We start from the raw sequence: 90,859 nt of genomic DNA, 5'->3' as shown, positions 1-90,859 counted from the left end.
CGCCAGCCGGTCATTGCCTGCTTCTCCGAACAAGCGGTCTTCGCCCTCTCCACCATCCAGCGAGTCGGCACCGCCGCCGCCCAGCAGCATGTCGTTGCCATTACCGCCCAGCAGGGTGTCATTGCCCCAGCCGCCGTTCAGGCTGTCGTCACCGTCGCCACCGTCCAGCAGGTCAAAGCCATTGCCGCCGTCCAGCGTGTCATTGCCGGCCATGCCGTAGATGGTGTCACTCCCGGCGCGACCTTCCAGACGGTTATTTGCCGCATTGCCGGTGATATGGTCGGCACCTGACCCGGCAATGACGTTTTCGATGATCGTTGTGCGGTCGATCACCATGCCGCCCTTGGTGTTCATAATATCCGATACCGCACCGGGGGTCAGATCAATGCGCTGCGCGTTGGTATCGCCGCGCAGGTTGATCGTGTCATTGCCGCCCTTGTCGTAAAGGGTCAGGGTGAACTTGTCCTTTATGGCACCCGAGGCGATCCGGTCCGACAGATCTTTCCAATATCCGGTGGCATTGCTGTCCCAGAAATAGGTCGTGTTGCCAGCCTCGATTGTCGAAGAAACCCCGTAGAGATTTTCCATCGCAATAATATCGGCCTGCATCGGGGTCAGCGCCCATGCCATATCCCCGTTCACGACCGGCGACTCGTCCGGTGAGAAATAGGACATCAGCGACATTTGCCAGGTGTCATTGTCGAACATATTGTCGACGCCCCAAGTCCCATCACCGTTATAGGCCCCGGTGTGACCCAGCCCAAGGGCGTGGCCGATCTCATGCAGCCAAGTCTGGAAATAATAGGTATCGTCGCGGATACCGTAGTATACTTCCCATAGAAAGCCGACATTGACGAGCGACTGATCGGTATAGCCGCCCACCGTATAGCTTTGGCTGAAGGCATAGGGGTTGCTGTCGGTCAGCACCAGTTGCGCGGTCGAGGCCCAATCCGAGCCATTGCCACGGATTTCGCGGAAATTGATCCCGGTAAAGGCGGTCCATGCGCTCAGCGCCTTGCGGGCAATCGCGGCAGCCTCATCGCTCAGCGGGCTGAGGTCCACCGTCAGCGTGCTGCCGGTGCGGGCGTTAAAGTGGCGCGGGTCTTCGCCCATGTCGCGATAATAGCCGTGGGTCAGGTAATCAGCGACCTGCTCGGGGGTATATGTGCTCATGTCGGGTCCGTTTCGGGGGGGTGAAAATCAGGAAGGGCCGGAGAGGCGGGTCTTACGGGTTGACGTGTTTGCGGGCTTTCCGGCTGATACGGGTTGCCAGCCCCTGCAGCGCCCCGTCGGGCAAGTGGTCAAGATCCCGGATGGTCACGCCCATCCGGGGCAAGGCAACGGTCGTGCCGGTGTCATCGGTCAGATGCAGGACAGCCTCGACCCCATGGAGACCATAGCGGGATATATCCAGCGTTGCGGCGCGGGTGCGGGCAGGCAAACGGGTCGCGACCTCCTGGCACAGCAATTGTGCCTGTGCCGGGCTGACATCCGAACCGGCGCGGCAGGTCAGATCACCGCTGCCAGAGGCCAGAACGATCGTGGCAATGGTGGTCAGGTCCATGCGGCGTCCTTTCTGCTTCGCGGGGTGTATAGCAGCAAAAGTGACTCGATGCACCTGCTTTTGCTGCAAGTGCAGCATTTGCCGTCGCGTCCGGGGCCTGTCCCCTGGTCGCAGATCGGGTGGGCATATAGGGGTGCGGTCACAATGGTGATTTCGTGCAGGGGCATATGAGGGGCAGGGAACAGACCGGGGGATTGTGATGCCGACGATTGGCCGTTTAAGGCTGCGAAAGCCCCGTTTGCAGGATAGGGGCTATGGAATGACGGCCCCGGTGCCGCAATCATCCGGCACAGCGCGCAGTTGGTTTGCAGGCCCTTATCCGCAAGCAGCCGCGCTGGTCTTGCGGCCAGCCGTTGCGGCACACTAGCAATGTCTGCGATTTTTCCGGGAGGCTTCGCTGGGGTGAATGGAATAAACTGGAATGGGTGGAACGTGCTGTTCTGGAATGGGCTTTTGGGAAGGCCCGTGTTTGCTGGGGTTTGTGTTGGTCGCCTGATCCGGCCTGATCGGGCAGAGCGGAACACAATCGGCTGGAATAACTTCCGCCAGCTTCCACCCGCCGCCTACGACTGGAAGTAAGTCACCATTCATGGGTCGAGTTGACGACGCGTCCGATGATCTTGATGCCGTCCATGTCGCCCTCCTCGACCGTCACCGGCTGGTAGGCCGGGTTGGACGAGACCAGTATCAGGCGTTTGCCGGGGGCGCGCTGGATGCGCTTGACGTATAAATCACCATCAAACTTAACCACATAGATGCGGCCTTCGCGGATCGCGTCGGGTGTGGCGTCTGCGCGGTCGATCAGGATCAGGTCGCCATTGCGCAGATCGGGGGCCATGCTGTCGCCGCGCACAGAGATCACCGCCAGATTGCCGGGTTTCAGGCCGCGCCGGTCCAGAAACGCCTTGTTATAGGCGTAGGTGCCGCTGCCTGTTTCGTCTTGGGCAACGGAGCCGCGGCCTGTGGACGCTCCGACGGTAAAGCAGGTTATGGGGACGAATTGTGCCAGAGGTGTTGAGGTGTCGGGCGAGTTAGCCTCTGCGACCCCTAGTAAAAGCCAGTTAGCATCAATCCCTAGGCGTTTAGATAATGCCCTCAGAACCTCGTGGTCTATTCGCTGCCTGCCTATCTCTATGGCCTGAACCTTGGCTTCGCTCACGCCTATTGCGTCGGCAAATGCTTTCCGGCTTAAGCCTTTTTGTTCTCTTAGGCTTCGGATTCGTGCGGCAACATCAGGCATTTATAAGTATTCCTAGAAGGCATTTATTGGGTTGGGTTTATTTGCTGAATATTGGCGTGTCGCTGTAAGAGCGGATGAACAGAACGGTAAGGGGGAATGTGATGCCATTCCAGAAGAATGTGTTTCAACCCGTGCGATTTTGCACGAGGTGAGAGGGCAGCAATTCGCCCGTAATCATCTGTCAGGGCGGGGGCTGTCACCGTGGACCTGCCACGCGGGGGCCTGATGGCACAATCTGGCCCTTTTCCCGCTATGCGTCCAACCATGCATCCACATGGGGGTTCTGGTGATACTCAACGCATCGGGGAATCCTGTCGGCCGGAAGCTCCGGCAAAGCTCCGTCCAGATACCAACCCATCCCGGCCGCTGAGCCGGTTGCCCTGCGGTGCGTCCAGCGGCTCGGGGCATTCAGAGCGCGGGCAATGCCGCTGATCTTCCGGCTGTTATTGCTTCGGCAAGAGCGGTTCGTCCGGTGCGCTGCTCCAAGAGTCGGTATTTTCGGTTTATCCACATGCTTACAATTTATTTCCTTGGTAGCTTGGCCGGCGGTTAAGCCAGTTGCAGAGGTTTCACCCCTTATCCCGCAAAGCACCTGCCAGCGCCGCCAGATATAGCGCCGCTGTTCCGGCGCGGGTCTGGCGATACACCCCCAGCCGCCAAAGCTCTGCTGCCAGCGCCATGCCGGGCCTGCGCTGCGCTGCCTGCACCTGTTCCAGTAGCGTCACCGCATCAGGCGTCAGCATATCGCGCACCGCCAGCACCGCCCGCAGATTGGCCGCCAGCCAGCCCCCGAACGGCCCGGCCAGCAGCAGCCGCAGCCGCGCGGCAAGTGCCAGCGCGGTATCGTTGCGGCCCATGACATTGCCCGGATGCTGGCGGTAGAGCAGCACCTCGGCTTCATCCCGGACCAGCGCCGCCCCGGCAGCCGAGGCCAGCAGATAGGCCCACCAGTCATGCGACACCACATCCGCAGTCCGCGCCGCAGGCCCCGCGCGACGCAGCAGCGCAGCGGCGGGGGCATTGGCCACCAGCGTGTTGCCCGCCGTCACCGCCTGCACCAGCGCATTGCGCAGGCCCAGAGGGCGGGTAAAGCGGCGCGAGCCGGCCAGCGGTTTCAGGTTCTGGTCGGCGATGGTGGTGCGCGCACTGTAGATTGCCGCAGCAGGCTGATCTTGCAGGGCTTTCACGGCGCGGTTCAGCTTGTCGGGGTGCCAGACATCATCCTGATCGCAAAACGCCAGCCATTCGCCATCCGCCACCTGATCCAGCAGCGACAGAAAGTTCTGCGTCGCGCCTTGTCCCGGCCCTTGCTGCATCCGCACCTGTCCCGCCGGGAACCGCGCGGCAAAGCGGGCGACACGTTCTGCCGTTGCGTCGGTTGAGCCATCATCCGAGATGACCAGCCGCCAGTTCACGCCCTGTTGTGCCGCAAGACTGTCCAGTTGCGCGGGCAGATAGGCCGCACCGTTATATGTCGCCATCAGAATGGTGACGGCGGGCTGTGAACTGGGCAGGATCTCGGTGTCAGGCATCCTGATCGTCTTGCTGTTTCGCTGTCGTAGCGATAGCCCGCCTGCGCCCTTGCCGCCAGCCCTGGATTGCGGCGTTCAGCTTGAGGGTTGGCGTGTTATATCCTCGACCAGCACGGCATGAACCGGAGCGTCGGCAACATCATGTGTCGCCCGCAGCAATTCCCGCCGCAGCGCCTCCATCCGCGGTTCGGCCGTGAAATTGCCGTCGAACCCGCCGGAATTGGCGTAGATCAGCAATTGCCGCAGCAGGGCGTCACGCAGCCGGTATTCCTGCCGGTAGATGGCCTCTTGATCGGCCTCGGCCATTTCGATGGTCAGCGACAGGACCATGACCGAGGATACCTGCCCCTGTCGCATGACTGGCACAAAGAACTGGCTGGGAAAACGGAATCCGGCCATTTTCATATCGGCTTGCAGTTCGCCCGGCTGGGTGGTGCCTGCCTCGGGCATCTCTCCCGTCTCGGGGATTGGCGGCTTGGGGGCCAGCATTTCGCCGGACAGGGCGCCGCCGATAAAGGCCAGAATGGGCAGCAACAGGAAAAGCAGCTTTTTCATGCGAAATCCGTTCAGTAGGGCAGGATGATGTCAGCCAGTTGCTGACCATAGCGGGGCTGCTGAACGTCGGTGATCTGACCGCGCCCGCCATAAGAAATACGCGCGCCGGCGATACGGTCATAGCGGATCTCGTTGTTGCGGTCGATGTCCATGGGGCGGACAAAACCACTGACGGTCAGGTCGCGCAACTCATTGTTGACGCGCACCTCTTGCGTGCCTTGAATATGCAGCGTTCCGTTGGGCAGGCGGTCGATGACGGTTGCCGCGACCCGCAGCGTCAGCTTGTCCCGGCGCGAGATATTCCCACTGCCCTTGAAGGTCGAAGCGGAATTGGCCTCGGCCAGATTGTCCAGCCCGGCGCCTTCGGGAAAGGAATTTGCCAGCCGCTGCGGAATCCCGGCCATTTGCTGGATGCTGACCCGATCCGAGGCGCTGCGCGACCGGCCCGAGCTGTTCTGCATTTCGGCCCGGTCGTTGATCTCGATGGCGACGGTCAGAATGTCGCCGCGTGCCATCGCCCGACGGTCTCCGATAATCGAACGCTGCTGACCTTGCCACAGCGAAGCCCCCTGCGATTGGGGCTGCGCGGCCATCGAGAAGTCAAGCTCGGGGTTGGTCATGGCTTCGAACTCGGGGGTGTCGCGTTCCGACGTCAGCGCGGGCGGCTGGCCAATATTGCTGACGCGGGCGCAGGCGGACAGGGCGGCAAGGGTGCCAAGGATCAAAAACAGTTTTTTCATGGCCGGTTCTCCGGGAGCGAAACGATCACGGTGCCGTTGGCAGCAACGGTGCCGGTGATGGTGGTTTTGGTATCGAGATTCATCAGGCGGATGCGGTCGCCCTCCGCGCCGGGTTCCAGTGCGCGGGCCTCGGTGGTGATGCTCAGCCCGCCGCGTTGCCACAGCACTGGCACCAGCTTGTTGCGCTGGACCAGTTGCGGGGCGCGCAACTGGCCCGCCAAAACAGGGCGGCCCTGATACAGCGTCACCCGTGCCTGCATCCCGATCATTGCGTCGGGATTCTCGCCGGGAGTGTCGGCAATCAGATCCCCGGCGGCGATGATGCTGCCTGCGGGCAAGGTTTGCGCGACTGTCAAGGCGGATGCGCCAAAGGGCAGGGCGGCGAGGGCGGCGATCAGCAGCCAGCGCATCAGCGGACCTGCACGGTTGCGCCAAGCATCTGGTCGGCGGCGGTGATGACCTTGGCGTTCATTTCATAGCCGCGCTGTGCCTTGATAAGCTCGGTGATTTCGCGCACCGGATCAACGGCGCTTTCCTCCAGATAGCCTTGGCGCAGCGTGCCAAGCCCCTCTGTGCCTGGCAGCGCAGTCATCGGTTCGCCCGAGGCGGCGGTTTGCAGGAACAGGTTGGAACCGATCGCCTCCAGCCCTTTTTCATTGACGAAATTGGTCAGGGTGATTTCACCCAGAAGCTCGGGTTCGACCTGATCCTGAAAATAGGCATAGACCTCACCCGCGGCGTTGATGGCGATAGAACGGGCATCGCCGGGAATGGTGATCTCGGGTTGCAGCGGATAGCCGTCCGAGGTCACGATCAGCCCGTCGGCGGTGCGTTTGAAGCTGCCGTCGCGGGTATAGGCCGAGATGCCTGAGGGGGTCTGAACCTCGAAATAACCATAGCCGTTGATGGCGATGTCCAGATCGCCCTGAGTGGCTGTCAGCGCCCCTTGTGCGACGCTGATCGTTACGGCGGTCGGGCGCACGCCAAGGCCGATCTGAACCCCGGCAGGCACCACGGTGCCGTCGGTGGCGGTGATTGCGCCGGGGCGACCGGCCTGTTGATAGGCGAGGTCGGCAAACTCGGCCCGGCGGGCATTGTAGCCGGTGGTGGACATGTTGGCGAGGTTGTTCGAGATGACCTCGACCCGTGTCTGCTGGGCCGACATGCCGGTGGCGGCGATTTGAAGGGCTTTCATCGGTGATCCTTTCAGCGCGTCAGCGCGGTGATGACGTTGCGGATACGCTGATCCTCACGGTCCAGCATGGCCTGACCCATCTCATAGGCGCGCTGCACCTCGATCATGCGGGTCATTTCGAAAACCGGATCGACGTTCGATCCTTCAAGGAAACCCTGACGGATGCGGGCGGTCTCGGTCGGGATGGTTTCGGATTCGGTTTCAAAGCGGGTGCCGCCGCGGTGCAGCAGGCTGGTGGGGTCTGCGACGGTAAACAGGCCAACCTGCGCAACCGGCACATCGTCAGCGGTCACGGTGCCATCGCTGCCGATGGTCACGGATTGCACCCCCGCCGGAATGTTGATCGGGGCCTGACCGGCATCCAGAACCGGCATCCCGTCGGGCGTGACCAGATTGCCGTCCGGGCCGGTCAGGAAATTGCCCGCCCGCGTCAGCCGGTTGCCCTCGGGCGTCTGGACCATGAAAAAGGCGTCGCCCTCGATCCCGAGATCGAAAGTGCCGCCGGTCATGGTCAGCCCGGCCTGCATCAGATCAACCGTGCGACCGCGTGCATTGGCCATCGACAGGGTTTGCCCGGTGGCATCCAGCGAGTGCATATATTCCGAGAATACGACGCCTTCGCGGCGGAAACCCGTAGTGTCGGCATTAGCGATGTTATTTGCAACCACGCGCATCTCGCGCAGCAGGCCGGATTGGCGGGTGAGGGTGGCGTAGCCTATGTTATCCATCAGCATTCCCTTCGATCATGGGGATGATCTGGTCGATCCAGAAATTGGACAGGGTGGTGGTCATAAAGCTCATGCTGACCCAGAAAACGGCCAGCATTAGCGCGACCTTTGGCACAAAGGTCAGGGTCATTTCCTGAATCGAGGTCAGCGCCTGAAACAGTCCGATCAGCACGCCGGATATCAGCGCCACGATCAGCAGCGGCGCAGCCATGCGGACGGCGATCCACAGGGCCTGACGCAGCACATCGAACAGGATGTCATCGGTCATGGTTTACACCGGCATCCGCAGCAGTTCCTGATAGGCCTCAACCACCTTGTCGCGGATGGCGGTCACGGTATCGAGCGCCAGCTCGGCTTCGGCAATTGATTGCACCAGATGGGTGGTGTCGGTGGTGCCGGACATGGCCCCGACGGCGGCGGCATCGGCCTGCTGCATGACCTGCTCGAACGAACGGATGGTCGAGGTCACGCCGGTTTCGGGCTGTGCCGCGCCAAGGCGGGCGGTGGCGGTCTGATAGGCGGAAGCGGCGTTGATTGCGGAAATCATAGGGTTCTCCTTGGTTAGCGTTTCAGGATGTCCAGCAGGGCGCTGTTCATCTGGCGGGCCTGCTCAAAGACGCGCAGATTGGCCTCATAACTGCGGCCAGCCTCTCTCGAATCGGCCATTTCAACGACCAGATCGACATTCGATCCGTCGTAATACCCATCCGGCCCGGCCAGCGGATTGCCGGGGGCATAGATGCGTTGCAGGTCGGATTGATCCAGTTGCGTGCGGCCGGTCTGGACCATGCCGGTTGGCCGGCCAAAGCGGACCTGTTCCTCGAAACTGACCATCTTGCGGCGGTAGCCGGGGGTATCGGCGTTTGCCATATTCTCGGCGGTGTGGCGCAGCCGCTGAGCTTGTGCGCGCATCCCGGAGCCTGCCAGTTCGGTTGCGGAAATCGGGCCTTTCATCCGTTACCCCCGCTTGCCAAGACTGCTGCGCAGGATCGACAGCGACGAGCGATAAACCGTCAGCCCCAGATTATGTTCGCGCCGGATGCTGGCCTGTCGGATCATCTCATCCTCAAGCGAGACGGTGTTGCCGTTGGGGGAAGGTTCCGTTGAAGGGTCCGGCAGCGCCGTAGCGGTGATATAAGAATCGGTGTCCGTCAGATGCGTTGCCCGCGTCCGGCGCATCTGAAAGCCGTCCTGCTGGCGGTAAACGCTGTTGAAATCGGGCAGGTCGCGGGCCTTGTATCCCGGCGTGTCGGCATTGGCGACATTGCGGGCCAGCACGACCTCTCGTGCGGCGGCATGAGAGGTCAGGGCGCGGGCCATGCGCATCGTGTCAGGAATATCGAACAAAACCGGGTTCTCCTTCGTGGCTGTAAACCCGGTCTTAACCCCAATAGGTTTATAAACCCTTTCGAGCGGGACGATTTTTGCCCCTGAAAGGAGATTATTTTGGAAAAAATTGAATCCCTGGCCGATGAAATCTGCCGTGTGCGGCTGGCGCGATTCTGGGGTCGCGTGGTGCGGATCAAGGCCGGGCTGGTGCATGTGTCGGGGCTGGATATGCACGCGTCAGTCGGTGATCGTGTTGCGCTTTCAATGGGTTGCGGTGGTGTCGTGCATGGCGAGATCATCGCGCTGGAACCGGGCGATGCGGTGGTTCTGACCGAAGGTCCGGTCGAGGGGCTCTCTGTCGGGGCTGATGTCGAGCTGTTGTTTGCGCCGCGAATCGCCCCGGACGAATCATGGATCGGGCGGGTGGTCGATCCCTTTGCTCAGCCGTTGGACGGGCGGCCCTTGCGCGATGGGCCGGTCAGCCGGGGCTATCGCCGGCCGCCGCCCGCTGCTGCGACGCGCGGCCGCTTGGGGGTGCGGATGGCGACCGGGATGGCGGTGTTCGACACGCTGCTGCCGCTTGTGCGTGGTCAGCGGATCGGGCTTTTCGCAGGTTCCGGCGTGGGAAAATCCACGCTGCTGTCCAACCTTGCCCGCGGGGTCGAGGCCGATGTCATCGTGATTGCCATGATCGGAGAACGGGGGCGTGAGCTGCGCGAATTCGTTGAATCGGTGCTTGGGCCAGAGGGAATGGCGCGTTCGGTGGTGGTCGCGGCGACCTCGGATCAGTCGCCTTTGGTGCGGCGACGCTGTGCATGGGCGGCGATGAGCGTGGCGGAATATTTCCGGGATCTTGGCAAGCATGTCCTGTTTTTGGCTGATTCGATCACCCGCTTTGCCGAGGCGCATCGGGAAATCGCGCTGGCTGGCGGCGAATCGGCCAGCGACCGTGGCTACCCGCCCTCGACCTCGCATCTTATCATGTCACTGGCAGAGCGCGCCGGGCCAGGGCCGGACCTGCCGGACCAGCCGCGCGGCGATATTACGGGCATCTTCAGCGTGCTGGTGGCGGGGTCAGATATGGATGAGCCTGTCGCCGATATTTTGCGCGGTGTGCTGGACGGGCATGTGGTCATGGACCGTGCCATCGCAGAACGTGGGCGGTTTCCGGCGATTGATGTGCTGCGTTCGGTGTCGCGGTCGCTGCCTCATGCGGCGAGTGAGACCGAAAATCAGATGATCCGCCACGCCCGCGCGGCCCTTGGCGCTTATGCGGAATCTGAAACCATGATCAAGGCGGGGCTTTATGCTGCAGGCTCTGACCCGGCGCTGGATGAGGCTGTGCGCATCTGGCCGGCGCTGGATGCGTTTGTCGGATTGCCGTCTGGCGGAGGTGTAAGCGCCAGTTTTCAGGCGCTTGCGGCGGCGTTGCGATCGGCGCCGCAAGGGCGGGGACAGGCGCGTGCGGGCGCGGTCCGGCTGTCATAGGGCGAACAGACTCTTGATGAATGTTAGTGCGATGCTTTCAGCCATTGCGCCATTGCGATTGATTTGCAAACTTCGCGCGTCTCTGCGGAGCAGATAAGGGGCAGGAATGGCCATCTCTGATTTTTTCGTTCGTTTTCTGGAGCATCGTGACAGTCTCGATGCTCAGGACTTGGACCGGCTGTCCCGTATCACGACCGAGACCGTTTCCTTTGCGCCCGGTGAAATCATTGTTCCCGCCGATATTGTTGCAAGCCGCAGTTGCATGATGCGGCAGGGCATGGCGGTGCGCTCGCACGCGCTGGTGGGGCGGCCGCAGGGGCGGGTGATTACCGCGCTGCATGTGCCGGGGGATTTCGTCGATCTGCATGGATTCGTGCTGGCCGGGCTGGAGCATACGGTCATTGCCGCCGGTCCGGTGGTGGTCGAATTTGTCAGTCACGATCAGTTGACCGAGATCACCGAGAATTACCCGCATCTGGCGCGGTTGTTGTGGATGTCCACGGTGATCGACGCGGCGGTGCATCGGCAATGGCTGGTGGCGGCGGCCTCGCTGCGGTCCTCGGCGCATCTGGCGCATATTTTGTGCGAGATTTACACCCGGTTGAATCTGGTCGGGGCGGCGCGGGATCATCGCTTTACCCTGCCGCTGTTGCAGCGTGAGCTGGCGGATATTCTGGGTTACAGCCCAATCCATGTGAACCGGGCGGTGCGCGATCTGCGCGACCGGGGGCTGATCCGCTGGTCGGGGGCCGAGATCACTATTCTGAACTGGGACGGGCTGGTGCAGCTTGCCCGGTTCGATCCCAGCTATCTGGATCTGCGCAAGATCCGGCGTTGAATCACTGGCACAGCCGCCAGCCATTGCTGCGGGCGGCGAGGTCCAGATGCAGGTGATCGTCGTGATCGGGCTGGCCGGGGCCAAGCACGGTGGTAAAGAACAGGCAGGCGCCGCCGCGCACGGCCCGCTGAAAGGCTTCGGTCATGTCGCCCTTATCCTGACGCGGCTGCACCGGCAGATCGCTGCCGTTATTCAGCCGGAACCCCATCACGTCAAAAGCACTGCCGATGGCATGTTCAGACAGCCTGCCACCCCCTGCCCGGCCCCGGCATTGATAGGTCGAGCCGGGCAGCAGCGCCATCACTTTGGGCGCTCCCGGCAGGTGGCGGGCAGCGGGCTGGACGGTCTCGCGCGTCCAGCGGTTCAGCGCCAGCGCGGTATCGCAGCGCATGACCGCACCCCCGACGATCTCGATGCCGGGGGCGGCAAAATCCAGCCGGATCGGACGGGCGATGTGGCAGCCGGGATTGTCAGCGTCACGGACCGGCGCAACCTCTTGCCACTCCGCCCCGGACAGGCGCAAGGCGAGCAGACAGGCGGCATGGTCGAAGTCGCTGATTTGCGGCGGAGTCGGGTCCGGGGCTTGTGGCGCGGGTTCGGGATCAGCTGGTGCGGGCGTGGTGGTGGCGATGGGTTCGTTGGTGACGGCTTCCCCCTCGGGGTCTGCGGCCGTGGCGGCCTCTGTCTGCTCCGGCTTGAGGGGTGGGCGCTTCGATGCAGCGGTCGTTTCAGGTGTGGTTTCAGAATCCACAGTGGCGGTTTCCACCTCGGGTTTCGCCACCGGGGCCTCTGCTCCCTCGGGGCGAAGCGGCGGGCGATCCTGCGCCTGCGCGGCGGCGATGCCTAGCATCAGCAGAAGGGCCAGCCCCGCCGTCCGCATCAGTTTCCCGCCACCGGCATCATGCTGGGCGGGTTCGGGTTGTCGATGAAATCGACATGCGTCACCCCGGCCTTGACCATATGCGCCAGTTCCCGCGCGTCCCAGTTGGTCAGCCGCACACAGCCATGTGATTGGTTGGCGAACAGGCGCGAGGGCGTAGCGGTGCCATGAATCCCATAGGTCGGGCGCGACAGCCCGATCCAGACATTGCCGACCGGCCCGTTCGGCCCCGGCGGAATCACCAGCGGCTTGTCGTTCTCGCCCTGCCGGAAATTGACGGCGGGATTATAGGTATAATTCGGGTCCAGCGCCACATTCGCCACCTTATACGACCCTGCCGGGGATGGCGTGCTGGTCGAACCGATCGTTGCCGGGTAATCGACCAGCATCTGCCCGACCTTGTCATAGCCGGTCACGCGGCGGGTGGCGCGGTTGACGGTGATCCATGTCACCTGACCCTTGGCTTCGGGGCCGGGGTCGGTGACGGTCAGCACCGCGCCCGGCACGATCTGCACGCCGGGGTTCATCTGTTTCAGGAAGGCTTCGTCCATGTGGAACCGCTCGGCCAGACGTTCCGCGATGCTGGTATAGCCCTGATGCGTCATCGCGGCTTTTTCGGCGTAATCATCGGGGATGCGGTCCACCAGGTTTTCGCCATCTGCGGCGGTGACGGTATAGGTCTTGGTGATCGGCTCCGTAGCCCAGCCCTGCAACAGTGACCAGACCTGATCGGTCATCTCGCCCGTGACCGGCAGTCCGGCGCGGCGCTGGAACGAGGTGATGGCCGAACGGCTCATGCCACCCTTGACCCCATCAGCGACGCCCGGCGAAATCCCGGCGCGGTCCAGCAGAACCTGAACCTTGACGGCGAAACCGGATTGCCCGGCGGGAAAGCTGCCGGTCCAGCTTGCGGCCTCGATCGCATCGACGGTCAGCGCGGCTTGTGCCTTGGCGCGGCGTGGCAAAGGCAGGGCGGCGGCGGTCAAAAGCAACAGGGCAGAGCGGCGGGACAGCATCACAGACCTCGGGTATCAGACAGGGACGAAACCCGGCAGCGGGTAACGGGTTCCCGCCGCTTTTCGAGGTCATTGCGTGGCGCGTCAAGCGGGCCTGTCTAGGTTGTGGATTGCAGCCGGTGTTCGGGCGCGAAAACCATCTGGCCAAGGCTGATAGGGCGGGCACCGTCCCATGCCTCGGTTTGCAGCATCAGCGCCGGCGTGCCGGGCGTGGTCGTGAAGAACCCTGCGCAATTCGCGGGCATGGCGACGGCCATCAGCTCGGCATTGCTGCGCGTGGGCGGGATGCTGTGCCGCAGCCAGTCATCCGGGGCGATGGTGACGAAATCCGGCAGGCTGTAACCGTTCACGGCCTGCCTGCTGATCCAATAGGTCAGGCACAGATAGGGCTGGCCGTCGGTCAGGATATGGCCATGAACGCGCAGCATGACCGTATCCGCAGGCAGGTGCAGCGCGGCGGTGATATTGGCGGGGGCGGGCAGTTCCCGGGTGTTGACGTGCTGATATTCCGGGGTCAGCCCGGCAGCCTCGATTTCCATGCGCATGGAGCGCAGCCCGCCTGCCCGGTCCTGTGTCCGGCTCAGGGCCACACGCGTTCCGACCTTGCGACGGCGTTCCAGAAGCCCGCTGTCGGCCAGATCGCGCAGCGCCCGGTTTACCGTGGCGCGGGCGCAACCCATTTCCTGCGACAGTTCCTGTTCGGTCGGGATCAGCGCGCCTGCGGGCCAGGTGCCATCATGGATGCGGGCCAGAACCTCGGCCTTGATGGATTGCCATGTGTGTTGCCGTCGCATCGCGCCGGGGCGGGAGCCAGAAGGTGCGGGAACAAGCGAGTTGTTCAGCATGGATTTCATCACGTTCTTTCGATCTGAACCGTTCGTGTCATAATGCGTTGCTGTCATATTTCACCTTTGGGTGGAACATGTCTAAATTGTCAGGTGTCAAAATAGACATGGTAGCGTTCTGATTCCTGCGGAACCCTGTCTCGCGCCGGCTGTGATTAACCCACAAGAACTATACTATCAAGTTCAGTTTCCACGTTCAGATTTACAACTTTGAGGTGTGACGTAACGGCAACTGTGCCGCTTGACTTGGCAAGGGCGTGTTGCGACCTTGCGCCGCTGTCTCATGGGGGAAGATCATGCCACCTGCCGCGCCCGCTATGCGCACCACCTGGAACGTGCTGATTGCGCTGAGCCTGTGCCATATGGCGAATGACGTGATGCAATCACTGCTATCCGCGATCTACCCCGAACTGCGGGATGAGTTCGGGCTGGACTATTGGCAGATCGGGCTGATGACGCTGGCGTTTCAGGGGACGGCCTCGCTGCTTCAGCCGGTGGTGGGGATGGTGACGGACCGCCACCCGATGCCGAAATCGCTGGCGGTGGGGATGCTGGCGACGATGCTGGGGGTGTTGCTGCTGGCCTGGGCAGACAGCTATCCGGTGCTGCTGGCGGGCGGGATGCTGATTGGCTGCGGCTCGGCGGTATTTCACCCGGAAAGCAGCCGTATCGCCCGGATTGCGGCGGGCGGGCGGTTCGGCACGGCGCAATCGCTGTTTCAGGTCGGCGGCAATTTCGGGCAGGCGTTGGGGCCGCTGATGGCGGCGTTTATCGTAGTGCCGTTCGGGCGGCCTTCGGTCGCGATTTTCGCGGCGCTGGCGGCGCTGGCCTCGGGGGCCTTGTGGCGCATCGGCGCATGGGCCGAGACCCGCCGCCGTGCCGCTGCGGCCCGAGAGGTGCCGCCCCTGCGGCTGCCGCGCAACCGCGTGGTTTGGGCAATCATCGTGCTGGCGGCGCTGGTGTTCACCAAGAACATCTACATGGCCAGCCTGTCCAGCTATTACACCTTCTTCCTGATCGACCGCTTTGGCCTGACGAACCAGCAATCGCAGGTGATGCTGTTCCTGTTTCTGGCCGCAACCGCCGCCGGGGTGATCCTTGGCGGTGTCGTCGGCGACCGTATCGGGACGCTGCGGATCATCTGGTTCTCGATCCTTGGGGTGCTGCCGTTCACGCTGATGCTGCCACATGTGGGGCTGGTGGCGACGGGCGTGCTGACGGTGCTGATCGGGCTGATCCTGTCCAGCGCCTTTCCCGCCATCGTGGTGTTCGCGCAAGAGCTGGTGCCGGGGCGGGTCGGCATGATCGCCGGGGTGTTCTTTGGTCTGGCTTTCGGCATGGGCGGCGTGGCGGCTGCGGTGCTGGGGGTCGTGGCGGATGCGCGGGGGATACAGTTCGTTTATCTGATCTGTTCGTTCCTGCCGCTGATGGGGCTGCTGACGGTGTTCCTGCCCAAGCTGGACCGTGTGGCATGACCCCGGATTTCGCGCTGGAAACAGCCGCGATGGCGGCGGGGACGCGGCTGGTCTGCGGTGTGGATGAGGTCGGGCGCGGCCCCTTGGCCGGGCCGGTGACGGCGGCGGCGGTGATCCTTGACCCGGCGCGGATTCCGCTGGGGCTGAACGATTCCAAAAAGCTGACCGCCAGACGGCGCGAAGCGGTCGAGGCCGCGATTCTGGAAACCGCCGATTATTGCGTGGCCCATGCCAGTGTCGAGGAAATCGACCGGCTGAACATCCTGCGGGCCAGCCATCTGGCGATGTGCCGGGCAGTGGTGGGGCTGCGTCAGCGCCCTGATCTGGCGCTGGTGGATGGCAATATGCTGCCTGCCGACCTGCCGGTGCCGGGGCAGGCGATCATCAAGGGCGATGCGCTGTCGCTGTCGATTGCGGCGGCCTCGATCCTGGCGAAACTGTGGCGCGATCGCATCATGGTGGATTTGGCGCAACAGCACCCCGGCTATGGCTGGGAAAAGAACGCGGGCTATCCGACCAAGGCGCATCGGCAGGCGCTTCTAGATATGGGGGTGACCCCGCATCATAGACGTTCCTTCGCCCCCGTCCACAACATCTTGTGGCAAGGTAAAAACTTAACTAATTGATTCAAAAAAGAAATTGACGGCGAATTGTGTCTGAATCATCATTCGGGACATAAGCTGGCGGAAAACAGCCGGCACAAATCACCCGAGGCAGAGATGACAAAGACCAAAGAAAAAGCCGCGCAGACCGCGCTTCCGCTGAACCAGATTCTTGCGGGCGACTGCATCGAGATTATGAACAGCCTGCCCGCTGGCAGTGTCGATCTGATCTTCGCTGACCCGCCCTATAACCTGCAACTGCGGGGTGATCTGCACCGGCCGGATAATTCCAAGGTCGATGCCGTCGATGACCATTGGGACCAGTTCGACAGTTTCGCAACCTATGACCGTTTCACCCGCGACTGGCTGGCCGCCGCGCGGCGGCTGCTGAAACCCGACGGGGCGATCTGGGTCATCGGCAGCTATCACAATGTTTTCCGCATGGGGGCAGAGCTGCAAAATCAGGGCTTCTGGATCCTGAATGATGTGGTCTGGCGCAAGTCGAACCCGATGCCGAACTTTCGCGGCAAGCGCCTGACCAATGCGCATGAAACGCTGATCTGGGCCAGCAAATCCGAGGGTGCCAAATACACCTTTAACTATGAGGCGCTGAAATCGCTGAACGAAGGCGTGCAGATGCGCAGCGATTGGGTGCTGCCGATCTGCAACGGCGGCGAACGCCTCAAGGACGACAACGGCGATAAGGCGCATCCGACGCAAAAGCCGGAAAGCCTGCTGCATCGCGTGCTGCTGGGCACGACGAACCCCGGCGATGTGGTGCTGGACCCGTTCTTTGGCACCGGCACTACCGGCGCGGTGGCCAAGATGCTGGGCCGCGATTTCATCGGTATCGAGCGCGAGGAATCCTACCGCGCCGCCGCCGAAAAGCGCCTGTCGCGCGTCCGTCGCTTTGACGCTTCGGCGCTGGAGACCACCGCCAGCAAGCGGGCTGAGCCGCGTGTGCCGTTCGGTCAGGTGATCGAGCGCGGGATGCTGCGGCCCGGCGAAGAACTGTTCTCGATCGGCAACCGCCACAAGGCCAAGGTTCGCGCCGATGGCAGCCTGATCGGCAATGATGTCAAGGGCAGCATCCATCAGGTCGGCGCTGCGCTGGAAGGCGCGCCAAGCTGCAACGGCTGGACCTATTGGCACTTCAAACGCGAAGGCCGGATGGTTCCTATCGACATCCTGCGCCAGCAGATCCGTGCCGAAATGGCCGATCGCCCCAACTGACCTCTATCGCCACGGTTCCGGCCCGCCGCCTTTCTGCATCGGGCGGCCGGAACCCGCCTGCCTCGCCCTTGGGCGGGGCTTTTTTGTGGGGTGGGTCAGATCTCCCCATGCGTTGATCTTTTGTCCAGAAATATCCTCGGGGGGAATCGCGGCACGCGATGGGGGGCAGACAGCCCCCCTTCCGCGCTCGCCTAAAGCGCCCCGCGGGGCATGGGGGTATCGCCGCGGTTATAGGGCTTCCAATCCGTCACCTGCGGATAGAACTGCCGCCGCCAGGCGCGGACGCGGGGGTTCATCACCCGGCGCCACAGCGGCGGGATCATCGCCGCAATGCCAAGCGCGGGATAGCCAAGCGGCAGTTGCGGTGCCTCGTCCGTGCCATAGGTTTGCAGCAAAGGAAAGCGCCGGTCGGGCTTATAGTGGTGGTCAGAATGGCGTTGCAGGTTGATCAGCAGCCAGTTGGACGCGGTATGGCTGGCGTTCCATGAATGACGCGGCAGGACGTGTTCATAGCGGCCTTCGCCAAGGTGCTGGCGGGTCAGGCCGTAATGTTCGATGTAATTCGTCAGCTCAAGCTGCCAGACCGCGACCAGAGCCTGCCAGCAGAACAGCAGCAAGCCCATCCAGCCGCCAAGCACCAGCGCCAGCGCCAGCATTGCGGCTTGCAGCGCGGCATAGCGCCAGAACGGGTTGCGGCGGGCAAAAACGCTGCGGCCCGAGCGGCGCAGGCGGTTCGCCTCGGCCTGCCATGCGCTGCGTGGGCAATCGGTCAGAACGCGCCAGAAATAGCGGTGGAACCCTTCGTTATAGCGCGCCGTGACCGCATCGCGCGGGGTGCCGACCCAGGCGTGATGGACCAGCAGATGTTCGGTTCTGAAATGCGAATACAGCACCGAGGCCAGCAGCAGATCCCCCAGCCAGCGTTCCAGCGCGTTCTTTTGGTGCAGCAATTCGTGCGCATAGACGATGCCGATGGTGCCACTGGCGACGCCGATGCCAAAGAACAGGCCCATCGCCTCCCATCCCGACAGATGCGGGGCGCGGGTGGCATACCAGATCATGCCGAAGATCAGGCAGAACTGCACCGGAAACCACAGGATCGTGACGGCGCGATACCAGAACAGCGCGGTTTCCGGGGTTTCCGGGTCGGGGTTCGCCTCGTTCCGGCCAAGGGCCGCGTCCAGCAGGGTGGTCAGCGTCCAGCTATAGCCGGGCAACAGCAGGAACCACCAACCGCCAAGCCGCGCGGCAATCACCGCCAGCGGGATCAGGCCAAGGGACATCCAGAAGGGCAGGGCCTCTCGCAGCGGGGCTTTCATCGGGCATCCTTTCGTTTGCAAGATGTTACCGCAAAGCCCCGCACCCTGCCAGCGCGGCGCAAGGTCACGCCTTGCGATGGGCTCCGACAATGCCGTCCATCAGGTCAGGCTGGACGACCTCGATCCGATAACCGTCGGGGTCGGTGATAAAGACCACGTTCTTCATGCCGCCTTCGTCGGGGCGCTTGTGAAAACTCACGCCAAGCGCATCGAAATGCGCCACCGCGGCGGCCAGATCGGGGACGCTGATGCAGATATGGCCATAGCCTTGCGGCTCGGTATTGCCATTGTGAAAGCTCTTGTCGCCATCGTCCCAGTTGTGGGTCAGTTCCAGCAGGCCGGGGCGGCTGAACGTGTCGGCCAGCGTCTCCGCCGCTGGCCCATTGCCCGGCGCTTGCAGGAAATACAGGCTGAACCGCCATTCGTCGAAATCCAGTCGTGTGACCAGCGTCATGCCCAAAGCCTGCTGGTAAAAGCCAAGGCTGCGGTCGGGGTCGGCAATGCGGATCATCGTATGGGTCAGGGTGAAACCGTCGGTCGCGCTCATGTCGCCTCCTGTGTCAGCGCCCATGCCTTGCGCATCAGGCCGGGCAGGGCTTGCGGGTCGAACCGGGTCAGGGGGATCAGCTCTCCGCGTTCCGGGTTGCCCGAGATTTGCGCGACCTTTACCGTCAGGTCCAGCGCGAAATGGGTGAAAATATGGCGCACCATGCCAATATCGCGCCAGTCGGCAGCGGCGGGCGGTGGCAGGTCGCGCCCGTCCCAATGCGCCGAGGGGAAGGCCAGCGTGCCACCCAACAGGCCCTTGGCCGGGCGGCGCTCGACCAGCACCGCATCGCTGTGAAAGCCGATCCAGACCACACCTTGCCGTTCCGGTTTCGGCGGCTTGGGCGCTTTGCGCGGCAGGTCGGCGGCAATACCCTGCGCATGGGCGGCGCAGTCATGGACCAGCGGGCAGATGCCGCAGGCCGGGTTGCGCGGGGTGCAGATGGTCGCGCCAAGGTCCATCATCGCCTGTGCGAAATCGCCGGGGCGCTGATCCGGGGTCAACTGGTCGGCCAGTTCCCGCAGCCGGGGCTTTGCGCCGGGCAAAGCCTCGGTGACGGCGAAAAACCGGGCGGTGACGCGCTCGACATTGCCATCCACAACCACGGCGCGGCGGTCAAAGGCAATCGCGGCAATTGCGGCGGCGGTATAGGGGCCAATGCCCGGCAGGGTCAGCAGCGCGGCTTCAGTATCGGGAAAGCCATTCGCCGCCACCGCGCGGGCGCAGGCCAGCAGGTTGCGGGCGCGGGCGTAATAGCCAAGCCCAGCCCATTCCGCCATCACATCAGCATCATCCGCCGCGGCGAGCGCCTGCACATCCGGCCAGCGGTCGGTGAACCGCTGGAAATAGCCCCGGACCGCTGCCACGGTGGTTTGTTGCAGCATGATTTCCGACAGCCAGACCCGGTAAGGGTCGGGCCGCTGCTCTGCCCCCGGCGGGATGCGCCAGGGCAGGGTGCGGGCATGGTGGTCATACCAGTTCAGCAGCAGGCTCGCGGTTGTGTCACGCATTATTCAGGGGCCTTGAGCGCGCGGGTTATAGGCAACCGTCGCGCTTGGGTTTACAGTCGCGGCAACTGTAACGACGATTGGCCCGATGGCACAGCAGAAACCGCCCCAAGCTGCCAAGGCACCGCGCCGCCGGATGCGCGGGTTCGAGGCTGCCTCGACCCTGCTGGCCCCGCGTATCCGTGAGGCGGGCGAGGCGCGCGGCTTTGCCGTGGCGCGGCTGCTGACCCACTGGCCCGAGGTCGTCGGTCCCGATCTGGCCGCGATCACCCGCCCGGTGCGGATCACCCATGCGCGGGGTGGTTTCGGCGCGACGCTGGTTCTGCTCACCACCGGGGCGCGGGCACCGATGGTTGAAATGTCCGCGCCGCTGATCCGCGAAAAGGTCAACGCCTGCTATGGGTTCAACGCGGTGGCGCGAGTTTTGGTCACGCAGACCGCACCGACCGGCTTTGCCGAGGGGCAGGCGGTGTTTGCCGCTGCGCCGAAGCCGAGCCCCGATCCCGCGCTGGAGGCCCGCCGCCAGCAGGCCGCCGCCGATATGACCAGCGGCTTTGCCGATGCTGACTTGCGGGCGGCGCTGACACGGCTGGCGGTGAACCTGATGTCGCGCCAGCGCGTTGCAATGAATAACGACTTCAAGACCCAAGGAAAGGCTGTCTGATGATCCCCACCCTTCGTTCCGCCGCCACCGCGCTGGCGCTGTCTCTGGCCGCGTTGACCCCGGCTATGGCGCAGGATACCGCCGCCACGACCGAGGCCGCTGCGCCGCAGATTCTGCCCGATATTGTGCTGGGTCAGGAAGATGCGCCGCTGACCGTGATCGAATACGCCAGCTTTACATGCAGCCATTGCCGCGATTTCCACAACAACGTGTTTCCGACGCTGAAATCGGAATATATCGACACGGGCAAGGTGCGCTTTATCCAGCGTGACGTGTATTTCGATGGCGTTGGCCTGTGGGCCGGGATTCTGGCCCGCTGCGGTGGCGATGACAAATATTATGCCATGTCGGATCTGCTGTTCAGCGGCCAGAACGACTGGCTGCAAGGCAAAACCGCCGAGGAAGTCACCGCCAACATGAAAAAGGTCGGTGCCAAAGCGGGCCTGAGCGGCGAGCAGATGGATGCGTGCTGGAACGATCAGGCCAAGGCAGAACAGTTGATTGCGACGTTCCAGCAGAACGCAACGGCGGATCAGATCGAGGGAACGCCGACCTTTATTATCGGCGGTGAAAAGACCAGCAACCAGCCGTGGGAAGGGCTGAAAGCCGTGATCGACGCCAAGCTGGCCGAGGCCGAAGGCTGATCTGATAAAGCTGCGGTTCATTTGCAGAACCAAGGGGTTCGCCCCTGAAACCCGGCCTGTCAGGGCCGGGTTTTGTCGTCAGGAATGACGGTTGGCGCGGCGTTATTTGTTGGCGTTCGGGGGATGTTCAGACCCTGAACGGGATGTGTCAGCAGCCTTGGCGACAGTGATGCGCTGTTGTCTGCGGCAGTGCTGTCTGGTGCTTATATAAAGGCTGAAAAGATCGGTTGCGGGTTGCGCCTGCTGTGCCGGTGCTGTGATCGGGCGAAAGATGTGTGGCTGCATCCTGACGGGTAGCATCAGAGGGCTGACGGGCCTGACCTATGTCCCGGTCGGCACCCCGAACAGCCGGTCCAGCGCCTGATCCAGCGGTGCGGGATCACTCAGCGCCAGTCGCACCGGCAGGGCCAGCACCTCGCGCCGGAAATCCGGTGGCAGGCGCACGGCGTCTTTCTCGGTCGTCACCATCTGCGCCTGCAACAGTCGCGCCTCGGTCGCCAGCCGGGTCAGCAGGGCGGGGGTGAAGGGCTGGTGATCCTCCAGCGCCTCGGCGCGGGCGATGTCGGCGCCAAGGCCGCGCAGCGTGGCAAAGAACTTTTCCGGGTGGCCGATCCCGGCAAAGGCCAGCACCCGATGGCCCTGCCAGTCGATGCCGGTTTGCAGCGGCTCCAGCCGGGCGCGCAGATGTGGCAGGTTGTCAGGCAGCGACGGTGCAAACCGCGCCTGCGCTGCATCCGGGCCGATGGACAGCAGCAGGTCGGCGCGGGCAAGTCCCGCCGTCACGGGTTCACGCAGCGGCCCGGCAGGGATGCACAGGCCGTTGCCAAAGCCTTTGGCTGCATCGACCACCACCAGCGACAGGTCATGGCGCAAGGCAGGGTCTTGAAACCCGTCATCCAGCAGGATCGCCTGCGCCCCTGCGGCAATCGCCGCCCGCGCTCCCGCCAGCCGGTCGCGGCTGACCCAAACCGGGCCAAAGGCCGACAGCAACAGAGGCTCATCCCCGACCTGCGCGGCGGTGTGACGACGCTCGTCCACGCGCAGGGGGCCGGATTCGCTGCCGCCATAGCCGCGGCTGACGACATGCGCGGCAATGCCTCGTGCGGCCAGTATTTGCATCAGCAGGGTGACGGTTGGCGTCTTGCCGGTGCCGCCCGCGTTGATGTTGCCGACACAGATCACCGGCACCGGCAACGCCTGCCGCGCGCCTTGCGCCAGACGCCGCGCGGTGGCGCGGGCGTAAAGCGCCCCCAGCGGGCGCAGCAGGCGGGCGGTCAGAACCGGCGGGGTCTGGAACCAGAACAGGGGGGCGCGGCGGCTCATATGGTTGGTCCTTTGATGGCGGCCAGCGTGGTGCGGGCGATCTGACGGGCGGCGGCGGCCCCGCCGGTGGCGATGCCCCATGCGTTCGTTGCCAGTCTCGCGGCCTGATCCGGGGCGGCCAGTTCGGTCAGCCCCTCGGCCAGCGCCTGCGCATCGGCCACGCGGCGGGCGCCGTTGCCGCCGTCAAGCTGCGCCCATGCGGTCTGAAACTTGCGCATATGCGGGCCGTGCAGCGTGGCGGAACCCAGTGCGGCAGGCTCGAACGGATGTCGGGTTGCGGCGTCATCGCCCGACAGGGTGCCGCCCATGTAGCAGACCGAAGCCAACCGATACCACAGCCCATATTCCGCCGGATCATCGGCAATCAACACCTGAATCTCGGGTTCGGGTTCTTCGTCGCGGGCGCGTTCCGCCACGGCCAGCCCTTCGGCCTCCAGCCATTGCGCCAGTTCCGGGGCGCGGGCCGGATCGGCAGGCAGCACAATCGCCAAGGCCCGGTGGTTATAGCGCAGCGCGGCCTGATGGGCGGTCAGAAAGGCGGCTTCTTCGGATTGCGGCAGGGCGGCGGCCAGCCAGACCATGCGCCGGGAAAGTTGACCCGCCAGCACCGCGCGCTCGGCCTCAAGGCAGGACGGCGGCTCGCGCAGGTCAGAGACGGGGCCGGTCACGGTGATCTTGTCGCTTGGCACGCCCAGCCGGTTCAGCAGATCGGCAGAGCCGTCATCCGTGGCCAGCACCGCTGCCAGCCCGGCAGCAAGCTGACGTTGCCAGATCGCCATGCCCGGCAGATCACGCGGGCAGCGCAGTTCCGCCAGCACCAGCGGCACCCCCATGTCCTGCGTTTCAGCAGCCAGCGCCATGTTCATGCAGGCCCCCAGCGTCAACACCGCCGAAGGCCGCAGCGTGTTCAGGATATGCTGCACCGCGCGGCGGTCCTGTCCTGGATTGGGCAGGGCGGTGCACCCCTCGGGCAACTGATCCACACCGCTGACAGCCAGCCGCAGCCGGGTGGGGCTGGCCTCATGCAATGCCTCGATCACCTGATCCAGCGCCGGAAGGCCGCCCTGACCGATATGCAGCCAGATCAGCGGATCATTGCCCGCCGGAACCCGGATGATGCCAAGATCGACGGTTCCGGCGTGGCGGCGCAGATGCCACCACAGGGCCAAAGACCCCGCAACGGACATCAGCCGTCCAGTTCCTCGGTCGGGCTGGCTTCGCGTTCTTCGTCGCGCAGCCGGTGCAGATGGGCGATGAAATAACGGGTATGGGCGCTGTCCACGGTGCGCTGCGCCTCGGCCTTCCAGGCGGCATGGGCACTGGCATAGTTGGGATAAATGCCGACGATATGAATGTTTTCAACATCGCGGAACTCGGTCCGCTGCGGGTCGGTCAACTCGCCGCCGAAAACCAGATGCAGACGTTGGGTCATTTGGGCCTCCTCTTATGTGCAGTCGGCGCAAATTAGGCAAAAAATGCGCCGCTGCCAACGCGATAGAGCGCAGTTGGACAGGATTTTCGGGCCGGGGTGCGGGGCGTCAGATCGCGCCCAGAATCCCGCCGCAGATGGTGCAGGCGACCAGCACATAGCCGCCGGAAATCACCGATTGCATCAGCGGGCGGCGGGCATAGCTTTGGTTGATGACCGTCCATGGCAGGATCAGGAACAGCCCGACCAGCAGCCCGGTCCACAGCCCGTCGCCAAGCCCGCTGATCCCGGCGCGATGCCACAGATAGCGCATCATGGCGACGAACACGACCATCGCCGCGCCGGAGACCAGATAGGGCAGGGGCGAAGATTTCGACGGCGCACCCCGGTTTTCGACCTGAAGGCCGGAAAACTTGCCCCACGGCGCGGCCAGAACCATATACCAGACCGATCCGACGGCCCAGACGGCGATGGCAGCGGCAATGACGATCAGCAGTTCCATGCGTCCCCCTTGCGGCGGGGTGTTACAGGCCCGCCATTTCCATAATCACCGCCCATTCATCCTCAGCCACGGGCTGAACCGACAGACGGCTGTTATTGACCAGAACCATATTGGACAGACGCGGTTCCATCTTGCAATCCTCAAGTGAGACCGCGCGGGGCAGTGGTTTGATCGCCTTGATGTCCACACATTCCCATTTCGGGTCAGCGGCCTTGCTGTCGGGATGCGCCAGCGCAATGACCTCGACGATGCCGACGGCCTCTTTGCCGATGTTGGAGTGGTAAAACAGCCCGCGCTCGCCAATCTTCATCGCCCGCATGTTGTTACGGGCCTGATAGTTGCGCACGCCGTCCCATTCCTCGCCCTGCTCGCCCCTGGCGACCAGTTCATCCCATGAAAAGGCGTCGGGTTCGGATTTGAACAGCCAGTATGCCATCAGCCGATCACCTTGCGCCATTCGGTGACGGTGGCCGCTTCGAACAGCCCGGCCTTGGCATAGGGGTCGCCCGCCGCCCAGTCGCGGGCGGCTTGCAGCGATTCGGCCTCGATCACCAGCAGCGAGCCGGCGGGCTGGCCGTCCTTGATCAGCGGGCCGGCGAATTGCACCACACCGGTGTCGGCCAGATAGGCCAGATGGGTTTCGCGGGTGTCCAGACGCAGTTGCACGGAATCGGCATTATCGCGGCAGATGACGGCAAACAGGGGCATGGGTTATTCCTCTTTCAAAGGTCGGTTCAGCAGGGCTTTCATCGCGTCTTGCACCGCCAGATCGCCCGCCGCAAGCCGCGCAACCATGGCCGTTACCGGCAGGTCAAGGCCACGCGCATCAGCCAGCCGGGCGGCGGCGCGGGCGGTGGCGGCACCTTCGACGGTAGTGGCGGGATCAAAGGGCTGGCCCGCGCCAAGTGCCGCGCCAAAGCGAAAGTTGCGCGACTGCGCCGAGGTGCAGGTCAGCATCAGATCGCCAAGCCCCGACAGGCCGGTCAGCGTCTCGGGCCGTGCGCCAAGCGCCCCGGCCAGCCGGGTCATCTCGGCAAAGCCGCGGGTGACGATGGCGGCGCGGGCGCTGTCGCCAAGGCCCGCCCCGATGGCCGCGCCCGCCGCAATGGCGATGACGTTTTTCAGCGCCCCGCCAAGCTCGGCCCCGGTGACATCCGTCGTCCGGTAAAGACGCAGCGTGGGGGTGGACAGTTTGTGTTGCAGATCGCGGCCCCGGTCCGCGTCAGCGCAGGCCAGCGTCAGCGCGGTGGGCAGGCCCCGTGCAATATCGGCAGCGAAACTTGGCCCGGTCAGCACCGCGACGGTGGCCTGCGGGCAGGCCGCCGCGATCAGCGCCGAAGGCCCGGTCAGGTCGTGCAGGTCGATCCCCTTTGCGGCCGAGACCAGCGCCCGCCCGTCAAGGCGGCTGGCCTGATCGGCCAGAAACCCACGCAGGGTTTGTGCCGGCAGCGCCAGAATCACCAGCGGCGCGGTCACGCAGTCCAGATCGTCGGTGACGCGGATCGTATCGGGCAGGCGGACGCCGGGCAGGCGTGGGTTTTCGCGCGCCCAATCGGTGCGGCGGCCCCAGAGCGTCACTGGCCCCTTTGCCGCCAGCGTTACCGCCAGCGCGGTGCCGAACGCGCCTGCGCCAAGAACAGCAATCATGCCTTTGCCCCTTTCTTGCCAGACCCGAGCATTGGCGCGGCGCTTTGATCCAGCGGCCAGCGGGGGCGGGCGGTCAGCGTCATGTCGTCGCGCTGGCCGTTCTGGAACGCCTCGATCCCGGCCCATGCAATCATCGCGGCGTTATCGGTGCAAAGCCGCAGTGGCGGGGCGATGAAACGCGCGCCGGTTTCGGCGGCGACGGCTTCCAGCGCGGCGCGGATGGTCTGGTTCGCGGCGACACCGCCGGCAACCGCCAGCACCGGCGCGGGGCGGGCGTCCAGTGCGCGGCGGGTCTTTTCCGCCAGCACCGCAGCCACCGCCGCCTGAAATCCGGCGCAGAGGTCGGCGCGGTCCTGCTGATACAGCCCGCCCTGCGTGGCCACCAATTGATCCCGTGCCCGCAGAACGGCGGTTTTCAGCCCCGAAAACGACATATCGCAACCGGGCCGGTCCAGCAGCGGGCGCGGCATCGGGAACCGCCCGGCGTCGCCTTCTGCCGCGCAAGCCTCGACCGAGGGGCCGCCGGGTTGCGGCAGGCCCAGCATCTTGGCGGCCTTGTCAAAGGCTTCGCCCGGCGCGTCGTCGATGGTGCCGCCAAGCCGGGTGAAATCCTGCGGTCCGGCGACATGCAAAAACTGGCAATGCCCGCCCGAGACCAGCAGCATCAGATAGGGATAATCGACCGCATCCGTCAGCCGGGGCGTCAGCGCATGGCCTGCAAGGTGGTTCACCCCGACCAGAGGCAGCCCCGATCCCGCCGCCAGCCCTTTGGCCAGCATCACCCCGGCCATGACGCCGCCGATCAGGCCCGGCCCGGCGGTTACGGCGATACCGTCCAGATCTGCCAGCGCCAGCCCGGCCCGCTCCAATGCCTGCGCTACGCAGCCATCCAGCTTTTCCGCATGGGCGCGGGCGGCGATTTCCGGCACGACGCCGCCGAAGTCCGCGTGCAGCGCCGTCTGTCCAGCCACGACCGAGGCCAAAATCGTGCCATCCGAACGCACCACGGCGGCGGCAGTATCGTCGCAACTGCTTTCAATACCAAGAAAGGTCAGGGTCATAGCGGGCGGATCATCTGGCCGGGATTGATTGTTGCGGCCAAGCTGGCCAGTCTGGCGCAGGCTATCACCCGGCGAAAGGAAATGCCAATGCCCGCTCCCTCAAAGGTCGCCGCCACGATCTTGCTGACCCGCCCGCAGGCGGCTTCGGAACGCTTTGCGGCGCGGCTGAAGGGGCTGGCCGTTGTGATCTCGCCCATCCTGCGGATTGTGCCGGTGGACCATGACGGCGCGGCGCTGGCGGCGGCGCGGGGGCTGGTGTTCACGTCGGAACATGCGGTGGCAGCAGCGGGACCGGGACGCGGGCGGGTGGCCTATTGCGTGGGGCCTCGGTCCGGTGCGGTCGCGCGGGCGGCCGGATTTCAGGTAATCGAAGGCCCCGGCGATGCAATCCGGTTAGAGCCGATCCTGCAAGCTGCGTTGGAACAAGGGATAGAGCTGATCCATCCGCATGGTCGCCATATCGCCCGCGATCTGCCGGTGTCGGGGATGGTGGTCTATGACCAGATGCCGGTGCCGCTGAACGACCGGGCCTGCGCCCTGCTGAATGATCCTGCGGCGCGGGTGATCCTGCCGCTGTTTTCGCCCCGCTCTGCCACGCTGCTGGCGCAGGCGGCGCAAGATGCCGTGCAAGGGGGGGCCGTGCAAGGCGCTGGGGCGGCGCTGGAACTGGTGGCGATCAGCCCGGCAGCGGCGGCTGCATGGTCGGCCGCATGGGACGGTCCGGCCTTGCCTTGCCGGGTTGCGGCCACGCCGGATGCTGACGGGCTGCTGGCACCGCTTTTGGATGTTGCGGGGCGCGGAACAAACCCGTTCACGATGGGTTGAGGCAGGGGCCGCAGGCCGCTAGATTGGCGCTGCGGCGCAAGGATGGGCGCAGAAGCAAAGGGGATTTCGCGTGCAGGACAAGGATCAGACGGCAGCCGAAACCAGCGATTCCCCGGCACCCGAGCAAAGACCGCTGCCGGTTTCGGGGTCCGTTATCAGTTCGGCCCCGGTTCAGGCCGGGCAGGGTGCAGCCGCAACCGGCACCGCAAAGATCGAGCCTGCCGATTCGTCGCTGATCGGTCAGGGCGGCCTGCCCGCTGCGCAGGTCAGACCGGCAAAGGATGCCAAGGCCGCTACAGAGGCGGATAAACCGGCCGTAAAACCCGCTGAACCGGCACCCGAGGTGGACAAGACCATCGCCACCGTTCCCCCGCGCATGGCGGAAGCTCCACGCCAGACCACGGTTATCAAGCGCACCGGCTTTGTGCCGACCTTCCTTGGCGGCGTTGTGGCTGCGGGGCTTGGGGCCGGGGCGATGTATTACGCCATTCCGAACCTGCCCGAAGCCTGGCGTCCCGCCGCCGCGCCGATAGAGCAGGTCGATGCGCAGGCGATCACAGATCAGGCGGTTTCCGCCGCGCAGGAGGCCGCAACTCAGGCAGCCGCGCAGGCTGCCAGTCAGGTTGCGGCGCAGGCGGCCCGCGCCGCGCTGGCTGATCTGCCCGCGCCTGCGGCTGCCGAAGCTGACCCGGCTCTGGCCCAGCAGGTGCAGGCGCAGGCCGACGAAATTGCGGCGCTGAAATCCACGCTTGAGGCTGCCGCCAATGCCCCCGCGGGTGAGGCTGTCCCGGCGCTGCAACTGGCGGCGCTGGAACAATCGTTGAACGATATGCAGACCCGCTTGCAGGATCAGGCGCAGCAATTGACCGAACTGGCGGCACGCCCCGCCCTTGATCCGCAGGCGGCAGAGCGCCTTGCCGCGCTGGCAGGGGCCGCCGAAGCCACGCAGGCGCAGATTGCCGCCGCCGCACAAGAGGCCGAATCCCGCATTGCCGAAGCCGAGACCGAGGCCGCCCGGTTGCAGGCCGAAACCGCTGCTGCGGCCAATGCTGCCCGGGCTCAGGCTGCGGTTGCGCGACTGCACGGGGCGCTGGCCGAGGGGGGCGACCGGGCCGCACCGCTGGCCGATCTGCAAGCCGCCGGGGTGGAGGCCCCCGAGGCGCTGACGGCGGCGGATATTCCCTCGCTGACCGAGGTTCAGGCTGGTTTCGATCAGGCCGCGCGTGATGCGCTGGCCGCCGCGCTGCGGGACAATCCGGGCGGTCAGGGGGCCACCGGAATTATCGGAAACTTTCTGAAAGCACAGACCGGCGCGCGTTCCGTGACCCCGCGCGAAGGCGATGATCCCGATGCCGTGCTGTCCCGCGCGGGCGCGGCCGTCAAGGCTGGCGACATCGCCGCCGCCATCGCCGGAATCGAAACCCTGCCCGACAGCGCCAAAGCCACCATGTCCGGCTGGCTGGACGGCGCCCGCCGTTATGCTCAGGCTCAGGCTGCGCTGTCCGGCCTGTCCGCCCCCGCCAATTAAGAGGATCAAAAATGCTGTTATCCCTGCTGAAGATCCTGTTTTTTTTCGCGGTTGTGCTTGGCGTCGCGCTTGGTGCGATGAAAGCGGCGCAATATGGTCATCCGCTGCAGCTGACCTATGACGGCACCGAATACACGCTTGGCCCGATTCAGGCGCTGGTGGCGCTGGCGGTGCTGCTGGTGCTTGGCTGGCTGCTGCTGCGGCTGGTCGGGCTTGGGGTGGCGATCCTGCGCTTTGTCGCCGGGGATGAAACGGCGCTGAACCGCTATTTCCACCGTCGGCGCGAGCGCAAGGGCTATGAGGCGCTGTCCGAAGGGATGCTGGCGATTGCCTCGGGCGAGGGCAAGCTGGCGCAGGACAAGGCGTCCAAAGCCGCGAAATACCTGTCAAAGCCGCATATCACCGACCTGCTGGCCGCGCAGGCCGCCGAGGTTGCGGGCGATCAGAAAACCGCCGAACGCGTCTATCGCCGCCTGCTGGGCGACGACCGCACCCGCTTTGTCGGGATTCGCGGTCTGATGCGGCAGGAACTGGCCAAGGGCGACACTCACAAGGCGCTGCTGCTGGCGCAAAAAGCCTATGCGCTGAAACCGCGTCACGGCGAATTGCAGGATACCTTGTTGCAACTTCAGACCGCCGAGGGCGACTGGAAAGGTGCGCGCGCCGTGTTGAAGGACAAGCGTCGTCAGGGCGAGATGCCCAAGGATGTCCACATCCGCCGCGATGCGGTTCTGGCGCTGAAAGAGGCCAGCGAAGTGCTGGATCAGGGCGACAATATCAGCGCACAAGAGGCCGCGATTTCGGCGGCGGCGGCCTCGCCCGACCTGATTCCGGCGGCGGCGCTGGCGGCACGGGCCTATATCGCCAAGGGTGATGCGAAACACGCCGCCCGCGTGCTGGAAAAAACCTGGTCGGTGCGCCCGCATCCCGATCTGGCCGCCGCATATGCGCAGATCGTGCCGGATGAGACCCCGACCGCCCGCCTGCGCCGCTTTGACGCGCTGATCCGCAAGAACCCGGATCACGAGGAAAGCCATTTGCTGCACGCCGAACTGTTGCTGGCCGCCGAGGATTTTCCCGCCGCGCGCCGCGCGCTTGGCAATCTGGCCGAGGTTCACCCGACCACCCGTACCCTGTCGATCATGGCGGCGGTCGAGCGTGGCGAAGGTGCCGATGACGCCGTGGTGCGTGGCTGGCTGGCCCGCGCCCTGACCGCCAGCCGCGGCCCCCAATGGTGCTGCGACAAGTGCCATAACGTCATGGCCGAATGGGCGCCTGTCTGTGATTCTTGCGGGGCTTTTGACACGTTAACCTGGCGTGAACCCGATGACAAACGCACGGCGGCGACTTCGCCTGCGGCCTCGGCGGCGATGCTGCCGCTGCTGGTCGGTGGGCGTGAGGCTGCCGTGGTTGCGGCGGCGGATGATGCTGATGTGACCGGACCTTCGGTCACGGCGGTTCAGCCGGAACCCGAGGTCGCGCCCGCTCCCTCAAAGCCCACCCCCGAAAAGCCTGTGCTTGAGGCGGCTTCGGCACCGGGTCATGTCGCGCCAGAGCCGGTTCCGACGCCGGTGCCTGCGTCCAAACATCACCGCGAACGCCCGTTCGATGTGGCGCATGTCGCCCCCGGCATGGTGCCGCGCGAATCGGATTACACGGGCGCACCGTCGCGCACCGTGACCGACCCGGAACCCGTGTCCCGCAAACAGGCCAGTGCGCCGGTGCTGACCGCCGAGGCCGCGCCGGTCGAGATCGACGACGCCCAACCAATCCGCCCGGATGTCGAGCCTTTGGCGCATCACGGCAAAAATGATGACTGAGGTTCTGGGCGGGCGCAGGAAAAATGCGCTCGCCCCCTTTTCCCCCGCGTCGGAACCTGCTATCCGGCGCGGCACCAGGGGAAACCTTGGCTGGCCGGTGTAGCTCAGCTGGTAGAGCACGTCATTCGTAATGATGGGGTCGGGGGTTCGAGTCCCTTCACCGGCACCAGACCTTATTGTAAATAAACAATAAATCGTCTGTGTTGACCCTTAGTCCCCCATCTGGTCCCCCAAGCTGACAATGACCTTTTCAACGTCAACCGCCCGAACAAACGCCATGTTTCCGCGCTTGTGAATCACAAGCAACCCCTGATTCGCCCAACGGTAAAGCGTGGACCTGTGGATCCCGAACACCTGCTGAACCTGAAATGGCCTGATGAAGATCGGAAGCGGTGCACCCATATCAACGCTCCAGCACTGCGGCCCACAGGCCAACCGCTGCGATAACGGCGGCCCCAGCAATGCCTGCGGCATCCATCTTTGCGTCCGCCGCATGGGCCAGCCACCCCGCGATAAAGAAATTGCGTGGCTTGGTCGCATCACAGCCTCTCAATCGCCACGAAGAAAGCCGCGATTATGAGAGCGCCGCTTACTAGGATCCACGTTATTTTCGGCGATAAGTCGCTCCAACGCTTGATTTGACAGGTCAGTCATCACTCCATCCCCAACGCTTGCTTATACATTTCCAAAATCGCTTCTTCTTCCGCGATGTCGTCGTGGTCGCGCTTGCGCAGGGCGATGATCTTGCGGATGGCGACGGTCGAATAGCCGCGCGCCTTGGCCTCGGACATGACCTCCTTTTGACGCTCGGTGATGTCAGCTTTCTCGGCTTCGAGCTGCTCGTATTTGGGAAACAAATCTTCCATGGCTCCCACCAGCTTGCTCGTCTGCGGCACAGTCTGGATATGGATGAGGCGCTCAATGATGCGGCAGAAGAAGCTGCCGCCAGTGCCAACCCGGAGCGCGCGGGATTCGTGGTCGAGGAAATGCGCAAGCGTCACCAATTCACCATGGCGCCCACCAGCAATCAGTTTTCCACCGCTGCGACCAGTTTCGGGTTTGTCTGGTATCTTGGCATGTCCCCTGCCGCCGCGCTGGTCAACATCAGCCAGACCACGCTGATCGGTGTCCCGGTCATGTCGCATCGCTTTAAGAAAGCGGGCGTCACCGGGTCCGTGGGTGAGCTGACCAGGGCGCTGCGCGATTTTGCTGATGGCAAAGGATGGGCGGACAAGTCGGCACGCCTGACTGTCGATGAAAAGGCTGCGATGGCCGCAGCTTATCGTAAAGGCACGGTGGACAAAACCCAATCGCACGATCTGTCGTCTGTCGCAGAATCCGGCATCGAATACAGCCCGGTCCGGCAGATGGTTATGGAGAAGATTGGCTGGATGTTCCACCATGCGGAACGGCTGAACCGCGAGGTGACGTTTCTTGCCAATTACCGGCTGTTGCGCAAGGAAGGAATCGGCCATGAAAGTGCCGTCGAGGAAGCCTCGGCACTGACATGGAAGATTCATTACGATTATCAGAACAGCAGTCGCGCCCGCTTCATGCAGGGCGACATTTTTAAGGTCGTATTCTTGTTCCGGTCCTATACCGTCAACACGCTGTGGCGGTTGTTCCGCGATGCTCATCAGACCTTCAACGGAGCCAGCAAGGAAGAACGTGCCGAGGCTCGCCACCAGTTGATCGGCATCACCCTGTCCATGATGGCTCATGCCGGGATTCGTGGCACATGGGGCTATGGCCTGCTGATGATGCTTCTTGGCCTGTTCTTCCCCGGTGGTGAGGACGATGCTGAGAAATGGTTGGAAAATGCCCTGCTGATGGAAGGTGATGACCCCGGCACGGCGGCATGGAACTGGATCATGGGCATGGCGCTGAACGGTGCGCCGGGGCATGTAACCGGCATCGACCTGACCCAGCGCATCGGTATGCCGAACCTTTGGTTCCGCGACTCTGGCCGTGATCTGGAAGGCGAGGACATGTGGAACCACTTTGTTAATGACATGCTTGGTCCGGTGGCCGGTATCGCTTCCGGTGCGATCAAAGGCGCGTCCATGATGAAGCGCGACACCATGCGCGGGATCGAACAGATGGTGCCTAAATTTGTCCGTGACCCGCTACAAGCTGCCCGGTTCTGGTTTGATGGGGCGCGGACCCTGAATGGTGATCCGCTGATCGAGAACATGAACCCGCTGCAAGTTCTGTCCAAAGCCAGCGGCTTCACCCCGGCGCAACTGACCGAACGCTACCGCGTCAACAACCGGATGAAGAACGAGGAAAAGCGTATCACGGACGAGCGCAAAGATATCCTCCGGGCCGTAACCGATGCGCTGCGCGAAGGCAGGCCGATACCTGATAATGTCATGGAGAGAATCAGCCGCTACAATGTCACCTATCCCATGAACGCGATTAAGGCGGAGACGATCCGGCAATCTTTGCGGGGCAGGCTGCGGGCTAGTGCTCGCAACGAGTTTGGAATCAGCCTGAACCAAAAGCTGAATCAGACGATCCGGGACAATCAGGCACCGATGATCTATAACTAGCGCGCCGCCGCATGATCTGGTAGAAGGGTGACGAACTGCGCATAGGATTTGCGCTTCTCAACGGTTTGAGAGGCAAATCCTATGGCTCATTATCCCACGACTCAGGTGTCTTTCTCTGGCTGGACGGCGCTTCCCGTGCCTACGGGCGGCGTCATCGTTCAGTGCCAGTTGGCACCTATCCGCATCACCGTCAGCGATAATCCCGACAATGCGCTTGGGCTGGTTTTGCAGCCGGGGCAAGCGGTCGAACTGGCCGCTGGTCAGAAGGCCCATATCCGCCGCGCCGAAGGCATGGGCGCGGTTGCCGTTATGGAATCGCTGGCATGAAGTTGCGGCGCCTTGATCTTGGCTTGGACAGGCTTTTGTCGAAAGGCACGCGTTCCATTGCCCCGCCCGAACCTGCTGACCCGTTCCCGCTGGCACTGTTCGGCGATGCCCCTTATGCCCATTATGCGGCTGAGGATGCTGGGGCGACTTGGACCGCCCGCCACGGGCTGCCGCTGGTCATGGATAGGTCTGGTGATCCGGTTGTGCGGGGCGGCTGGCTGGACTGCGCTGCGGGGTGTTACGCCGCCACGCGGGAGCCTTGGCCGCGAGAAACCGCGTTCGAGCTTTGGGCGCTGTGTCAGCCTTCCAGCGTGATGCAGCGGGCGTTTTACAACGGGCCGTTGGTTTTTAACAACAACCCGGTTTCGTTCGGTTTCCGCTTGCCCGACGCGGGTGTTTACAGCGGCAACACCATCCGTGCCTATGATCTGCCGTCCGCCAGCGGCCCGCGCAGTTACGCATGGGCCAAGGCCGAGGGTATTGCCAACATGAGCCTGTCGATGACCGTCCATGTCGCAGGGCAGCAGGTCACGGCGCTGGCCTCGACCGGGGACCGGCAAACCAATGCGTCGGGCGATACCTTCGTGATTGGCGGCGAAGCGAATGCAACCGGTCAGATCATTGCTCGTTCTGGCCTGATCGTCCGCGATGTCCTGCTGAAAATCGGTGGGACGCTGACCGATGCGCAGCGCACCGCCCTTGAAACCTATGCACAAGCGAGGCTGGCATGAACAACTTGCTGATCGAACTGTTTACCTCGCCCGCCGCCGAGACCGAGGCTGAACCATGGGCAACCCGGTTTTGTGCGCATCAGGGACTGGCCGCGCTGGTCATGCTGGTGCTGGTCGCGGCTTTGGGCGTCGAATTGGCGCTGATCATCTCGCTGGCCGCCTATGCGATCTGGGAAACCGGACAGGGGCTGACAGTGCGCACGGCGCCGCTGTGGTGGGATTGTGCGCTGGACTGGTGTGCCTGGGCGCTGACCTCATGGGGGATTGCATGGCTGCTGTGGGGTCAGCCTTGGGCTGCCAGCGGTTGCGGGCTGGCCTCGCTGGCGGTGCTGACTGTCGGGGTGTGGCGACGTGCCGGATAATCCAAACACATGGCTGATGGTGATGCGCGAAACCGGGCAAGTGTTCGGGGCTTGGCTGGCGGCTGCGCTGGCGGTGGTGGTCAAGCTGCTGCTGTCGCCGTCGCTGTCGCTGCGTCGGGCGCTGGGCACCGCTGCGGCTGCGCTGCTGGCCGCATGGGTCGGCACGGACCCGGTTTGCCATATCCTCGGCTGGGAGGGCGAGCAGATGCGGACGCTGGCCGCCGCGCTGCTGGCGCTGACCGGGGAAAACATCGTCCGGCGCATCCTCGATCTGTCCGACAACCCGGCGCAGATCAAGGCGCTGTGGGACATCTGGCGGGGGCGCAAATGAAGTGGGGTAGCATCCTGACCGGCGTCTGGCTTGGTGTCCTGATCGTGCCTGCGCTCGACAGCCTGACGCCCATTCGTGAGACATCAGCCTATCGGGCCGCAACCGGGCGCAGCCCGTTCGCCGGTGTAACCGTCACCAGCATCGAGGCATCCGGCCCCACGCTGGTGGTCAGCGGCCACATGGTCAAGCGGCGTTGCGAGTTCTTGAGCCTGTCCGCTTATGTCGAGCGCAACGGGGCGTGGGAACGGGCATGGGTCGATACGTCCGGCGAGGACGCCTCCCGCCCGGTCGGCAACCGCTCACCCGGCGGTCAGTCATGGGGGCCTTGGGCTGTCCGCGTGACCCCGCCCGGCCCGACACCGGATCAGTGGCGCATCTGGGCACATCACCGCTGCCCCGAAGATGGCGGGCTGACCCAATCCAATCTGTTTGCACAGGGGCCGTGGCCCCAAACATCACGAGGACATGATGCACGATAATTTTGACGCCGCGTTGGCCGAAGTGCTGGCCCATGAGGGCGGCTATGTCGATCACCCCAAAGATCCCGGCGGGGCCACGAATATGGGCATCACCCGCGCGACACTGGCGGCGTGGCGAGGCCGTGCGGTCAGCAAGGCCGAGGTCAAGGCGCTGACCCGTGCCGAGGCGTCGCAGATTTACAAGGCCCGCTATTGGGATGTGGTCAAAGGCGACAACCTGCCGCGCGGCGTCGATCTGGTGACATTCGATCCTGCCGTGAACAGCGGCACCGCGCGGGGGGCGCGATGGTTGCAGCAGGCGCTTGGTGTCACCGCTGACGGCAAGATCGGCCCCGCCACGCTGGCCGCCGCCAACCGGGCCGACCGTGTGACCACGATCAAGCAAGCCTGTGCCAACCGCATGGGCTTCCTGCGCGGTCTCGGGACGTGGGCGACCTTTGGCCGTGGCTGGTCCCGCCGTGTCGCCAGCATCGAGGCGCGGTCCGTGCAGATGGCAGGCGGTGCCATTGCCGTGGAAGCCGCAGACGCCAAGGCCAAGGCGCAGCGCGAGGATGCCGCTGCCGGTGGGGCCGCTGCCGGTGGGGTGGGCTTCACGTTGGTCGATCTGCCTGCCGCCGCGCAATGGGGGCTGGTCGCCCTCTGCGCCGTCGCAATTATCGTCCTGGTGGCCCGCAGCCGCCACGACCGCAACCGCGCCGCCGCCTATGCGGCACTTGTTCAGGAGGAATAATCATGGGTCTCTATATCCGCATGATCTTGTATTTCGTTTTTGGCAACCTGTCCGGCCTTGGCTTCGGGCTGGCCTTTGACGCTGACACCGGGATTGTCTCGATACATGTCGATCAGATCGTTAGCGTTGCGACCGGGGCTGCCGGGTTCGTTGCAACATTCATCGCCGGGCGCTGGGCCAAGGCGCGGGGTGGCGCGACGTGACCGGGCTGATCTGGGCTGCTGGCGGGGCTATTGCCTCGCTGGTCGCACTGCTGGCGGCATGGCGGGCCGGACGCAAGGCGGCGCGGGACGAGGCGCAAGCGCGCGCCGAACGTGACTATATCATCACCCGCCAAAGGATGGACGATGCGACACCTGATCTTGACGACGACGCTGTTCTTGAGCGCCTGCGCGACCGCGCCGATCAGCGATAGCGCCATCTGCGACGGCACCCGCGCCAGTCGCAGCGCCTTAGCCGCAGCCTTGGTCGAGGACGGCGGCCCCGCATCCCGCCGTGCCGGTCTGCGCCTGATCCAGCAGGTCGATGCGGGGTGTTTCTTGCATCGGCCTAAGGTTACAGCGAAGGCAGACAGCTTCGAAGGGATTGCGCCTTTCTGACCCCGCGCCATCGCTCCATCGGCAAGATTCCGCTTGACCAAGGTGGTAAGCGCGAGTCACGGTCCTGTGGCCACAGATGGCTTGCAAGTCACTTATCAGCTAACAGGAAGTTCAGCGATGTCATACGAACCCGTCGAAGACCTGCCCAATAATGATGTGTTATATAGTGTCCCGGTTAGTGGGAAGACCTTTGTTATAAGGGTTGAGGATAAAGATAGAGCAAGATCTGGCGGCAAGGAGGATGACACCTTCCATGCAAGCACTGATGGAACGTGGGCGAAGCAAATACACTTATACGGTCAGGCGGGTAATGATACCTTCAACCTAGATTTAAGCGTTCCAGGTGCGAGTGTTATTCAACAAGGACATCATGTTTTCGGAGGTGATGGTTCGGATAAGTTCAGGTTTATTAATGCTGCTGCGACACGCGGAACCTTGGTCGGTCGTTTGGATGATTTTGACCCGCGCAGTGATGAAATCTGGATTGATGGCCAGAAGCTGGACCTACAGCGCCCCGACCTGATTTCGGGGTTGCGGGTGGATATTGTTGAATATCAAGGTCAGCAATGGTTGGAAATCAGGAATGATGTCGGTGGTCGTATTCTTTATGCCCTTGAGGGGGCGCGGCGTTACTCTGGCATTGTGAATGGACGATCAGAGGAGCCTCATTTCTTGGAGCCGAACCACGATCTCCCAGATGTTTTGCCTTCCGTAACTTATCGTTCGGCATACAATCAGATGCCTGATGAAATCATTGATGCCTACTTGTCTGAGAGTCGGACCCGTGTACCAGAGATAAGCGAACATGCGAATGTTGTTGGGACAGATGAGGATCAGCTGATTGTGACGCAACGCGGGAACGATCTCATCCGAACTGGTAATGGTAACAACCTTGTTCGCGCTGATTTCGGTGATGATACCGTTTATGGCGGAAATGGTCACGATGCGATTGAAGGCTACAAGGGTTTTGATTTGCTCGATGGTGGCGGTGGCAACGATAGCCTCTGGGGTGGCGTTGACAACGATACGTTGTATGGCGGCGATGGTGACGATTACCTGCACGGCGGTAGCGAGGATGATGTCCTGTATGGCGGGAACGGGAATGATCTATTGGATGGTAGCACCGGGGACGATAGCTTATTTGGGGGTGCTGGTAACGATACGCTGATCGGTGGTGCAGGAAGCGATCTTCTGGATGGCGGGGCAGGATCAGATTGGGTGGATTATTCTGCATCTGATGAGGTCGTTGTGGTGAACCTTGCGACTGGCGCAACGGCTGGCGCTGCCAGTGGTGATAGGTTCGTCAGTATTGAGAACCTGCGGAGTGGTGCTGGTCACGATACACTGACCGGTAATGGCGCTGCCAACATTCTTGAAGGTGGTGCGGGTAATGATTGGCTTTATGGCGGCGGTGGAAATGATACACTGCGCGGGCAAGCTGGGGACGATATTCTCATTGGCGGTGCCGGGGCTGATAATCTGAATGGCGGGGCAGGCCGGGATACCGCGCACTACGGAACGGCCACAGAAAGAGTTGTGGTTGACCTTCGGAATCCTTCCGCAAATACGGGGGATGCAAAAGGTGACGTTTATATCAGCATTGAGAACATAACCGGGTCACGTTTCGATGACTGGATCAGGGGTGATGAAGGGAACAATATCCTGAACGGTGGTGCCGGAAATGACACCATCATTGGTGACAAGGGCAATGATGTCATGATTGGTGGTGCCGGTGCGGATGTGTTCATCTTTGGCACACGTGGCGGTATAAGCCGCATTGCAGATTTTGAAGATAACGTTGATAAGCTACGCTTGTTTGATGAGCTGCAATTGAGATCGTTCACGGATGTTCAGAAAATTGCCCGTAGCGAGGATGTCAACGGGGATGGTAAGGCTGACTTGATTCTTGAGTTCTCCAAGGGTGTCAATGAAGTGACCATTTTGGACTTCACCATTGACCAGCTAAAAGACGATCTGATCTTTGGGTGAAATGTAGAGGGGCAGCACAAGGCTGCCCCTTTTTATGTTTTTGCGGTGGCAATGCCTTGTCAGCATAGCGGCTCTTATTGTCCGGTCACATAATCCGCCCACGCCTGCATGACGGGGCGGCGCTGATCCAGCAGGTCGGATCTGGCATAGCTGCGCTCGACCTTGCTGCCGATGGTGTGACCAAGGATGGTTTCTCGCACGTCCCAAGCGCAAGCCTGCGTGTCCTGTGCCCATGTGCTGAAACTGGTGCGAAAGCCGTGCGGGCGGCCTGCTTCACCTATCCCGTTCAGGGCTTTGGTCAGGGCGGTTGAACTGATCGGACGGCCTGTCGAGCCGGGGAACATGGCTCCATCCACGGCAAATGGCTGGATGCGGTTGGCGATAGTTTGCGCCTGTTCGGGTAAAGGGACGCTGAAATCCCGAACTACAGATACCCGGCCCTTGATCCTGTCTGCCGGAACCGTCCATATCCCGCCGTTGATCTCGGCCAGCCGTGCGCCCCGGCATCCATCTGAACGCACAACGGTCAGGATGATCCAGCGCAGGCAGTCACCCGCCACGGTATCCGGCAGGGCTTTATAGAGTTCCGGGAGGCGCTGCCATGGTGTTGCCTCGATATGCTGATCGATATGGCGGACCTCGCCAAGCATCCGGGCGGCGGCATCGGCGATAACCGGGTCGCATCCGTAACCAAGCAGTTTGCCTTCGGTCAGGACAACGCGGGTTCGTCGCCATGCCTTCAACGCGGTTGGGTGCTTGGTCTTCCAGATCGGACGCAGGGCGTCGGCCAGATCGTGTTGCGTGATCTCTGACATGCGCTTTCGCCCGATATGGGGTAGGACATGCTGCTGCAACGGGCTGAACCAGCGGCCCCGGTCGCCACCACCGCGCAACCCCTCGCGCTTTGCTTCAAGCACGGCTTGCGCTGCCTCCGCGAATGTCGGGTCGATGCGGCTTCGATCTTCGGCCTCTTTGGCGCGGGCGGCGCTCCTGATTTCGATGGGATCGCGCCCCGTGGCTAGTTCTGCGGCCCATCCATCACGGGCTGCCCGTGCTGCGGCCAATGAGACGGTGGGCCAAGCGCCAAGCCCCATTTCGCGCCGTCGACCGAGGTGCGAGTATCGGTAAACCCACTTGCCATTATCCCCGGCCTTGACCAGTGTCAGACCGCCGCCATCAAACAGCTTGCCATCACCGGCCTTTTTGATGGCCACAGCGGTCAGAACATTCTTTGCCATCCAGTCCCCCAGATAGTCCCCCAATTGATGCCCCGCTTTGCGGGAATCCGGCGCGACGGGATGCGACACCGAAACGCCTAGCTTGCTGGATTTTATGCGGGAATCTGGAACGCAATGCAACGTCATGCGTCATTGGTCCGGTGCCCTCTGCCGGCACCAGATCTCCTTGAAAGCAGGAGATAATTTGCAATCAATGGCATCTGTCCCCTTCTCAGCTCTCCATTTGCGAATATCCGCCCCATATCGGTGACGCAGGCTTGTATGGGGGTGAGCCAAACGGGACAAACGCTTGATCTGCCAAACCTGCCCATACTTATCCGCAGCCCCTCTGCCCTTGATGCATCCCTTTCAGCAGGTTCCGCCGTGGTTTTTCATAGAAAATACGGTGGCGTTAGGGGTTTCTTCATAGGTTTGTGGTCATAAAGGCGAAAGGGAATCGCTTTTATGGGGGACGAAATACAGCAAGCCAGCAGAACAGGCGGGTTTAACGCCCGATCATTGCCTTCATCACCGCCTTGAACCGTGCGCCATAGGGGGGCGCGATCAGTCCGGCGGCGTTCAGGCGCGATTGCCGGAACACGGGTTGCAGATGCGACAGCCGGTCAAACCCGGCTTGGCCGTGATAGGCGCCGATGCCGCTGTCGCCCACGCCGCCAAAGGGCAGGCTGTGTTGGGCAACATGCATGATCGTGTCATTGACCGTCACGCCCCCGGCCACGACCGAGGTCAGCAGCAGTTCGCGCGTCTCGGCATCATCAGTGAAGGGGTAAAAGGCCAGCGGGCGCGGGCGTGCGGTGATATGGGCCACGGCGTCGCGCAGGCTGTCATAAGGGATCACCGGCAGGATCGGGCCAAAGATTTCCTGATCCATGACCGGCCCGGCAGCATTGGTCAGCGCCACCGGCGGCAGCAGGCGGCTTTGCGGGTCCGGCTCGGCGTCGGACAAGGGGTGGATGCCTGCGCCAGCGTCACGGGCCTGCGTCAGCCAGTCATTCAGCCGGTCGTATTGGGCGGCGTTGATGATGCGGGTGTAATCGGGGTTGCGGGCCAGCTTGGGGTAGTGCTTGCCCACCCATGCGCGGGCGGCGGCGATAAAGGCGTCCTGCTGGTTGCGCGGCAGCAGGACGTAATCCGGCGCGATGCAGGTCTGACCCGCGTTCAGCATCTTGCCCGCCATGACCCGCGCCGCCGCATGGTCCAGCCGTGCATCTGGCGCGATCAGCACCGGGGATTTGCCGCCAAGCTCCAGCGTGACCGGGGTGAGGTTCGGGGCCGCTGCCGCCATGACCTTGCGCCCGATATTGGTCGAGCCGGTGAACAGCAGGTGGTCAAAGGGCAGGGCAGTGAAATCGGCCGCGACCTCGGGGCCGCCGGTGACGCCGGTGACTTCATCAGGGGCAAAGCTGCGGCTGATGGCGTCGGCAAAGGCTTCGGCAAAGGCCGGGGCGTGTTCCGACAGTTTCAGCATGGCGCGGTTTCCGGCGACAAGCGCGCTGGTCAGCGGCCCTGCCGACAGCATCAGCGGATAGTTCCACGGTGCAACGATTCCCACTACGCCAAGCGGCATCGGGTGCAGCGCCGCCCGTGCGGGCTGGAACCACAGGCCAACACCCGCGCGGCGCTGGCGCATCCAGCCACGGCCTTTGTGGCGGGCATCGCGGATGCCATCCAGCACCGGGAACACCTCGGCCAGATTGGTTTCCGCCGCCGGGCGCTGACCGAAATCCTGCGCGATGGCCTTGGCAAAGCGGTCGCGGTTCTCGCGGATCAGGGCCTCCAGCCGGTCCAGCCGGTCCTTGCGCGTGGGCCAGTCCGGCAAGGGGGTTGCGCGGCTGGCGGTGCGGATCGCGTCAAAGCGGCTTTGCAGGGTCATGGGGGCCTCCTGTTTGGGGCAGGTTAACAAGGCGATGGCCCTTGCACCAGCCGCCGTGATCTGGCACGGCGCGCGTATGAAAACCGTCAGCGCAATTTACGAACAGGCCGCCACCGAAGGCCGCCTGACCCCAGATCCCGGCCAGCGGGCCGTGCTGCCCGCAATGGATGCGGTGATCGCCCGGCTGCGGGCAGCAGAGCAGACGCCCGCACCGCAAACCGGGCTGTTGTCGCGGCTGTTTGGCCGGACGGAGACCGCCGCGCCGGATACGCGCGGGCTGTATCTGTGGGGCGGCGTCGGCCGGGGCAAGTCCATGCTGATGGATATGCTGATGGCTGCTGCGCCGGATATTCCCGCGCGTCGGGTGCATTTTCATGAGTTTATGCAGGAAATCCAGGCCGGGCTGAACGCGGCCCGGCTGCGCGGAGATCCTGATGCAGTGCGCCCGGTTGCCAATGCGGTGGCGGATCAGCTCCGGTTGCTGTGTTTCGATGAGATGCAGATTACCGATATTGCCGATGCGATGATCGTGGGCCGCCTGTTCCAGATCTTGTTCGAGCGCGGCGTGGTGATCGTCACGACCTCGAACCGGGTGCCGGATGATCTGTATAAGAACGGGCTGAATCGCCAGCTTTTCCTGCCTTTTATCGCGCTGATCCGTGACCGGATGCAGGTTGTCGAGCTGTCCAGCCCGCGCGACCACCGGCAGGACCGGCTGGCCGGGGCGCAGGTCTGGTTTACCGGGTCGGGGGCGCGGGCGGCCATGGACGTTCGCTGGAACCAGATGACAGCGGGCGATCAGGTTGCGCCGCTGCTGCTGGAGGTCAAGGGCCGCAGCGTCACGCTGCCGCTGCATGATGCGGGCGTGGCGCGGGCCGGGTTCGCGGATTTATGTGGCCATGCGCTTGGCCCGGCGGATTATCTGGCGATTGCGGCTGCGGTGGATGTGCTGTTCATCGACGACATTCCCCGTCTGGACCGCGCCGCGCAGAATGAGGCCAAGCGTTTCGTGACCCTGATCGACGCGCTGTATGAGGCGAAGGTTCGGGTGCTGGCCAGTGCCGAGGCCGAACCAGAGGCGCTTTATCCCGCCGGCGAAGGTGCCTTTGAGTTCGAGCGCACCGCCAGCCGGTTGCGGGAAATGCAGGATGCAAACTGGGGGCGCTGACCCCTGCTAACCGTTTTCCCGCAAGACCTGACCGGCCAGATAAAGCGAGCCGCAAATCAGGATGCGGCAGCCGGGATATGTGGCGGCAAGCTGTTGCACCGCCTGCATGACGCTGGCGGCTTGCATGACCGGTAGTCCGACCGAAGCGGCGGCCGCAGCGGTATCCGCGGCGGGCAAGGTGTTCGGCTCTTCGGGGATTTCCACGGCTGTCAGGCTGTCGGCCACACCAGCCAGCGGGTGCATATAGCCTGCGACGTCCTTGGTGTTCAGCATCCCGCAGATCAGATGCGTAGGGCGTTTGGGCATGGCGACCAGCGTTGCCGCCACCGCCTGACCGCCCGCCGGGTTATGGCCGCCGTCCAGCCAAAGCTCGCAGCTTTCCGCCGCCTGCACCAGCGGGCCGTGGCGCAGCCGTTGCATCCTTGCGGGCCATTCGGCGCGGGTCATGGCGGCGCTGGCCTCGGGCGCGGCAAAGCCAAGTTCACGCAAGGCCGCGATGGCTGTGCCTGCGTTCTGGATCTGATGCGGGCCGGGCAAGACGGGCAGGGGCAGGTCCATCAGCCCGCGTTCATCCTGCCAGATCAGGGCGTCGCCTTCCCGGGCGCAGGTCCATTGCTGACCATAGGCGAACAGCGGCGCACCAAGCCGGGCAGCGCGGGCCTCGATGACCTCAAGCGCCGTATCCTGTTGCGGGGCGAGGACGACAGGGACGCCACGCTTGAGGATACCGGCCTTTTCGCCCGCGATCTCGGGCAGGGTCTCGCCAAGATATTGCGTATGGTCGATGCTGACCGGGGTAATGATGGTCAGGCGCGGGTGGTCCACTACATTGGTGGCATCCAGCCGCCCGCCAAGGCCGACCTCTAACAGCGTATAATCGGCGGGCGCACGCGAAAAGGCGAGGAAAGCGGCGGCGGTGGTGATTTCGAAAAAGGTGATCGGGGCGCCGGCATTGGCGGTTTCGACCTCGGCCAGCGTGGCGGCAAGGTCGGCGTCGGAAATCAGCTCTCCGGCCAGCCGGATGCGTTCATTGAAGCGGGCCAGATGCGGCGAGGTATAGGCGTGGACGCGCTTGCCCGCCGCTTCCAGCCCGGCGCGGATCATGGCCTGCGTGCTGCCCTTGCCATTGGTTCCGGCGATATGGATGACCGGCGGGATATGATCCTGAGGGTTGCCGAGCGTGGCCAGCAGCCTGTGCAGCCGGTCCAGCGACAGGTCGATCACCTTGGGGTGCAGGTGCATCAGGCGATCAAATATAGAGTCAGTGCTTGGCATCGGCAATCGACCGGGGGGCGCTGCCCCCGGACCCCCGGGATATTTGGGTGAAGAAGAAATCAGGCGGTTTGTGCTTCAGGCGTCTTGTCGGGCGGCGGCAGGTCGCCGGCGACGGGGGCAGGCATTTTTATCAGCATACGGATAACGCCGATCAGTTCATCGCGGAGCTGTTTGCGATGCGTCACCCGGTCCAGCATCCCGTGTTCCAGCAGGTATTCGGCGCGCTGGAAGCCTTCGGGCAGTTTCTCGCGGATGGTCTGTTCGATCACGCGCGGCCCGGCAAAGCAGATCAGCGCGTTGGGTTCTGCAATCTGGATGTCGCCCAACATCGCATAGCTGGCGGTGACGCCGCCGGTGGTGGGGTGGGTGAGGACGACGATATAGGGCAGGTTCGCCTCGCGCAGCATTTCCACGGCGACGGTGGTGCGCGGCATTTGCATCAGGGACAGGATGCCCTCTTGCATCCGGGCGCCGCCAGCGGCCGAGAACAGGACCAGCGGGCGCTTCAGTTTCACCGCGCGTTCGGCGGCGGCGATGATGGCATTGCCGACATACATGCCCATCGACCCGCCCATGAAGCTGAAATCCTGCGCCGCCGCGACGATCGGGGTGCGGCCGATTTCGCCTTCGGCAACCAGCATCGCCTCTTTTTCGCCGGTGGATTTCTGTGCGGCTTTCATCCGCTCGGGGTATTTCTTCTGGTCGCGGAATTGCAGCGGGTCCGCGATGGGTTCCGGCACCTTGACCTCGTTGAAAACGCCGCCATCGAACAGAGCTTCAAAGCGTTTGCGGGGGGTGATCGCCATGTGGTGATCGCAGTTCAGGCAGACGTTCAGATTGTCGGCCAGTTCGCGGTGGAACAGCATGGTTCCACATTCCGGGCATTTGGTCCACAGGTTTTCCGGCATTTCGCGGCGCGAGAACATCGCGTTGATCCGCGGGCGGACGTAATTGGTGATCCAGTTCATGCGCGACCCCTTTGGCTTTACCCTGCGTTCAGATAGGGCCAAGCTGGGCGGATTGCAATTGCGGGGCTTGCGCCGGGGGCGTGGTTGGGGCTTTTAGGGCGGATGTGGACATATTTTCTGCCGCTTTTGCACTTTGTTCTGGCCGCCGGGATCGTGTTCCGGGTGCTGACCCGGCGCGGGCTGGAACCGTCGGTGCGGCTGGCCTGGGTGATGGTGGTCGAGGCGCTGCCTTTGGTCGGGATTCTGGCCTATCTGATGTTCGGAGAGGTGCGGATGCGCCGGGCCGACCGCAACCGGCGGGCCGATGTGCGCCAGCAGTTGACGAACCTGTGGCAGCCCAGCGAATCGGCGGTCGAACTGACCGGGCGGTTCGATACGGTCACGCGCATGATCCGCGCCGTGGGTGGGATGCAGTCGGTGTCGGGCAATCGCGCCACGCTGCTGGCCGAGGATGATACGGCCATGGACCCGATGATCGCTGCGATTGATGCCGCGCAGGACCATGTGCATTTGCTGTTCTATATCTGGCTGGACGATCATGTAGGCCGCCGGATTGCCGATGCGGTGACGCGGGCGGCGGGGCGTGGTGTGACCTGTCGGGTGATGGTGGATGCGTTCGGATCACGCGCATTTACGCGGTCAGCGGCATGGGCCGGGATGAAGGCTGCGGGGGTGCATTTGGCGCAGGCTTACCCGATGGGGCTGCCGGTTATCAGCATGTTGTGGGGCCGGCTGGATTTGCGCAATCACCGCAAGATTGCGGTCGTGGACGGGCGTGTCGGCTTTACCGGCAGCCGCAATGCCTCGGATCAGGCATTCGCGGTCAAGGCGAAATATGCGCCCTGGGTCGATATTCAGATGCAGCTTGAAGGCCCCGTGGTGCGGCAGATGCAGGCGACCTTCTTGCAGGACTGGATGAGCTATACCGGGTCCGACCTTGGGGCGATGCTGGACCCGCTGCCGCCGGTCAGCCAGCCGGGGCAGGTGGCGCAAGTGCTGCCGACGGGGCCGGACTGGCGCGAAGGCACGATGTCGGATGCGTTGGTGACGCTGATCCATGCATCGCGTGAGCGGCTGGTGCTGACGACGCCCTATTATATTCCCGACCAGCCGGTTGAAAGCGCCATCGCCAGTGCCGCCCGGCGCGGGGTTGCGGTCACGCTGATCCTGCCGGCCCGGAACGACTCCCGGCTGGTGCAGTGGGTCAGTGAGGGGTTCTATCGTGAGTTGCTGGATGCCGGGGTGCGCATCTATCTGTTCAAACCGGGTCTGTTGCACGCCAAGATCATCACCGTGGACGGGCAGGCGGCCATGATCGGCAGCGCCAATCTGGACCGGCGCAGCTTTGACCTGAATTATGAAATGAACGTGTTCTGGGTCTCGGAATCACTGACGGCGGCGCTGGATGCGCGACAGCAGACCTATATCGACCGGGCTGCGGAAATCACCCGCGATCAGGTGCGGGCGTGGTCCTTCTGGCGGCGGGCGCGGGCGAATCTGGCCGCTTTGGCGGCTCCGCTGCTATAAAACACGTCGGTTTTACGTCTGTTATGACCAGAAGGCTTGCTCTGCCGGTGCTGCGCTTTTATGCACGGGTAAGCGAAATGGCACGATGGGTTCGGGCAGTAAGGCATGAAAAACGCAGGTTTTGACATGGCCAAACTGCTGTTTCCCGTCTGCGCCGAAGATCGGCGAGGTTGATTCGACATGGGTTTCAGACCGAAGGCATGGTGGCAGCGCCTGCAACGCAAGCGGGCTGCTGAGCAGTGGCGCCAGATGGAAGAACAGGTGTCCGGCTTTGGCCGCGCACGGCTGGCCAGGCGCATGGATGAGGCGCGGACCCTGCGCGAAAGCCTTGGCCGCTTTCTGCACCGCGCCGATGAGCGCACCCGGCTGTCGCACGCGCGTCTGGCGGACCTGCCATTGCCCGGTGGCACCGACTGGCGTTGGCGTCCGGGGTTTCTGGCGGGGCGGGTATCGCCTTCGGGAATGGCCGGGCCGCAAAGTGGCGATTCGGTGGGTGAACTGGCCCGGCTTTGGCATGACGACAGCGATTCGCCGTTGATTCTGCGGCAGGTCGCCAATTCGGCCAGCGCCGATATGTCGCCCTTTGCCCTGCGGCTGGAGGTTCTGGATTTCAAGGGCAGCTATCTGTCGCTGTCCGTCGATCTGCCCGTTGATGCGCAGCAGGGGTTGCAAAAGAATCATGTCCTGCGGCTGGAAACCGATCTTCAGGTCGAGCGCCCGATCAGCATTTATGCGCGGCTGAACGTCCAGCATGGGCCGAACACCGACGAACTGCTGCGCCATTTGGGTGAGATCATGCCCGGCCAGTCCAACCATCCGGTGACTGAATTTGATCTTGCGCTGATCAACATGAACGAAAAGCGGCTGGAAAAGATCTGGCTGGACCTGATTTTCGAGGCCCCGCATATGAACGCGGTCGAGTTGCGGGATATGTTCATCTCGCGCCATCCCCGCGCCGAAGTGTAAGGAACCGCCATGATCGAAGCGTTTGAAAATCTGGGCCTCAAGGGCGGTATCTGGTCCGCCATCGTGACCGCCGATGCCGCGCCCGAGGGCTGGCATCTGGTGCATCAGGGGCAGCCGCTGGCGGAACTGACGGTCGAGGCGGCGGGCGATTCCCGCTGGCTGGTCTCGGTGCCGGTTCCGGCGACGGTGCTGCATGACGGGATGCAAACCTTGCTGATGACCGGGCCGGACGGGCAGGCGCGGGCCAGCCTGTCGCTGCTGTGCGGCCGGGCGCTGGAACCCGATCTGCGGGCGGAACTGGATCTGCTGCGGGCAGAGCTGGACCTGCTGAAACGCGCGTTCCGACGGCAGGCGAGCTGACAGTCAATTCTTGACTAAAACTCTTTGACATGACAGCAGGGGCTAAGGCCGGACCCAAAGACAGGCACGGCGCTGACACTGGCAAAGGGTGCCCTGATGAAAAACTTTTCCATTCGTTCCATGCTGATGGTTTCTGCCATTGCTTTGGCCGGGGCTGCGGCGGCGGAAACGCCTTGGGTCGCCGGAACCGACAGCTTTCCGGGGGCAGTTCGCGCCGGCTCGCGTGATGTGCCGGTCAAGCCGGGAGATGAAACCTCGGTCAATATTCAGCGGGCCGAGGCGGGGGCTTTGGTCAGCCTGCTGCATGGCACCGAGCTGCTGACGCCTGAACCCCTGACCATCGGTGAGGATGGCAGGCTGACGATCCCGCTGACCGCTCCGATTGATGCGGCGATTGGCCTGCACCCGCTGACTCTGGTCACGCAGAACCCGGCCAGCACCAGCACCGCGCTGCTGAAGCTGTCGGAAATCGTGCCGCCGCTGAATGTGGATGACTGGCATAGCCAGACTGCTCCAGTGGGCGAACGCGCCTATTGGTCGGCGCTGTCGGCGGATGGCAAGCTGTTCGTGGCCTCGGCCCGTGGTCCCAATGACGGCAGCCGCCTGCTGCGGCTGAACGCAGATACGCTGGCTGTCGAGGCCGAAGCCGGGATACCCAAGGACAGCACGGGCGAGCAGGTCGGCGTATTCGGTGTCGCAGTTGACGACGCGCATCATCGTGTCTGGACCACCAACACGCTGGCCCGGACGGTCACGGTTTACGATGCGAACGATCTGTCGGTGGTCAAGATGTTCCCCGAGGGCACCGTCCGTCACCCCCGTGATGTGGCCATCGACGCGGTCCGCAACCGTGCCTATGTGGCAGATGCGCTGACTGGCTTTGTCGAGGTTTTCGACACGGATTCGCTGGAACATGTCGCGCAATACGCCTTTTTCGCCGATGCCGGGCGCGAGGTGTTTTACACCATGGATTTCGCACTGGATGCAGAAGGCGGGCGGCTTTATTCGGTCAGCCGCGATTCGGCATGGATGGGCTGGGTTGATCTGGAAACTGGCAAGACGACCTCGGTCGAAATTCCCGAGGCCATCGGTGCCACCGACATCGCTCGCGATCCGGCGACGGGGCGGCTTTATGTCGTGTCGCAGGACAGCGACAACCTGCTGGTGCTGGACCCAGAGGGCAAGCAACTGGCCAACACCTATATCGGCGCGGGTGCTGTATCAGTGGTCTGGAACGCAGCGACCTCGCAGGTCTTTGCGGCGACCCGCGCGGGCGGCACGGTGGCTGTGCTGGATGGGGATGGCAAGCTGCTGGCGAATATTCCTGCCGACCAGACGCCAAACCACCTGACCGCCGGTCCTGATGGCGCGGTCTATCTGGTCGCGATGTATGGCACACGGGGCGAGGACAGCCAGACCGGCTCGGTCACGAAACTGACTGCGGCCAGATAAGCGCGTCTGCGCAGCGCCCCGCTGCGGGCGCTGCGCCTATTCTGCTTGCCGCAGCCGTCCTGCGGGTTCTCAAATGCCATGGAAGCCGGCCGGTGAGATCGCTCCATGGCCACCATCATCGACTTTCTGAATATGATTTCCGGGGCTGTGTCCGTGGTTTACGGCCTGCCGGCTGCCGGGGCTTATCTCGCCCTGCGGCCTGGGTTCATTCAGTCCGCTGGTTCAGAGGGATGTTCCGCTGACTGTCTGGTCCGGGGGGGATATAACGGCATATATCGCGGTGGCCCGGCCTGTTACATGTCGCGCGGATTGAGGCCGCCGTCAGCACTTCGGGGCCTGCGCCCGGCGTGGATCGTGAGTTCTGGCGTTAAAGCTTTTCCCGGCCCGCGCAGCATGTTAAGCCGCGCAGGCTATTCAGGGAAATGACCATGACCGACCTTGCCCCTCTGCGCCAGCAATGGCTGGACCGTATCGCCGCCGCCGCCGACCCCGCGGGTCTTGAGGAGGTGCGCCTTGCCGCGCTTGGCAAAAAGGGCGAGATCAGCCTGAAGATGCGCGAACTGGGCCAGATGACCCCCGAGGAGCGCCAGACCACCGGCGCCGCCCTGAACCGCCTGCGTGACGAGTTGGACGCTGCGCTGCGCGCCCGCAAGGCCGCGCTGGAGGATGCCGCGCTGGATGCCCGTCTGGCGGGCGAGTGGCTGGACGTGACCCTGCCCGGCCGCCCGCGCCCGGCGGGGACGATCCATCCGGTCAGTCAGGTCATGGATGAGGTCACGACGATTTTTGCCGATATGGGTTTCGCCGTGGCCGAAGGGCCGCAGGTCGAATCCGACTGGTTCAATTTCGACGCGCTGAACATCCCGCCCGAACACCCCGCCCGACAGGAACACGACACCTTCTTTATGCATCGCGCGGCGGACGATCCGCGCCCGCCGCATGTGCTGCGCACCCACACCAGCCCGGTGCAGATCCGCGCCATGCAGGAACAGGGCGCGCCGATCCGCGTGATCGCGCCGGGCCGCGTCTATCGCATGGACATGGACCAGACCCACACCCCGATGTTCCATCAGGTCGAGGGGCTGGCGATTGGCCGCGATATTTCCATGGCCAACCTGAAATGGACGCTGGAGGAGTTCTGCCGCGCATTCTTCGAGGTCGAGGAGGTCGAGCTGCGCTTCCGCGCCAGCCATTTCCCCTTTACCGAGCCATCGGCCGAGGTCGATATTCGGTGCAGTTGGGAAGGCGGCAAGCTGACCATCGGCGAGGGGGATTCCTGGCTGGAAATCCTCGGCTCCGGCATGGTCCACCCCAAGGTGCTGGCGGCGGCTGGCGTCGATCCGGCAGAATATCAGGGCTTTGCCTTTGGCATGGGCATAGACCGGATTGCGATGCTGAAATACGGAATACCGGATTTGCGGGCGTTCTTTGAGAGCGATTTGCGCTGGCTGCGGCATTATGGATTTGCGGCGGGGGATGTGCCGAGCGTGGCGGGGGGACTGTCGCGGTGACAACAGCCCAGCGCCCCGAACTGGAAGCTTGCGACCTTCCGGCTCGCACGGCTAATGCTGCGGTTGACAGGATTCTTGTTTATTTCTCTTTGATCCTCGCTGCATTATTCTTTTTCCCGACCCTGCATGCGTGGTTGCTGACCGTAACGCCGACTTGCAAAATTCTGAATAACGGGCCTATGCCTTGCAGTTTCAGTGAATTGTGGGTCACATTTTTATGGGATCCAGTTTTCAAGTTGGCGATTGCGGTTGGAATCCTGTTCGGATGGCTGCTGCTCGGGAAAATGGTCCATTACTTCTCGGGCGTTGACCGAAGCGGCAAGGTATGGTCCAAGGTTTTGCCGCCACCAAACGACGATCCCTATGTCATGGCGGTTGTTGGAAGTTGTGTGCTTAGCTTCGTCGTGGCGCTGGCACCGGTTTTGATCCTTAAGGTTTTGCCGCCGGACATCGTGGCCAAACTTGCGTTGTGGCTTGGAAATAACCTAGCAAAGGTGGTAATCGCCACTTTCTTTATCTGTCTGGGGCTGGTGGGTCTTTCTTCAAAGACGATTTTCTGGGTATTTGGCGCGGCATCTTTGATAATCGGCGTAATGGCGGGAATATTCCTATGAAATTCACCCTCTCCTGGCTCAAAGAGCATCTCGACACCACGGCAACCGTCTCGGAAATCGGGGAAGCCCTCACCGATCTCGGCCTTGAGGTCGAGGAGATCATCGACCCCGCCGCGAAGCTGGCGGGCTTCACCATCGCTCGCATCGCCCATGCGGAACAGCACCCGGATGCGGACCGGCTGCGGGTGCTGCGCGTCGAAACCGACGAGGGCGAGAAGCAGATCGTTTGCGGTGCACCCAATGCGCGGGCCGGGCTGATCGGCGTGTTGGCCAAGCCGGGCGATTATGTGCCGGGGATCGACACCACGCTTTCGGTGGGCAAAATCCGGGGTATTGAAAGCCACGGCATGATGGCCTCGGAACGCGAGCTGGAGCTGTCCGAGGAACATGACGGCATCATCGAACTGCCCTCGGGGCAGGTCGGGCAGCGGTTCACGGACTGGCTGGCCGAACATGCGCCCGAGAAGATCGACCCGGTGATTGACATTGCCATCACCCCGAACCGGCCCGATGCGCTTGGTGTGCGCGGCGTGGCGCGGGATCTGGCGGCGCGGGGGCTTGGCACGCTGAAACCGCTGCGCAAGGCGCAGGTCACGGGCAGCCTCCCCTCGCCCATCAGCGTCACCATCGCGCCGGAAATCGCTGCCAAAGCGCCGTTTTTCAGCGGTCGCGCGGTGCGTGGTGTCAAGAACGGTCCCTCGCCCGAATGGCTGCAAAAACGGCTGCGGGCGATCGGGCTGCGGCCGATCAACGCCTTGGTGGATATCACCAATTTCTTCACCTATGATCTGAACCGCCCGCTGCATGTGTTCGATCTGGCCCGCGTTCACGGCAATCTGCATCTGCGCGGGGCGGTGTCGGGCGAACAGATCGTCACGCTGGATGACAAGACCTATAGCCTGCCCGAAGGCGCGGTAGTGATCTGCGACGACCAGGGCCCGGAAAGCATCGCGGGTGTGATGGGCGGGGCGCGTTCGGGCTCGCAGGACGACACCACCGAGGTGTTCATCGAGGCCGCCTATTTCGACCCGATCAGCACGGCGGCGACCGGGCGGGCGTTGAAGATCAATTCCGACGCGCGGTATCGGTTCGAACGCGGCATTGACCCTACCTTCACGCTGGAGGGGCTGGATCTGGCCACGCAGATGGTGCTTGACCTCTGCGGTGGCGAGGCGTCCGAGGTGGTGACGGCGGGGGCGCTGCCTGATATGGCCCGCGCTTACTGGCTGGACACCGACCGCGTGCAATCGTTGGTGGGGATGCAAATTGCCCCGGATGTTCAGCGCAAAACGCTGGAATCGCTTGGTTTCCGGCTGGAAGGCGACATGGCCCATGTGCCGGGCTGGCGGCCTGACGTGCAGGGCGAGGCCGATCTGATCGAGGAAATCGCCCGTATCGCCAGCCTGTCGGGGCTGCAAGGCCAGCCCTTGCCGCGCCCCCGTGCGGGTGTGCCGCAGCCGGTGCTGACGCCCTTGCAGAGCCGCGAAAAGGCGGCGCGGCGGATGGCGGCGGCTTTGGGTTACAACGAATGTGTGACCTACAGCTTCATCGACCATGAGGCGGCCACGCTGTTCGGCGGTGGCTCGGATGTGACGCGGGTGGAAAATCCGATCAGCAGCGAGATGACCCATCTGCGCCCCGACCTGCTGCCGGGCCTGCTGGCAGCGGCGGCGCGCAATCAGGCGCGCGGCTTTGCCGATCTGGCGCTGTTCGAATGTGGCCCGGTGTTCTCGGGCGGCGAGCCGGGCGAGCAGGAGCTGCGCCTGACCGGCCTGCTGGTCGGCCACAGCGCCGCGCGTGACCCGTTCGGCAGCCGCCGTCCGGTGGATCTCTATGCCGCAAAGGCCGATGCCGAGGCGATCCTGCAAACCATCGGTGCGCCCGCGCGGGCGCAGATCGACCGCAAGCTGGATGGCTGGTGGCATCCGGGCCGGTCGGGGAATGTGCAGCTTGGCCCGAAACGGCTGGCGACCTTTGGTGAGGTCCACCCGCGCGTGCTGCGCGATCTGGATGTGAAAGGCCCGGCCGTGGGTTTCACCATCCATATCGCCAATGTGCCGCTGCCCAAGGTGAAAACCCCGGCGCGTCCGGCGCTGGTGCTGTCCGATCTGCAAGCGGTGGAACGCGATTTCGCCTTTGTCGTCGATGCGGATGTCGAGGCGCTGACCATCGTCAACGCCGCGCAGGGGGCCGACAAGGCCCTGATCGAGCGGGTGACGGTGTTCGACCAGTTCACCGGGCTGGAGGATGGCCGGAAATCCATCGCCATCACCGCCCGCCTGCAACCGCGCGACAAGACACTGACCGACAAGGACATCGAGGCGGTCGCGGCGAAGATCGTGGAAAAGGTCACGAAAGCGACCGGGGGCACGCTGCGGGGATAAAGGGGGCTGCGCCCCCTTGCCTCCGGCGGGGATATTTAGGGACAAAAGAGAGGCATCTTTTGTCTGTAAATATCCATGCCGAGGCGGCAGCTTGGGCGGGTTTATATCCCATGCGCCAGCGCCTGCCGGTTCTGCATGACCAGATCGCGCAGGAAATCCGCCACGGCCTGAACGCGCCGTGATGTGGCAAGGTCGGATTGCGTGACCAGCCAGATGGGTTGATCCAGTTCGGGCGTGGGTTCGGCGCAGATCAGTCCGCGCGGGCGGGCCAGAAAATGCGGCAGCACGGCAAGCCCCAGCCCCGCCGCGCAAGCCGCCAATTGAGCGGCCAGTGAGGTCGTCACCACCGCAGGCGCGGCACCGGCAAGGGCGCGTTCCACCCATCTGGCGGCGGGCAGATGGGCTTGTGCGTCCGACCATGCGATAAAGCCGCGGTGTTCGGGGGTGGTGTTCGGGTAATCCGCCGCTGCATACAGTCCGAACCCCATCACCCCCAGCCGCTGAACCGAGACATTGCCGCGATCAGGCCGCACCATGCGCAGGGCGATGTCCGCCTCGCGGCGGTGCAGGTTCACGCTGGTGAAGTCGGTCAGCACCTCGACCGTCAGTTGTGGATGTGCGGCCCGCAGGCGTGCCAATTCGGGCAGGATCAGCGCGGTGGCCAGATTTTCCGCCGTGGCCAGCCGCACCCGGCCCGCAACCTCGGCCTGCATCCTGCCCAGTGTCAGCGCGGCTGCCTCGATCGTTTCGGCACGCTCGATCAGGGCGGCCCCGTCCTCGGTCAGCGCATAGCCCGATTGTTGGCGGATGAATAACGGCTGGCCCATCGCGGCTTCGAACCGTGCGATACGGCGCGAAACGGTCGCCAGCCCCACCCCCAGACGCGCCGCTGTACCGCTGAGCGAGCCGGTCCGGGCGATGGCCAGAAAGCAGCGAATATCATCCCAGACATAGGGTGCATCTTTCCGATTTTGGAAATCCATTTACCATCCCCGGCGCTTTTGCGTGCTTTTCGGAAATGCCACAGTCGGATCACTCCGACAATGAAAAGGTGCGCCATGCAACGCCGTAATCTGACCGCTGATTTTCAGACCTCTGCCATCGGCCTTGGCTGTATGGGGATGAGTGAGTTTTATGGCCCGTGCGACGACGCCCGTTCCCTGCGCGTGCTGCACAAGGCGGCGGATCTGGGGATCACGCTTCTTGACACCGCAGACATGTATGGTCCGCAGCATAACGAAGACCTGATTGGTCGTTTCCTGCGCGAAATCTCGGCGCCGATGCAGGTTACGACCAAGTTCGGGATTATCCGTGCGCCGGGCGAATACCGGCGCAGCATCGACAACAGCCCCGATTATGCCCGCCGGTCGGTCGAGGGATCTTTGCGGCGGCTGGGGCTGGAACGGATCGACCTGTATTACGTTCACCGCGTTGACAGCGACCGGATCGAGGAGACGATGGCCGGTCTGGCGCGGTTGGTGGAGGCGGGCAAGATCGCTCGTATCGGTCTGTGCGAGGTCAGCGCCGCGACCCTGCGCCGCGCCCATGCGGTGCATCCGGTGACGGCGGTGCAAAGCGAATATTCGCTGTGGGCGCGTGGGGCCGAGGCCGAAGTGCTGCCCGCTTGCCGAGACCTAGGCGTGGGTTTTGTCGCCTATGCGCCGCTGGGGCGCGGGTTTCTGACCGGGCGGATGCAGGGCTTCGTCGAGGGTGATTTCCGCACCAGCCTGCCGCGTTTCCAGCCCGAGGCGCTGGCGGTGAACCGTCGTATCGCGGATGAAATCGCGGCGATCGCAGCGCGCAAGGGCTGCACGCCGGCGCAGCTTTCGCTGGCCTGGCTGCTGGCGCAGGGCGGTGATGTGGTGCCGATCCCCGGCACGGTGCGCGTTGAATACCTGCGTGACAATGCGGCGGCGGTGGATCTGGCGCTGACGCCGGATGATCTGGCCGGGATCGACCGCAGTCTTGCCGCGCTGCCGGTGGTGGGGGCGCGTTATAGCGACGAGGGCATGAAGGGCGTTGACGCATGAGCCGCCTTTCCGATGCGCTGGCGGTTCTGGAGCGGTTGGAGCCCGGTGCGGCCTCGCGGGTGCAGGCCAATCTGGAAGGATTCGCGCTCGGCACGACCGAGCTGATCCTTGGTCACGCCTTTGCCGACATTCTGTCGCGCCCCGGTATCGACCTGCGCAGCCGCGAGATGCTGACCGTTGCTATGTTGGCCGCGATGGCCACCGCCCCTGCACAACTGGAGTTCCACATTCGTGCCGCGCTAAATTGCGGCGTGACGCGGGCGGAAATCGTCGAAATCATCCTGCAAGTCTCGGTTTATGCGGGCGTTCCGGCTGCGATGAACGCCATCAGTGCCGCGAAAAAGGTGTTTGGCTGATCCGCCACGTTACTGGGGCCAAAGATCATCGCCGCAGATCTCGCGCGTCGCAAGCTGCTGGCTGAGGGTGGCAATTTCCTGCTCCAGCGCGGCGATGCGGGCGTCCTTGCGGGCAAGTTGCTCGGCCAGTGCATCGGCCTCATAGCGTTGCGGGATATGCTGAGGGCAATTCTGATCCCATGCGCTGACATGGATCAGCAGCGCCCGGTCGGCGCGTAAGCCGGGCGGTGTCAGGCGCTCGATCAGTGCCGGGTCGTCCTCGATCACCTCGGCCTGCCCCCAGATTTTGACCCGCTGCCGGTTGGTGTAATCCATCGCAAACAGCAACACGCGGTTGTTTTCGGACAGGTTTCCCAGCGTGATATATTGTCGGTTCCCGCGCAGATCGGCCATGGCGATGGTGCGGCTGTCCAGCAGGTGCAGAAATCCCGGCGGCCCGCCCCGATGCTGCATATAGGGCTGCCCATCGGCGCTGGCGCTGGCCAGAAACACGCTGCGTTGCAGGGTCAGGAACGCCGCCAGTTCCCTTGGAATATCGACCGGCCATTGCATGGTCTCGTAGAGCCGGCGGGAGCCGAGCCGGGTTTGCATCTGCTGCACGGCTTTGGAAAAGGCCAGACCATCGGGGGATCGGTCAAAATCGGACATATGGGCTTGTTCCGTGAGGGGGTAAATGCCCCGCCCGAAGGGATCGGGCAGGGCGATTCGTTCAGTTTCCGCGTACTGCGTCCGCCGTGTTCTGGATAAAGGCGGCGATCTTGTGCAGGTCGGATTCGCTGAGTTTGCCCTGAAAACTGGGCATCCCCAGCGGGGTGAAGGTGTCAGCCAGCACCAGTTCCGGCAGCGCGGCGATGATGTCATGGGCGGAATAGCCGAGGTTGGGCAATGCTCCGCCATTATCGACCGCCGGAACGCCGTGGCAGAACAGGCAAGAGGCGACATAGAGTTTGGCCCCGGCCTCGACATCGGCAGGATCATAGGGGACGCCTTCGACCAGATGTGCGGTGGGACGCATCTTGAGTTCCGGCATGGGGGCATCACCGCCAAGGCGGAACGTATAGACCCGGCCCGGTCCCGCAACTTCGGTGGCGCGGTTCATCAGCCCATAGATGCCGCCCCAGCCGACCGCGATCGAGACATATTGCACCCCGTCCTTTTCCCATGTCGCGGGTGCTGCCACCACGCCGGTGCCGACCGGGGATTGCCACAGCATGTCGCCGGTCGCGGCGTCATACGCGACGAAGCGTCCGTCCGCAGTGCCTTGGAACACCAGATTGCCCGCCGTCGTCAGCGTGCCACCGTTCCATGGCGAGACGTAATCGACGCGCCATGCCGGGGCCTGTTTCACCGGATCCCATGCCAGCAATTGCCCATAGGGCGTGGCCTTGGGTGCGCCGGTGGACAAGAGCTTGCCAAGGTTCCAGCCATTCGCGGACATCGGGGCCTCTGGCACAAGCTGGTTGGGTTGCCAGTCCGGGTCGGGTTGCTGCACACCGGGAACCCCTTGCGCGGGGATATAAACCAGTCCGGTCTGCGGGTTATAGGACATCGGGTGCCAGTTATGCGCCCCAAAGGCCGACGGGATGGTTTCCCACACCGCGCCATCGGGGGAGCGCGCCTGCGGGTTCTCGATCGGGCGGCCGTTGTCGTCATAGCCGCTGGCCCATGTCACCTTGACGAAGGGTTCGGCGGACAGAAACTGGCAATTCGTGCGGTCCACGACAAAGAAAAACCCGTTCTTTGGCGCGTGCATAAACACTTTGCGGGTTTCGCCCTGCCATTCTATATCCGACAGGATGATGTGCTGGGTCGAGGTGTAGTCCCAGTTTTCTGCCGGGGTTTCCTGATAATGGCAGACATATTCGCCAGTATCGGGCCGCAGCGCCACGACCGAGCCAAGATACAGGTTGTCGCCCCCCGCCGGGCTGCGCAACGCCGCGTTCCACGGGCTGCCGTTCCCAACGCCGATATACATCAGGTCAAGGTCCGGGTCATAGGCCATCGAATCCCAGACGGTGCCGCCGCCGCCAAGTTTCCACCATTCCCCGGCCGCGTCCCATGTCGCGGCGGCGTCCTGCATCGCTTTGCTTTCAAAGGGTTTCGACGGATCGCCCGGCACGGTATAAAACCGCCAGACCTGATCGCCGCTGGCGGCGTCATAGGCGCTGATATAGCCGCGCACCCCCATTTCCGCGCCGCCATTGCCGATCATCACCTTGCCCTTATAGACCCGCGGGGCGCCGGTGATGGTATAACTCATGTCGCGGTTCTCGATGGTATCGACCTTCCAGACCAGTTGCCCGGTGGCTGCGTCAATGGCGTGCAGCCATCCGTCGAAAGCGCCGACATAGACCTTGCCATCATAGACAGCGACGCCCCGGTTCACGACATCGCAGCAGCCTTTCGCGGCATAGTCATGCGGCACCTTTGGGTCATAGCGCCACAGCTCGCGCCCGGTTACGGCGTCGATAGCGTGGACGATGCTCCATGAGGATGACACATACATCACCCCGTCCATGATCAGCGGTGTGGCCTCGACCCCGCGCCGCGATTCGAGGCTCAGCGACCACGCCAGCCCAAGATCGCCCACATTGTCCGCATTGATCTGGTCCAGTTTGGAAAAGCGCGTCTCCTGATAATCCAGCCCATAGCTGGGCCAGTTTTTCGTCTCGGTTGCATTGGCGATGATCGTGGTGTCCGTCAGTCCGGCAACCGGGTTGCTGGTGTCCTGTGCGGATGCGCCACCCGCTGCGACGGCTGCGGCGCAGGCCGCGATGGCCCAATAAGATTGTCTCATGTGTCCCTCCCAAAACACGGCTGAGATATGCGGGCCGCGCCGGTCAGCGCGGCCCGTTGCTGGGTCAGACGGCCTCGTTCACGATATGAAGCTGGGTGAACTCATGCAGCCCTTCTTCGGCGAACTCGACCCCGATGCCGGATTGCTTGGCCCCGCCGAACGGCGCGTGAGGGCCAAAGTCCAGATGCTTGTTCACCCATGCCGTGCCGCTTTCCATGCGCAGCGCGATCTGGCGGGCCGCCGCGCGGTCGCCCCAGACCGAGCCGCCAAGCCCCCAGGGCGAGGCATTGGCGCGGGTCAGCGCATCTTCGGGGTCGGTATAGCGCACCACCGGCAGGATCGGGCCAAACTGTTCCTCTGTCACCAGCCGCGAGTTGTCGTCGATGTCGGCCACGATGGTCGGTTCGATGAAATAGCCTGCGCCGTCACGGACCTTGCCGCCTGCCACGATGCGGCCATCCTTGCGGGCGTCGTCAAGGAAGGTCTGCACCTTGTCATATTGCATCTTGTTTTGCAGCGGGCCGATGGTGGTGCCTTGCTGCAAGCCGTCACCGACCACGGCTTCATTAGCCAGCTTGGCCAGCCGTTCGACCACCTCATCATAGATTGAATCGTGGACATAAGCACGTTTGATCGCCAGGCAGACCTGACCGGCGTTCATAAAGGCCCCGCCAAAGATGCCGGGCGCGACAGTTTCGGGATCTGCGCCGGGCAGCACGATGGCCGCGTCATTGCCGCCAAGCTCCAGTGTCAGCCGCTTCAGCGTGCCCGCAGCCGAGGCCATGACCTTGCGCCCGGTCTCGGTCGAGCCGGTGAAGGACACCTTCGCCACATCGGGATGTGTGGACAGGTGCCCGCCAAGGTCGTTCAGATCGGTGACGATATTCACCACGCCTGCCGGGAAAATATCGGCCATCAGCTCGCCCAGTTTCAGCGTGACCAGCGGCGTGGTGGGGGCGGGTTTGATGACGACCGTGTTCCCCGCCAGCAGGGCGCAGGGGATCTTGAAACAGATAATCAGCAGCGGAAAGTTCCACGGGATGATCGCACCGACCACGCCCAGCGGCATCCGGTGCTGTTCGATCCGGCTGGTGGCGCTGTCCTCGATCACCTTTACCGGCAGGTCCAGCACGGCCAACTGGCGGATGAAAACCGTGGAATAGATGATTTCCGCCGTCGCTTCTGGCAGGGGCTTGCCCTGTTCCTGCGTCAGCAGCCGGGCAAAAGCGTCCTGCTGCGCCTCCAGCGCATCGGCCAGTGCCAGCAGCATCGCGCGGCGCTCGGTGATCGGGCGGGCGGCCCATGCCGGAAAGGCCGCTTTGGCCGCGGCAACGGCCTGATCCATCTGCGCGACCGAACCGCGCGGGCATGTGGCCAGAACCTCCTCGGTCGCGGGGTTGATGACGTCCATCGTGGCATCGCCGGGGACCAGCTTGCCACCAATCAAAAGGCTGTAGTCAGTCATAGTTGCCTCCCTCAATATGCAGACTATCCCCCAGCCTAGCGGCCCGGTGTCTGCCCGGCTTGGACTTTTCCGCCAAAATTGCCGCTTCTCTTTTCCGGGGGCTGCGTTACTCTGACCGGGTGCGGTGCCGTCAGTCCTCGCGGCCCGTGGGAGGAGACAAACGAGAGGCACGACATGTTATTCGAGGCATGGGGCGATGCCCTCAGGTCCACTTGCGGCTGTTTCAGCCCGGTCCCTGCTGGCCGCCAAAAGGCCGTGCGGGGGCATTTCACCACGCGCCGGGTCAGCGGGCTGGATCTGGCCGATTTCCGCTGCGACATCCGCATGATTACCCGCAGTCCGCGCGATATTCGTGCCGACGATCACGAGCATCTGTTCCTGTTGGTCCAGATCGAGGGCCGCAGCCATATCGAGGCTGACGGCAACCGCAGCATCGTGACGCCCGGCATGTTGTATCTGCTGGATTCGACCCGACCGCTCAAGCTCGACTATGACGGGGCTGTTACACATTCTCTGTCGCTGCACCTGCCACGGGCCACGCTTCTGTCGGGGGCAGGGCCTGCGCTGCGGGTTGGTCAGGCGATTGATGCGTCCAGCGAACCGGCGCGGCTCTTGCATCGCCGGATCAGTGGTGTGATGCGCGGCAACGTGGATGGCGACCCGGAACACGTCTTTGATCTGGCCCGGCTGGCGTTTCAGCCTGACCCGGCCGGCGGCAGACAGCAGGCGGGCAAGCTGACCCCGGCGACACGGTTCCAACTGGCCCTGCGCCAGATCGAAACCCATGTCACCCATGCCGATATGTCGCTGGCGTGGCTGGCTGCCCGCATCGGCGTCTCGGCCCGGCAGCTAGAGCGCGACTTTGCCGCGCATGGCAGCAGCTTTGTGCAGGCATTGCGCCAGCAGCGGTTAAAACTGTTCGTCGAATTGTCCCGCATTGCCCGCCGCCGGGCGCAGAACCCGCAGGTCACGGACATGGCCCTTGCCGCCGGTTTTCGGGATATTTCAAACTTTAACCGGGCGTTCCGGGCGTATTACGGCGTCGCTCCCCGCCGGTTTCTGGAACAGGCGGGGCCCTCCGCACCCGGCGTCTAAAACCATCTTTTGTCCATAAATATCCAATCCCACGGTCAAGGTCGTGCAAGCCATGAAAAAAAGGCGCAACCCTTGGGGCTGCGCCTTTTCCGGTTTGCCGGGGGCAAGGATTACTTGCGGGCCAGCAGATCGCGGATTTGGGTCAGCAGTTCTTCCTGCGACGGGCCGGTGGCGGCTTCTTCGGCAGCTTCCTGCTTGACCGCAGCGTCTTTCAGGCGGTTCACGGCTTTGACCAGCAGGAACACGACGAAAGCGATAATCAGGAAGTTGATGACCGCGGTGATGAACGAACCATAGGCAAAGACGGCCGCACCGGCGTCCTGCGCGGCTTTCAGCGAGGTATAGTCGCCGCCGCTGAGGTTGATGAACAGGTTCGAGAAATCGACGCCGCCCGTGATCAGGCCGATGATCGGGTTGATCAGGTCGCTGACCAGCGAGGTCACGATGGCGGTGAAGGCCGCGCCGATGATGATACCAACGGCCATGTCCATGACATTGCCCTTGGCGATGAAATCCTTGAATTCTTTGATCATGAGAGGGGGAGCCTTATGATTGCTGCGTTGGTTGCAGTTTACAGGGCGGGCGCATACCATACCTGACCGATACCGCAAACATCTTTTTTCAAGAGGGCAAGATGTCGCTTACCGACCAATTCCCCGTGATGCGTCGCTGGCCGCCACAGCGCGATGACGTGATCCAGCTTTATACCCTGCCGACGCCGAACGGGGTCAAGGTCTCGATTTTGCTGGAAGAACTGAACCTGCCCTATGATGCGCACCGGATCGACATTTCCGATGCGGCGCTGGATCAGATGACGCCGGAATATCTGGCGCTGAACCCGAATAACAAGATCCCCGCGATCATTGACCCGGACGGGCCGGACGGTCAGCCGATGGGCTTGTGGGAATCGGGGGCGATTCTGGTCTATCTGGCGGATAAGGCGGGGCGGTTCCTGCCCGCTGCGGGTGCGGAACGCTGGCAGGTGATTCAATGGGTCATGTGGCAGATGGGCGGGCTTGGCCCGATGCTGGGGCAGCTTGGCTTTTTCCACCGCTACAAGGGCCGCGAGATCGAGGACAAGCGCCCGCGCGACCGCTATGTGGCCGAGGCAAAGCGTCTGCTGGGCGTGCTGGACCGCCAGCTTGAGGGGCGCGACTGGATTGCCGGGGACTATTCCATCGCGGATATTGCCTGCGGTGGCTGGGTGCGCAACCTGCGCACCGGCTATGACGCGGCCGATCTGGTCGGGCTGGATGATTTCGCCAATGTCACCGCCTGGCAGACGCGCTGGCTGGCGCGGCCTGCGGTTCAGCGTGGGCTGACTGTCGGCGCGGCCTGAAACGGTCCCGGCGCTTTAGTCCAGCGCCGGAAAAAACACGCCTTTGGGGGACAGGGTGAAAATCTCGAACCCGTCTGCCGTGACCCCGATGGAATGTTCAAACTGCGCCGAGAGCGAGCGGTCGCGGGTCACGGCGGTCCAGTCATCGGCCAGAACCTTGGTTTCCGGGCGGCCAAGGTTGACCATCGGTTCGATGGTAAAGAACATACCTTCTTCCAGCACGGGGCCTTTGCCGGCGCGGCCGAAATGCAGCACATTGGGCGGCGCATGAAACACCCGGCCAAGCCCGTGGCCGCAGAAATCGCGCACCACCGACATGCGATGGCCTTCGACATAGGTCTGGATCGCGGCGCCGATGTCGCCAAAGGTGGCGCCGGGGCGGACGACCTCGATCCCCTTCATCAGCGCGTCATGTGTGACCTGAATCAGCCGTTTGGCTTTGATCGGGGGCTTGCCCGCCACATACATGCGGCTGCTGTCACCGAACCAGCCATCCACGATCACCGTCACGTCGATGTTCAGGATATCGCCATCGACCAGCAGCTTGTCGCCCGGAATCCCGTGGCAGACGACATGGTTCACGCTGATGCAGCTTGCGTGCTGATAGCCGCGATAGCCGATGGTGGCGCTGGTGGCGCCTGCGGCCTCGACCGCGTTGCGGATGAAATCGTCCAGCGCAGCGGTGGTCACGCCGGGCTGGACCAGTGGTCCGATCTCATCCAGAATCTGCGCCGCCAGCGCACCGGCCTTGTGCATCCCGGCGAAATCGCCCGGCTGATAGATGCGGATGCCTTCTTTCGTGATGCGGCCGTCGTCCATGGTGATCCCTTTCGTTTCGCTGACAGATAGTCGCACAAGCGCCCTTGTTCCACCCCCCGCCGCAGGGCTAGTTTCGGTGCAAGTAACCCGAGGCTTCCCATGACCCAGAATCCGACCGCCGCCATCCTTGTTATTGGCGATGAAATCCTGTCCGGCCGCACACGAGAGGGCAACGCCCATTACCTTGCCGGTGTGCTGTCCGCGACCGGGTTTGATCTGCGCGAAATCCGGGTGATTCCCGATGATATGGACAGCATCATTGCGGCGATCCGGCATTTTGATCGCTCGCTCGGTGGTTCGGTGGACCATCTGTTCACCAGCGGCGGCATTGGTCCGACCCATGACGACCTGACGGCGGATGCGGTGGCGGCGGCCTTTGGCACGGTGCTGGAAATCCATCCTGAGGCCCGCCGCGTGATGGAGGAGCGTTACACCCGCATCGGGCTGGAAATGACCGAAAACCGCCTGCGCATGGCCCGCATCCCGGTGGGTGCGACGCTGATCGACAACCCGGTCAGTTCTGCGCCGGGCTTCAGCATCGGCGTCACGCATGTGATGGCGGGCGTGCCTGAGGTGTTCCGCAGCATGGTTGAAAGCGTCATTCCGACCCTGCCCGCAGGCCGCCCCAGCCATTCCGAGACGCTGGAAGTTCTGCGCGGCGAATCCGACGTGGCCGAGGTTTTGGGCGCCTGCGCCCGCGACTGGCCCGATCTGGCTATGGGGTCTTATCCCTTTACCTATGGCGGCGGCGATACCAAGCGCGGATATGGCACCAATCTGGTGATCCGGGGGCTGGACGCCGACCGCGTGGCGGCGGCGATGGCCGACCTGCGCAGCCGCATCGGGGCGCTGTGATGGACGCGGCGCTGGCTGCGGCCTTTGACGCGACATGGCCCGCTGCGGAATATGCGCGGATCGGTGGGTTCCGCCTTGGCCGCGCTTTGGGTGGCGGTCGGCGTGTCGGCAGCGCGGTGGCGTCCGGGCCTTGGGATGGCGATCAGGTTCAAGCGGTGATGGCGCAGGCGCAGGCATGGGACCAGCCCGCGCTGTTCCGCGTCGATGATGAGGACGAACCCCTGCGCGACGCGCTGCTGGACCGGGGGCTGGTGCAGATCGAGCCATCGCTGATCCTGACCGTGCCGGTGGCGGCGCTGACCGATCTGCCGGTGCCGCCGATCACTGCCTTTCCGGTCTGGCCGATGCTGGCGATTCAGCGTGACCTGTTTGCGGAATCCGGTATCGGGCCGGGGCGGTTGGCGGTGATGGACCGCACCCCTGCGCCAAAGGCCGCCCTGCTGGGCCGGACGGATGACCGCGCCGCCGGGGTCGGGTTTGCGGCGATTCATGGCGATACCGCGATGCTGCACGCGCTGAATGTTCTGCCGGCGTGGCGCGAAAAGGGGCTGGCGGCATGGATGGTGCGTGAGGCTGCGTTTTGGGCCGCGGATCAAGGGGCGGCCAGCCTTGCCGTGGCCGTCACCCGCAACAATGCAACTGCGCGGCGGCTGTATCACCGTTTGGGCTTTCAGCCGGTCGCCGGATACGTCTATCTTGGGAAACCCGCCTGACGCGCGGCGCGTTGGGTGCGACAGGCCGCGAAAGGAACCGTTATGGAACACGCCATTTTCCACCGTCCGCTTGGCGCCGAACCGCCGCATGGCTACGATCAGGCGATCTTTGGCATGGGCTGTTACTGGGGTGTTGAACGCCTGTTCTGGAAACAGAACGGGGTCTGGCTGACCGAGGTGGGCTTTGCCGGCGGTCATGCCGAGAACCCGACCTATGAACAGGTCTGCACCGGCCAGACCGGCCATGCCGAGGTCGTGCGGGTGGTGTTCGATCCCTCGATGATCAGCTATGCGCATCTGCTGCAACTGTTTTGGGACAATCACGACCCCACGCAGGGCGACCGGCAGGGTAATGACATCGGCAGCCAGTATCGCAGCCTGATCATGTATTTCAGCGAGACCCAGAGGGCCGAGGCCGAGGCGTCGCGCACCGATTACAGCAACCGCCTTGCGGTGGCGGGTTTTCCCGACATTACCACGCAGATCATTCCGGCGGGCCGGTTCTGGCTGGCGCAAGAGGAATCGCATCAGCAATATCTGGAAAAGAACCCGAACGGCTATTGCGCGCTGAAAGGCACCGGCGTAGAGGCCGCTCTTTGTGAACCGCGCGAGGCTTTCTGATGGCGACCTGGACCGCTTTGACCCATCTGATCGGGCGCGACGCCGCCGAGGCTCTGGCCGCGCAGGGTGAGGAGTTGCTGACCCCCGAACCCGTCGGCAGCGGTGTGTTCGAGATCGAGGACGGCAGCAATCGCTGGGAAGTCGGTCTCTATTTCACCGAGGCCCCGGATGAGGTCGGGTTGGCGTTGCTGGCTGCGGCGGCTGGTGCGGAACCCTTTGTTATCAGCGAACTGCCCGAGGTTGATTGGGTCGCGCATGTTCGGCGCGAACTGACGCCGGTCACGGCGGGGCGGTTCTTTGTCCATGGCAGCCATGATGCCGACAAGGTGCCTGATGGCGTCGAGGCACTTTGCATTGAGGCCGCCATGGCCTTTGGCACCGGCCATCACAACACCACCAAAGGCTGCCTTGAGGCGCTGGAGCGGCTGATCGGGCAGGGCATCCAGCCGACCCGCATTGCCGATATTGGCTGTGGCACCGCCGTGCTGGCAATGGCGGCGGCGCGGGTGTTTCCGCATATCGTGCTGGCCAGCGACATCGACCCGGTGGCGGTCGATACCGCGCGGGCCAATGTCATGGCCAACGGTCTGGATGGCCGCGTCGAGTGCCTTGAGGCGGCGGGCTTTGACCATCCGCTGCTGGAAACCAACGCGCCTTATGATCTGGTGTTCGCCAATATCCTGAAACAGCCGCTGATTGACCTTGCCCCCGATATGGCCCGCTATACCGCGCATGGCGGCAAGGCGATCCTGTCCGGCATCTTGACCACGCAGGCCGATGAGGTCGCCGGGGTTTATCAGGGCGCGGGCTTTATACTGGATGACCGCGCCGACATGGGCGAATGGTCCACGCTGACCCTGACGCGCGGCTAAGTCCGCGTGGGTCGGTTTATTCGTCAACGCATAATGAAAAACGCCCCGGCCGAATGGCGGGGCGTTTTTCCTATCCCAGAGACAAGAAGGGATAACCGGGTATTTCTTAAATCGCGCGGGCGATATGCTCAATGTCATAGCGCGACAGGCCGATGTCAGCCAGTTCACGATCCGACAGGCGGTTCAGTTCGTCACGGGTCGTTTGCGATTTAAGCCAGCGCGAAACCGTCGCGCGGATCTTGTTGAAAAAACTGTCACCCTGCGCGGCGTATTCCACGCGGTTCGTGTCGATGGCCGACATATTGCACCTGTTTGTAAACTGCCCGATTGGCGGGCAAACCATAGCCTGCCTGCCCTATAGCCGGGATGTTAGCGCAAAACTATCCACAACCTGCGCAACTCCGCTTTGCGTCAGGTGCAAGTGTTAACCCCAATCCCCAAGTGCTGCCTGCCAGAGCGTCAATGCCGCCACCGCCGCCGTATCGGCGCGCAGGATGCGCGGGCCAAGGCTGATGCGGGTGACGAAATCCAGACTGCGCAGGCGGTTACGCTCGGTATCGGAAAAGCCGCCCTCGGGGCCGGTCAGGATGGCCCAAGGCCCGGCGGGCAGGCCGTCCAGACGGGTGGCGACCCCTGCGGCGGCCTCATCAGGCCACAGGATGCGGCGGTTTTTGTCCCAGCCGTCCAGCAAACGGGGCAGGGGTTGTGCATCCGTGACCTCTGGGACAGAGGTGCCGCCGCATTGCTCAGCGGCCTCGACGGCATGGGCTTGCAGGCGGTCCTGACGGACGCGCTCGGCATTGGTGTGGTCGGTCAGCACTGGCAGGATACGCGCGGCACCAAGTTCGGCGGCTTTTTCGACGATGAAATCGGTGCGGGCTTTTTTGATCGGTGCGAACATCAGCCACAGATCGGGCGGGTCACGCTGAGGTGCGGCCTGTTCCAGCGCGGTCAGATTGCCGCCGCGCTTGCTGACGGCTTCGATCCGGGCCGACCATGCGCCATCGTGGCCGTTAAAGACCTCGATCAGCGCCCCCGGACCCTGCCGCATGACGCCGGACAGATAATGCGCCTGCGCAGGTTCCAGCGGCACGGCTTGCCCGGCGGCCAGAGGATGCTTTAGGTAAAGGCGGATCGTTCCCATGGAAGGCAGGATATGCCCGCACCCGCCGAAATGCCAGACCCGGTTCACGCCCCGGTTCACGATGCCCCCGCCCGCAACTGGGTTGACCTTTATGCTCCGGCGGCATGGCGGCCGCTGCTGCGGATGAGCCGCGCCGACCGGCCTATCGGAACGTGGTTGCTGCTGCTGCCCTGCTGGTTCGGGATCGGGCTGGCGATGCTGGCGGATGGGCCGGAATGGCGCGACCTGTGGCTGTATATCGCCTGCGCCATCGGGGCGGTGACGATGCGCGGCGCGGGCTGCACATGGAACGACATCACCGACCGCGATTTCGACGCGCAGGTGGCGCGGACCCGCTCCCGTCCGCTGCCCTCGGGGCAGGTAACGCTGCGCGGGGCCTATATCTGGCTGGCGGTGCAGACGGTGGTGGGGCTGGCGGTGCTGCTGACCATGGGCCGGGCCGCGGTGGTGATGGGGGCGCTGAGCCTTGGCCCGCTGCTGATCTATCCCTTTGCCAAGCGATTTACATGGTGGCCGCAGATATTCCTTGGCATCGCCTTTAACTGGGGCGTTCTGCTGGCCTATGTCGCGCATATGGGGCGGCTGGACGCGGCACCAGTTATCGCCTGGCTGTCGGGGATTGCGTGGACGGTGTTCTATGACACGATCTATGCCCATCAGGACACGCAGGACGACGCGCAGATCGGGGTGAAATCCACCGCCCGCCTGTTTGGCGATAACAGCCCGCGCATCCTGCCGCTGTTCGGGGCGCTGTCCTGCCTGCTGATGGTCGTGGCGGTGCTGGCGACCGGCGCGGGTGGTCTGGCGCTGCTGATCGCGCTGGCCGGTGTGGTGGGATACGGGGCGCATATGGTCTGGCAGATGCGGGTGTTCCGTCCTGATGACCCGGACAATTGCATGATTTTGTTCCGCGCCAACCGCGATACCGGGCTGATCCTTGCCGCCTCACTGGCCGTTGCCGCAATCGTGTGATTGCGAAAATCACTGGTTTCGGCTAGGTCGGGGGCCTTGGAACGACCGGAAGGACGCCCTATGGCCGATCAACCCGCCCGCCCTGATCCTGCTGCACGCCCGAAATCCGCGCCGGTGCTGCCGGGGCTGGTGGCGCTTGCCGGTGCGGCGGGGTTAAGCTGGCTGGCCGCGACCCATGCCGCCGATTTCATCGAGCAGCAGAGCGCGCAGGATGTCGGCCTTGCGCTGGCGGCCGAGGCTGGGCTGGACTGGGTGCAAGTCTCGACCGACGGGCTACAGGTCCATTTGCACGGCACCGCCCCGGATGAGGTCGCCCGCTTTCGCGCCCTGACCCGTGCGGAATCGCAGGTGCAGCCGGACCGCATCCGTGATCATATGGATGTGGCCCGCGCCGAGTTGCTGGCCGCGCCGGATTTCAAGGTCGAATTGCTGCGCAACGAAGGCGCACTGTCGCTGATCGGGCTGGTGCCTGCCAATACCGACCGCCGTGGCCTGCTGGACCGGCTGACGCGGGCCGAGGACGTTGCGCAGGTCTCGGACCTGCTGGATGCCGCCGATTATCCGGTGCCTGCGAACTGGCAGCCGGCCTTTGATTTCGGCCTGCGGGCGACGCAGATGTTGCGTCAGGCCAAGGTCTCGGTCGCGCCGGGGCGGGTTTCGGTTTCTGCGATTGCCGCGAATATCAGTGAAAAGGCCCGGATCGAGGGCGATCTGCGCCGCGCTGCGCCGCGTGGGGTTACGCTGGATATGGATATTTCCGCGCCGCGCCCGGTGGTGGCGCCCTTTATGCTGCGGTTGGTCAAGGATCAGGATGGCACCCGCTTTGACGCCTGCACCGCTGACACCGCCGAGGCGCGTGATATGATCCTGAGCGCCGCGCGGGAGGCGGGCGTGACCAGCCGTCTCGGCTGCACTCTGGGACTGGGTGCGCCCTCGGATCAATGGGGGCAGGCGGCGGCGGATGCGATTCGGGCGCTGGCGGCGCTTGGCACGGGAACGGTTACGCTGTCGGATGGGCGGGTGTCTTTGCTGGCGGGGCCGGATGTGGCGCAGGACCAGTTGGACGACGTTGCGGGGGCTTTGGAAAACGCGCTGCCCGTTGGCTTTAGCCTGACCGCCAACCGCGATAGTGGCAGCGAGGCGCCCGGCCCGGTCGAGTTCACCGCCCGCGCCGGGGGTGACGGCAAGATTACCCTGCGCGGGCGCATCCCTGATGCCCGTATCCGCGCTGCGGTCGAGGGCCTGGCCCGGTCGCGCTTTCCGCAGGTCGAGGATTTGCTGCGGGTCGATGCTTCGGTTCCCGACGGCTGGACGCTGCGGATCATTGCTGCGCTGGAGGCGATGGCCGGGCTGACCGAGGGCAGTATCCGCGTGACCCCCGACCTGATCCGCATTGACGGTCTGTCGGGTAATCCGACCGCCAGTGATGATGTGGCGAAAGTGCTGTCTCAGCGGCTTGGCGCAGGGGCGGATTATCAACTGGCGATCCGCTATGACCGGCGGCTGGATGTCTCGCTGGCGCTGCCGGATGGGGCGGAATGTGTGGACCGGCTGAACCGGGTGATGTCGGAAACCGCCATCGGGTTCGAGCCGGGTGGCGCGGCTATTGTGGGGGATGTGGACCCGCTGATCGGGCGGCTGGCTGAGGCGATGCAGGATTGCGAGGCTTTCCGCATCGAGATCGGCGGCCACACCGATTCGCAGGGCCGGGATGAAACCAACCTCGCGCTGTCGCAGAGCCGTGCCGAGGCAGTTCTGGCGGCTATGGCAGAGGCGTCAATCCCAACCAGTTTGCTGACGGCGCGCGGTTATGGCGCGGCGCAGCCGGTGGCCGATAACGACACCCCCGAGGGGCGCGAGGCCAACCGCCGCATCGCCTTTACCTTGCTGTCGGATCAGCCGGTCGAGGACGCCCCCGCGGCCCCTGCGGTCACGGCGGGGGTGACGACTGACCTGCCCGAACCCGCACCCGAGGTTGAAACTGATGCCGGGGATGCTGCGGAAACCGCGCCCGAGGCTGATGCCGCCCCCGAAGTCACCCCGGATGCCGAAGCTGAAGCCGCCACTGAAGCTGCTGCGGAAACGGCACCTGAACCGACCGAGGAACCGGCCCCCGCTGATCCCGCCCCGGAACCTGATCCCGCCGCGCAGTCCGACCAACCGGCAGCGCCTGCCGCCACACCCGAACCGCAGGAGAACTGACATGAACCGACAAGAGTTCATCCTCGCCACCGCTGTTATCCTGTTCGCGGCCTTTGTGCTTGGCTGGTTCGCAAGCTGGCTGGTCCACCGCCTGACCCGTCCAACCCGCGCCGATATGGGCGAGTTGGAGGAGATGGCCCAACAGCTTCACGAGGCCGAGGAGGCCCGCGATGCTGCTGTCGCAGAACTGGAAACCCGCGAAGCCGAACTGTCGCAAAAGCTGGCCGAGGCAAAGGCCGAATTGCGCATTGCCATGGATGGGCTGAACGACAGCCGTGTCGAGGTCGAGGAATTGCGCGACTATATCGAAAAGAAGCTGGCCAAGGCGCGGAAAAGCTGACGCGAGGCACGGTATCTGCTACGTTGCGCGGCAGGAGGAACGACCATGCTGCGCCTTGCTGCCCTGCTGATGCTGACCGCCACGCCCGCGCTGGCCAATGATTCCATGGCCGGGTTGCCGGCCTCGGGGCTGGTGCTGCACACCACCGACGACGTGGAAATGCGCAGCGAAGTGCTGCATATCGCGTCGGATCGGGTCACGGTGGATTATGTATTCCACAACCACAGCGCCGCCGACATTCCCACGATCGTGGCCTTTCCGTTGCCCGATCTGGACGTCGATTTTTATGGGCCGGACCGTGCGGGGATGCTGGATGATCCGGGGCATATGGACTTTACGGTGACGGTTGGCGGCAACCCGGTTACGCCCAATCTGCAAAGCCGCGCGCTGCTGGCCGGGGTCGATGTGACCGAGCGCCTGACCGCCTTGCGCATCCCCATCAACCCGCTGGAGGCCGCGCCCGTGCTTGCCGCGCTGCCTGCCGATCAGCGGGTGCAAATCCGCGATCTGGTTATGCCGGATGGGGAACCGCGCTGGCTGTTGAGCCGCGCCTGGTGGTGGAACCAGACCTTCCCGGCGGGGCGCGATCTTGCCGTGCATCACAGCTATAAGCCCGATCCGACCCTTAGCATTGCCGGTGGCACCTATCGGGCGGATGATCCGCATTATGCGGATGTTTGCATTGATGACAGTTTCCACAACGCTGCCCGCCGCATGTTCCCGGATGGCAGCGGCGGGATCGAGACCCGGCTGGATTACATCCTGACCACCGGCGCGAACTGGCGCGGCCCGATTGGTGATTTCACCCTGATCGTGGACAAGCCCACGCCCGATTCGCTGGTCAGTTTTTGCGGCAGCGGGGTGGAAAAAATCTCGCCCACGCGGTTCCAGATGCGGTTGCAGGACTTTACGCCCTCGCGCGATCTGTCGGTGATGTGGCTGACGAAATACGCGCCGGAGTAATCCCCGGCGCGTTTGCGGCCCGGATCAGATCCCGGCGTCGATAATGGCGCGGGCCAGAATCGGCACCGTGCTGCTGTTCAGCCCGGCAATGTTCAGCCGCGAATCGCCCACCATGTAGACGGCGAAATCATCCTTCAGCTTCTGCACCTTGTCCGGCGTGGTCCCGAGGCGCGAGAACATGCCCCGGTGCTGTGCCAGAAAGTCGAAACGGTCGCTGCCCGACAGTTGGCGCAACTCATCGGCAAGCTGGCTGCGCAGGGTCAGCATCCCGCTGCGGACCTGCTCCAGCTCGGCTTCCCAATCGGCGCGCAGGGCGTCATCGGTCAGCACCAGCGTCACGATGCGCTGGCCGTGGAACGGCGGGAAGGAATAGGTCTGGCGGTTCAGGAACGCCATCGCGCCTTGTGCCAGATCGCGGGTCGCCGCGTTATCGGTCAGCGCGATCAATGCCCCGGTGCGCTCGCGGTAGATGCCAAAGTTCTTGCTGCACGAGGCCGCAATCAGCAGTTCCGGGAAGCGGCTTGCCATCAGACGGGTGCCAGCGGCGTCAGCCTCCAGCCCATCGCCAAAGCCTTGATAGGCAAGGTCAATCAACGGTGTTGCGCCGGTCTTTTCGATAATTGTGGCAACCTCGGCCCATTGCTCCAGCGTCAGGTTCGCGCCGGTCGGGTTGTGGCAGCAGCCATGCAGCAGCACCACATCACCCTTTTTCGCGCGGGCCAGGTCGGCCTTCATCCCTTCAAAATCCACGCCACGGCTGGCGGCGTCGAAATAGCGGTATTCGACCAGCGGCAGGCCCATGAAATTGATGATAGAATTGTGGTTCGGCCAGGTCGGATCGCTGACATGGACGGTCAGGCCGGGGCTGGCCATCCGCGCCAGTTCTAGCGCCTGACGCACTGCGCCGGTGCCGCCGACCGTCGCCAGCGCAGCGGTGCGCGAGGGGTCGAAACCATCGCCAAGCACCAGCTTGCACATGGCGTCGCGGAAATCCTGCTCGCCCGCCAGTGTGGCGTAGGTCTTGGTGGTCTCATTCTCGAGCATCCGGGCCTCGGCGGTGCGGACGGCGCGCATGATCGGGGTCAGCCCGTTTGCGTCCTTGTAAACACCCACGCCAAGGTCGATCTTGCCTTGCCGGGGGTCGGCTTTGAACTCTCCGATCAGGGCGAGGATTTTATCGACAGCCTGCGGTTTCAGATTGGACAGCATCATGCGTCTCCGGTTTCGATTTTCAGGTCGTTATACATGCCCCATTCCGCCCATGAGCCGTCATAAAGCGAATGGTTGCGGTGGCCGATCCGTTCCAGCGCCAGCGACAGGCTGGCGGCGGTAACGCCGGAACCGCAACTCGTGATGGCGGGGCGTGACAGATCCACGCCGGCGGATTCAAAGGCGGCCCGCAGCGCGTCGGGGTCTTTCATCGTGCCGTCAGGGTTGTAAATCGCGCTGATCGGCACGTTTTTTGCCCCCGGAATATGGCCCGAGCGCAGGCCGGGGCGGGGTTCGGGCTCCTCACCCCGGAACCGGCCGGGGGCGCGGGCGTCGATGATCTCATGGTCGCGCAGCTTGCTGGCGGCGGCGACCTGCGTCACGTCACGGACCAGCCCGGCCTGACGCTGCACGGTGATGTGGCGGTCGCGCAGAACCGGGGGCATGTCCTCGACCGGGTGGCCCTCAGCCTGCCACTTGGCGAAACCGCCGTCCAGCATCGCCACGTCGGTTTTGCCCATCAGGCGAAAGGTCCACCAGACCCGCGCTGCGCTGTGGGTGTCGGCATTGTCATAAACCACCACCTGATGCCCGTCGCCAATGCCCATGGCCCGCATCCGGCTGATGAACATTTCCGGCGATGGTGCCATATGCGGCAATTCGCTTTTCGTGTCGGAAATTGCGTCGAGGTCGAAAAAACGTGCGCCGGGGATATGGGCGGCGTCATATTCCGCCCGGCCGTCACGGCCTGCGGCGGGCATATGCCAGCTTGCATCAATGATCCGCAGGTCGGGGTCGTTCAGATGGGCGGCCAGCCAGTCGGTTGAAACCAGAGTTTTCGGATCGTCCATCATTGCCCCCTTTGCCCGTGTCATGTCTGCTTTACAAAAGCAGACCCCGCGCGGCAATGGGAAACCCCGCGCAAGAAGCCTGCGCGGGGGATTGTCGGGCGAATCAGTTTTTGTTCATCATCTGGCGCACAACGCCGATAATGGCCATCAGGGCGCCGCCACCTGCACCGCCGCCCGCCACGCTGGCGATGATCGAGCCGATGTCCAGCCCGGTCGATTGGGAGGCCGCAGCCGCACCGCCTGCGCCAAGCATCCCGAGGATCTGTGCGCCAAGCCCGCCACCGAGGATGCCGGCGATCGAGTTGCCCGCCGTTCCGAGGTTCAGGTTCTTAGCCAAAGCGCCGACGATATTGCCGCCAGCGGCACCGGACAGAAGGCTGATGATAAGGGGAAGATATTCCACGGCTTTTCTCCTTTGCCGATATGATGGCGGAAGAATGGCACAGATCAAAAATTAAGCAACTGAAACTGTTGGTTTACATTGCGTCAGTTGGAGCCCGTGTTGCATCAGCCGTTTTGCTTGAGCAGGCGCGACTTTTGCCGGTTCCAGTCGCGCTTGGCGCTGGTTTCGCGCTTGTCCGCGACTTTCTTGCCCTTGGCAACGCCGATCTTGACCTTCACCTTGCCGCGGTGGTTGAAATACATGACCAGCGGCACAAGGGTCATCCCCTCGCGTCCGATGGCTTGCCACAGGCGCGACAATTCCCGGCGGCTGACCAGCAGCTTGCGCTTGCGCCGCTCCTCGTGGCCGAACACCCCGGCATGGGTCAGTGTGGCGATATAGGCATTTATCAGCCACAATTCGCCATCCTCGACGCTGGCATAGGATTCGGTGATGTTCGATTGGCCGGTGCGCAGGGATTTCACCTCGGACCCGGTGAGCATGATGCCACATTCCAGATCGCTTTCGATGAAATAATCGAAGCGCGCGCGGCGGTTTTCCGCGATAACCTTGTAATTCGTGTCGTCTTGTTTCGCCATGATCGACGTCAGATAGGGGTGCGAGACGCGGCTGTAAAGGGGCAGCCGGTCGCAGCAGGGCCGTAAACAACAGGATCAGGGCAAATGCGGTCAGCATGGCGGTTCCAGATGATTCGTGCCGCCAGATTGGCATAAACACCTGAAGAAACCGTTAAGCGTCACCGGGTTCAGTGGTGGTTTATCAGCGCAAAAGACGGCCACCGCGACCCATCCCGCCAGCGCAGGGCAGGCTGCCAGCGCCGTCAGCTTACCGCCGCGCCCCTGAAACATTTTCTACGATAACCAATGCGCATCGCGGTGGGGTGGGATTGGTCCCATATGGCGTAAAATCAGCGGGGTCAGCACGGTTTGCGCTGCGCAAGAGACAAGAAATATCACAAGCGCAATTCTTGAAATCATCATGCCCGAAAAGAAAAACCCCCGCCGTGGCGGGGGCTTTCGGATCGTTTCGGCCTTAGGCGGCGGCTTTCGCCTGTGCCACGATGGCGCCGAAGGCTTCCGGTTCATGCACGGCCAGATCGGCCAGAACCTTGCGGTCCACCTCGATCCCGGCTTTCGCCAGAGCGTTGATGAAGCGCGAATAGGTCATTTCAGCGTCCACCGCGCGCACAGCGGCGTTGATTCGCTGAATCCACAGGGCGCGGAAGTTGCGCTTGCGGTTCTTGCGGTCGCGGGTGGCATACTGGTTTGCCTTGTCCACAGCCTGCGTGGCGGTGCGGAAGTTGCGCGAACGGTTGCCGTAATAGCCTTTGGCGGCGTCCAGCACCTTCTTGTGGCGACGGTGCGTAACCTTGCCAGATTTAACTCGGGACATCTCTCGCGCTCCTTACCGATTATAGGGCATGTATTTCTTGACGATTTTCGCGTCCGCATCCGACAGGATCATGGTCCCGGTGGTTTCGCGGATGAATTTCGTCGAGCGCTTGATCATCCCGTGACGCTTGCCTGCGGGGCCGGCTTTGACCTTGCCCGAGGCCGTCATCGAGAACCGCTTTTTCGCGGCCGATTTGGTCTTCATCTTCGGCATTTTCGTCTCCTTTGACAGAGTGAACGCGCGGCTCGGCAATGCCATTTGGCCGGTCGCGCGGTGTGGAAGCGCGGTCTATAAGGCCGCGCGGTGGATTTGGCAAGAGTTATTCCGGCGTCCCGGCAATCAGACGCGCCCAAGCGGCGGGCAGATCCAGCGCGGCGGTGGGCGTTTTCGCCAGCCATGCGCCCGCGCCAAGCCCGGCGAGGCCCAGAATCATCATAACTGCGGCTGCCCGTGGCGGGCGCAGCAGCAGCGCCGAGATCACCGCCACCGGGACAGACAGCGCACAGAGGGCCGTGCCGAGAATCAAAGCCAGATCAGACATATGCGCCCCCGTTATCGTTCCCGTCTGGGTTTATTCCGGGTCGGTGCGATAGATCAAGCGTTCGTCGCAGGGCGCGATGCGCAGAATGTTGGTGGTCCCCTGCACGTTGAACGGCACCCCTGCCATCACCACGACCTGATGGGTTTCATCGGCAAAGCCAAAGTCGCGGGCTGCGCGGGTGCCGTTGATAACGGCTTGCTTGAAGCGTTCCAATTCCGGTGTGACGACGCAATGCGTCCCCCATGTCAGGCACATGCGGCGCAGCACGCCAGGGATCGGACACAGCGCGATGATCGGCGTGCGGGGACGTTCGCGGGCAATTAGGCTGACCGTCGCGCCCGATTGGGTGAAGGCACAAATCGCCGCGATATCAGTGGTTTCCGCAATCTGTCGGGCGGCGGATACAATCGCTTCGGCCACGGTTTCGCGGTCCGCCTTGCGAGAGCTTTCGATGATCTCGCGGTAGGTCGGGTCGGTTTCGACGCTGCGGGCGACGGCATCCATGGTCTGCACCGCCTCGACCGGCCAGGCACCGGCGGCGGATTCGGCGGACAGCATCACCGCATCGGCGCCTTCATAGATGGCATTGGCCACGTCGGTGACTTCGGCCCGCGTCGGCATCGGGCTTTCGATCATGGATTCCAGCATTTGCGTGGCGACGATCACCGGCTTGGCGGCAGCGCGGCAGGCGCGGACAAGGCGCTTCTGGATCGGCGGCACCGAATGGATCGGCAGTTCAACCCCAAGGTCGCCACGGGCGACCATGATCCCGTCGGACACCTCAAGGATCTGCGCAAAGGCGCGGACGGCGGCGGGTTTCTCGATCTTGGACAGGACGGCGGCACGGCCCTTCGCCAGCTTTTTCGCCTCCAGCACGTCCTCGCGGCGCTGGACAAAGGACAGGGCCAGCCAGTCTACGCCCAATTCGCAGGCAAACTCCAGGTCGGCGCGGTCCTTGTCCGACAGCGCCGCCAGCGGCAGCACCACATCAGGCACGTTCACACCCTTGCGGTCGGAAATCATGCCGCCGACGGTCACGGTGCAATTGGCGAAATCCGGGCCGCGCTCGTCCACGCGCAGGCGGATCTTGCCATCGTTCACCAGCAGTTCCGAGCCTTTCTTCAGCGCAGCGAAAATCTCGGGGTGGGGCAGTTGCACCCGCTGGCCGTCCCCCGGCGCGGGGTCAAGGTCAAAGCGGAAGGCGTCGCCTTCGTTCATCTCATGTGCGCCATTGGCGAACACCCCGACGCGCAGCTTTGGCCCCTGCAAATCTGCCAGAACGGCGATAGGCCGCCCGGTTTCCGCCTCGATCTCACGGATCAGGTTGTAACGGGCGCGCTGATCGTCCTGGGTGCCATGGCTCATATTCAGGCGGAACACATCCGCGCCAGCCTGAAACAGCGCCCGGATCGTGTCCTTGTCGCTGGAGGCGGGGCCAAGCGTGGCGACGATCTTGATATTGCGGTGGCGTCTCATGGTTGTCTCCGGCTGCGGTCGGGTTTGATATGCCGCAAATCTGCCCTTGCGGCAACTGGCATCGGGCGTGGTTTCTGTCATAACAGGCTGATGCGGCAGGGTAACGGGCAGATGACGGAACGGGCTTACTGGATTGAGGGCGAAGGGCGGGCGTCGCGTTGGCTGGTGACATGCGATCACGCGACGAACCGGGTGCCGGATTGGATCAACGGTGGCGATTTGGGCATCGCGGCCGAGGATATGGGGCGTCATATCGCCTATGACGTGGGGGCGGCGGGGCTGGCGCTGGCGCTGGCGGGGCTGCTGGATGCGCCGGTGATCGGTTCGGATTTCTCGCGCCTTGTGATCGACCCGAACCGGGGCGAGGATGACCCGACGCTGGTCATGCGCCTGTATGACGGCACGGTAATTCCGGCGAACCGGGACACTGATCCGGCAGGGCGCGCGGCACGGCTGGACCGGCTGCACCGGCCCTATCATGCGGCGCTGGACCGGCTGGCACGGGCGCGGCCCGACCGGGCGATCTGCGCCATTCACAGCTTTACCCCGCAGCTTCGCGGGCGCGAGCGTCGCCCCTGGCAGGTTGGGATTCTGTATTCGCACCGGGATGAACGGCTTGGGCGGCGGATGGTGGATGCCTGCCGGGCGCGGGGCTGGGTGACGGGCGACAACCAGCCCTATGCGGGCCATCTGGACGGCGACAGCATCGACCGGCACGCGCTGGCCCATGGGCTGCCGAACCTGCTGATCGAGCTGCGCAATGATCTGATTGCGGATGCCGCGGGTCAGGCTGAATGGGCCACGCATCTGGCCCCGGTGGTGCAAGAGGTGCTGGTGGAATCAGGGCTTTAACCTGCCCGCATGATCTCGGCGGCGCAGGTCTCGGGGTGGCAGCAGGGCAGCATATGCCCCGCCCCGCGAAGCAGGATCAGCCGCGCATCGGGCAGGGCGGTGCGGATACCCACGCCCTGCTCGGCCGGGTTCAGGATGCGGTCGCCATCCCCGAACAATACCGTCAGCGGCGGGCGCAATCCGGGCAGGTCAGCTTGCAGCGGCGCCATGTCGCGGGTGACGACATGCAGATCACGGGTTGCGCCCTCGATCGCGCGGGGCTGCGAGAACAGCGCCCCGCCAAGCCGGTGCTGGAAATCCCACGGCATCGGGTCGGGGTGAAAGGCGTCGCGCAGCATCGACAGCGCAGAAACCGCCAGCGCCGGGCCAGAGAGGCTGTTCTGCAAGGCCCAACGCAGCCACGGCACCCGGTTCAGCCGGTTCGCCATGATGGCCGGGCCGTGGAAAAACGCGCAGGCCAGCGGGGCCAGCAGCACCAGCCCGCGCACCAGATCGGGCCGGTCCAGCGCCAGCCGCAGGCTGACCGCGCCGCCAAGCGAATGGCCAACCAGCAGCGCGGGGCCGGTGTCCAGCCGTTCCAGCAGGCGGGCGGCAAGGGCGGCCTGTTCGCCGAGCGCCTCGGCCCCTTTGGGCGCAGCGTCGGAATGGCCCGCGCCCCAGCGGTCATAGGCAATCACCCGCCGCCCCGGCAGCAACGGCCAGATCGGGGCAAAATTGTTCAACTGCCCGGCAAGCCCGTGGATCATCAGCACCGCCGGACCCTTGCCCTGATCCAGCACATGCAGGTGCCGCCCATCAATCCGCATCCGTCGCCCGACGGGCGGCAGGATCGCCCGCGAGGCCGCGCTGGCAACCTGTGTGGTGACGGTGCTGGCAGCCAGCGCCAGCAGGGCGATGCTGAGGTCGTTCAAATCCCGGTCCTTAGATTCCGGCCTTGCGCATTTCCTCAAGATAGATTTCGCGCAGCCGGGTGGCGACCGGGCCGGGGGTGCCGCCTGCGACTTTTACGCCGTCGATCTCGATGACCGGCAGCACGAAAGCCGAAGCCGAGGTAAAGAACGCCTCATCGGCCGCCTGCGCCTCGGCAATGGTAAAGGGGCGCTCCTCGACCTGCATTTGCGATTCGCGGGCAAAACGCAGGACAGATGCGCGGGTGATCCCGTGCAGGATGTCATTCGACAGTTCCCGCGTGATGATGGTGCCATCCTTGACGATATAGGTGTTGTTGCTGGTGCCTTCGGTCACGAAGCCGTCCTCGACCAGCCATGCGTCATCGGCCCCCTGGGCCTTGGCTTCCATCTTGGCAAGGCTGGGATACAGCAGTTGCACGGTCTTGATGTCGCGGCGGTGCCAGCGCAGATCGGGGATGGAAATGACCTTGATCCCGGTTTTCGCCTGCGGATTTTCGGTCAGGCCGGGCTTGTTCCAGCCGTAAAGAACCACCGTTGGCGGCGTGTCCTCGGGCGGGAAGGCGAAATCGCGGTCGCCGGCGTTCCCGCGTGAGATTTGCAGGTAAACCATCCCGTCGCCAATGCCATTCTGCGCGACGATCTGGCGGTGAACCTCCAGATAATCCGCATCCGACAGCGGGTTTTTCATTTTCAGTTCCGACAGCGAGCGTTTCAGCCGCGCCAGATGGCCGTCAAAGTCGATCAGCTTGCCATCCAGCACGCTGGTGACTTCGTAAACGGCATCGCCCATCACGAAGCCACGGTCAAAGATTGAAACTTTTGCCTCGGTTTCGGGCAGATAGTCGCCATTCAGGTAAACGGTGCGGGTCATGGGGGCCTCCGGTGCGGTTTGGGCATGGTTTCTGCCCCCGCGTCGGCAAGGTCAAGAGATGCTGCGCCTGCAAAACAGGCTTGCCGCTGATGCAGCAACAATCTAACGATTGTCACATCAGGATTGAAACATCATTGCCCAAAGGTCGCGCCATGAGCTTTCGCACCCAACCCGCCGCCCCCGCCCGCCTGAACCGCTGTCAGTTGTTTGGCCCCGGTTCCCGCCCCGCCTTGTTCGAGAAAATGGCGAAATCCGCAGCGGATGTGGTGAACCTGGATCTTGAGGATTCCGTCGCCCCCGATGACAAGGCGCAGGCACGGCAGAATATCATTCAGGCCATCGGTGACGTGGATTGGGGCGATAAGACGGTCTCGGTGCGAATCAACGGGCTGGACACGCCTTACTGGTATCGGGACGTTGTGGACCTGCTGGAACAGGCGGATGAGCGGCTGGACCAGATCATGATTCCCAAGGTCGGCAATGCGATGGATATTTACGCCGTCGATGCGCTGGTGACGGCGATCGAGGCTGCCAAGGGTCGGAAAAAGCGTATCAGCCTGGAGGTCATTATCGAATCGGCCGCAGGGATTGCCCATGTCGAAGAAATTGCCGCCGCCAGCCCCCGGCTTCAGGCGATGAGCCTCGGCGCGGCGGATTTTGCCGCCAGCATGGGGATGGCGACGACCGGCATCGGCGGCACGCAGGAAAATTACTACATGGCGCATCAGGGCGCGAAATACTGGTCCGATCCGTGGCACTGGGCGCAGGCCGCCATCGTTGCGGCCTGCCGCACCCATGGCGTTCTGCCCGTCGATGGCCCGTTCGGGGATTTCAGCGACGAAGACGGCTTCCGCGCACAGGCTCTGCGCTCTGCGACCCTTGGCATGGTCGGCAAATGGGCGATTCACCCGTCGCAGGTGGCACTGGCGAATGAGGTCTTCTCGCCCTCGGAAAAAGCGGTGACAGAGGCGCGTGAGATTCTGGCGGCCATGGAAGAAGCGCAAAAAACTGGCGCCGGGGCCACGGTATACAAAGGTAGACTGGTTGACATTGCGTCGATTCGTCAGGCACAAGTGATCGTAAGACAAGCAGAGTTGATTTCCGGTTAGGAAACTGTCACGCTGCGTCACAAGGATACCGCGGCGTCCGCGACTGAGGGGGACCGGACGCCAATTGCGGGAGGAGCGACAGGCCCTGCGGCAGCGCGGGGCCTGTTCGGTTGAAGCGACAGGTTTGTTTTCGCGCCCTGAACCGGGGCGCTGCCCCGGACCCCGGGATATTTAAGTAAAGAAGAAAGCGATCCTATCTTTTGTCCTTAAATATCCTGGGGGTGAGGGCGTCAGGCCAAGAGGGGCAAAGCCCCCTTAGACCACGCCCAAAGCCCGCATGGCGTCCGCCACCCGCAGGAAGCCGGCGATATTTGCGCCAAGGACGTAATCGCCGGGCGCGCCATATTCTTCGGCCGTGGCGAAGCAATCGTCATGGATCGACTTCATAATGCCTTCCAGACGTTGCGCGGTCTGTTCGAACGTCCAGCTGTCACGGCTGGCGTTTTGCTGCATTTCCAGCGCCGAGGTTGCCACCCCGCCTGCGTTTGCGGCTTTGCCCGGCCCGAACAGCACACCAGCGGCTTGCAGAACCTCGACTGCCTCGGGGGTGCAGGGCATATTTGCACCTTCGGCCACGACCTTGACGCCGTTCTTGACCAGACGCTTGGCGTCGGTGCCGTGCAGTTCGTTCTGCGTGGCGCAGGGCAGGGCGATGTCACAGGCCACATCCCAGATCGAGCCGCCCGCGACATAGTGGCTGTTGCCACCCTTGGCCGCGTGATAGGCCGAAATGCGGTCGCGGCGTACTTCCTTGATCTCTTTCAGCAGGTCCAGATCAATGCCGTCCTCATCGGCGATATAGCCGCTGCTGTCCGAACAGGCGACGACTTTTGCGCCATGTTCCTGCATCTTCTCGATGGCATAGATGGCCACGTTGCCGGAACCCGACACGACACAGCGGCGGCCTTCGATTTCCTCGCCGCGGGTGGCCAGCATGTGCCGGGCAAAGGCCGCGGTGCCATAGCCGGTTGCCTCTTTCCGGGCGCGCGAGCCGCCATAGGACAGGCCCTTGCCGGTCAGAACCCCGGCCTCGTATTTGTTCGTCAGCCGTTTGTAGGCACCGAACATATAACCGATTTCGCGCCCGCCAACGCCGATGTCACCTGCCGGAACGTCGGTATATTCGCCGATATGGCGATGCAGTTCCGACATGAAACTTTGGCAAAAGCGCATGATTTCCAGATCCGAGCGCCCCTTGGGGTCGAAATCCGAACCGCCCTTGCCGCCGCCGATGGGCATTCCCGTCAGCGCGTTCTTGAAGGTTTGCTCAAAACCCAGAAACTTGATGATCCCGACGTTCACCGAAGGGTGGAACCGGATGCCGCCCTTATACGGGCCAAGCGCGCTGTTGAATTGCACGCGGAAGCCGCGGTTGATGTGGACATTGCCCTTGTCGTCCAGCCACGGCACGCGGAAAATGATCTGACGTTCCGGTTCGCAGATGCGCTCGATCAGGGCCATTTCCGCATATTCGGGATGCTTGGCGACGACGCGGTTCAGACTTTGCAGAACCTCATGCACGGCTTGGTGAAACTCGGGTTCGCCTGCGTTGCGGCGGAATACCTCAGCCTGAATTGCGGCAAGGCGTTCGGTCAGTTGTGCCATGATTCCCCTCATTCTGCATGGATTTTGCGCAACTGGTAAAGCCTGACAGCCCGGCTGTATAGCCCCCTGCGGCCTATTGACCCGGCGTGCGGCGCGGGGCAAACCCGGCCCATGCTGCCGCAGGACCGCCTTGACCAGATTGCCCGCCGTTTCGAGTTTCTCGAAGCTCAGTTGAACGCGGGTGCCGATCCGGCGAAAATTGCCGGGATCAGCCGCGAATATGCCGATCTGAAACCTGTCGTGGCGCAGATCGACCAGTGGCGCAGCGCCGCGCAGGCCATGGCCGAGGCGCAGGCGATGCTGACCGATCCCGAGATGCGCGATCTGGCCGAGGATGAAATCAGCCGTCTGCGCGACGCTTTGCCCGCGTTGGAACATGCGCTGCGTATCGCGCTGCTGCCCAAGGATGCGGCAGATGCCCGGCCCGCGATCATCGAGATCCGCCCAGGCACCGGCGGCGATGAGGCCGCCCTGTTCGCCGGTGATCTGTTGCGCATGTATCAGCGTTTCGCGGAATCGCAGGGCTGGTCGTTTCAACTGCTCGATCTGTCTGAATCCGAGCTTGGCGGCGTGCGTGAGGCCGTCGCGCGGGTCGAGGGTGAGGGCGTCTTTGCCCGGATGAAATACGAATCCGGCGTGCATCGCGTCCAGCGCGTGCCGGAAACCGAATCGGGCGGGCGCATCCACACCTCTGCCGCGACGGTGGCCGTTCTGCCCGAGGCGGCCGAGGTGGACATCGACATTCCCGCCGGGGACATTCGCATCGACACCATGCGCGCGTCGGGGGCTGGCGGGCAGCACGTCAACACCACCGACTCGGCGGTGCGGATCACCCACCTGCCGACCGGGATCGTCGTCACCAGCTCCGAGAAATCGCAGCATCAGAACCGCGCCAATGCGATGGCTGTGCTGCGGGCGCGGCTTTACGATATGGAGCGCGAGCGTGCCGACAGTGAGCGTGCCGCCGACCGCCGGGCGCAGGTTGGCAGCGGTGACCGCAGCGAGCGGATTCGCACCTATAACTTTCCGCAGGGCCGCGTGACGGACCACCGCATCAATCTGACACTGTATTCGCTGGACCGGGTGATTGCCGGCGATCTGGCCGAGATCGTGGATGCGCTGGTCGCCGCCGCGCAGGCTGCGGCGCTGGCGGCCGAGGAATGACGAAGCGCATAACGAAGTGCATGACGGGGGCCGAGGCGCTTGCCACCGCTGCCGCGCGTCTGGCCGGGGCAGGGGTGGCAGACCCGGAAGGCGATGCCCGGCGGTTGTTTCTGCATGTTTTGGGCGTGCCGCGTCATCATCTGGCGCAGGCGCTGACCGCGCCGCTGCCTGATCCGGCAGGGTTTGATGCTGCCATTACCGCCCGCGCTGCCCGTCAGCCGGTGGCGCAGATTATCGGGCGGCGGGCCTTTTGGAAGCATGATTTCCGCGTCACCCGCGACACGCTGGATCCGCGCCCGGATACGGAAACGCTGGTTGCGGCGGCGCTGGATTTGCCTTGGCGCAGCCTGCTGGACCTTGGAACGGGGACGGGGGCGATCCTGATTTCCCTGCTGGCTGAGCGCCCCGGTGTGCGCGGGCTTGGCGTGGATATGTCGTCGGCAGCACTGGAGGTCGCCCGCGACAACGCCGCCTGCATCGGGGTTCAGGCCGATTTTGCCCTGTCTGACTGGTTTGCGGCAGTGTCGGGGCGGTTTGATCTGATCGTCTCGAATCCGCCCTATATTGCGGCGGATGAGATGGCGGGTCTCGCCCCCGAGGTTCACGATTGGGAACCGCATCTGGCGCTGAGCGATGGGGCCGACGGGCTGACCGCCTATCGCGCGATTACGGCGGGGGCAGAGGCGCATCTGTCGCCCGGCGGCTGGCTGGCGGTCGAGATTGGCCCGGCACAAGGCGCGGCTGTTGCGGCACTGTTTGCGCAGGCCGGGTTGACCGAAATTCGTGTGCTGCCTGATCTGGATGGGCGGGATCGGGCCGTTCTGGGGCAAAATCTGCGCTGAACCCCGCTCTTTTCGTCACAGATTAGCGAAATATTCACTTTTCCCTTGTAACCGGGGCATTGGCGTGGTTATCAGGTTGCGTGCCGGGGGCGGATGCCACCGCACGGGTCAGCCTGACATGCCGGAATTGCTCTTGGGGATTTCCCCACCCTTAGAATGGTGCATTGCACTTGATGAAGGGTTCAGACAGGCAGAAAGGCCGCGACCCCAATGAATCCAGATCCGTTGACCGGACAGACAAAGCCATAATGAGCTGATGAGATCATCGAAATCCCGTTCGCGTAACAAGTCGAACCGCCAGCGTTCGCTTGGCAACATCGTCAACCGTGTCTTCGACAGTTCGGGGCCGGAAGGCAAAGTGCGCGGCACGCCGCAGCAGATTATTGACAAATATCTGACGCTGGCCCGCGATGCGCAGCTTTCCGGCGACCGCGTGGCCGAGCAAAGCTTCCTGCAACATGCCGAGCATTACACCCGCATGTTGGGCGAAGCTCAGCGTGAGCAGGCCGAGCGTCAGGCACAGTTCCAGCAGCATCAGCAGAACCGTGACGATCGCGCGTCCCAGGATGACAGCGCCGAAGATGCTGACGACAGTGCCGCCCCTGACCGGGCTGCCTCTGACCGGGCCGAGCGTGAGGATCGCCGCGAACCGCGCCGTGAGGACCGTTCCCGTGACGAACGCCGCGAAGATCGCCCCGCCGCTGCGCAAGAGGATCATGGGCAAGACGCCCTGCCGCTGGCGCATGATGTTGCCGATGTAGGCCCGGTTGCGACGCCGGAAGATGCCGGCAGCAAGCCGGCCCCGCGCCGCCGCACGGCCACGCGCAACCCCGCAACCCGCAGCCGCAGCAAGCGCAGCGACGAGGTGGATGAGGCTCCGGCAGAGCCTCTGGCCGAAAACGGCTGATAAGAACACGAAAGGCGGCGGGGGAACCTGCCGTCTTTTCGATTACGCCACCAGCTCCTCTGCCCGTTTCAGGTCCACACTGACCAACTGGCTGACGCCCTGTTCCACCATGGTCACGCCGAACAGCCGGTCCATGCGCGACATGGTGACGGCATGGTGGGTGATAATCAGAAAGCGCGTATTGGTCCGCCGGGTCATTTCATCCAGCAGGTCGCAAAACCGGCTGACATTGGCATCATCCAGCGGCGCATCCACCTCGTCCAGAACGCAGATCGGGGCTGGATTGGCCAGAAATACCGCAAAAATCAGTGCCAATGCGGTCAGGGTTTGCTCGCCCCCCGACAGCAGCGACAGCGTGGACAGTTTCTTTCCCGGTGGCTGGCAGAGGATCTCCAGCCCGGCTTCCAGCGGGTCATCAGATTCGACCAGCACCAGCTTGGCCTCGCCGCCGCCAAACAGGGTGGTGAACAGGGTGGCGAAATTGCCGTTAACGGTTTCAAATGCGGCCAGCAGGCGCTCGCGTCCCTCGCGGTTCAGCGCGCCGATACCACCGCGCAGCTTGGCGATAGCGGCCTCCAGATCGGATTTGTCGCCTGCCAGTCGGTCGCGCTCGGTTTCCAGTTCGGCCTTGTCCTCATCGGCACGCAGGTTCACCGCCCCAAGCGCGTCGCGCTGGGTCCGCAGCCGGGCAATCTGCTCCTCCAGCGCGGCGATGGGGGTGTCCATGACGACATCGCCAAGCGAGGCCAGCAAGGCTTGCGGCGATTGGTCGGTGTCCTCATGGATGCGGGCGGCGGCAGCCCGAACCGCCTCGGTTGCGGCTTCGGCGCGAGCCTGTCCGGCGGCGCGGTTCTCACGAGCGGCGGCGGCCAGACGTTCGGCCTCGCGCTCGGCGTCCGAGGCCGCCCGCAGCGCAGTTTCGCCGCCACCAAGCGCGGCGCGGGCGCGGTCCAGCCGGGCGCTGGCCTGCGTCTCGGTTGCTGCCAGCGTGCTTCGACGTTCGGCCAATGCGGTGGGTTGTGCCTCGGCTTCGGCCAGTTCGCGGGTCGATGCGTCACGCCGTTCGGCCAATTCTTGTGCGCGGGTGCCGGCCTGTTCCAGACGCAAGCGCCAACCTGATGTTTCCTTGGCGATTTCCTGCAACCGCTTGACCCGTGCCTGACCTTCACGGCGCAGCTCATCCAGTGCGGAACGGCGGGTCATGGTGGCCATGCGGGCGGCCTCGACCCCGGTGCGGGCGTTCTCGACAGCCTCAGCGGCGGCGGCGCGGTCGGGCAGGCTGGCCAGCGTGGATTCGGCCTCGGCCAGACGGTTGCGGGCGTCGCCCGCGTCAGCCTGATGGCGGGCCAACTCTCCCCGCGCGGCTTCAGCCTGCGCCAGCGCCAGTGACTGATCCGATTCGGCGCGGGTGGCGGTGCGGGCGGCATCAGACAATGCGCGCTCAGCTTCACGGCGAGCTTCACGGGCCTGCCTTTCCGCTGCCGAGGCGGCGGACAGGCGGTCCCGCGCGGCTTCATGGGCAGCGATACTGGCCTTGGCACGCGTTTCGGCGCTGGCAGCGGCGTCTTGCGCCTCGGCCAGTTGGTTCACCTTTTGCAGATGCAGCGCAGAGGATGAGGGGGCCTCGCCCGCGCGCAGGTGGAACCCGTCCCAGCGCCACAAATCCCCCTCGGGCGATACCAGCCGCTGTCCCGGCGCAAGCTGCGGCCAGATCGCCGGGGCCTCGGCCGCGTTCACCAGACCGACCTGCGCCATGCGGCGGGTCAGTGCATCCGGTCCCTGCACATGCGGGGCCAGTGCTGTGGCCCCCTTGGGCAGCGGCTGGGTCGCGCCATAGCCGGGCAGAGCCGTCCAGCCGGATTGTCCGTCAGCGGCCAGCCCGGCGGCCAGATCGTCGCCAAGCGCGGCACCAAAGGCGGCTTCATAGCCCTTGCCGACGCGCACCAGATCCAGCAGCGCCTTGCCGCCACGGTCCCCACGCGCGACCAGCTTTTGCAGTGCCGCGACCTCGGCCCGCAAGGCTCCGGCCTCGCCCTCGGCCTCGGCGCGGGTGGTGCGGGCGGCGGCTTCGTCACCTTCCAGTGCGGCGCGGGCCTGTTCGGCAGCGACCAGCGCGGCATCGGTTGCCTCGGAATGGTGCTGTGCGGCCTTATGCGCAGCCTCGGCCTGCGCGACAGATTCTGCTGCGACCTGTCCCTTGGCCTCGGCCTGTGTCACCGCCTCATGTGCCTTGCTGGCGGCGGTTTCGGCGCGGTCGCGCATGGTTCGCAGGTCATTGGCCAGCCGTTCCGCCGACTGGTGCCGGGCGGCGAGGCGGGCGGATTCGTCAGTCAACTCGGCCAGCCGGATTTCCACCTGACGCAGCGCGTCGGCAGCCTCATCCGCTGCGGCCTGCGCCGCGCCTGTGCGGGTGTCGTGGCCGTCATGGGCCTTTTCCAGCCCGGATTTTTCCCAGTCGAGCCGCCCGATCACCTCGCCCGCATCGCGGTTCAGCGCCGCTTCGCGGTCAAGGTCGCGGTCAAGCTGCGCGATCCGCGCGGTCAATTGCTGGATCAAGGCATGAGCGCGGGTTTCGGCCTCATCCAAGGCTTCGCGCTCGACTGTGGCGCGGGACAGAATGGCGGCGGCGATCTGTTCTTCTTCGCGCAGAGGGGGCATCGCGGCCTCGGCCTTTTCGCGGGCGCGTTCGGCATCCTTGGCGGCGCGTTCGGCGGCGCTGGTGGCGGCCCCGGCCTCGCGCAGCGCCAGCGTGGCGGCGGCGCGGGTGGCCTCGGCATCGGACCAGCGGCGATACAGCAGCAACCCTTCGGCCAGCCGCAAGGCGGCGCCGATTTCGCGGTAGCGTGCAGCAGAGCGGGCCTGTCGGGCAAGGCTGGCGGCCTGGGTTGACAGTTGGTCCAGCGTGTCGTCAACGCGCAAGAGGTTCTGCTCGGCCCCGTTCAGCTTCAGCTCGGCCTCATGGCGGCGCTGATAAAGGCCGCTGATCCCGGCAGCTTCTTCCAGAATCCGGCGGCGGTTGCGGGGCTTGGCGTTGATGAGTTCGGAAATCTGGCCCTGCCGGACCAGCGCGGGGGATTGCGCCCCGGTCGAGGCATCCGCGAACAGCATCTGCACATCGCGGGCGCGGACCT

The 90,859-nt window shown here is 63.8% G+C and carries 98 protein-coding genes and 1 tRNA gene; 46 read left to right on the top strand and 53 right to left on the bottom strand.

The genetic code is table 11. The features are described from left to right. From Q4G24_RS07205 to Q4G24_RS07145, 13 genes are all read right to left on the bottom strand, one after another. Positions 1–1,173: M10 family metallopeptidase C-terminal domain-containing protein (locus tag Q4G24_RS07205; protein ID WP_303365835.1), on the bottom strand; the 1,173-nt coding region annotated here is incomplete at its 3' end. Positions 1,174–1,225: 52 nt separating this feature from the next. Continuing rightward, positions 1,226–1,564, bottom strand: coding sequence for a hypothetical protein (locus tag Q4G24_RS07200; protein ID WP_303365834.1), 339 nt, complete (start codon positions 1,562–1,564; stop codon positions 1,226–1,228). A 580-nt stretch (positions 1,565–2,144) separates the two neighbouring features. After that, a complete protein-coding gene (locus Q4G24_RS07195; protein ID WP_303365833.1) occupies positions 2,145–2,804 on the bottom strand; it encodes a LexA family transcriptional regulator in 660 nt (219 codons plus the stop codon). A gap of 569 nt (positions 2,805–3,373) precedes the next feature. Next, complete coding sequence (locus Q4G24_RS07190; RefSeq protein WP_303365832.1) at positions 3,374–4,336, bottom strand: glycosyltransferase; 963 nt, start codon at positions 4,334–4,336, stop codon at positions 3,374–3,376. A gap of 75 nt (positions 4,337–4,411) precedes the next feature. Then, positions 4,412–4,891 carry a hypothetical protein gene (locus Q4G24_RS07185; protein ID WP_303365831.1) on the bottom strand — a complete coding sequence of 160 codons (480 nt, stop codon included), beginning with the start codon at positions 4,889–4,891 and terminating at the stop codon, positions 4,412–4,414. An 11-nt stretch (positions 4,892–4,902) separates the two neighbouring features. Continuing rightward, complete coding sequence (flgH, locus tag Q4G24_RS07180) at positions 4,903–5,631, bottom strand: flagellar basal body L-ring protein FlgH (RefSeq protein ID WP_303365830.1); 729 nt, start codon at positions 5,629–5,631, stop codon at positions 4,903–4,905. Then, positions 5,628–6,041: a flagellar basal body P-ring formation chaperone FlgA gene (gene flgA / locus Q4G24_RS07175; protein WP_303365829.1), complete on the bottom strand. Its 414-nt coding sequence runs from the start codon at positions 6,039–6,041 to the stop codon at positions 5,628–5,630. Before flgA ends, flgH begins: the two co-directional genes overlap by 4 nt. Beyond that, positions 6,041–6,826 carry a flagellar basal-body rod protein FlgG gene (gene flgG / locus Q4G24_RS07170; protein ID WP_303365828.1) on the bottom strand — a complete coding sequence of 262 codons (786 nt, stop codon included), beginning with the start codon at positions 6,824–6,826 and terminating at the stop codon, positions 6,041–6,043. Before flgG ends, flgA begins: the two co-directional genes overlap by 1 nt. Positions 6,827–6,837: 11 nt before the next feature. Continuing rightward, complete coding sequence (locus Q4G24_RS07165) at positions 6,838–7,554, bottom strand: flagellar hook-basal body complex protein (RefSeq protein WP_303365827.1); 717 nt, start codon at positions 7,552–7,554, stop codon at positions 6,838–6,840. After that, complete coding sequence (locus Q4G24_RS07160; RefSeq protein ID WP_303365826.1) at positions 7,547–7,822, bottom strand: flagellar biosynthetic protein FliQ; 276 nt, start codon at positions 7,820–7,822, stop codon at positions 7,547–7,549. Before Q4G24_RS07160 ends, Q4G24_RS07165 begins: the two co-directional genes overlap by 8 nt. Before the next feature lie 3 nt (positions 7,823–7,825). Next, positions 7,826–8,101 (bottom strand): flagellar hook-basal body complex protein FliE, encoded by a 276-nt coding sequence (locus Q4G24_RS07155; RefSeq protein ID WP_303365825.1) that lies wholly within the window; start codon positions 8,099–8,101, stop codon positions 7,826–7,828. A gap of 14 nt (positions 8,102–8,115) precedes the next feature. After that, positions 8,116–8,508, bottom strand: a complete 393-nt coding sequence (gene flgC / locus Q4G24_RS07150; RefSeq protein WP_303365824.1) for a flagellar basal body rod protein FlgC — start codon at positions 8,506–8,508, stop codon at positions 8,116–8,118. A 3-nt stretch (positions 8,509–8,511) separates the two neighbouring features. Next, entirely contained in the window at positions 8,512–8,901 is a 390-nt protein-coding gene (locus Q4G24_RS07145; protein ID WP_303365823.1) for a FlgB family protein, read from the bottom strand. Between the two features lie 108 nt (positions 8,902–9,009). Here Q4G24_RS07145 and Q4G24_RS07140 point away from each other — a divergent pair, with 108 nt between their 5' ends. Together Q4G24_RS07140 and Q4G24_RS07135 are read left to right on the top strand one after the other, a co-directional pair. Then, a complete protein-coding gene (locus Q4G24_RS07140) occupies positions 9,010–10,371 on the top strand; it encodes a FliI/YscN family ATPase (protein ID WP_303365865.1) in 1,362 nt (453 codons plus the stop codon). Between the two features lie 106 nt (positions 10,372–10,477). After that, the gene (locus Q4G24_RS07135) at positions 10,478–11,209 is read left to right on the top strand and encodes a Crp/Fnr family transcriptional regulator (RefSeq protein WP_303365822.1); all 732 of its coding nucleotides are present in this window, start codon (positions 10,478–10,480) and stop codon (positions 11,207–11,209) included. A 1-nt stretch (position 11,210) separates the two neighbouring features. On the opposite strand, the gene Q4G24_RS07130 is transcribed toward Q4G24_RS07135, so the two are convergent. The 3 genes from Q4G24_RS07130 to Q4G24_RS07120 all read right to left on the bottom strand — a co-directional run bounded on the left by Q4G24_RS07130 (position 11,211) and on the right by Q4G24_RS07120 (position 14,007). Continuing rightward, complete coding sequence (locus Q4G24_RS07130; protein WP_303365821.1) at positions 11,211–12,089, bottom strand: extensin family protein; 879 nt, start codon at positions 12,087–12,089, stop codon at positions 11,211–11,213. Continuing rightward, positions 12,089–13,105, bottom strand: coding sequence for a L,D-transpeptidase (locus tag Q4G24_RS07125; RefSeq protein WP_303365820.1), 1,017 nt, complete (start codon positions 13,103–13,105; stop codon positions 12,089–12,091). The genes Q4G24_RS07130 and Q4G24_RS07125 overlap by 1 nt, the downstream gene beginning before the upstream one ends. Positions 13,106–13,203: 98 nt before the next feature. Next, entirely contained in the window at positions 13,204–14,007 is an 804-nt protein-coding gene (locus Q4G24_RS07120) for a GntR family transcriptional regulator (protein ID WP_303365819.1), read from the bottom strand. Between the two features lie 239 nt (positions 14,008–14,246). Here Q4G24_RS07120 and Q4G24_RS07115 point away from each other — a divergent pair, with 239 nt between their 5' ends. From Q4G24_RS07115 to Q4G24_RS07105, 3 genes are all read left to right on the top strand, one after another. After that, on the top strand, positions 14,247–15,425 hold the full coding sequence (locus Q4G24_RS07115) for an MFS transporter (RefSeq protein ID WP_303365818.1): 1,179 nt from the start codon (positions 14,247–14,249) through the stop codon (positions 15,423–15,425). Beyond that, positions 15,422–16,051, top strand: a complete 630-nt coding sequence (locus tag Q4G24_RS07110; RefSeq protein ID WP_303365817.1) for a ribonuclease HII — start codon at positions 15,422–15,424, stop codon at positions 16,049–16,051. Before Q4G24_RS07115 ends, Q4G24_RS07110 begins: the two co-directional genes overlap by 4 nt. Before the next feature lie 93 nt (positions 16,052–16,144). Continuing rightward, the gene (locus Q4G24_RS07105) at positions 16,145–17,260 is read left to right on the top strand and encodes a site-specific DNA-methyltransferase (protein WP_303365816.1); all 1,116 of its coding nucleotides are present in this window, start codon (positions 16,145–16,147) and stop codon (positions 17,258–17,260) included. Between the two features lie 191 nt (positions 17,261–17,451). Here Q4G24_RS07105 and Q4G24_RS07100 read toward each other — a convergent pair whose 3' ends face one another. The 3 genes from Q4G24_RS07100 to Q4G24_RS07090 all read right to left on the bottom strand — a co-directional run bounded on the left by Q4G24_RS07100 (position 17,452) and on the right by Q4G24_RS07090 (position 20,136). Continuing rightward, complete coding sequence (locus Q4G24_RS07100; RefSeq protein ID WP_303365815.1) at positions 17,452–18,579, bottom strand: alkane 1-monooxygenase; 1,128 nt, start codon at positions 18,577–18,579, stop codon at positions 17,452–17,454. A gap of 64 nt (positions 18,580–18,643) precedes the next feature. Continuing rightward, on the bottom strand, positions 18,644–19,126 hold the full coding sequence (gene gloA / locus Q4G24_RS07095; protein WP_303365814.1) for a lactoylglutathione lyase: 483 nt from the start codon (positions 19,124–19,126) through the stop codon (positions 18,644–18,646). Beyond that, positions 19,123–20,136: an A/G-specific adenine glycosylase gene (locus Q4G24_RS07090; RefSeq protein ID WP_303365813.1), complete on the bottom strand. Its 1,014-nt coding sequence runs from the start codon at positions 20,134–20,136 to the stop codon at positions 19,123–19,125. The genes gloA and Q4G24_RS07090 overlap by 4 nt, the downstream gene beginning before the upstream one ends. An 85-nt stretch (positions 20,137–20,221) precedes the next feature. On the opposite strand from Q4G24_RS07090, the gene Q4G24_RS07085 reads away from it, so the two are divergent. Both Q4G24_RS07085 and Q4G24_RS07080 read left to right on the top strand, forming a co-directional pair. Further along, complete coding sequence (locus tag Q4G24_RS07085; protein WP_303365812.1) at positions 20,222–20,797, top strand: DUF721 domain-containing protein; 576 nt, start codon at positions 20,222–20,224, stop codon at positions 20,795–20,797. Next, positions 20,797–21,441: a DsbA family protein gene (locus tag Q4G24_RS07080; protein WP_303365811.1), complete on the top strand. Its 645-nt coding sequence runs from the start codon at positions 20,797–20,799 to the stop codon at positions 21,439–21,441. The genes Q4G24_RS07085 and Q4G24_RS07080 overlap by 1 nt, the downstream gene beginning before the upstream one ends. Before the next feature lie 321 nt (positions 21,442–21,762). Here the strand turns inward: Q4G24_RS07080 and lpxK are convergent, their stop codons facing one another. From lpxK to tsaD, 8 genes are all read right to left on the bottom strand, one after another. Next, on the bottom strand, positions 21,763–22,764 hold the full coding sequence (lpxK, locus tag Q4G24_RS07075) for a tetraacyldisaccharide 4'-kinase (RefSeq protein WP_303365810.1): 1,002 nt from the start codon (positions 22,762–22,764) through the stop codon (positions 21,763–21,765). Then, positions 22,761–23,951, bottom strand: coding sequence for a 3-deoxy-D-manno-octulosonic acid transferase (locus Q4G24_RS07070; RefSeq protein WP_303365809.1), 1,191 nt, complete (start codon positions 23,949–23,951; stop codon positions 22,761–22,763). Before Q4G24_RS07070 ends, lpxK begins: the two co-directional genes overlap by 4 nt. Continuing rightward, positions 23,951–24,196 (bottom strand): DUF4170 domain-containing protein, encoded by a 246-nt coding sequence (locus tag Q4G24_RS07065; protein ID WP_303365808.1) that lies wholly within the window; start codon positions 24,194–24,196, stop codon positions 23,951–23,953. Before Q4G24_RS07065 ends, Q4G24_RS07070 begins: the two co-directional genes overlap by 1 nt. Positions 24,197–24,302: 106 nt before the next feature. After that, on the bottom strand, positions 24,303–24,695 hold the full coding sequence (locus Q4G24_RS07060) for a DUF1761 domain-containing protein (RefSeq protein ID WP_303365807.1): 393 nt from the start codon (positions 24,693–24,695) through the stop codon (positions 24,303–24,305). A 22-nt stretch (positions 24,696–24,717) separates the two neighbouring features. Then, entirely contained in the window at positions 24,718–25,131 is a 414-nt protein-coding gene (locus Q4G24_RS07055; protein ID WP_303365806.1) for an EVE domain-containing protein, read from the bottom strand. Next, positions 25,131–25,403 carry a YciI family protein gene (locus tag Q4G24_RS07050; RefSeq protein ID WP_303365805.1) on the bottom strand — a complete coding sequence of 91 codons (273 nt, stop codon included), beginning with the start codon at positions 25,401–25,403 and terminating at the stop codon, positions 25,131–25,133. The genes Q4G24_RS07055 and Q4G24_RS07050 overlap by 1 nt, the downstream gene beginning before the upstream one ends. 3 nt (positions 25,404–25,406) lie before the next feature. Further along, the gene (locus Q4G24_RS07045; protein ID WP_303365804.1) at positions 25,407–26,342 is read right to left on the bottom strand and encodes an NAD(P)H-dependent glycerol-3-phosphate dehydrogenase; all 936 of its coding nucleotides are present in this window, start codon (positions 26,340–26,342) and stop codon (positions 25,407–25,409) included. After that, positions 26,339–27,403 carry a tRNA (adenosine(37)-N6)-threonylcarbamoyltransferase complex transferase subunit TsaD gene (gene tsaD, locus Q4G24_RS07040; protein ID WP_303365803.1) on the bottom strand — a complete coding sequence of 355 codons (1,065 nt, stop codon included), beginning with the start codon at positions 27,401–27,403 and terminating at the stop codon, positions 26,339–26,341. Before tsaD ends, Q4G24_RS07045 begins: the two co-directional genes overlap by 4 nt. Before the next feature lie 87 nt (positions 27,404–27,490). Here tsaD and Q4G24_RS07035 point away from each other — a divergent pair, with 87 nt between their 5' ends. The 4 genes from Q4G24_RS07035 to Q4G24_RS07020 all read left to right on the top strand — a co-directional run bounded on the left by Q4G24_RS07035 (position 27,491) and on the right by Q4G24_RS07020 (position 31,745). Next, positions 27,491–28,228, top strand: a complete 738-nt coding sequence (locus tag Q4G24_RS07035) for a uroporphyrinogen-III synthase (protein ID WP_303365802.1) — start codon at positions 27,491–27,493, stop codon at positions 28,226–28,228. 70 nt (positions 28,229–28,298) lie between these two features. After that, a complete protein-coding gene (locus tag Q4G24_RS07030; RefSeq protein WP_303365801.1) occupies positions 28,299–29,756 on the top strand; it encodes a hypothetical protein in 1,458 nt (485 codons plus the stop codon). An 11-nt stretch (positions 29,757–29,767) separates the two neighbouring features. Continuing rightward, entirely contained in the window at positions 29,768–31,576 is a 1,809-nt protein-coding gene (locus Q4G24_RS07025; protein ID WP_303365800.1) for a heme biosynthesis HemY N-terminal domain-containing protein, read from the top strand. 93 nt (positions 31,577–31,669) lie between these two features. Continuing rightward, positions 31,670–31,745, top strand: a tRNA-Thr gene (locus Q4G24_RS07020). A 41-nt stretch (positions 31,746–31,786) separates the two neighbouring features. Here the strand turns inward: Q4G24_RS07020 and Q4G24_RS16615 are convergent. Further along, on the bottom strand, positions 31,787–31,978 hold the full coding sequence (locus Q4G24_RS16615) for a helix-turn-helix domain-containing protein (RefSeq protein WP_368660928.1): 192 nt from the start codon (positions 31,976–31,978) through the stop codon (positions 31,787–31,789). A gap of 251 nt (positions 31,979–32,229) precedes the next feature. After that, entirely contained in the window at positions 32,230–32,442 is a 213-nt protein-coding gene (locus tag Q4G24_RS07015; RefSeq protein WP_303365799.1) for a DUF2312 domain-containing protein, read from the bottom strand. Here Q4G24_RS07015 and Q4G24_RS07010 point away from each other — a divergent pair. The 10 genes from Q4G24_RS07010 to Q4G24_RS06965 all read left to right on the top strand — a co-directional run bounded on the left by Q4G24_RS07010 (position 32,377) and on the right by Q4G24_RS06965 (position 39,676). Continuing rightward, entirely contained in the window at positions 32,377–34,128 is a 1,752-nt protein-coding gene (locus Q4G24_RS07010; RefSeq protein WP_303365798.1) for a PLxRFG domain-containing protein, read from the top strand. The genes Q4G24_RS07015 and Q4G24_RS07010 overlap by 66 nt on opposite strands. 81 nt (positions 34,129–34,209) lie before the next feature. After that, positions 34,210–34,455, top strand: a complete 246-nt coding sequence (locus Q4G24_RS07005; protein ID WP_303365797.1) for a hypothetical protein — start codon at positions 34,210–34,212, stop codon at positions 34,453–34,455. Then, on the top strand, positions 34,452–35,186 hold the full coding sequence (locus Q4G24_RS07000; protein ID WP_303365796.1) for a hypothetical protein: 735 nt from the start codon (positions 34,452–34,454) through the stop codon (positions 35,184–35,186). Before Q4G24_RS07005 ends, Q4G24_RS07000 begins: the two co-directional genes overlap by 4 nt. Further along, positions 35,183–35,548, top strand: a complete 366-nt coding sequence (locus Q4G24_RS06995; protein WP_303365795.1) for a hypothetical protein — start codon at positions 35,183–35,185, stop codon at positions 35,546–35,548. The genes Q4G24_RS07000 and Q4G24_RS06995 overlap by 4 nt, the downstream gene beginning before the upstream one ends. Beyond that, positions 35,538–35,879: a hypothetical protein gene (locus Q4G24_RS06990; protein ID WP_303365794.1), complete on the top strand. Its 342-nt coding sequence runs from the start codon at positions 35,538–35,540 to the stop codon at positions 35,877–35,879. The genes Q4G24_RS06995 and Q4G24_RS06990 overlap by 11 nt, the downstream gene beginning before the upstream one ends. Further along, positions 35,876–36,358, top strand: coding sequence for a hypothetical protein (locus Q4G24_RS06985; RefSeq protein WP_303365793.1), 483 nt, complete (start codon positions 35,876–35,878; stop codon positions 36,356–36,358). Before Q4G24_RS06990 ends, Q4G24_RS06985 begins: the two co-directional genes overlap by 4 nt. Then, positions 36,348–37,088 carry a glycoside hydrolase family 108 protein gene (locus tag Q4G24_RS06980; protein WP_303365792.1) on the top strand — a complete coding sequence of 247 codons (741 nt, stop codon included), beginning with the start codon at positions 36,348–36,350 and terminating at the stop codon, positions 37,086–37,088. The genes Q4G24_RS06985 and Q4G24_RS06980 overlap by 11 nt, the downstream gene beginning before the upstream one ends. Positions 37,089–37,090: 2 nt before the next feature. Next, positions 37,091–37,291 carry a hypothetical protein gene (locus Q4G24_RS06975; RefSeq protein ID WP_303365791.1) on the top strand — a complete coding sequence of 67 codons (201 nt, stop codon included), beginning with the start codon at positions 37,091–37,093 and terminating at the stop codon, positions 37,289–37,291. Next, a complete protein-coding gene (locus Q4G24_RS06970) occupies positions 37,288–37,503 on the top strand; it encodes a hypothetical protein (RefSeq protein ID WP_303365790.1) in 216 nt (71 codons plus the stop codon). Before Q4G24_RS06975 ends, Q4G24_RS06970 begins: the two co-directional genes overlap by 4 nt. Positions 37,504–37,804: 301 nt before the next feature. Beyond that, positions 37,805–39,676, top strand: coding sequence for a calcium-binding protein (locus Q4G24_RS06965; RefSeq protein ID WP_303365789.1), 1,872 nt, complete (start codon positions 37,805–37,807; stop codon positions 39,674–39,676). Between the two features lie 74 nt (positions 39,677–39,750). Here the strand turns inward: Q4G24_RS06965 and Q4G24_RS06960 are convergent, their stop codons facing one another. Beyond that, on the bottom strand, positions 39,751–40,914 hold the full coding sequence (locus tag Q4G24_RS06960) for a site-specific integrase (RefSeq protein WP_303365788.1): 1,164 nt from the start codon (positions 40,912–40,914) through the stop codon (positions 39,751–39,753). A 484-nt stretch (positions 40,915–41,398) separates the two neighbouring features. Then, positions 41,399–42,787 (bottom strand): coniferyl aldehyde dehydrogenase, encoded by a 1,389-nt coding sequence (locus Q4G24_RS06955; RefSeq protein WP_303365787.1) that lies wholly within the window; start codon positions 42,785–42,787, stop codon positions 41,399–41,401. A gap of 76 nt (positions 42,788–42,863) precedes the next feature. Here Q4G24_RS06955 and zapE point away from each other — a divergent pair, with 76 nt between their 5' ends. Continuing rightward, the gene (zapE, locus tag Q4G24_RS06950) at positions 42,864–43,955 is read left to right on the top strand and encodes a cell division protein ZapE (protein ID WP_303365864.1); all 1,092 of its coding nucleotides are present in this window, start codon (positions 42,864–42,866) and stop codon (positions 43,953–43,955) included. Positions 43,956–43,961: 6 nt separating this feature from the next. On the opposite strand, the gene Q4G24_RS06945 is transcribed toward zapE, so the two are convergent. Together Q4G24_RS06945 and accD are read right to left on the bottom strand one after the other, a co-directional pair. Continuing rightward, positions 43,962–45,236: a folylpolyglutamate synthase/dihydrofolate synthase family protein gene (locus tag Q4G24_RS06945; RefSeq protein ID WP_303365786.1), complete on the bottom strand. Its 1,275-nt coding sequence runs from the start codon at positions 45,234–45,236 to the stop codon at positions 43,962–43,964. Positions 45,237–45,289: 53 nt separating this feature from the next. Continuing rightward, positions 45,290–46,198: an acetyl-CoA carboxylase, carboxyltransferase subunit beta gene (gene accD, locus Q4G24_RS06940; RefSeq protein ID WP_303365785.1), complete on the bottom strand. Its 909-nt coding sequence runs from the start codon at positions 46,196–46,198 to the stop codon at positions 45,290–45,292. A gap of 102 nt (positions 46,199–46,300) precedes the next feature. Here accD and cls point away from each other — a divergent pair, with 102 nt between their 5' ends. From cls to pheT, 7 genes are all read left to right on the top strand, one after another. Further along, on the top strand, positions 46,301–47,725 hold the full coding sequence (cls, locus tag Q4G24_RS06935; RefSeq protein ID WP_303365784.1) for a cardiolipin synthase: 1,425 nt from the start codon (positions 46,301–46,303) through the stop codon (positions 47,723–47,725). 180 nt (positions 47,726–47,905) lie between these two features. Continuing rightward, on the top strand, positions 47,906–48,691 hold the full coding sequence (locus tag Q4G24_RS06930) for a DUF6478 family protein (protein WP_303365783.1): 786 nt from the start codon (positions 47,906–47,908) through the stop codon (positions 48,689–48,691). Between the two features lie 9 nt (positions 48,692–48,700). Beyond that, on the top strand, positions 48,701–49,051 hold the full coding sequence (locus tag Q4G24_RS06925; RefSeq protein ID WP_303365782.1) for a hypothetical protein: 351 nt from the start codon (positions 48,701–48,703) through the stop codon (positions 49,049–49,051). Between the two features lie 96 nt (positions 49,052–49,147). Next, a complete protein-coding gene (locus tag Q4G24_RS06920) occupies positions 49,148–50,503 on the top strand; it encodes a hypothetical protein (protein WP_303365781.1) in 1,356 nt (451 codons plus the stop codon). 428 nt (positions 50,504–50,931) lie between these two features. Beyond that, positions 50,932–52,014, top strand: a complete 1,083-nt coding sequence (pheS, locus tag Q4G24_RS06915; protein WP_303365780.1) for a phenylalanine--tRNA ligase subunit alpha — start codon at positions 50,932–50,934, stop codon at positions 52,012–52,014. Beyond that, on the top strand, positions 52,011–52,628 hold the full coding sequence (locus Q4G24_RS06910; RefSeq protein WP_303365779.1) for a hypothetical protein: 618 nt from the start codon (positions 52,011–52,013) through the stop codon (positions 52,626–52,628). Before pheS ends, Q4G24_RS06910 begins: the two co-directional genes overlap by 4 nt. Then, positions 52,625–55,012, top strand: coding sequence for a phenylalanine--tRNA ligase subunit beta (pheT, locus tag Q4G24_RS06905; protein ID WP_303365778.1), 2,388 nt, complete (start codon positions 52,625–52,627; stop codon positions 55,010–55,012). Before Q4G24_RS06910 ends, pheT begins: the two co-directional genes overlap by 4 nt. A 101-nt stretch (positions 55,013–55,113) precedes the next feature. Here the strand turns inward: pheT and Q4G24_RS06900 are convergent, their stop codons facing one another. Further along, positions 55,114–55,995, bottom strand: a complete 882-nt coding sequence (locus Q4G24_RS06900) for a LysR family transcriptional regulator (protein WP_303365777.1) — start codon at positions 55,993–55,995, stop codon at positions 55,114–55,116. Between the two features lie 75 nt (positions 55,996–56,070). Between Q4G24_RS06900 and Q4G24_RS06895 the strand changes: the two genes are divergently transcribed. After that, positions 56,071–57,042, top strand: a complete 972-nt coding sequence (locus Q4G24_RS06895; protein WP_303365776.1) for an aldo/keto reductase — start codon at positions 56,071–56,073, stop codon at positions 57,040–57,042. Further along, positions 57,039–57,398, top strand: coding sequence for a carboxymuconolactone decarboxylase family protein (locus Q4G24_RS06890; protein ID WP_303365775.1), 360 nt, complete (start codon positions 57,039–57,041; stop codon positions 57,396–57,398). Before Q4G24_RS06895 ends, Q4G24_RS06890 begins: the two co-directional genes overlap by 4 nt. 9 nt (positions 57,399–57,407) lie before the next feature. Here Q4G24_RS06890 and Q4G24_RS06885 read toward each other — a convergent pair whose 3' ends face one another. From Q4G24_RS06885 to Q4G24_RS06875, 3 genes are all read right to left on the bottom strand, one after another. Then, positions 57,408–58,046: a pyridoxamine 5'-phosphate oxidase family protein gene (locus Q4G24_RS06885; protein WP_303365774.1), complete on the bottom strand. Its 639-nt coding sequence runs from the start codon at positions 58,044–58,046 to the stop codon at positions 57,408–57,410. Positions 58,047–58,107: 61 nt separating this feature from the next. Next, a complete protein-coding gene (locus Q4G24_RS06880; protein ID WP_303365773.1) occupies positions 58,108–60,195 on the bottom strand; it encodes a PQQ-dependent dehydrogenase, methanol/ethanol family in 2,088 nt (695 codons plus the stop codon). 64 nt (positions 60,196–60,259) lie between these two features. After that, positions 60,260–61,660 carry an aldehyde dehydrogenase family protein gene (locus tag Q4G24_RS06875; RefSeq protein WP_303365772.1) on the bottom strand — a complete coding sequence of 467 codons (1,401 nt, stop codon included), beginning with the start codon at positions 61,658–61,660 and terminating at the stop codon, positions 60,260–60,262. 174 nt (positions 61,661–61,834) lie between these two features. Here Q4G24_RS06875 and Q4G24_RS06870 point away from each other — a divergent pair, with 174 nt between their 5' ends. Beyond that, positions 61,835–62,755, top strand: coding sequence for a helix-turn-helix domain-containing protein (locus Q4G24_RS06870; RefSeq protein WP_303365771.1), 921 nt, complete (start codon positions 61,835–61,837; stop codon positions 62,753–62,755). Positions 62,756–62,865: 110 nt separating this feature from the next. Here Q4G24_RS06870 and mscL read toward each other — a convergent pair whose 3' ends face one another. Next, entirely contained in the window at positions 62,866–63,288 is a 423-nt protein-coding gene (gene mscL / locus Q4G24_RS06865; protein WP_303365770.1) for a large conductance mechanosensitive channel protein MscL, read from the bottom strand. Positions 63,289–63,389: 101 nt separating this feature from the next. Between mscL and Q4G24_RS06860 the strand changes: the two genes are divergently transcribed. Next, a complete protein-coding gene (locus Q4G24_RS06860; RefSeq protein WP_303365769.1) occupies positions 63,390–64,094 on the top strand; it encodes a glutathione S-transferase N-terminal domain-containing protein in 705 nt (234 codons plus the stop codon). A 15-nt stretch (positions 64,095–64,109) separates the two neighbouring features. Here the strand turns inward: Q4G24_RS06860 and map are convergent, their stop codons facing one another. After that, positions 64,110–64,913 carry a type I methionyl aminopeptidase gene (map, locus tag Q4G24_RS06855; protein ID WP_303365768.1) on the bottom strand — a complete coding sequence of 268 codons (804 nt, stop codon included), beginning with the start codon at positions 64,911–64,913 and terminating at the stop codon, positions 64,110–64,112. Between the two features lie 99 nt (positions 64,914–65,012). On the opposite strand from map, the gene Q4G24_RS06850 reads away from it, so the two are divergent. The 4 genes from Q4G24_RS06850 to Q4G24_RS06835 are packed head-to-tail and all read left to right on the top strand — an operon-like array spanning position 65,013 to position 67,974. Then, positions 65,013–65,768, top strand: a complete 756-nt coding sequence (locus Q4G24_RS06850) for a molybdopterin-binding protein (RefSeq protein WP_303365767.1) — start codon at positions 65,013–65,015, stop codon at positions 65,766–65,768. Continuing rightward, the gene (locus Q4G24_RS06845) at positions 65,768–66,481 is read left to right on the top strand and encodes a GNAT family N-acetyltransferase (RefSeq protein ID WP_303365766.1); all 714 of its coding nucleotides are present in this window, start codon (positions 65,768–65,770) and stop codon (positions 66,479–66,481) included. The genes Q4G24_RS06850 and Q4G24_RS06845 overlap by 1 nt, the downstream gene beginning before the upstream one ends. 42 nt (positions 66,482–66,523) lie before the next feature. Beyond that, entirely contained in the window at positions 66,524–67,102 is a 579-nt protein-coding gene (gene msrA, locus Q4G24_RS06840; RefSeq protein ID WP_303365765.1) for a peptide-methionine (S)-S-oxide reductase MsrA, read from the top strand. Then, positions 67,102–67,974 (top strand): 50S ribosomal protein L11 methyltransferase, encoded by an 873-nt coding sequence (locus tag Q4G24_RS06835; RefSeq protein ID WP_303365764.1) that lies wholly within the window; start codon positions 67,102–67,104, stop codon positions 67,972–67,974. The genes msrA and Q4G24_RS06835 overlap by 1 nt, the downstream gene beginning before the upstream one ends. 106 nt (positions 67,975–68,080) lie before the next feature. Here the strand turns inward: Q4G24_RS06835 and Q4G24_RS06830 are convergent, their stop codons facing one another. After that, positions 68,081–68,275, bottom strand: a complete 195-nt coding sequence (locus tag Q4G24_RS06830; protein WP_303365763.1) for a DUF1127 domain-containing protein — start codon at positions 68,273–68,275, stop codon at positions 68,081–68,083. Positions 68,276–68,398: 123 nt separating this feature from the next. Continuing rightward, the gene (locus Q4G24_RS06825; protein WP_303365762.1) at positions 68,399–69,118 is read right to left on the bottom strand and encodes a 16S rRNA (uracil(1498)-N(3))-methyltransferase; all 720 of its coding nucleotides are present in this window, start codon (positions 69,116–69,118) and stop codon (positions 68,399–68,401) included. Positions 69,119–69,130: 12 nt separating this feature from the next. On the opposite strand from Q4G24_RS06825, the gene ubiA reads away from it, so the two are divergent. Genes ubiA through Q4G24_RS06805 form a run of 4 tightly spaced genes read left to right on the top strand, consistent with a single transcriptional unit; the run spans position 69,131 to position 73,595 of the window. Next, positions 69,131–70,090 carry a 4-hydroxybenzoate octaprenyltransferase gene (ubiA, locus tag Q4G24_RS06820; RefSeq protein WP_303365761.1) on the top strand — a complete coding sequence of 320 codons (960 nt, stop codon included), beginning with the start codon at positions 69,131–69,133 and terminating at the stop codon, positions 70,088–70,090. A gap of 60 nt (positions 70,091–70,150) precedes the next feature. Next, positions 70,151–72,292: an OmpA family protein gene (locus tag Q4G24_RS06815; protein WP_303365760.1), complete on the top strand. Its 2,142-nt coding sequence runs from the start codon at positions 70,151–70,153 to the stop codon at positions 72,290–72,292. Position 72,293: 1 nt separating this feature from the next. Continuing rightward, positions 72,294–72,632, top strand: coding sequence for a hypothetical protein (locus Q4G24_RS06810; protein ID WP_303365759.1), 339 nt, complete (start codon positions 72,294–72,296; stop codon positions 72,630–72,632). A gap of 45 nt (positions 72,633–72,677) precedes the next feature. Continuing rightward, positions 72,678–73,595 (top strand): DUF4424 family protein, encoded by a 918-nt coding sequence (locus tag Q4G24_RS06805; protein WP_303365758.1) that lies wholly within the window; start codon positions 72,678–72,680, stop codon positions 73,593–73,595. 24 nt (positions 73,596–73,619) lie between these two features. Here the strand turns inward: Q4G24_RS06805 and Q4G24_RS06800 are convergent, their stop codons facing one another. The 8 genes from Q4G24_RS06800 to pyk all read right to left on the bottom strand — a co-directional run bounded on the left by Q4G24_RS06800 (position 73,620) and on the right by pyk (position 79,467). Then, positions 73,620–74,804 (bottom strand): amino acid aminotransferase, encoded by a 1,185-nt coding sequence (locus Q4G24_RS06800; protein ID WP_303365863.1) that lies wholly within the window; start codon positions 74,802–74,804, stop codon positions 73,620–73,622. Next, positions 74,804–75,658 carry a 3-mercaptopyruvate sulfurtransferase gene (gene sseA, locus Q4G24_RS06795; protein WP_303365757.1) on the bottom strand — a complete coding sequence of 285 codons (855 nt, stop codon included), beginning with the start codon at positions 75,656–75,658 and terminating at the stop codon, positions 74,804–74,806. Before sseA ends, Q4G24_RS06800 begins: the two co-directional genes overlap by 1 nt. 100 nt (positions 75,659–75,758) lie before the next feature. After that, positions 75,759–76,058, bottom strand: a complete 300-nt coding sequence (locus Q4G24_RS06790) for a hypothetical protein (RefSeq protein WP_303365756.1) — start codon at positions 76,056–76,058, stop codon at positions 75,759–75,761. A gap of 104 nt (positions 76,059–76,162) precedes the next feature. After that, the gene (smpB, locus tag Q4G24_RS06785) at positions 76,163–76,636 is read right to left on the bottom strand and encodes an SsrA-binding protein SmpB (RefSeq protein ID WP_303365755.1); all 474 of its coding nucleotides are present in this window, start codon (positions 76,634–76,636) and stop codon (positions 76,163–76,165) included. Positions 76,637–77,090: 454 nt separating this feature from the next. Continuing rightward, positions 77,091–77,450, bottom strand: coding sequence for a 50S ribosomal protein L20 (rplT, locus tag Q4G24_RS06780; RefSeq protein ID WP_303365754.1), 360 nt, complete (start codon positions 77,448–77,450; stop codon positions 77,091–77,093). Between the two features lie 12 nt (positions 77,451–77,462). Next, positions 77,463–77,663 carry a 50S ribosomal protein L35 gene (gene rpmI / locus Q4G24_RS06775; RefSeq protein ID WP_303365753.1) on the bottom strand — a complete coding sequence of 67 codons (201 nt, stop codon included), beginning with the start codon at positions 77,661–77,663 and terminating at the stop codon, positions 77,463–77,465. A gap of 106 nt (positions 77,664–77,769) precedes the next feature. Further along, on the bottom strand, positions 77,770–77,991 hold the full coding sequence (locus Q4G24_RS06770) for a hypothetical protein (RefSeq protein WP_303365752.1): 222 nt from the start codon (positions 77,989–77,991) through the stop codon (positions 77,770–77,772). A gap of 30 nt (positions 77,992–78,021) precedes the next feature. Beyond that, positions 78,022–79,467 carry a pyruvate kinase gene (gene pyk / locus Q4G24_RS06765; RefSeq protein WP_303365751.1) on the bottom strand — a complete coding sequence of 482 codons (1,446 nt, stop codon included), beginning with the start codon at positions 79,465–79,467 and terminating at the stop codon, positions 78,022–78,024. 111 nt (positions 79,468–79,578) lie between these two features. Here pyk and Q4G24_RS06760 point away from each other — a divergent pair, with 111 nt between their 5' ends. After that, a complete protein-coding gene (locus Q4G24_RS06760; protein ID WP_303365862.1) occupies positions 79,579–80,319 on the top strand; it encodes an N-formylglutamate amidohydrolase in 741 nt (246 codons plus the stop codon). Here the strand turns inward: Q4G24_RS06760 and Q4G24_RS06755 are convergent. Both Q4G24_RS06755 and Q4G24_RS06750 read right to left on the bottom strand, forming a co-directional pair. Continuing rightward, a complete protein-coding gene (locus Q4G24_RS06755; RefSeq protein ID WP_303365750.1) occupies positions 80,316–81,230 on the bottom strand; it encodes an alpha/beta fold hydrolase in 915 nt (304 codons plus the stop codon). The two genes, Q4G24_RS06760 and Q4G24_RS06755, sit on opposite strands and share 4 nt — an antisense overlap. 10 nt (positions 81,231–81,240) lie before the next feature. Continuing rightward, the gene (locus Q4G24_RS06750) at positions 81,241–82,101 is read right to left on the bottom strand and encodes a D-amino-acid transaminase (protein WP_303365749.1); all 861 of its coding nucleotides are present in this window, start codon (positions 82,099–82,101) and stop codon (positions 81,241–81,243) included. Positions 82,102–82,253: 152 nt separating this feature from the next. On the opposite strand from Q4G24_RS06750, the gene Q4G24_RS06745 reads away from it, so the two are divergent. Further along, on the top strand, positions 82,254–83,210 hold the full coding sequence (locus tag Q4G24_RS06745) for an L-malyl-CoA/beta-methylmalyl-CoA lyase (protein ID WP_303365748.1): 957 nt from the start codon (positions 82,254–82,256) through the stop codon (positions 83,208–83,210). Positions 83,211–83,465: 255 nt separating this feature from the next. On the opposite strand, the gene gdhA is transcribed toward Q4G24_RS06745, so the two are convergent. Continuing rightward, entirely contained in the window at positions 83,466–84,815 is a 1,350-nt protein-coding gene (gene gdhA / locus Q4G24_RS06740) for an NADP-specific glutamate dehydrogenase (RefSeq protein ID WP_303365747.1), read from the bottom strand. Between the two features lie 111 nt (positions 84,816–84,926). Here gdhA and prfA point away from each other — a divergent pair, with 111 nt between their 5' ends. The 3 genes from prfA (at position 84,927) to Q4G24_RS06725 (ending at position 87,728) form a co-directional block, all read left to right on the top strand. After that, the gene (gene prfA, locus Q4G24_RS06735) at positions 84,927–85,979 is read left to right on the top strand and encodes a peptide chain release factor 1 (RefSeq protein ID WP_303365746.1); all 1,053 of its coding nucleotides are present in this window, start codon (positions 84,927–84,929) and stop codon (positions 85,977–85,979) included. 20 nt (positions 85,980–85,999) lie between these two features. Beyond that, complete coding sequence (gene prmC, locus Q4G24_RS06730; RefSeq protein ID WP_303365861.1) at positions 86,000–86,821, top strand: peptide chain release factor N(5)-glutamine methyltransferase; 822 nt, start codon at positions 86,000–86,002, stop codon at positions 86,819–86,821. A 256-nt stretch (positions 86,822–87,077) separates the two neighbouring features. Then, on the top strand, positions 87,078–87,728 hold the full coding sequence (locus Q4G24_RS06725; protein WP_303365745.1) for a DUF4167 domain-containing protein: 651 nt from the start codon (positions 87,078–87,080) through the stop codon (positions 87,726–87,728). Between the two features lie 42 nt (positions 87,729–87,770). On the opposite strand, the gene Q4G24_RS06720 is transcribed toward Q4G24_RS06725, so the two are convergent. Continuing rightward, a partial coding sequence (locus Q4G24_RS06720; RefSeq protein ID WP_303365744.1) for a chromosome segregation SMC family protein occupies positions 87,771–90,859 on the bottom strand: 3,089 nt, incomplete at its 5' end.

The sequence above is a fragment of the Paracoccus sp. (in: a-proteobacteria) genome, assembly GCF_030538695.1.
Lineage (GTDB): Bacteria > Pseudomonadota > Alphaproteobacteria > Rhodobacterales > Rhodobacteraceae > Paracoccus.
The sequence above is the reverse complement of the archived record's forward strand: the minus strand, read 5'-3'. Positions and strand labels throughout refer to the sequence as shown.

Excerpts from the sequence above, each read along its gene's own strand:
- Q4G24_RS07195 (WP_303365833.1), bottom strand. The coding sequence starts at position 2,804 with ATGCCTGATGTTGCCGCACGAATCCGAAGCCTAAGAGAACAAAAAGGC.
- gloA (WP_303365814.1), bottom strand. The coding sequence starts at position 19,126 with ATGAGCGCGACCGACGGTTTCACCCTGACCCATACGATGATCCGCATT.
- Q4G24_RS07025 (WP_303365800.1), top strand. The coding sequence starts at position 29,768 with ATGCTGTTATCCCTGCTGAAGATCCTGTTTTTTTTCGCGGTTGTGCTT.
- Q4G24_RS07160 (WP_303365826.1), bottom strand. The coding sequence starts at position 7,822 with ATGACCGATGACATCCTGTTCGATGTGCTGCGTCAGGCCCTGTGGATC.
- Q4G24_RS06845 (WP_303365766.1), top strand. The coding sequence starts at position 65,768 with ATGGACGCGGCGCTGGCTGCGGCCTTTGACGCGACATGGCCCGCTGCG.
- Q4G24_RS06965 (WP_303365789.1), top strand. The coding sequence starts at position 37,805 with ATGTCATACGAACCCGTCGAAGACCTGCCCAATAATGATGTGTTATAT.
- smpB (WP_303365755.1), bottom strand. The coding sequence starts at position 76,636 with ATGGCGAAACAAGACGACACGAATTACAAGGTTATCGCGGAAAACCGC.
- Q4G24_RS06895 (WP_303365776.1), top strand. The coding sequence starts at position 56,071 with ATGCAACGCCGTAATCTGACCGCTGATTTTCAGACCTCTGCCATCGGC.
- Q4G24_RS06770 (WP_303365752.1), bottom strand. The coding sequence starts at position 77,991 with ATGTCTGATCTGGCTTTGATTCTCGGCACGGCCCTCTGTGCGCTGTCT.
- Q4G24_RS06885 (WP_303365774.1), bottom strand. The coding sequence starts at position 58,046 with ATGTCCGATTTTGACCGATCCCCCGATGGTCTGGCCTTTTCCAAAGCC.
- Q4G24_RS06995 (WP_303365795.1), top strand. The coding sequence starts at position 35,183 with ATGAACAACTTGCTGATCGAACTGTTTACCTCGCCCGCCGCCGAGACC.
- Q4G24_RS06800 (WP_303365863.1), bottom strand. The coding sequence starts at position 74,804 with ATGCTGTCCAATCTGAAACCGCAGGCTGTCGATAAAATCCTCGCCCTG.
- Q4G24_RS06985 (WP_303365793.1), top strand. The coding sequence starts at position 35,876 with ATGAAGTGGGGTAGCATCCTGACCGGCGTCTGGCTTGGTGTCCTGATC.
- Q4G24_RS06955 (WP_303365787.1), bottom strand. The coding sequence starts at position 42,787 with ATGACCCTGCAAAGCCGCTTTGACGCGATCCGCACCGCCAGCCGCGCA.
- accD (WP_303365785.1), bottom strand. The coding sequence starts at position 46,198 with ATGAACTGGATCACCAATTACGTCCGCCCGCGGATCAACGCGATGTTC.
- zapE (WP_303365864.1), top strand. The coding sequence starts at position 42,864 with ATGAAAACCGTCAGCGCAATTTACGAACAGGCCGCCACCGAAGGCCGC.
- Q4G24_RS07060 (WP_303365807.1), bottom strand. The coding sequence starts at position 24,695 with ATGGAACTGCTGATCGTCATTGCCGCTGCCATCGCCGTCTGGGCCGTC.
- Q4G24_RS06760 (WP_303365862.1), top strand. The coding sequence starts at position 79,579 with ATGACGGAACGGGCTTACTGGATTGAGGGCGAAGGGCGGGCGTCGCGT.
- prmC (WP_303365861.1), top strand. The coding sequence starts at position 86,000 with ATGACGGGGGCCGAGGCGCTTGCCACCGCTGCCGCGCGTCTGGCCGGG.
- Q4G24_RS07090 (WP_303365813.1), bottom strand. The coding sequence starts at position 20,136 with ATGCGTGACACAACCGCGAGCCTGCTGCTGAACTGGTATGACCACCAT.
- Q4G24_RS07045 (WP_303365804.1), bottom strand. The coding sequence starts at position 26,342 with ATGATTGCTGTTCTTGGCGCAGGCGCGTTCGGCACCGCGCTGGCGGTA.
- Q4G24_RS07115 (WP_303365818.1), top strand. The coding sequence starts at position 14,247 with ATGCCACCTGCCGCGCCCGCTATGCGCACCACCTGGAACGTGCTGATT.
- Q4G24_RS07135 (WP_303365822.1), top strand. The coding sequence starts at position 10,478 with ATGGCCATCTCTGATTTTTTCGTTCGTTTTCTGGAGCATCGTGACAGT.
- Q4G24_RS06980 (WP_303365792.1), top strand. The coding sequence starts at position 36,348 with ATGCACGATAATTTTGACGCCGCGTTGGCCGAAGTGCTGGCCCATGAG.
- rpmI (WP_303365753.1), bottom strand. The coding sequence starts at position 77,663 with ATGCCGAAGATGAAGACCAAATCGGCCGCGAAAAAGCGGTTCTCGATG.
- Q4G24_RS07005 (WP_303365797.1), top strand. The coding sequence starts at position 34,210 with ATGGCTCATTATCCCACGACTCAGGTGTCTTTCTCTGGCTGGACGGCG.
- Q4G24_RS07155 (WP_303365825.1), bottom strand. The coding sequence starts at position 8,101 with ATGATTTCCGCAATCAACGCCGCTTCCGCCTATCAGACCGCCACCGCC.
- rplT (WP_303365754.1), bottom strand. The coding sequence starts at position 77,450 with ATGTCCCGAGTTAAATCTGGCAAGGTTACGCACCGTCGCCACAAGAAG.
- Q4G24_RS06920 (WP_303365781.1), top strand. The coding sequence starts at position 49,148 with ATGAAAAACTTTTCCATTCGTTCCATGCTGATGGTTTCTGCCATTGCT.
- Q4G24_RS16615 (WP_368660928.1), bottom strand. The coding sequence starts at position 31,978 with ATGGGTGCACCGCTTCCGATCTTCATCAGGCCATTTCAGGTTCAGCAG.
- Q4G24_RS07000 (WP_303365796.1), top strand. The coding sequence starts at position 34,452 with ATGAAGTTGCGGCGCCTTGATCTTGGCTTGGACAGGCTTTTGTCGAAA.
- map (WP_303365768.1), bottom strand. The coding sequence starts at position 64,913 with ATGGACGACGGCCGCATCACGAAAGAAGGCATCCGCATCTATCAGCCG.
- Q4G24_RS07100 (WP_303365815.1), bottom strand. The coding sequence starts at position 18,579 with ATGAAAGCCCCGCTGCGAGAGGCCCTGCCCTTCTGGATGTCCCTTGGC.
- prfA (WP_303365746.1), top strand. The coding sequence starts at position 84,927 with ATGCTGCCGCAGGACCGCCTTGACCAGATTGCCCGCCGTTTCGAGTTT.
- Q4G24_RS06745 (WP_303365748.1), top strand. The coding sequence starts at position 82,254 with ATGAGCTTTCGCACCCAACCCGCCGCCCCCGCCCGCCTGAACCGCTGT.
- Q4G24_RS06835 (WP_303365764.1), top strand. The coding sequence starts at position 67,102 with ATGGCGACCTGGACCGCTTTGACCCATCTGATCGGGCGCGACGCCGCC.
- pheT (WP_303365778.1), top strand. The coding sequence starts at position 52,625 with ATGAAATTCACCCTCTCCTGGCTCAAAGAGCATCTCGACACCACGGCA.
- Q4G24_RS06960 (WP_303365788.1), bottom strand. The coding sequence starts at position 40,914 with ATGGCAAAGAATGTTCTGACCGCTGTGGCCATCAAAAAGGCCGGTGAT.
- lpxK (WP_303365810.1), bottom strand. The coding sequence starts at position 22,764 with ATGAGCCGCCGCGCCCCCCTGTTCTGGTTCCAGACCCCGCCGGTTCTG.
- Q4G24_RS06870 (WP_303365771.1), top strand. The coding sequence starts at position 61,835 with ATGTTATTCGAGGCATGGGGCGATGCCCTCAGGTCCACTTGCGGCTGT.
- flgA (WP_303365829.1), bottom strand. The coding sequence starts at position 6,041 with ATGCGCTGGCTGCTGATCGCCGCCCTCGCCGCCCTGCCCTTTGGCGCA.
- pheS (WP_303365780.1), top strand. The coding sequence starts at position 50,932 with ATGACCGACCTTGCCCCTCTGCGCCAGCAATGGCTGGACCGTATCGCC.
- ubiA (WP_303365761.1), top strand. The coding sequence starts at position 69,131 with ATGCCCGCACCCGCCGAAATGCCAGACCCGGTTCACGCCCCGGTTCAC.
- pyk (WP_303365751.1), bottom strand. The coding sequence starts at position 79,467 with ATGAGACGCCACCGCAATATCAAGATCGTCGCCACGCTTGGCCCCGCC.
- Q4G24_RS07050 (WP_303365805.1), bottom strand. The coding sequence starts at position 25,403 with ATGCCCCTGTTTGCCGTCATCTGCCGCGATAATGCCGATTCCGTGCAA.
- Q4G24_RS06900 (WP_303365777.1), bottom strand. The coding sequence starts at position 55,995 with ATGGATTTCCAAAATCGGAAAGATGCACCCTATGTCTGGGATGATATT.
- Q4G24_RS06830 (WP_303365763.1), bottom strand. The coding sequence starts at position 68,275 with ATGTCGGCCATCGACACGAACCGCGTGGAATACGCCGCGCAGGGTGAC.
- Q4G24_RS07085 (WP_303365812.1), top strand. The coding sequence starts at position 20,222 with ATGGCACAGCAGAAACCGCCCCAAGCTGCCAAGGCACCGCGCCGCCGG.
- sseA (WP_303365757.1), bottom strand. The coding sequence starts at position 75,658 with ATGATGGACGATCCGAAAACTCTGGTTTCAACCGACTGGCTGGCCGCC.
- Q4G24_RS07200 (WP_303365834.1), bottom strand. The coding sequence starts at position 1,564 with ATGGACCTGACCACCATTGCCACGATCGTTCTGGCCTCTGGCAGCGGT.
- msrA (WP_303365765.1), top strand. The coding sequence starts at position 66,524 with ATGGAACACGCCATTTTCCACCGTCCGCTTGGCGCCGAACCGCCGCAT.
- Q4G24_RS07015 (WP_303365799.1), bottom strand. The coding sequence starts at position 32,442 with ATGGAAGATTTGTTTCCCAAATACGAGCAGCTCGAAGCCGAGAAAGCT.
- Q4G24_RS07035 (WP_303365802.1), top strand. The coding sequence starts at position 27,491 with ATGCCCGCTCCCTCAAAGGTCGCCGCCACGATCTTGCTGACCCGCCCG.
- Q4G24_RS07125 (WP_303365820.1), bottom strand. The coding sequence starts at position 13,105 with ATGCTGTCCCGCCGCTCTGCCCTGTTGCTTTTGACCGCCGCCGCCCTG.
- tsaD (WP_303365803.1), bottom strand. The coding sequence starts at position 27,403 with ATGACCCTGACCTTTCTTGGTATTGAAAGCAGTTGCGACGATACTGCC.
- Q4G24_RS06860 (WP_303365769.1), top strand. The coding sequence starts at position 63,390 with ATGTCGCTTACCGACCAATTCCCCGTGATGCGTCGCTGGCCGCCACAG.
- Q4G24_RS07120 (WP_303365819.1), bottom strand. The coding sequence starts at position 14,007 with ATGACAGCAACGCATTATGACACGAACGGTTCAGATCGAAAGAACGTG.
- Q4G24_RS07065 (WP_303365808.1), bottom strand. The coding sequence starts at position 24,196 with ATGACCCAACGTCTGCATCTGGTTTTCGGCGGCGAGTTGACCGACCCG.
- Q4G24_RS07105 (WP_303365816.1), top strand. The coding sequence starts at position 16,145 with ATGACAAAGACCAAAGAAAAAGCCGCGCAGACCGCGCTTCCGCTGAAC.
- flgG (WP_303365828.1), bottom strand. The coding sequence starts at position 6,826 with ATGAAAGCCCTTCAAATCGCCGCCACCGGCATGTCGGCCCAGCAGACA.
- Q4G24_RS06750 (WP_303365749.1), bottom strand. The coding sequence starts at position 82,101 with ATGACCCGCACCGTTTACCTGAATGGCGACTATCTGCCCGAAACCGAG.
- Q4G24_RS07070 (WP_303365809.1), bottom strand. The coding sequence starts at position 23,951 with ATGTCCGTTGCGGGGTCTTTGGCCCTGTGGTGGCATCTGCGCCGCCAC.
- Q4G24_RS06875 (WP_303365772.1), bottom strand. The coding sequence starts at position 61,660 with ATGACTGACTACAGCCTTTTGATTGGTGGCAAGCTGGTCCCCGGCGAT.
- Q4G24_RS06975 (WP_303365791.1), top strand. The coding sequence starts at position 37,091 with ATGGGTCTCTATATCCGCATGATCTTGTATTTCGTTTTTGGCAACCTG.
- Q4G24_RS06725 (WP_303365745.1), top strand. The coding sequence starts at position 87,078 with ATGAGATCATCGAAATCCCGTTCGCGTAACAAGTCGAACCGCCAGCGT.
- Q4G24_RS07190 (WP_303365832.1), bottom strand. The coding sequence starts at position 4,336 with ATGCCTGACACCGAGATCCTGCCCAGTTCACAGCCCGCCGTCACCATT.
- Q4G24_RS06880 (WP_303365773.1), bottom strand. The coding sequence starts at position 60,195 with ATGAGACAATCTTATTGGGCCATCGCGGCCTGCGCCGCAGCCGTCGCA.
- Q4G24_RS06850 (WP_303365767.1), top strand. The coding sequence starts at position 65,013 with ATGACCCAGAATCCGACCGCCGCCATCCTTGTTATTGGCGATGAAATC.
- mscL (WP_303365770.1), bottom strand. The coding sequence starts at position 63,288 with ATGATCAAAGAATTCAAGGATTTCATCGCCAAGGGCAATGTCATGGAC.
- Q4G24_RS07110 (WP_303365817.1), top strand. The coding sequence starts at position 15,422 with ATGACCCCGGATTTCGCGCTGGAAACAGCCGCGATGGCGGCGGGGACG.
- Q4G24_RS06805 (WP_303365758.1), top strand. The coding sequence starts at position 72,678 with ATGCTGCGCCTTGCTGCCCTGCTGATGCTGACCGCCACGCCCGCGCTG.
- Q4G24_RS06815 (WP_303365760.1), top strand. The coding sequence starts at position 70,151 with ATGGCCGATCAACCCGCCCGCCCTGATCCTGCTGCACGCCCGAAATCC.
- Q4G24_RS06925 (WP_303365782.1), top strand. The coding sequence starts at position 48,701 with ATGATCGAAGCGTTTGAAAATCTGGGCCTCAAGGGCGGTATCTGGTCC.
- Q4G24_RS06890 (WP_303365775.1), top strand. The coding sequence starts at position 57,039 with ATGAGCCGCCTTTCCGATGCGCTGGCGGTTCTGGAGCGGTTGGAGCCC.
- flgC (WP_303365824.1), bottom strand. The coding sequence starts at position 8,508 with ATGAAAGGCCCGATTTCCGCAACCGAACTGGCAGGCTCCGGGATGCGC.
- Q4G24_RS06930 (WP_303365783.1), top strand. The coding sequence starts at position 47,906 with ATGGGTTTCAGACCGAAGGCATGGTGGCAGCGCCTGCAACGCAAGCGG.
- Q4G24_RS06825 (WP_303365762.1), bottom strand. The coding sequence starts at position 69,118 with ATGGGAACGATCCGCCTTTACCTAAAGCATCCTCTGGCCGCCGGGCAA.
- cls (WP_303365784.1), top strand. The coding sequence starts at position 46,301 with ATGTGGACATATTTTCTGCCGCTTTTGCACTTTGTTCTGGCCGCCGGG.
- flgH (WP_303365830.1), bottom strand. The coding sequence starts at position 5,631 with ATGAAAAAACTGTTTTTGATCCTTGGCACCCTTGCCGCCCTGTCCGCC.
- Q4G24_RS07080 (WP_303365811.1), top strand. The coding sequence starts at position 20,797 with ATGATCCCCACCCTTCGTTCCGCCGCCACCGCGCTGGCGCTGTCTCTG.
- Q4G24_RS07055 (WP_303365806.1), bottom strand. The coding sequence starts at position 25,131 with ATGGCATACTGGCTGTTCAAATCCGAACCCGACGCCTTTTCATGGGAT.
- Q4G24_RS06810 (WP_303365759.1), top strand. The coding sequence starts at position 72,294 with ATGAACCGACAAGAGTTCATCCTCGCCACCGCTGTTATCCTGTTCGCG.
- Q4G24_RS07130 (WP_303365821.1), bottom strand. The coding sequence starts at position 12,089 with ATGCGGACGGCGGGGCTGGCCCTTCTGCTGATGCTAGGCATCGCCGCC.
- Q4G24_RS07185 (WP_303365831.1), bottom strand. The coding sequence starts at position 4,891 with ATGAAAAAGCTGCTTTTCCTGTTGCTGCCCATTCTGGCCTTTATCGGC.
- gdhA (WP_303365747.1), bottom strand. The coding sequence starts at position 84,815 with ATGGCACAACTGACCGAACGCCTTGCCGCAATTCAGGCTGAGGTATTC.
- Q4G24_RS07165 (WP_303365827.1), bottom strand. The coding sequence starts at position 7,554 with ATGGATAACATAGGCTACGCCACCCTCACCCGCCAATCCGGCCTGCTG.